This is a genomic window from Amycolatopsis sp. WAC 01416, assembly GCF_003947485.1.
In the GTDB taxonomy this organism is placed as follows: domain Bacteria; phylum Actinomycetota; class Actinomycetes; order Mycobacteriales; family Pseudonocardiaceae; genus Amycolatopsis.
The window spans coordinates 171,520-285,073 of sequence record NZ_QHHX01000006.1 but is presented as its reverse complement, the minus strand read 5'-3'; the positions used below and the strand labels follow the sequence as shown (position 1 = coordinate 285,073).

Sequence of the window (113,554 nt, the reverse complement as noted above, 5' to 3'; positions counted from 1 at the left end):
CCAGCAGCTGCTCACCACGACGGCCGGTGTTGGCGGTGACCCGGCGCTGGCGCACCAGCAACAGCGCGAAGGCCGCGGCGAGCAGCGAGACGCAGACCAGCGCTGCCGTCAGCAGGGGGTACTCCATGAAATCCTCACGATCGACAGGGCAAGGACGCCTGGGCCGAGCCGGGAGATCATGCGGCAGCTCCACGGCAGCGGGGATCGAAGGACGTCATCAGCAGCGAGTACCGTAGCGCAAACACGCCGTGAGCGGCAGCCGCTTCCCGCGAGAAAAGTGGTTCTGTGCAGGGTAAGCCGAGCGGGAAAGTTCCGTACCGTGCCCGCGAGGCCACCGGCGGCGCGGTGAGGTAGCCCCGTCGACGGGTGGGCTGCGCGTTCGGACAACGAGTCGTGTTCGTTCGTCCATCCTTTCCCGTGAAGCCTACGAAGCACTGTGCCCCAACGGCATCGTCGTCAAGTGAACGCGATCACCGGGTTCGACGTCGCCACGGACGATCTCACCGCGCACGTGAGTCATCTCGACGCGTTGACCGATCGGCTGGGCGCCTAAGCGGACGCCGCCCGCCAACGCCATCAGCGTCGACGTCACCAGCGGCGAGCACCGGCACGACCGCGAACAAGCCAGCCGCCACCCTTCGCGTGTCAGCGAACATTGCGAGGCCATCGAGCTCGTCAGGCCCAGCCAGGGGAACGGGTGCTCCGGCTCCCGGATCACCTCGTCAGGATCAGAGACCACGCCGACCGTGCTCACGCTGCCACCGTCACCCGCCACGCCGCGTTGCGGGCTCTCACCGACCAAGCCAACTCAGTGCCGCGTGAAGTCGTTTCCGCCGTGGTCGGGATCTGTCACTTCGCGCGGGCCTGGGGCGTCGCACCCGACGGCATGCTCCGTGGGAACGGCCTGATCGGCGACGAGGACGCGGCGCGCCTCGAGAAATGGATCTGGACCATCTCCTACGCACTGTCGATGATCTTGGACGGCGACGCGGCGGAGGCCTTCTCCGCGTACGACGACGAACGTCTCCGATAGAAACGGCTACGTGACAGGGGGCGAAGTCGTAGTGAAGGCGCGGGAAGACGACGGCCGCGCCGCTTCGTGTGTCGCCGCGCAGGCCCGGTTGGCCGAGGAGCAGGAGGTCGCGTGGGCGGTGAGCCTGTGGCCGGCGGCGCACGACGTCCGCTGGAAGGTACTACGCGGCGCTCCCCCGGGTTCGCATGACGTTGCCCGCGCGCAGGTGACTGAACGCCTGAGAGGAGGTCAGGAGGCCTTGACGACGACCGAGTGCGCCTTGCCGCTCGATCGCAGACTCGGTGAGGCCCGGCAGGGAGATCAGAGCAGTCCGCGCCAGTCACGTCCTAGCGGGGCTGCTTAACGAGGTAGAGCCTCGCTATCGATGCCGGGTGTCGCCGGGGCGAGGCGGCCCGTGCGACGGAGCCAGATCTCCAAGGGAAGGGTTACCAGTGGAGGGATCGCTGCCAGGACAGCCATGATCGTGACCCTCCGGCTCCAACGCAAGGTGACCGCGGCGGCGATGGTCACGATCACATAGGCGATGAAGGCGATGCCGTGCATCATCCCGAAGATCCGCACGCCTAGCTCGGTGGTTTCGGTGACGTACTTCAGGAACATCCCGGCCAGCAGGCCTGCCCATGTCGCTGCTTCGACGAAGGCGACCGCGGCGAAAGCCTTTCCGATGCGGGCGATTGGGCGAGTGTCGACATCGATGTCGAGGGTCACGTTCCACATCCGTTCGTTGGGCAGTGCGTCCAGCGATTATCCCGGACAGCCGTGCGGTTCTGTCGGCAGCCCGCGGCGGGCATGCCCGCCGGGGGGAGGCGGCGTGGGCGGACTTCCTCGAGCGCGGCCGTACCTACCTGGCCCGCCACGCCCCGGCCAGGTCACTCGGCTCCCCCGGCTCCGAAGCCGGACTGGCTCGCCTGTGCCGGCTGCTGACCGTGTGCGAGGACGTTTCCCCAGTGAAGCCATACACCGGAGCGATGTCCTCAAATACGCCCGCCCGTCGTCCGATACACAGCAGTGCCCAAGCGCGCGGCTGGACCGCGATCCGTGCTCTTGGCACGGCCATTCCTGTCACGATCACGACTGCCGGCCAAGACCGGGAGCCGCGAATGCTCTCCTACCATCTCTACCGGTCGACTTCGTCGAGGACTTCGCGGAGGATGGATGCGAGATCGGCGAGCCAAGCGGCCGCGTCGGCGTCGGATGTATCGTCAGTCAACACCCAGTTCGCGTACCAGGCGACCAGCACCGACAGCGTGCCTGGGGGATGGGATTCGGCCAGCAACGTCTCGATCGCAACTGCGTCCCGACGTACGGGCTCCCGATTTACCCTGGCCGTACGGGCCGCGTCCGCGCGTACTTCGTCGAGGCTCAGGGCATCAGCAACCGTCGTGAGCAGGAACAAGCGGACATGCTCGATCGCCGGAGGCCGAGGTTCCTCCATCCGAGCACGAAGCACGTCCGGGATTTCCACAGGGGCAGGGTATCGCAAGCTCATGACGCGCAGGTCTTGTAGCGACAGCTCGACTAGCATCGTCCGAACCAGGCGAAGTCCCACTCGCCCCCTTCTGCTCGCCCGGGACGGTCGCCCGGAATTTTTATGCTTCCAACAACCGTGTTCGGGTGTTGACGTGTCTCGGACGGAACAATTGTCCTATGTGGAACGGGCCATATGGGCGGACCGGACGATCGCCAGCGCTTCTTCGCCCAGGGTATGGCGAGGGAGAACGTCTCCTGCCACCCTCCGGGCAGTTCCTCGCGACTCAAGTACGGGGGGACGCGATCGGCGCCGGTGCCCATGATCTGGTCGAGCGCTGATTTCGATTCGCCGAGCGTCCACTCCGGTATCGAGGGCAACAGTGCCGACCACCAGCCATCCCTGGCGCCGGAACACGTCGAGCCGCCGCAACTCCAGGTTCATGATCCCGACCTTCCCGGCATCCCGCGAGGTGCACGATCACGTAGACCAGCGACGGAGCGTCCTCGTTCCAGCCGCCTGGTGTGCACACGGTGCAAGCTGTCCTGAGGGTGTTACGCCGCACGCGGGCCGGCGTTGGGCTGACCACATTGCGGCACTCGTGCATCGATTCCCACGGCTTCTTGACGCCTCCGGGGAACGGCTTGCGTGGGACGAACCCCTTGCGAAGAAACAACTCCATGGCTGCTGCGGGGTCGGCACGCTTGCCTTGCGCATCAGGCAACCATGCCCGTCCAGCGCGTCGGCAAGGGTGGGCCGATGCCTTGCCCACCGATCTTGACCTTGCGGAGGATCTTGTTCGCTCGACTCGCCGCGCTCGCTGAACGAGTCGTCGCGGTGAACCACCGGCCTGCCTTCGAAGCCACCCGGCCGATGGATTTCACCGCTCCGACGGCCGCGCCGATCCACTTGGACACGCCACCGGTGAGGGCCCGAACGCGTACTGGGCGGCCGCTCCCCAGTTGCCCCGGATCGCGTTGCCCACCGCGGCGACACCGCTCGCGATCGAGCCGATCGGTCCCGGCACCCACGAGACCACCTGGGCCACCCGCGTCACCGCGCCGACGAGCGAACTGAACCAGCCGTGACCGTCGAGGTCGAGACTGTCGACGCATCATCGCCTTCGCGCCGGACTCGCTACCTGGAGGCAATTGGGTGCTCCCCCGGTTCATCGACACCGAGGAGGCAGCAGCGTGCCGTTCAATCATGGGTAAATTGATCGCACACTTACGACGGGCAATTTCTGACTTTGGCAAATTATGGACTACTGCTACTACTCAAGGAGAGCGGCGAGGTCGCCAGGCCCGAATCCTGCGTCAAGGAGCACCTGGCTGTCGAACGTCGCGCCCCAGGGCGGCGAGCTCCTGCGGCACGGCAGACGGCTGGTACATGGCCAGCGAGTGGCGGCGGGTCGGCGGGTCATGGATGGCCATCGCATTCTCGATCCCCGTCCCCCGACCTGTCCGCATCATCTCCTCATATGGAACGACCTCCGCGCGAACTGGATTCGTGAAGAGACCGATCCACTCGCGGTTCAGATACCCATCGATCAGCGCTTGGTCTGCAGTACGTCGAGTTGACGCGCCCGCCCCAGTTTCGGCCGGTTGGCGGGCGACGGACCGGGCGTGGACGGATCGGGGAGCTTCCAGAGCAGCGTCTCCAGGGCTTCTAACCGGGGTTTTGTGTTGCAGTAAGTTCCCCCAAGGTCGCTGAGGCAGGGCGGTTTTTTCGTTTCGGCTCACTTTGAGAATTGGCAGCTGATTTCAGCTACCGTTCAGCAGCTGGAGCAGTTCAGGAGCGCACCTGCCAATTAGGGTCACAACCGCTGCCGAGCGGCCTCGCACATGTCGACGAGCTGCGAACTCCTGATCGAAAGTCCTCTCGGCCGTTAAGCTGTCCAAAGCAGGATCAGTCAGTCATTCAGGTCAGCACAGATCGCGGCATGGCCAGGTGCCGTGCCGCGTCGATCTTCTACGTCCTGCCACGGGGCCTATCGGACGCGACGTGATCCCCTGGCGCTCCATTCCTCAAATGCTAGAGTCGGCCGCCGAGGTGCTCCGCCAGCTCGCCATACCCGGGAATATTGCCGCTGATCGGACTACCGGCAAGCGTCAAGTGCCCGATCCGGACCTCTCCCCGGCCCTGCTTCACCGTCACGACAAGCGTGTCGAGATCCTCACTCCGACACCACATCGCCGTCGACTACCTCGGCCGAGGTCGGCAGAGAGGGGTGCGCTCCGTACCGCGTCACGACGATCGCGGCCACTTTCGTCGCGAAACCGCAAGCGGCCACTACATCCGCGGTCGTCGGCTCACCGGGGATTTCCGCGAGCCGGGCGGCGAACGCTCCGACGAACGAATCCCCCGCGGCGGTGGTGTCCACAGCCCGTACCGGGACGGCCGGGACGTGCGTGGACGACGACGCGTCGAGGACGGCACATCCCGCGGCGCCCAGCGTCACGATCACCCATCGGCATCCCGTGGCGGACAGTTCGGCTCCGCCGCGCCGCAAACCGTTGCCGTCGAACGGATCCTGGCCGGTGAGCTGCCGGAACTCGATTTCGTTCGACACCACCACATCGCTGAGCGGCAGCAGTTTCCCGGCCACTTCGCCGGCGGGCGCGGTGTTGAGCACGGTCAGCACGCCACGTGCGCGAGCGGCCGCGAAAGCGCGTTCCGTCGCTTCGGCCGCCGCCTCCAACTGGCCCGCGACGACGCGAAGCCCCGGCAGTTCGCTGATCGCCGCTTCGGCCGCGGCCGCCGGGATGTCGGCGTTCGCCCCGGACACGACGACGATCGAGTTGACGCCCTCCGCGTCGACGGTGATCGCCGCCCGGCCGGTGGGCAGCGCGGACCGGCGCACATGGGTCACGTCGGCTCCCTCGGCGAGCAGGGCTTCCAGGTACTCGTCGCCGTCCTCGTCCTGGCCGACGCAGCCGATCACGGCCACTTCCGCACCGAGCCGGGCGGCGGCGACCGCTTGGTTGCCGCCTTTCCCGCCCAGCTCCCGGCTCGTCGAAAACCCCATCAGAGTCTCCCCTGGCTCCGGGATGCGCGGCACGTGGACGATGTGATCGACGTTCAGTGACGCCACCACCGCGATCGCGCGGCTCATGCGGTCAACCACCGGGCCGGGACGTCTCGCATCAGCCGGGCCACGGCTTCGGCAGGCACGCCTTCGGCTTCGAGCAGATCGGCGAAGACCGTCGGCACGAACACGAGCCCGTTCCCACCGTTGTGCGTCCACATCTGCTTCAGGAACAGATCGTGCGAAAGCATGATCTGGTCACCGAAGCCCTCGTGCACCCACCGCGCCACGGCGCGAGCGGTCTGGGAAACCGTCGGGGCGACACCTTCGCCGGGGAACGAGATGTCGAGGCCGATCATGTCGAACTCCAGCAGCACGCCGCGTTCGAGAAGCCCGCGTTGGTATCCCGGGTCGTCACCGGACGGATCGCTGTGCGCCAGCGCGACTTTGCCCGGGAGCGCACCGCACTCCTCCAGCACGAGGTCGAGCACTTCGTGCCCGCGGCGCTGCCAGCCCGGCATGTGGATGTTCAGCCCCACGGACGGCCGCGCTGCCTGCGCGAGCGCCGCGGCCCGCAAGGAGGCCCGCTCCCCGTCGGTGAAGAACGGCGAGACACCGACCTCGCCGATGACTCCGGCCCGGATCCCCGTCTCGCCGACGCCCTCGTCCAGTTCGGCGAGGATGTGCTCGGTCTGCGCGTCGACGGTGACCGCGGTGATGCGTTCCCCCTCGAACTTCTCCAGGTACGCACCGGTGCCCATGACGATGGTGACCCCGGTGGCCTCGGCCACCGCCGCCAGGGCGAGCGGATCCCGGCCGATCGCCGCGCTGCCGGTCGCGTCGACCAGCGTGCCGCCGCCCGCCGCGGCGAACGCGGTCACCTCGCGCACGACGCTCGCCCGGTCTTTCGCCGCCACGTTGTCGGCGCAGCAGTAGGGATCCTGACGGAGCAGGAACTGCAGGCCCGGCCCGACTTCCGCCTCGGCGAGCCGCCGGGTGGAGGCATAGGCGGGTTCGGCGACCTCGGAGGACAGATCGTTGAAGAGGTGCTCGTGCGGCAGCACCAGCCCGAGGTCCGCCGCGTCGACCGCGCCGAGAACGCCGCGCACCTCAGCCACGACGCACCTCGGCGGGCTGGGCGAGGACCGCCGGTTCGGCCGTGTGCCGGGACGGGATCATCGCGATCGCCGCGGCCGCCAAGGCCACGCCCGCGCCGATGACGGTGACCAGATGCAGGCTGGAACCCGCGGCGGGAGCGACGAGTTCCAGCAGCAGCGACCCGATGAGCTGACCGGCCGTGGAGGCCAGCCCCAGCAGCAGGAGCCCCAGCCCACGCACCAGCAAGGCCATCAACGCGATCGACAGGAGGCCGAGCGGCCCGCCGAAGTACATCCACCAGGTGCCCGGCAACGCGAAGTGCGCGCCCGAGACCGCCATCCGCACCACGTACACGAGGCCGAGCGCCACGAAGCCGATGAGGAAGTTCCAGGTGATGGAAACGAACATCGAGCCGGACAGCAGGCCGACCTCGGAGTTGCCGGCGGGCTGCCAGCCGGCGAGCAGGCCACCGACGAACGGCATGATCGCCAGCGCGATCATGTGCGGAGCCGACCAGTTCGGGGACACCACCAGCACGGTGGCGCAGATGGCCAGGATCGCCCCGGCCACGCGCGGCGCGCTCATCGCCTGCTTGAACGGCACGCCGATGCCGAGGCGGTCGCACACCACGCCGGAGATGACCATGCCGGAGATCAGCGAGGTCTGGAAGATCGCCACCCCGAGGAAGCCCACCGTGACGCCCTCGGAGAGCACGATCACCGCGCCGCACAGACCGGCGAAGAAGTTCCACCGCGGGATCTCACCGCGCACCAGCTGACCGGGCAGCAGGAAGAACGCGTCGCGCGTCCGGGTGCGTGCCAGCACGATGATCAGCATCAGCACCAGGCCGGTGCCGAAGGACACCAGCGCGGCGGCGTGCCCGTCGGCGAGCGCGGTGCCGAGATGTCCATTGACGAGCGACTGCAACGGGCCGAGCATTCCGGCGAAGACGGTCGCGATCGTCAAGACGACGACCGACGCCGCGCGGCCGGTGGGTGACGTACTCATCGAATCCTCCTTGATCCCGAGTGCGCGCGGCTCAGACTTCGCGTCCGGCGAGCCAGGACATCGCCTGCGCGAAGAGCCTGCCGTAGCCGTCCCAGTCCATGAATTCCTCCGGAGCCCAGTGCGGGGAGATGTCCGAGGTGAACGCGAGGGTGCGGCCGCGGCCGACCCGGCGCGCGGCCAGCATGACGTCGCCCTCGACGGTGGCGAGCAGCTCCGCGTCCGGCTTCAGCGTGGTGTGCTGGTAGCCCAGCAGGATCGGCCACTCCTGGTCGAGGCCGGTGACCACCGGATGCCCGGGCTGTACGACGTGGGCGCGGACGCCCTCCGGCGTCTCGACGCGGTCGTCGTACGGGTCGATGTCGACCGGGAGGATCTCCTCGATCGGCGTCCGGTGGTAGTTGGCCTTGCCCTCGAAGCCCTGGAAGCTCAGGTAGCCGCCGGCCATCATCAGGCCGCCGCCGTTCGTGACCCACTCTCGCAGCAGCTTGAGCCGGTTGGGCGTCGGACGGCCGCGGGTGAACGTGTCCGGGTGCAGCAGCAGGGTGTTGGAGCCGATGTCGGAAAGCAGGACGACGTCGTAGGCGTCGAGTTCCTCCAGCGTCTGCGGGAATTTCTCGGCCACGTCGTGCGAACGCAGGTGAGTCACCTCGACCCCTTCCGCCGCCAGCGCCGCCAGCAGCCGCTCGCACCCGATCTCCACCTGCGTGTGCGCGAACGGGTCGTATCCCTTGTGGTCGATCGTCGCACTGACCCACGACTCCCCGGCTAGCAGGACCTTGACCATCGACGACTCCTTCGAGCGAAAAGCCTTAGCGTAATTTGCGCAACGTAGCGCAACACCGTCAATATAAGATGCGGTCGCAGTCGCCGTCAACGCTCAACGGGGAGGAGCCGGATGTCGCTGGCGAAGGTGGCCCGAGAGGCCGGAGTGGCCGTGTCGACGGTGTCGAGGTACGTCAAGGGGGAGCTCAACGTCGCCTCCGAGACGGCCCGGCGCATCGACGCCGCACTGTCGGCCGAAGGGCATCCGCCCGTGCGGAAACAAGTGACCGGCCTCAGCCTCGGCCTGGTGGTCCCGTCGCTGGACAACCCGTACTTCTCCACGCTGGCGGACGCGGTGGTCGACGCCGCCGCGACGGACGGCGTCGACGTGCTCACCACGCTCACCGGGTCTTCGCCGTCACGGGAGCGCGCCGCGGTCGAGCGCCTGATGCGGGTGCCGGACGTGGGCGGACTGATCTACCTGGGGATGAACACCACCAACGAAGCCTTCACGAGCCGCCTGGCGGGCGATTTCCCGGTGGTCTTCCTCGACGAGTACGTCGAAGCCGCCGGGCCGCGGATCGCGCGGGTCACCGCGAACAGCTTCGGCGGCGCCTTCCAGGCGACCACCCACCTGATCTTCCAGGGCCACCGGCGGATCGCCCATGTCGGCGGACCGGCCGGGCTGCGCACGGCCGACCAGCGCGAAGCCGGCTACCGGGCCGCTCTGAAGACGCACGGGATCGAGGCGGACGAAGCGCTGATCGTGCGAGGCGCGTTCAGCTCGGCGTTCGGTATGAACTTCTTCGCGCACATGGCGCGGACCGGCGCGGAGCCGACGGCCGTGTTCACCGCCAGCGACATCGCCGCGGTCGGCCTGCTCGAAGCGGCCCGCCGCGCCGGGGTCTCGGTGCCGGAAGACCTTTCGGTGATCGGCTGCGACGGGATCACCCTCGGCGAATGGACGTCGCCGCGGCTGACCACCGTGGCGCAGCCGACGGAGCAGATGGCCCGCAAGGCGGTCGACGAGATCACCCGCCTCGCGGCCGGCCGAGACGCGGGCGACCACGTGCTGTCCATGCAACTCGTCGTCCGCGAATCGACCCAGGAGTACCCCGCATGACCGACGAAGCCCTCGCGTTGCTGCGCGATCTGGTGCGCCACGACACCACCTCCGGCGACAGCGCCGCGCAGGCCGCCGCGCAGGAGCTGGCCGTTTCCTACGCCACCGCCACTCCAGGCGTACGCGTGCTGCGACGCTCCACCGCCGGGCGGCCGTGGGTGCTGGTCGGCACCGATTCCGGCGACGGTCCCTTGTTCGTGTGTCATATCGACACCGTTCCCGTCGGCTCCCCCGCATTGTGGGAACGGGCCCCGTTCTCCGCGGACGTCGACGACGAGTTCCTGCACGGCCGCGGCAGCGTCGACATGAAGGGCGGGCTCGTCGCCGCACTGGCGGCGTTGCGCAACGCCGCGGAAGCCGGTGCCCGCGCACAGGTCCTCATCACCAGCGACGAAGAGATCGGCTGCCTGGGCGCGGCCGAGGCTTCGGCCTCGCTGGAGTTGACACCGCGGATCGTCGTGGTGCCGGAGGCGACCCGCAACCGCGTCTCACTCGGACACCGCGGCGCCACCTGGCTGCGGCTCGCCGCACAAGGGAAAGCGGCCCACGGCTCCACGCCCCAGCTCGGCCGCAACGCGATCCGGCTGCTCGCCGACCGGGCCCTCGGCGCCCTCGAATCCCTCCCGCTGGCCGCCGACGACTACCTGGGCGAGGAAACCGTCAACGTCGGCACCTTCGAGGGCGGGACCGCGACGAACATCGTTCCCGCGTCGGCGGTTCTGACGCTGGATGTGCGCACTGTGGACGGTGGAGCGCCGGCGATCGCTTGGGCTTCCTCGCTCGGTCCGGCCATCACCGCGGAGGTGGCTCTCGATCTGCCCGCCGTCCGGACCGCGCTCCTGCCCGAACTGCTCTCCGGCCAGGCCACCGCACCCGCCGCCACCTATTTCACCGACGCCTCGGCTTTGGCCGCGTCCGTGGGCGGCGCGCCGATCGTGATCTGGGGCCCGGGCGATCCCCGGGAGATGCACGCGGCGAACGAAAAGCTGGAACTGGAATCCTGGCGGCAGGCTTCGCGCGACTACCTCGATCTGGTCCTGGCCGCCGCGCGCTGACCTGCATGGCGCGCGACTCAGAGGCTTCTCCCTCGATCACCTCGAGCTCATCCTCCCGACCGGAGCATCTTCTCATTGAATAATGCAGACTTCCGCCGGTTCCTTCGCCTGACCTTTCGTGATCACCCTTGAGTACATGGCAGATGACCATCGCGGAATACTCCAATCAAGTAGTCCGGAAACGCCAGGCCAGCGGCTCCGGTGGAACCCAAGGCCGGACGAGAGGACGGCTGATGCTCACCCGCGGACGACCTGCTGACCTTCGAGGTCGACCTGTCCGGTGTGCGGCCTGTCGCCATCTTCCTCGTGGGGGAGCTGTGCGAGTTCGACGCGGAGGCGAACGTCCTGCTGGACGACGACTATCCGGGGGTGGACCCCATCAGGTCCGTACTCAGCGACCGACGAACTGGCTTGTCACGAAAGATTGAACTTGGGTACAGAACCGATGGCACCCCAGACCGCCAGGAGCCATCTGCTGATAGCAGTTAAATTTGTGTTCTGAACACCGCCCATGCACGATGTGCCCCTTCTGGGACCGCCGACTATCCTCAGCAATTGACGGTCGGCTGAAGTGCCACGACGATGCCCTGTTACCTCACCTCGACGCTCTCAAGCCACGACGTGTCACGGTAATCACCCACGGCTATCCAGATCCCTCACGCCATTTTTCCTGGAGCAGCTCTGGAGCAAGGCGTCGGTCACAAGTGCACCCAACGACGTTGAATCCCATTGATCAGAGCACACCAGCTCCAGCCGACCAGCGGAGTCTCTATACATCTCCAGAACCTGACTGGCAGTGAGGGGGTCAGGATTGCTGTTCTCGCAGATCAGAAAGCTGTCATTTAAGTGACTCAGAGATTCGCGCAAGACGACAACGCACCGCCGAAGCCGACTACCCACAGTCGCAGGCGAAGGCGTCAGACGAGTCTCCGGCAATGACGTCAATCCAGAGCTGACCACTTCGTGAGCAGGTATCGACAAGCAACGCACGCGTCCACTACCGCAGGTCCCCACCGCAGCGGTTGTGACGAGGAAGCAGAAAGGCTGCTACGCCACCAACTGGCTCTGCAGAGCACTTCTCCACCTATGAGCACACCGGAGCAAACGGAGACGAAACGGAGCCCAATCGCGATTAACGCCAAGGCGAAATTGCCGCCGAAGGACCAACATCCCCACAGGTCGGCAGCGATGTTGATGTGGTGGGCCGGGTCGGGCTCGAACCGACGGCCAAGGGATTATGAGTCCCCTGCTCTAACCAACTGAGCTACCGGCCCCAAGGGTGCCCTGACACCTCCGCGAGAGCCGCCCCAGCCCGAACAGCGGGTTTGCGAACGCACAGAAGTCCCAGTTCGCTCCAAGTTATCACAGCGCTCACCTGCCACGATCGCCTAGGCCGCGTCCTGTGAGTCTGCTCGAAGGGCTTCGTGATTCAGGTGGTTCCTGGCGGTGCGGGCGGTTCTGCCTCGTACCGGGTTGTACTCGGTAAGTATCGCCTGGCGTGCTGACCTGTGGAAAGGGAGCGGGGGACCTTTGGTGTCGCGGGCGGGGTGTGTGGATATAGGGACGTTGAGTGTCCCTATATCCACACGGTCACCGGAGGAGGACCGCGAAGATGACTTGCAGGACAAGGCCTAGGCCGAACAGCTGGTTTCCGGCACAGGACGGGCTCCGCTCGTCTAGGTTGCAGGGACCAACGCCGTGCGGCTCGCCGCACGGGACACGCTGACCATCGGGATGGGCCTGGGGTATCACGCCCATCGAACAGGGAGGCGCTCGTGGCGCATCCGGTCGCCATCGGGCTCGGTGTCGTGGTCGTCATCGGCGTGGTGTTGTCACTGAGGGCGAGCATCCGCGCACTGCGGCGAGCCGGTCTCCGTATCGACGCGATCTTCTCCGACGAACTGGACGACCGGCCGCCGCCGCGGTAGTCGGTTCAAGGTCCTGTTTGGACGGTCAGCCGCCCACGCCCGAGCCGCCGCCCGGCGCGCCACTCGTCTCAGCAGACGTCGTGGTCGGCAAGGGTGTCGTAGTCGGCGTCGTGGTCGGCTTCGGCGTGGTTGTCTTCGGTGGCGTCGGAGTGGTCGGCGGTGTCGGCGTGGTCGTCACCGGTGCCCCGCCATAGGCCGCGAAGCTGAACCAGATCGCCCCGCCCGCCTTCGGCGTGGTCTGGTTGAACATCGCCCGCACCTGGAACGTCGTCGCCGTGTACGAACCCTGCACCGTGTTCAGCATGTACGCGTTGAACTGTCCCGGCGTGTTCGCCGAGACGACCACCGCCGCCGGCACCGTCCCCAGCGCGTGCTGCACGGTGCACATCCCGGCGCCATCGGTCACGCACGACGCCTCCGCGGCCTGCACGCTCGGCGCCGGCGACGGGCCGACGGCGACGGACGTACCGGCGAGCACGGTGCCCCCGGCGGCGGCGACAGCCAGCCCGGCGACGGCGAGCGCGGCTTTCTCCCTGGTCCTCATGTTCGTCCTCCCTCTGATCCCCCAACAGCAGGGGTCGGACGCCGCGTCGCGATCGTTACGCCACGCCGAGCCGACGCAGTGCCGGCCGCCACCGGTTCCCGCCGGTGGCCAGCCCCAGCGCCACCAGGCCCGCGCAGTACTTGCTCACGGACTGCTCGCGGATCCGCAGTTTCGCCAGCGCCTCGGTGACGCTGTTGCGTTCGGAGGCCGACTTCACCTCCAGCAGCACCAGGTCGCCGCCGGCGGCCAGGCTGCGCGACCCGGACCGCCAGACGAGTGACGTGTCGCAGGTGACGCGCGCGTCGGCGGTGACGAGGGTGGTGCGCCGGTAGTCGGTGATCAGCGCGGGAGTCAGCGGCCGGGGCGCGGGGCGGCCGTAGGCGGCGGTGAGGGCGTCGTCGAGGAACGTCAGCGCGGGCGCGGTCAGGCCGTGCGCCGCCTCGGCCGGATGCGGGCGGCGGACCTTGACCGTTTCGTCGCGCCGCCCACTCACCTTGAGCTCGCAGTAGGTGTCGGCCGAGTCGGTGTAGGTCCGGGTGCGGATCTTGAACCGGCGCCGCCGGTCCTGCCGGTGCGCCCGGAAGATCGCGAGATCCGGGGTGTCGAAGTACGTCGACGAGTAGCCGAACACGCGTTGCCCGTCGATCTCCAGACAGCGCAGCGACAGTGCCTCGGTGACGGCCAGGAAGTCGTTGAGCTTCAAGACGTACTTGCGGTCCGTCCGGCTCATCAGCCCGCTCGTGGCGACGACTTCCGCGAGCGACAGCGAAGGGAGTCCCTTGGCCACCGCGGCGACGGTGGCCGTTCCGCGCCCGCTCACCGCCGCCCCGCCGGGGCACCGTGGACGACCGCGGCGGCGTCCGGCCGGAAGCGGACGTCGACGACGGTGACCTCGCGGACATAGTCCACTTCGGACACACTGTGCCGCACGACCGTTCCGCCGAGACGGGCTCGCAGTTCCATCAGCATCGTCTGTTCGTCGGGATACACGGTGTCGAGCACGACCGTCCGCCGCTGCGGACCGCGGGTGCGCGACGGGTGGTCGGCGACGTACATGACGGCGAGCAGCAGGACGTTGAAGACGGCGACCATCCGCCAGTCCGCGGACGGCAGCCCGTTCACCAGACCCAGGACCAGCGCGACGAAGTAGTACGCGACCTCCTGCTGGCTGATCGAATCGGACCGCAGCCGGATGATCGACAGCACCCCGAACAGGCCGAGCCCGAGCGCGCTCGCGGTCGACACGGAAAGCAGCACGGCGACCGAAACGCAGACGCCGACGTTCAACGCGAGATACGCGCAGGCGAGGTCACCGCGGTGGTGACGACGGGCGTAGATGCCGTAGGCGAGGATCACGGCGGCGACGAGGTCGACGGCGAGATGAAGCAGTGTCGTGGTCATGGAAACCACTGTGCCGCCGGAAGGAGAGACCGTCGTGAGAGCATGATGAGAACCGTCTCATCAGGACTCACCGAGCCGGTAACCCATCCCCCGCACGGTTTCGATCCGCTCGGCGCCGATCTTCGCGCGCAGGTAACGGATGTAGACGTCCACCACGTTCGATCCGGGGTCGAAGTCGAAACCCCAGACCCCGCCGAGCAACTGTTCGCGGGAGAGCACCTGGCCGCGGTTGCGCAGCAAGGTTTCCAGCAGTGCGAACTCGCGGGCGGTGAGGTCCTTCTCCTCCCCCGCGACCGAAACCTTCCGCGTGCGCAGGTCGAGCGAGAGCTTCCCGGCGCGCAGCACCGCCGGTTCGGCTTCGGGATTTCCCCGTAGCCGCAACCGGATCCGCGCCAGCAGTTCCTCGAACGCGAAGGGTTTGGCCAGATAGTCGTCGGCGCCGCCGGACAGCCCGGCGACCCGGTCGACGACGCTGTCCCGCGCGGTCAGGATGATCACCGGCACCGTCCGGCCCGCCGCGCGCAGGGCCCGCAGCAGATCCGAACCGTCGAGGTCCGGCAGCCCGAGGTCGAGGACGACCAGATCGTGCGCGCCGGTCAACGCCTCGGTCAGTCCTTCGGAGCCGGTCTTGACCCAGCGGGTCGCGAAACCCTGCGCCCGCAGCCCTTTCTCGACGAACGCGCCGATCCGGGCGGAGTCCTCCACCACCAGCACACTGGTCACCGGTCCACACCTTCCGCGACGGGGATCTCGATGGTGAACCGCGCGCCTTCGCCGGGCGCGGTGTCGAGCAGGACGCGGCCGCCGTGTGCCTCGGCGATCGCGGCGACGATCGCCAGACCGAGCCCGGCTCCGTCGTCTCCGCTCGAGTTGCTGCCGCGTTTGAAGCGTTCGAAGATCCGGCTCCTCGAATCGGGCGGGACGCCCTCGCCGGTGTCGCGGACCCAGAGCCGCGCCGTCGTCGCGGTCACTTCCGAGCCGAGGGCGATCTCCTGGCCCGGCGAAGTGTGCCGGACGGCGTTGGAGACCAGTTGCAGCAAGGCCTGCGCGAGGCGCTGACCGTCCGCGCGGACGGTCATCTCGGCGACCGCGTCCAGCCGCCAGGCGCGGTCGGCCAGCGGGCGGGATTTGGCGAGGGTCTCGACGGTGAGGTCGGCGAGGTCGGTGTCGCCGGGCGCGAGGAAGTCGGGGCTGCCGGATTTCGCGAGGATCAGCAGATCGTCGACGATCCGTTGCATACGCCCGAGTTCGTCGAGGACCAGATGCCGGGTGGCCGCGTTCTCCCCGGGATCGTCACCCATCAGCTCGAGATGGCCACGGACGATCGTGATCGGCGTGCGCAGTTCGTGCCCGGCGTCGTCGATGAAGTCGCGCTGTCCGGCGAAGGCGCTTTCGAGCCTGTCCAGCATCGTGTTGAAGGTGCGGCCGAGCGCGGCGACGTCGTCCGAGCCCCGGACCTCGATACGGCGGGAAAGGTCGGTCTCGCCGATCTGTTCGGCGGCCAGCCGGACCTCCCGCACCGGCGCGAGGATGCGGCCGGCGACCAGCCAGCCGATCAGCCCGGCCAGCACCAGCGCGGCCCCCGACATCGCGGCCATCACGCCGGCGACGTCGTTGATCTCGCTCGCCGTGTGGTCGACGAACTCGACGATCACCAGCGCGCCGCGGCCCGGCGAGCCCTCGATGGTCACCGGGACGACGCCGTAGCGCGCCGACCCGACAGCGGTGGTGACCGTGCCGTAGGCCGGGCTCGTGGCCCTGGACAGTTCGGCGACGAACTTCGGGTCGGTGTCGAGCCGGACCGGGGGCTCGATGGCGCTCCGCCTCGACGCCACACCGTCGCTGATCGAGAAGAACGTCTCGTACTTCTCGGGCAGATTCCGTTCCAGATGACGGCCGAGGACCGCCTCGGCGGTGGCGGGCTGCCCGGCCGGGCGGGCGTCCGGCGACGCCAGGAAGGCGCGGAGCTTGCCGGTCTCGTGCGCGATCTCGTTGTCGAGCCGCTGGTCCAGCTGGTTGTGCAGGACGGTGCGGGTCGCCAGCAGCGACCCGGCGAGCGCCAGCAGCACGACCAGCAGGACCCACGCGAGGATCCGGGCGCGGGCGCTCATCGGCCCCGCTCAGTCGTCGAGGTCGAAGTCGAAATGGTCGTCACCGTCATGGTCATGGTCACTGTCATCATCGAGGTCGTCGTCGTGCCCGGCCAGCCGGGGCGGGACGACGGCGGGCGGGGCACCCGACTCCCCCGGCCCGGTGACGGCCCGCCCCGCGGGGGCGACGACCGCCGGGCCGAGGTCGGGCGGCGAGGCCGCGGTGGCCGCGATGACGGCGAACGTGCCGGTGGCCGCCACCACGACGGCGGCGACCCCGGCCAGGACGATGATTCGGACTCGCATGACACCAGGCTGCCCTGGGCCGGTGAGTCACCGATGAGGACTCGATGAGAACTTTCTCATCGAGCCCGCGCCTCACTCGTGCGCGTGCGGATACTCCGGCGAGCGGTGCTGGAAGGACAGGATGTCGGGATTGCGGATCGTGCCCTCGCTGATCTCGATCGCCCGGTCGAGGATCGGATCGGCGGCCCACGCGGACGGGCCGGCCAGCACCTGCTTCAGATGCGGCAGCAGGGCGCCGCTGATCTCCCAGGTCGCCGAATCCCAGAGGTAGGACGGGCTGTGGTCGACGGCGTAGTAGGTGAGGCCGCCGACCTCGAAGGTCGGCTCCATGAACGTCGTCGGCTTGGCCCAGCCGAAACCCATCGCCTCGTCGCAGGAAACGTCGATGACGAGGCTACCGCGCCGGAACTCGGCGAGGTCTTCCTCGACGAGGAACGTCAACGGCGCCTTCGGGTCCTGCAGCACACAGTTGACGACGATGTCGTGCCCGGCGAGGAACTCCGCCAGCGGCACGCGGCCGTCCTCGGTGATCGCGTGGCTGCGGCGGAGGTCGGCCGGACCCTTCAGGTCGTGGTCGAGATGCACGATGTTCGCCGAATGGATCGGCGATCCGACCGCGGTGACGCCACGGTGGGTGAGCACGTGCACGTCGTGGATTCCGTGTGCGTTCAACGCCGTCACCGAACCACGCGCCGTGGCGCCGAAGCCGATCACGACGGCGCGGAGACGGCGGCCGTAGTCGCCGGTCGAGCCGGTCAGCTGCAGCGCGTGCAGCACCGAGCAATAGCCGGCCAATTCGTTGTTCTTGTGGAAGACGTGCAGGCCGAAAGAACCGTCACTACGCCAGTGGTTCATCGCTTCGAAGGCGATGAGCGTCAGTTTCCGGTCGATGGCCAGCTGGGTGAGCTTGTCGTCCTGAACGCAGTGCGGCCAGCCCCAAAGGGTCTGTCCCGGCCGCAGTTCGGCCAGGTCTTCCGCGAGCGGTTTGGCGAGGAGAATGACGTCGCTGTCAGCGATCAGTTGTTCACGGGAACGCAGGCCCCCGACCAGGGGCGCGAGGTCCTCGTCCGGAATGCCGAAGCGTTCGCCGTAGCCGTTTTCGAGAAAAATTGACGTACGGAGACCGGGGTCGATCCGCTCGAGATGTCGAGGGTGGATCGGAAGCCGCCGCTCGTTTTCTTTTCGCGAGTGGGAAATGACGCCGAGAGTGAGTTGGTCCACTTGGGGCCCCTTAAATAGACCTCCAGTCTAAACGCAAGGCCCGGCGTGGACTCAGGGTGTCCGAGAGCATCTCGCCGCCGAACCGCCGTCCCTGCTCGCCGCGAGGGGAGAGGGACCGTTCCCCCTGCACCTCATGGCGTAAAGTTCCCTTGAATCCAAGGGGGAATCCGTGCGTCTTCGGTCCGTGTTGTGTGCTGCCTTGATCTTGTTCGTCGCCGGCTGCGGGAGTACGCAGAAAACCGGCCAGGTCGCCGTGCCGAGCACCGCGGCGTCGAGTCCGGCGACGACACCGGCCGCCACCGGGACCGAGCAGGCCATCCCGCGCACCCGGATCTCGCTGCCGGTTCCGGACGGCATGCGGGTGGAGCCGAGCCTGCCCGGTATCGGCCGGTCGAACTCCCGGACCTCCATCGTGGTCGTGGAGCAGCCCGCGAACGGCAAACCGGCCCGCGAAGCGATGGCCGAGATAGCGGCGGGCTTCACCAGCGAACAGGCCCGGCAGAAGGGGCTCGACCTGGAAAAGCCGGTCGAGACCACGATCGCCGGGTTCCCGGCCTTCCTGACCAGCGGCGTCCAGCGGGCATCGGTGGGCACCTTCGCCAAGGTCAACGCGATCCTCGCCGCCGAGGACGTGCTGGTGATCATCACCGGCACCCTCGAACCGGGCGACCCGCTGACCGTCGACGACGTCAAGAAGACCATCACCGGCGCCCGCTGGAGCACCGAGGCCGCGCCGGGCGACATCGGTTTCGATTTGACCCCGGCGGAGGGCTACCAGCGGAAGGAATCCACCTCGAGCCTCAGCTTCACCCGTGGCGCGCAAGGCGGCCCCAAACTCGTCGCCGCACCGTCGATGGGCGAGCCGCGGCTGCCCGAGGACAAGCGCGCCTACGCGGTCGACAGGTTCGGGAAGCTGCCGGCGAAGCCGTCCGCCGACACGGTGACCGAGGTGACGATCGCGGGGATGCCCGGTTTCGAGATCGTCGGCCACGACAGCAAGGGCAAGACCGCGTACGCCGTCATGACATTCACCGAAACCGGGTACATCCTCGTCGGCGGCGACTTCGACCCGGCCAAGGACGGCGACCAGCTTCCCGCTTTCAAGCAGATGGCGCGGTCGCTGGTGCTCAAGTAGTCACTTGAACGCCGCCGCGTTCCGCGCCGCCCAGTCGGCGAAGGTCCGCCCCGGTCGTCCGAGCACCTTCTCGACGTCGGGGCTGACCCGCTGCTCTTCCTCCGTCGGCCTGCCGAGGATCGCGAGCGTGGCCTCCACGACCACCGGCGGCATGAACACCGACATCGCCGCACGGGCCTCGTCTTCGCTCAATTCGGCGAAGCGCAGCGGCTCGCCCAGCGCGGCGCCGAGGTCCGCCGCCTGCCGCCGCGGCGAGATCGGCTCGGGTCCGGTCAGCACGTAGGACCGGCCGTGGTGGCCGGATTCCCGCAGCACGGCCGCCGCGACGTCGGCGATGTCGGCGGGGTCGATGACGGGCAGCGCGACGTCTCCGAACGGCGCCGCGACGACCCGATCGGACCGAATGGCCGGCGCCCATTGGAAAGCGTTCGACGCGAAGCCTCCCGGCCGCAGCACTGTCCACTCCGGACTCGACGCCTTGACCGCTTCCTCGTACGCGGCCGCGTGCCGCCCGGTCCCGACACCCTGGGAGGACAGGAGCACGATCCGGGCTCCGCCGGCCGCCGCGACGACCTCGGCGACGTCACCGCCCGCCGCCAGGAATTCTCCCGACGTCAAAAGGAAAACCCGGCCCGCGCCGTCGAAGACCTCCTTGAGCCCGTCGGCCCGGGCGAGGTCGGCCCGCACGGTCCGCACGCCGTCGGGCACGTCCGACGGCGAGATCCGGCGCGACACCGCCGTCACTTCTTCTCCTGCGGCGGCAAGGGTTTCCACCAGCAGCCGCCCTACATTCCCGGTCGCTCCGGTCACCACGATCATGGTCGCTCCTCGGTTCGCGTTTCGTTGACGCGGCCGAAGCTACCGTCCCGGGGATAGTAGGTACCTAGAGGAAAGTAATGGGAAACCCGGCCTTTCGTGAGCGTGATCACAGCTCGCGAAGAAGAACTGTGCCCGATTAGCCCGATTTGCACGGTTTTCCGAGGAGGCCTTCGCTGAACCCATGGTCGATGCGCCACACGGCCGCGAGCGAATCCCCGCCACCCGCGACACCTTTGCCTTACCCCTCAACAGAACCGCCTTTGCCACGCACGAAACCGCATATACAGGCATCAAGGGGACATTCAGCGGCCAAGGCGCGTCCTTTGTGGACACTGGGGCGTGGCCGACACCCGCCGGGACCTCCGGAGGACTTCCGATGGCGACCACTTAGTCTCGGACCCATGCCCGAAACCGCACTCGGCCCGCTGCGCGTCCTCGACTTCTCGCGGGTGCTCGCCGGCCCGTTCGCCACCATGCTGCTGGCCGATCTCGGCGCGACGGTGATCAAGGTGGAGCGGCCGGGCACCGGCGACGACACCCGCAGCTGGGGGCCGCCCTACGACGCGACCGGTCAGGCGACGTACTTCCAGTCGGTCAACCGGAACAAGACGAGTGTGGCGCTGGACCTCGGCGACCAGGAAGACCGCGCCCATGCCCGCGCGCTGGCGCTGGAGGCCGACGTCGTGGTCGAGAACTTCCGGCCCGGTGTGATGGACCGGCTCGGTCTCGGCCCGGAGGTCCTGCTGGCGGCGAATCCCGGCCTCGTCTTCTGCTCCGTCACCGGTTTCGGTTCCGGCGGCGGCGCCGCGCTGCCCGGCTACGACCTGCTCATCCAGGCGGTCGGCGGGCTGATGAGCATCACCGGCGACCCGGCGGGCGAGCCGCAGAAGGTCGGCGTCGCGCTCGTCGACGTCTTGGCCGGGCTGTTCGCGAGCGTCGGCATCCTCGCCGCCTTGCGCCACCGCGACCGCACCGGGCAGGGGCAGCGTGTCGAGATCGACCTGCTGTCCAGTCTGCTCGCCGCGCTGGTGAACCAGGGCAGCGCGTACACCTCCGGCGGGACGGTCCCGGCGCGGATGGGCAACCGACACCCCAGCATCGCCCCCTACGAGCTTCTCCCCTGCGCCGATCACGAACTCGCGCTCGCCGTCGGCAACGACCGGCAGTTCGCGGCGTTGTGCGAGGTCATCGACCTGCCGGAGGTCGCGGGCGACGTCCGGTTCGCCACCAATCCGGCGCGGGTCGAGCACCGGGCCGAACTCCGCGCGCTGCTCGAAGACCATCTGGGCAGGCGCCCGGCGGCAGAGTGGGCGGCCGAGTTGAGCGCGGCCGGGGTGCCCGCCGGGGAGGTCAACGACGTCGCGGGCGCGTTCGCCCTCGCGGAACGGCTCGGCCTGAACCCGACGGTCGATCTCCCCCGGCCCGACGGCACTTCCGTGCGGCTGACCCGCAACCCGATCGGCCTGTCGGCGACGCCGCCGCGGTACGAGACCGCGCCGCCGGACGATCCCGGACAGCTCACCCTTCCCTTGCCCGGCTGGAGCTGACGAAGGGCCGTCAGCGGACTGTCAGCGCTTCGTCAACGCCGGCCGCGAAGCTCCTGCCATGACCAACAGGACAGTCCTCATCTCCGGCGCGAGCATCGCCGGTCCCGCCCTCGCCTTCTGGCTCTCCCGCCAGGGCTACGCGGTCACCGTCGTCGAACGGACGGCGGAACTCCGCACCGGCGGCCAGGCGGTCGACTTCAAGGGCGCGACCCACCGCACCGTGCTGGACCGGATGGGGATCCTCGACGAGGTGTACCGGCGCCAGACCGGCGGGCACGACCAGACCATCATCGACGCCACGGAGCGGCCGCTGGCCGTCATGCCCGGCGAATTCACCGGCGGCGACGTCGAGATCCGGCGCGGCGATCTGGCCGCGATCCTCTACGAACGGACCGCTCAGGACTGCGAGTACGTCTTCGGCGATTCCATCGCCTCGCTGACCGAAACGGCCGACGGCGTCGACGTCACCTTCGAGCGCGGTGCGCCGAGGCGGTTCGACCTCGTCTTCGGCGCGGACGGCATCCACTCCACCGTGCGACGGCTGGCGTTCGGCCCGGAAACCGACTACGTCGAACATCTCGGCCACTACTACGCCCTGGTCGAGACCGGGGAGAGCGACGACTTCCGCGGGCCCGGCGGCACCTCGGTCATGTACAACGAGCCCGGCAGGCTCGCCGCCACCGGCGGACCCAAGGCGGCCGCGTTCTTCGTGTTCGCCTCCCCCGAAATCGCCTACGACCGCTACGACACCGGCCAGCAGAAGGAGATCCTGACCGCCGCGTTCGCCGACGGCGGCTGGCGGCTGCCCGAACTGATGGAGGCGGTGAACCGCTCGGACGACGTCTACCTTGACTCGATCAGCCGGGTCACGATGGACGGCTACTCCACCGGCCGCGTCGCTCTCCTCGGCGACGCCGCGTACGGCAACACCTTGGCCGGCTTCGGCACCGGGCTCGCCATCGTGGCCGCGTACGTCATCGCGGGCGAACTCGCCGCGGCGAACGGCGACCACGAGGTGGCCTTCCGGCGGTACGACGAGAAGTTCCGCGGCTACGCCAAGGTGGCCCGCGGCGCCAACGCCGGCCCGTTCCTCGCGCCGCCGACGAAGCTGCGGATCAAGCTGCGCGACCAGCTGTTCCGGCGGGCGTTCATGCTGCGCTGGATGCTGTGGGTGACCGACAAGTTCGCCACCGACATCACCCTCGAGGAGTACCCGGCGCTCGCCCGTGGTGTTGATTCACAGCGGTGATTCACAGAGCCGGCGCGGCACCCTGGCCGCGCTCGTCTCCGGCCCCGTGCTCGGCGACCTGGAGCAGGAGGCCCACGCCAGCCGGCGGTTGCCGTCCCGCACATGCGCGCGCAAGGCCTCGCGGCCCTCGCCGGTGATCGCGATCCGCTGAGCCCGCCGGTCGTGCTCGTCGAGGCGCTGACCCCGCAGGTCGCCCACCTGCCCGCCTCGCTCGGCGCGCTCGGGCCTGCCGTCGCGCTGGCCGTGTTCACCCCCGCGAGCCTCTTGGCGTTCCGACGGCGGGCGATCACCTGACTTTCGGCGTGCGCGATCCCCCGTGCCGTGGTCGGCTGGGTTTCCCGCGTGACGTTTCCGGGGAAGCCGTGTCTAAAGGGTTGTCACCGGACGTTGGTGATGTGAAGGGAGCTTCGGCATGACGGCGCTGCACAGGTGCGCTCGATGACGACGTCGGCGAGAAGTCACGCGCCCGCGGCCGGCGAAACGGTGCTGGACGACGCCACGCTGGTGGCACGCGCCCGCGACGGCGAGATCCGCGCGTACGAGCAGCTCGTCCTGCGGTTCCAGGGGCCGATGTACCGGCTGGCGCTACGGATGCTGGGGAACAAAGGGGACGCCGAGGACGTCGTCCAGGAGGTGTTCCTCGTCGCCTGGCGGCGGCTCGACCAGCTGCAGGAGGACGCGGCGTTCGTCGGCTGGCTCTACCGGACGACGACCAACCGGTGCCTGAACGTGATCCGCGCCAGGAAGCCGGTGGCCGACGTCGAGCTGGACCAGCAGGAATCCACCGGTTCGGCGGGGCGGCCGGAGCGTGCGGCCGAGACGAGCGCGCAGCTGGCGGCGCTGACCGGGGCACTGGACCGGCTGACCGCCGAGCAACGGGCCTGCTGGCTGCTGCGGGAGGTCCACGGCCGCTCCTACGAGGAGATCGCGAAGGCGATCGGGGCGACCACCACCGCGGTGCGCGGACGCATCGCACGAGCACGAGCGGAGTTGGCGGAGGTGATGGCTCCATGGCGATGAACCACGCGACTCAGGACTACTTGCTCCCGTGCGGCCGGGACGTCGAACTGGTTTGGGAACGGCTCGACGAGGTCGACGCCGGCCACGCGGACGCGCACGAACTCGAGTGCCCGCACTGCCGGGCGACCCACGAGAGCCTCCGGGTGCTGCGCGGGCTGACCAGGGAGCTGGCCGACGACGACACCGAGCCGTCGCCGGATCTCACCAGCCGCATCATGTCCGCGGTCCGCGCCGAGGTCCGGCGTCGCGATCTGGTGCCGCTGGACAGCGCGGAACCGGGCGAGGTGCAGGTGAGCGATCAGGCGGTCGCGGCGGTACTGCGGTTCGCCGCGGATTCCGTGGACGGCGTCCGCGCGCGACGCTGCCGGGTCCTGCCCGCGCCGGACATCACCGACATGACGGCCGTGAACGTGGAACTGAGCTTGGCGATCGCCCATGATTTCGACGGTGACTCGCTGGACGTGGTCCGTGAGCGGGTCACGGCGGCGGCGGGAGCCAGGGTCGGCCTTCGCCTGGCCCGGCTCGATCTGGTGGTGGAGGACATCTATGACGCCTGAACAGGCCCCTGCCAGACAGCTGACCGAAACGGTGATCTCCCCGCCGGTGATCGCGGCGGTCGCCGCGCACGCCGCGGCGAAGGTCCCCGGCGTGGTACGCCTGGAACCCGGTTTACGCGGGCTGGCCGGCTCGCTGACCCGGATCGCGCGGCAGCGGATCAAGGGCCTCGAACCGGCGCCGACCGAAGGAGTCCGCGCGGTCGTCGACCAGGACGACGTGCGGGTGGAGATCGACCTTTCGCTCTCCGGGCTGGACCAGGCCGCCGCGACCGCGCAAGCGGTGCAGCGTGCCGTCAGCCGGGCGGTCACCGAGGCGACCGGGCTCACCCCGTCGGCCGTCTCGGTGTCCATTTTGGACATCGAAATCCGTGGAGGACTGTTGTGACCGCACGTTCCGAACTGACCGCTTCGCTGCTGAGCACGCTCCGCGATGTACCGGGGCTGCGCGCGGCGACGCCGTCCACCACGGCCGCCGCCTCGGCGGTGCCGTGGGATCTCGACGTGATGGCCGTCGACATCACCGAGAACGTCGTCGAGATCCGCGTCGTCGCGCTGGAGGTGCCGATCCCGCCGCTCACGGAGGCCGCCGGGGCCGCGTTGCGCGCGGTGCTGACCGGAACCCCTTGGGAGAACGCGAGTCTGCGTCTCGTGGTGACCGACGTGGATGCCGCCGCGCTCGTTCCCTGACATACGAAGATCGCGGTGGCCGCGCCCGAGGGCGTGGCCACCGCGATCAAAGGGCGGGGACCTAGTTCTTGTTGGTGCCCGGGGTCAGGACCTTGTCGATGACGAAGACGGTCGCGTTCTTGGTGGGGATGTTGCCGCACAGCACCTTCGCGCCGTTGACGGTCATGTTCTCGCCGGAGCCCTCGATCTTGACCGGGCCACCCGCGGTGTTCAGGCTCTCCAACGACTTGGCGGACTCCAGGCCCTTGGCGTCGTAACGCTTCCCGACGACGTGGTACTGCAGGATCGGGGCGAGCTGGTCCGGCTTGCCCGCCAGTTCGGCGAACTTGGCGTCACCGAGTGCGGCGAAGGCCGGGTCCGCCGGGGCGAAGACGGTGATGGCCTGCTGGCTGTTGAGGGTGTCGACCAGGTTGGTGGCCTTGACCGCGGCGACCAGCTTGGTCAGCAGCGGGTTGGTCGACGCGGCGCTGGCGACGGGCTGCGGGCCCATCGAGTCCAGCGAACCCGGCGCGCTGCCCTGCGGCAACTGCGAACACGCCGGGCCGAACACGTCGGCGTTGGTGGTCACACCGTCACCCGAGGCGGCACTGGACATCGGGGCCGACATCGACGAGGACGGGGCGGGCGCGGGGGCACTGCTGGAGCTGCCGGACGAAGCGCTGTCATTGCTGCTGCAGGCGGACAGGGCCAGCGCGGCGACCGCGGTGAAACCGATTCCTGCGACGCGAAGCTTGTTCACGGAAAATCACTCCATTTGTTTTTCGGACTCTTACCGGGTATTCGGAACCACCACGGAATCGGATTGCCACTCTTTCGAGTGACCCCGATCACCGTGCGGTGAAACTGATGACATGCCAGCCCGTCGCACCGTCCGGAACGGTTCCGGCGCGGGCGTCGGTCTGGGTGTAGCCGGATTTGTCGACCGCGCGCACGGTGACCTGATGGCTGCCGGCCGGGACGTCGAATTCGGTCCACCACATCCGCCAGGTGTTGAGGCCGACCTCGCGGGAAAGCATTGCGGGCTGCCAGTTCCCGCCAGAGCCGAGCCGGACTTCGACCCGCTCGACACCGGTGCGCTGCGCCCACGCGACGCCCGAGATCCGGACCTTGCCCGCGGGTACCGTTTCGAATCCTTTCGGACTGTCGATCCTGGACTGCGTTTTGATCGGGGCCTGTTCGCCCCAGCCGCGGTCGAGCCAATACGCACGGCGCGCTTTCCAGGTGGTGATCTCCAGATCCTTGACCCATTTCGTCGCCGAAACGTAGCCATAGAGGCCGGGGATGACCATTCGAGCGGGAAAACCGTGTTCGACCGGAAGCGGTTCCCCGTTCATCCCGATCGCCAGCATCGCGCCCCGCTCCGGATCGAGCGCGGCGACGACCGGACTGCCCGCCGTCCAGCCGTCGACGCTGGTGGAGAAGATCTGCTCGGCACCGGGCAGGACTTCGGCCTCCCGCAACAGCTCCCCGAGGTCCACGCCGATGAAGTTCGCCGTGGACACGTAGGTGCCGCCGACCTCGTTGGACACGCAGGTCATGGTGATCGTGCGCTCGATCAGCGGCCGGTTGCGGATGTCGTCGTAGCTGTACCGCTTTTCGTTGCGCACCATGCCGTGCAGGCGGAGGCTCCAGTCCTCGGCCCGGACCTGCGGCACCGAGAGGGCGGTGTCGACGCGGTAGAAGTCGCGGTTCGAGGTGAGGAACGTCGGCGTGCCCAGTTTGGCGAAATCCGCGTCGGCCGGGATCGGCGGCGCCGGCTCGGCGGGAACGAGCCGCCCGATCGCCGCGCGGGAGGACTCCGCGTCTCGCGTGCCGGCGAGAAGCTGCCCTCCGGCCCCCGCCGCCCCCGCGGCCACGACGGCACCCGCCCCGGCCAGCAGAACCGACCGGCGCGACGGAGCGGCGCCGGAGACCTCCTCGACGGTTCGAGACCTCGCGATGGCGAGGCGATGCAGCCAGAAGAAGACGCCGACTCCGGCGATCAGGCTGGCCAGCGGCGCGAGCAGGGCGACCGAATCGAGGTCGGGACGCTGCGACACGGCGAACCCGCCCAGCAGACCGAAGGCGGCGATCAGCACGACCCCCGGAACGGGCGACCGCCGCGAGGCGACCCCCGCCACGGCCGCGGCGAGCACCATCACCACGGCCATCCCGCCGAGCAGCACGAGCTTGTCGTAGACACCGAACGTGCGGACCGCGAAATCCTTCAGCTCGATCGGGGTCAGATCGATCGCCCCGTTGCCGACCGCCAGGTACGGCGAAGCGTTGGCGCTGATGAACCCGGCCACCAGATGACCGGCCGCCAGCGCCGCGGCGAGGGCCACGACACCGATCAGCGCCGCTCCGAAGAAGGGGAGGCGTGGTTCCCGATCGGCCCGCGAAGTCTTCATGCCAGGTATTCGCAGCCGTCGGGGCTACGGACTGGTTTCCTTTTGCGACAAGGGAAATCGACGCTTTTCGCAGAGGGTGTCACCAAGTATTCGTGGCGGAGGGCTTCGCGGACGGGTCACGAAACGGACACGTCCGTGAGCGTCGCGTCGGCCGGGGTGGTCGTGAGTGGCGATTCGGGTTCTAACCCGAATCGCCACTCACGACCCCAACACAAGGCCGGCCGTGCCGTGACCAGCTGGACGACACGCGTGAGCCAACGGACGACACGCGTGACTGGATGGACGACACGCGCACGGCCGGCCCACGCGGCGAGTCGTCCCCCCGGCCCGCCACCCGCCCGAGTCGCCCTGCTCACCCCGGCTTGCATGGTCATACACACCTATGCATATACTTCCATCATGTCCAAGGTACTCACCTCTCTGCCTGTCGGCGAACGCGTCGGGATCGCCTTCTCCGGCGGCCTCGACACCTCGGTAGCGGTCGCGTGGATGCGCGAGAAGGGTGCTGTGCCGTGCACCTATACCGCTGACATCGGCCAGTACGACGAACCCGACATCGCGTCGGTCCCCGGCCGGGCGAAGGCCTACGGCGCCGAGATCGCACGCGCTGTCGACTGCAAGGCCGCGCTGGTCGAGGAAGGGCTCGCGGCGCTGGCCTGCGGCGCCTTCCACATCCGCAACGGCGGTCGCACCTACTTCAACACGACCCCGCTCGGCCGCGCGGTCACCGGCACGCTGCTGGTGCGCGCGATGCTCGAGGACGACGTCCAGATCTGGGGCGACGGCTCCACCTTCAAGGGCAACGACATCGAGCGGTTCTACCGTTACGGCCTGCTCGCGAACCCGTCCCTGCGGATCTACAAGCCGTGGCTGGACGCCGCGTTCGTCAGCGAGCTCGGCGGCCGCAAGGAGATGTCCGAGTGGCTGCAGGCCCACGGCCTGCCCTACCGGGACAGCACCGAGAAGGCCTACTCCACGGACGCGAACATCTGGGGCGCGACGCACGAGGCCAAGTCGCTCGAACACCTCGACACCGGCATCGAGATCGTCAACCCGATCATGGGCGTCCGGTTCTGGGACGCCGAGGTCGAGATCGCGCCCGAGGACGTCACGATCGGCTTCGAGCAGGGCCGTCCGGTGACGATCAACGGCAAGGAGTTCGCCACCGCGGTCGACCTGGTCCTGGAGGCCAACGCGATCGGCGGGCGGCACGGGCTCGGCATGTCCGACCAGATCGAGAACCGGATCATCGAGGCCAAGAGCCGCGGCATCTACGAGGCGCCGGGGATGGCGCTGCTGCACGCCGCGTACGAGCGGCTCGTCAACGCGATCCACAACGAGGACACCCTCGCCAGCTACCACAACGAAGGCCGCCGCCTCGGCAGGCTGATGTACGAAGGCCGCTGGCTGGACCCGCAGGCGATGATGCTGCGCGAGTCGCTGCAGCGGTGGGTCGGCGCGGCCGTCACCGGCGAGGTCACCCTGCGACTGCGGCGCGGCGAGGACTACTCGATCCTCGACACCACCGGCCCGTTCTTCAGCTACCACCCGGACAAACTGTCGATGGAGCGCACCGAGGACTCGGCGTTCGGCCCGGTGGACCGGATCGGCCAGCTCACCATGCGGAACCTCGACATCGCGGACTCGCGTGCCAAGCTCGAGCAGTACGCCGGGCTCGGCATGGTCGGCGGCGGGCATCCGACGCTGATCGGCGCCGCGCAGGCCGCGTCGACCGGGCTGATCGGGGCGATGGACGCGGGCGGCGCGCAGGCGATCGCCTCACGCGGCAAGGCCTCGGCCGAGGACGAACTGCTCGACCACGCCGCGATCGAATCCGGCACGGACTGACCCGAATATCCGGGACGCGAAAGCGCCGGGCGCGCGGCATCGAAGCCGTTCGCCCGGCGCTGTTCTCGTTCGGCCGGTGGCCGGTTCACTTGCCGCTGAGCGCGGACCGCCGGTGCCCCAGTTCGCCGATCAACCGCTTGATCTCGACCTGGCCGATCGCTTCGGCCAGGACGGAAACCGCCGCGATGCTCTCGATCCGGTACTGGACCGGCACCCCGCCCGAGGCCCGAGACTGCGCTTCGGCCTCCGCCTTCTTCTCCGCTTCGACGGCGCTGAAGACACTGCCGGCCCCGCCGTTGACACAGCTGATCGAGCCCGAGCCGTTCAGCGGCAGGGTCGCCGTTTCCCGGCAGCTGCCCGCCGAGCGGCCGCCGATGGTCACGTTCGCGGTCATCGTGGCGTTGACCTGACCGGTGACCTTCCCGCCGCTGTTCGCCGAGGCGGAGTTGGACACGTTGGCGGTCACCGTGCAGCCCGAACCGCTACACGCCACCGTGGCCGCGCCGTCCATGTCGAACCGCACACCGGTGTCGACGGCGTCGGACAGCTTCTGGGTGTTCACCATCAGCTTTTCGTAGACTTCGACGGTTTCCGACGGCGACAAAGCGTCCACATCGGAGTCACCGAGGCCCGCCCCGGGCGGCATCTGCGGCAGCGACCCCGCGTCGGGCATCGTCGGGACCTTGGGCATCGACGGCATCTTCACGGAATAGCGGAGGAGCCGGTGCGGCGCCTCCTTCGAGACGTACAGGTCCCCGGCGGGCGTGCTCGCCTTGAGCGCCGGGACGTCCCGGACGGTCTCGTTCTGGTCGCCGGGGATGTCCTCCGCCCGCTCCAGCGCCTCGCGCAGGCGGGCGGCGAGCTTCTCCGGGGACTCGAACTGTTGCAGGACCGGGCCGAACAACGCTTCCTCGCCGGTGATCCACCGGTCCTTGAGGTCTTCGGTGCCCGCCGAGTCCGCGCCCAAGCCGGGCAGCAGGCCGTCGGGCGCCTTGAAGAAGACCTTGCCGCCGACGACCAGGAGCTCGATCTTCTTGCCCTGGAAGGACATCGTGCCGGACGTCTCGCCGTACGCGGTGGTCTTCACGTCCGTCTCGATCATCCCGCCGACCGCGGACGTGCTGTTGCGGACGGCCGGCGCCGAGGAAAGGCCTGCCAACGCCTGCTCGAAGGGTTCACGGCCGGCTTTCGACGGCCACAGCAGCCAGGTCGTCAGACCGGCGAGGAGCACCAGCACCAGCCCGGCGATACCGCCGAACAGCAGCCACCGGGGTTTCCGGGCAGGCGGCGCCGGTGCCGGTTGCGGGACCCAGCCCTGCGGCGGCGGCCACTGCGCGCCTCCGGGTGGGAATGTTTGCTCCACGTCGCCCTCCATCACTGAATTCACCGGACGGCATGACGCTATGGAGCGATGATGAAAACTTGATGAAACGCGTGGGGACGGATCCCGGCCGCGCCGGGCGGACGCGGCCGGGAAGCGGGTGTCAGCCCTTGCGGGCGAACGAGATCCGGTGCAGCCCGCCGGGCGTTTCGTCGGCAAGGTACAGCTCGCCGTTCAGGTCGGTGCCGAACGTGGTGGCGTCGAGCGGGAACTCGCCGATCCGGGCGCTTTCGTAGGTGCCGTCGGCCTTCTTGCGGACGGCCCAGGCCGTTCCCTGGCAGAAGTCGGTGGCGAGGTAGGTCCCGCCCGCCAGCGAGGCGTACTTCCTGCCGCGGTAGACGTGCCCGCCGATCACCGCGCAGCCCTCAGTGCCGGAGACGTAGTGGAAGACCGGGTCGGTGTAGGTCACGCCGTCCTCGCAGCGCGTCTCGTCGAAGACGACCGGACCTTCCTTGCAGGACCAGCCGAAGTTCGCGCCGCCCTTGCCCTTCGCGAGATGGTCGACCTCCTCGAACCGGCCCTGGCCGACGTCGCCGATCCACAGCGAGCCATCGGCCCGATCGAAGGAGAACCGCCAAGGATTGCGGAGCCCGTACGCCCAGATCTCCGGCCGCGCGCCCGCGACACCCACGAACGGGTTGCCCGGCGGGACGCAGTAGCGCAGCGGACGGCAAGCGCGGTCGACGTCGACGCGCAGGATCTTGCCGAGCAGCGTGTCCAGCCGCTGCCCGCTGGCCAGCGGATCGCCGCCTCCGCCGCCGTCACCGATCCCCCAGTACAGGTACCCGTCCGGGCCGAAGGCCAGCTGGCCACCGTTGTGGTTGGGGAATTCGGCGTGCGGCTGGGTCAGCAGTTCGGTGAGCTCCCCGGTGTCCAGCCGGACCCGCGCCAGCGTCACCGCACTGTCGGACTTGCGGGTGTAGGCGACGTACGCGCGCCTGTCCTTGGCGATCGCGAGCCCGAGCAACCCGCGTTCGACGTCCGCGCCGTTCACCTTGTCGCTGATGTCCAGAACCGGCTTGGCGGCGAGCCCGGTCCTGGGATGGTAGGCCCGGACGACGCCTCTCTTCTCCACGATGAGGATCCGGCCGCTCCCGTCGTCGAGCGCCGTGATCGCGGTCGGGTTCACCAGCCCGGACGCGACCTTGGTCGCCGTGGCGGTCAGCTCGCCGAGCGGAACACCCCGCGCTTCCACGGTTTCCGCGCTGCTCGCGGCCGGGAGCAGCGCTCCGGCCATGGCGAGCCCGGCCACCAGGGACAACCCCCGGCGGAGGTGCCGTCGCGTCATGTGGACTCCAATCGCCGTTGAATGGTCTGGTCCAATTCAAGCGCGGCCGGAGCAGCGACGGTACCTCCATCCGCGAGCTTTTCGTCGGTTTCTTTCCGTCCGGACCCCGTTGCCTACTCGCCCAAGATCGTTTTCTCGCCGTTCACTCTTCTTTCGGGGCAATTCGGACATGAGCCATACCCCTGAGTAGCCACATGTATGACCTCTGTATGCTCCGCTCTCGCTCGATGGGATTAGTCATCCCCCATCCGGGCGAGCCGTTGCGGTCGGGGCCTGTGGTCGCATTCGGCACTGGCATTCGTGGTCCGTATTCGGATGGGAGACACATGCACGGCAGGTCAGTTCTGGTTCGCGGCGGGATCGCGGTGGCCACCGCGGCCGTCGCGCTGACGATGGCGGCTCCGGCCGCCCTCGCGGACGACGGCGCGGCTCGCGGCCGGGTCGTCGAAGGCAGCGGCACCGACGGTTTCAGCGTCAACTTCGAGGGCGGGCAGAATTACGTCACGAAGCTGTTCGGGCTGAAGCTCTCCGACGGCAGCAAGCTCAAGATGTACTGCGTGCAGGTCGAGGTCGGCATGCGCACCGATCAGGACATGATCGAACGCCCCTGGAACAAGTACCCGGACGCCGCTTCGCCGTTCAACAAGAACAACGCGAAGATCAACTGGGTGCTGCACCACGGCTACCCGGCGGTCGCCGTGAAGAAGATCGAGGGCGCGCTCGGCAAGGACGTCAAGCTGAACGGCGGCCTGTCCGTCGAGGAGGCCGTCACCGCGACGCAGGCCGCCGTCTGGCACTTCAGTGACGGCAAGAACCTCGACCGCAAGAAGCCGCTGCCCCACGAGGGCGCCGAAGAGTCCGCCGACGTGCTGGCCGTCTACGACTACCTCGTCGGCAAGGACAACGTCGGCATCGGCCAGCAGCCGAAGCCGACCCTCGACATCGGCCCGGCCAAGGCCTCCGGCGCGACCGGCTCCAGGATCGGCCCGTTCAGCGTGGCCACCACCGGTGACATCACCGAGCTGACCAGCAAGCTGCCCGAAGGCGTCAAGGTCACCGACGCCGACGGCAAGGAGATCAAGGCGGCCGCCATCAAGGACGGCACCAAGGTCTACGTCGACGTCCCCAAGGACGCCAAGGACGGCAACGGCTCCTTCACGCTGAAGGTCAGCGGCCACCTCGACACCGGTCGCCTGTTCGTGGGCGAGAACTACGCCAAGGTGCCCGCCCAGTCCCTGATCGTGGCGGAGTCCGAGAAGACCTCGGTCGTCGCGAACGCGACCGCGAGCTGGAAGCAGGGTGGCGCGCCCGTCACCGAAACCCCGGCTCCCACCACCCCCGGTGGCGCCGAGTCGGGTGGCGGCGACGACCTGGCCAACACCGGTGCTTCCGCGACCATGCCGCTGGTGATCGGCGGCGCGCTCCTCGGCGCGGGTGTGCTGATGGTGCTGCTGGTGCGCCGTCGCCGTAGCGAAGCGTAAGAACCGAACGAAGAGCGGGGCCGGTCCACTGTGGACCGGCCCCGCTTTTCGTTGGGCTGGCCGGAACGTGGCAGGTTGCGAAAGCCACTTTCGCAACGTTGAAGGTTGCGAAAGTGGCTTTCGCAACGTCGGGAGCCCCACGGCCGCGAGCGAATCCGCGCCACCCGCGACACCTTCGCGCTACCCCTCGATAGGACCCGGATCGCCACTCACGACCCGCCGGACCGGCGCGCCGCGTAGTGCGTGCCAGGCGTGTGCCCGAAGGCGCGGCGGAAGACGTCGATGAACGCACTGGTCGACGACCACCCGCAGGCGTGCGCCACCGCGGTCACCGGGGCGTTCTCGGCCAAGAGGACCAAAGCGCGGTAGAGCCGCAGCTGTGTGCGCCATTGCGGGAACGTCATGCCGAGGTCGGCTTTGAAGAGCCGGGCCAGGGTGCGGTCGCTCGCCCCGACGCGGGTGCCGAGGGCGGCCAGCGTCCGGTTGTCGGCCGGATCGGCGCTGAGGATCTCGCACAGGGCACGCAGCCGGGGATCGTCCGGCGTCGGCAAGTGCAGGGGTTGCTGCGGCGAAACGCGAAGCCGATCGAGCAGGACCGCGCACAGCCGGCGGCGTTCCGGGGTGTCGTCGTGCGGCGGGTCGGTGTACGCGCGGATCAGTTCGCGCAGCAGCGGGCCGACGGCGAGCACGCTCGGTTCGGCCAGCCCCAACGGGTTCACCGTGGCGGGCAGGCCGACCAGCCGGAGCTCGAGGTCGCCGTGCGCCTGATGGGCGTGCACGGTCCCGGCGGGCACCCAGATGGCCATGGTGGCGGGCGCGACCCAGGACCCCCTGTCGGTGGTGATGGCCAGTACGCCACGGGCGGCGTAGACGACTTGGTGATCGTCGTGCCGGTGCGCGTCGATCGTCGTGCCGGAGGCCAGTGACCGGACCTGGGTCGGCGCCGCGGGCAGGTGGCGGATTTCCGTCATCATCTGTCATTTTATCGGAAGCGCGACAGCCGTGGCCGCGACGACCATGGCGGGGTGCCGAAGAACAAAGCGATCGTCCTGCTCTCGGCCGGGCACGCGTGCGTGGACGTGTATCAGGGTTCGGTCGCCGCGCTGGTGCCGTTCTTCGCCGCCGAGCGCGCCTACGGATACGCGGCGGTGTCGGGCATCGTGCTCGCCGCGTCGCTGCTGTCGTCGGTGGCGCAGCCGGTGTTCGGCGCGCTGACCGACCGATGGGCGATGCCGTGGCTATTGCCGTCGGCCACCCTCCTCGGCGGGCTCGGCATCGGACTCGGCGGGTTGTTCGGCTCGTACGCGCTGACGCTCGCTTTCGTCGCGGTGTCGGGAATCGGCGTGGCCGCCTACCACCCCGAGGCGGCGCGGGTCGCGAGAATCGCCGGCGGCGGCGGGCATACGGCCATGGGCTGGTTCTCCCTCGGCGGGAACATCGGGTTCGCCGCCGCGCCCGTACTCGTCGCCGCGGTCATGTCACTCGGCGGACTCCGGATGTCGCCGCTGCTGGTCGTGCCCGCGCTGGCGGGCGCCGTGCTCTGCCTGCCCGTCCTGCGCGCGCTCGCCGGAACCGCCCGCTTCGGCGGCTCGTCGGCGGACACCGTAGGCGTCGACGACTGGAGGTCGTTCACGAGGTTGTCGGTGGCGGTGGTCTTCCGTTCGATCGTGTTCGTCGGATTGAGCACGTTCGTCTCGCTCTACGCCCAGCAACGGGTCGGCGGGGGCACGACGACCGGCAGTGCCGCGCTGTTCCTGCTCTACCTCGGCGGCGCCGCGGGCACGCTCTTGGGCAGCAGGCTGGCCGGACGCCGGGACCGCGTCACCGTGGTGCGCCGGTCATATCTGGCCACCATCGGCGCGGTCGCGGGCGTCGTGCTCGTGCCGGGCCCGGCGTTCTTCCCGTTCGTCCTGCTGGCCGCGGTGTGCCTGTACATCCCGTTCTCCCTGCAGATCACGCTCGCCCAGGACTACCTCCCCGGTCGCGTCGGCACCGCCAGCGGCGTCACTCTCGGCCTGACGGTCAGCATCGGCGGTCTCGCGAGCCCCGTCATCGGCACCGTCGCGGACCACACCTCCCTCCGAACGGCACTGCTGCCCCTGATCGCGCTACCGCTTTTGTGCTGGATCACAACGCGCACCCTGTCGGAGCCGTGCTCCGTCCAAACCGGAACGGCCGCGGAAGAAGAAATGCCAAGAACGCGTCGATAAATGATGTACGAGCCTGTACACCATCAGTTACCGGCTGGTAGGTTCCGAGCATCCTGAACGAGATCCACTTCATGATTCAAAGGGGAGTCATGACCCGAAAGCCCGCTCGTCTGCTGGCCGTCGCGATCGCCCTCATCGTCACTTTCGCCGCCGCGCCCGCCGCCTCCGCCGCCACCGCGACCGATCCGTTCTACAGCTACGACGGCAGCGAACCGCTGTCCTCGTACAGTCCCGGAACAGTCCTGAAGACGCGGACGCTCAATTACCACGTCCTCGGTATTTCCACGCCGCTCAAGGTGACCCAACTGCTCTACCGGACCACCGACGCGCAGGGAAAGCCGTCCGCCAACGTCACTTCGGTGCTGCGCAGCCTCACCGGCGACAGCACGAAAGCCGTTTCGTACCAATCGTTCTACGATTCACTCAATCCCGAGCACGGCCCGTCGAGGGCGATCGCGGGTGATGTCTCGTTCGGCGGCCTGATCGCCAACGCGGAGTCGCTCTTCATCGCACCGGCGTTGCTGCTCGGCTACAACGTCGTCATTCCCGACACCGAAGGCCAGAAGGCGAACTTCGCCGCCGGGCCGGAATACGGGACGAACACCCTGGATTCGGTCCGTGCGGCGACGCGGGCACCGGAAACGGGAATGAACGACAAGACCCGGTTCGGCCTCATCGGTTATTCGGGTGGCGCCATCGCGACCGGCTGGGCCGCCGCTCTCGCGCCGGATTACGCCCCCGACGTCAACAAGAATCTCGTCGGTTTCACCGAAGGCGGCGTGCTCGTCAAACCGTCGCACAACCTCAAGTACGTCAACGGAAGCATCGCGTGGACCGGCGTCATTCCGATGGCACTCATCGGCGTCTCGCGATCCTTCGATATCGATCTCAAGCCGTACGCGAATTCCTACGGCCTTCAGGTGCTCAAGGACATGGAAAAGGCGTCGATCGCCGACGCGCTCGGCCGCTATCCCGGGCTGACCTGGGAGAAGTTCGTCAAACCCGAGTACGTCAACCCGAACAAGGTGCTGCCGTACATCGAGGCCGTGAACAAGATCAACCTCGGCTCCGCGCCGACGCCCACCGTGCCCGGCTACATCGCGCAGGGCAACAACGGCGTCGTGGAAGGCACTTTCGGCAACCCGCCGGGGATCGGGACCGGCGACGGGGTGATGGTCGCCGGTGACGTGCGGTCGCTCGCACGCCAGTACTGCGACACCGGCAACAAGTCGATCAAGTACGACCAGTACAACACCTTGAGCCACGTCGGGGCGGCCGTCGCCTGGGCGCCGCAGGCCATCGGCTGGCTCAACGACCGGTTCGCGGGCAAGCCCGCGCCGTCCACCTGCGGGAAGATCGCACCCGGCAACTCCCTCGCTCCGGAGGTGCCGGTCGGCTGACCGCGGAAGTCCGTGAAGGCCTCCTTGAGGGACTCTGGTTCCCTCAAGGAGGCCTTCACGGACCACTGGTCCACACCACCGGGACCGGTACCGTGCGGCACGTGACCGAGCACCGCAAGCTGCCGAAGGGGCCGCACAATCTCAGCCGTGACGAGGTCGCCGGAACCCAGCGGGCCCGGCTGATCGACGCGGTGCTCGAGAACACCGGTGAACGCGGCTACGTCGCCACCACCGTCGGCCACATCACCGCCACCGCGCGCGTGTCACGGACCTCGTTCTACGAACAGTTCGACGGCAAACAGGACGCGTTCCTCGCCGCTTATCGCGCGCTCACCGGCGAGTTCATCGCCCAAGGTGTCGCCGCGGGCGCACAGTCCGCGACTCCCCTGGACGCCGTCACCGCCTGCTGCGACTTCCTCGTCGACTACGTGCACCGGCGGCCCACCGCCGTCCGCGCCGTCCTGCTGGAGATCTACGCGCTCGGCGACGCGGGACTCGAAGTACGGGAGAACACCTTGCGCGCCGGGGAAGCTGTCTTCGACCGGACGGCGAAATGGCTGCGCGCCACCGATCCCACGCTGCCGGCGCCGCCGCCGTTCACCGCGCGGACGGTGGTCGCCGCCACCATCGAACTGATCACGCAGGCCATCTGGATCGGCACCGAAGAAGCTTACGGCCAGGCACGCGAAGCCGTCCGCTACACCTGGCTGCTCGGCTTGCTGGGGCACCGGAGCGTCGACGCTTAGCGGACGAGTCGCCGTTCGAATTCGACGATCAGCTTCGGGTACCGGCGCGGGAGCAGCCGGACGAGCCGGTCGACCAGTTTCGCGTCGTTTCCGACGAGTACGCGCGGTTTCCCGGCCTCGACCCCGTCGACGATGATGCGGGCGGCCTTGCCGGCCGGCATCTTCAGCAGCTTTTCGTTGTACAGGCGGACACGTTCCCGCTGTTCGGCGGTGGGTTCGATGCCGCGGGCCTGGGCTTCCTTCAGTGCCGCCGAGGCGATGCCGGTCTTGACCCCGCCCGGATGGACGACCGTCACCCGCACCGGATGCCCGCCCGCGATCATCTCGGTGCGCAGTGCCTCGGTGAACCCGCGGACGCCGAACTTACTGGCGCAATAGGCACTCAACGTCGGCTGGGCCATGAAACCGTTGAGGCTGGAGACGTTGACGACCTGGCCGTCACCGGAGTCGATCAGATGCGGCAGGAACGCCTTGGTGCCGTTGATGACGCCGAAGAGGTTGACCGCGAGCGTGCGGTCGTACAGTTCCCATTCGGCGTCGAGGACCGTCTGCCCGCCGCCCGCGATCCCCGCGTTGTTGTAGATCTGGTGCACCACACCGAACTGCCCGGCGACGGTGGCCGCGTACTCCTGGACGGCCGCCCGGTCGCTGACGTCAAGCACGGCGCCCTGCACCTCCGCGCCAAGGGCCTTGACCTCGGCGACGGTCTCGGCCAGCCCGGTTTCGTCCACATCGGACAGTGCGAGCCGGGCACCGCGCCGCGCGAGTTCGATGGCCAGCTGACGGCCGATGCCGGAACCGGCACCGGTGACGACGGCGACCTTGCCGCGAACGCTGCTCATCGGGTTTCTCCTGCCGGGTCGAGGGCCAGTTCGGCGGTGAGCTCGACGAGCCTCTCGACGAGGTCCGGGGCGATGTGGTGGCCCATGCCGGGGATTTCGACGTAGCGGGCACCGGCGATGGCCTTGGCCGTCGCCCGTCCGCCGCTGCGGTGGACCATGCGGTCGGTGTCCCCGTGGACCACGACCGTCGGGCAGGTGATGCGGGCGAGTTCGGCGGTGCGGTCACCACTGGCCTGGATCGCGCCGATCTGGCGGGCGATGCCGCTGCGGGCGCGCCGCCCGCCCGCCCGTTCCCAGAGAGCGGTGGCCCAAGCCGTTTCCACGTCCTTGTCCAGCGGGAACGTGGCCGAACCGAGGTGGCCCATCATTGCCAGATGCCCGGTCACCGACTCCTCGGCCGTCCGCGCGGGCCGCCTCGCCATGCGCAGCAACGTCGACCGCGCCGGCTGCCCGACGCGGCGGTGCCCGGTGGTGGAGAAGATCGACGTCAGCGACAGGACCCGGCCGGGGTTCCGGGCGGCGACGGTCTGGGCGATCATGCCGCCCATCGACATGCCGACCAGATGCGCCTGCTCGACGCCCAGGTGGTCCAGCAGGCCGATGGTGTCCGCCGCCATGTCCCCCAGGTCGTACGCGCCCGGCAGCGGCCGGGCCAGCAGCTGCCGGAGCTTGCCGGGATTCGGCGCCTTGATGCGATCCGAGCAGCCCGCGTCGCGGTTGTCGAACCGGATGACGCGGAAACCGCGGCCGGTGAACCCCTCGATCATCGGCCGCGGCCACGACGTGAGATCGAGACCGAGACCGGCGATCAGCACCAGCGGCACACCGTCGGCCGGGCCGTCTTCGCGGTAACAGATCTTCGGGCCGCCGGGAAGGCCGGCGAAGCTGTCGGTCACGAGCTCACCGCTTCCCGGACGTTGGCGTGGGAGAAGTGCAGCTCGGGATCGGTGATGTCGTCCGCGCGCAGCAGCTTGATGTCCGAGTGGTAGCTCATCGAGGTCAGCCACGGCATGCGGTCGCCTTGGCGCGGAAGCTGGTCGAGCGCGCGCTGGACGTATCCGGCGGCGAAGTCCAGGAACGGCTTCGTCGGCATGTCCGGGTCGGCGACGACAGGACGACACACGTTATAGCCGTGGGCGTCCATATGCGCCAGCAGACGGCAGAAGTGCTCGCACAGCAGGCCGATCTTGAGCGTCCACGACGAGTTCGTGTAGCCGATCGCGAACGCGGCGTTCGGCACGTCCGAGAGCATCATTCCCTTGTACGCGACGGTTTCCGGCAGGATCACCGGTTCGCCGTCGACGCTGAGCTTCGCCCCGCCGAACACCTGGAGGTTCAGGCCGGTGGCGGTGACGATGATGTCCGCTTCCAGCTCACGCCCGGATTCGAGCAGGATGCCCTTTTCGGTGAAGGTCGCGATCTTGTCGGTGACGACGTCGGCCTGGCCCTTGCGGATGGCGGCGAACAGGTCACCGCCGGGGACGGCGCACAGCCGCTGGTCCCACGGGTCGTACGGCGGGTTGAAGTGTTCGTCGACCGGATAGTCCTTGGGAAGCTGCTTCTTGTTGACGTACCGGATGAGGCCGCGGGCGGTCTTCGGGAACTTCTGGCAGAACTGCCAGACCGCGAGGCCCTTGCGGATGTTCTTGCGGCGGGTGAGCGCGTACGCCCGCTCGTCGCCGAGGATCTTGCGCAGGCCGTTGGCGATCTTGTCCTCGCGCGGCACCGGCATGACGTACGTCGGGGTGCGCTGCAGCATCGTCACGTGCGCCGCGGTCCCCGCCATCGCCGGGATCAGGGTGACCGCGGTGGCGCCGCTGCCGATCACGACGACGCGTTTGCCCGCGTAGTCGAGGTCCTCCGGCCAGTGCTGCGGGTGCACGATCGTGCCGGTGAACCGGTCCCTGCCCTCGAAACGCGGGGTGAAGCCCTCGTCGTAGCGGTAGTAGCCGCCCGCGTTGAACATCCAGCCCGCGCTGAGCCGGGTGCGCTCGCCGGTGTCGGTGCGCTCGATCTCGAGCAGCCAGCGCGCTTCGTCGCTCGACCAGGCCGCCGAGAGCAGCTTGTGGTGGTAGCGGATGCTCGGCTCGAGGCCGTTCTCGGAGACCGTCTCACGCAGGTAAGACAGGATCCGGGGCGCGTCGGCGATGGACTGCTTGTCCCGCCACGGCTTGAACTCGTAGCCGAAGGTGTGCAGGTCGGAGTCCGACCGGATGCCGGGGTAGCGGAACAGATCCCAGGTGCCGCCGGACGTGCCGCGGGCCTCCAGGATGGCGAACGTCTTGCCCGGGTTCTCGGTCTTCAGGTAGCGCGCGGCCCCGATCCCGGAAATCCCGGCACCGATGATGACCACGTCGAGGTGCTCGACGGGTGTGCTCGTCGTCATGCGGTACTCCAGCCTCGTCTCGGTTGCCTCCACGATGCGGGTCCACCGGGGAATTGCGCTAGCACTATCTGCACCATCATGATGTATGGATGGTGCAAAGTGCCGCAACGCCGTGGCCGACCCTGTCCCCCGAGGCACGCGATCTCTTCCGGCGTGGCGCGGAGATCGTGCTGCATCCGCGCGCCGAGTGGATCGAGGAACTGCACGAGGCCTCGCTCGGCGGGGGCAGTATGCGCGCGGTCGCTGAGGACCCCGTCCTCACCGAGGGCACCAAACGCGCGAATCTGGCGAATCTGCTGCACTGGGCGGCCGCGAACGTGCAGCGCCCCGGGATGCGGGTGTCCGCCAACCTGAACCAGGAAGTGCTCGACGGCGCCCGCGACATGGTGCGCCGCGGCTTCGACTCCGGCGGCCTCGACGCCTACCGGCGGGCGCAGGGGGTGGCCTGGCGCCGGTGGATCGAGATCTGCTTCGACCTCACATCCGACCCGGTGCTGCTCCGCGAACTGCTGGACGTCTCGTCGCTGTCGATCACCACGTTCATCGAGGACACCGTCGCCGCGGTGTCCGACCGGATGGCCGCCGAACGCTCGGAACTGACCCGCGGCGCCCACGCCGAACGGCGGGCCACGGTCACCCTGCTGCTCGAAGGCGCGCCCATCAGCCGCACGCGGGCCGAAGCCCAGCTCGGCTATCCGCTCGCCGGCCCGCATACGGCCGCGATCGTCTGGAGCGGCTCGGCGACGCCGTCGTCCCAGCAGCTCGAAAGCGCCGCCGAAACCCTCATGCGGGCCAGCGGCGCTTCACACCGGCTGACCGTCGTCGCCAGCGCCGCCGCCCTGTGGGTCTGGCTGCCCGGCCGGACCCCGCCGCGCGCGGACCGGCTCGCCGAAGACCTCGCGCCGCATCCCGACGTCCGGGTGGCGCTGGGGCGGCCCGGCAGCGGGATCGACGGCTTCCGCCGCAGCCATCTGGACGCCGCCGCCACCCAGCGGATGCTCGCCAGGCTCACCTCACCGCAGCAGATAGCGCGGTACCAGGACATCCAGCTGCTCGCCCTGCTCACCGGCGACCCGGCGCAGGCAAGCGAATTCATCGCCGACACCCTCGGCGAACTCCGGCACGCCGACGCCGAAACCCGGGAGACCGTCCGGACCTACGTGCACGAACTGGGCAACACGACGCGGACCGCGGAACGGCTCTACACCCATCGCAACACCGTCGTCCGACGGCTGGCGCGGGCCGACGAACTGCTCCCCCGCCCGTTGGCGGAGAACGCGGTGAATGTGGCGGTGGCGCTGGAGACGTTGCGGTGGCTGGGAAGCAGCGCTTGAGGTCGTGAGCGAATCGGGTCGTTCTCTTGAGGGGTAAGGCGCGAGGTTTCAGCCTGCAGGGGCGAACGTGGCAACGTGATCGCGAGCGAAGTCGGCGACGTCCCGAGCCGGACGTCCGGTGAGATCGGTGACAGCCGAGGACACTTCCGCGGCTTCGCCCCGGGCGTAGTGGGCGTAGTCCTCGACCAACCCTTCGAGCTGCCATGGCGGGAGGAAACCGCTCAGTGCGGCACTGAACTGGTCGGCCGACGCGTTCCGAAAGACGATTTCCCGTCCTGTGGCGGCGGCGATCGCTTCGGCGATCTCGGCGTGGGTGACGGCACGAGGACCGGTCAGGGTGTAGGTGTGACCGGTGTGTCCCGCGGTCGTCAGCACGACCGCGGCGGCGTCCGCGATGTCCCTGATGTCGATGGCGCTCACGGCGGCTTCGCCGATGGGCGCGGCGAACCAGCCCTGCGCGATAGTGCGGGCAAACCCGAGCAGCGCCTGCAGATAGAGGTTGGGACGCAACACAGTGTGGTCGAGCCCGATCTCCCGTAGGTGCGCTTCGACTTCGGCATGCCAGCGCAGGAACCGCACCGGCGAGTCGGCTCGCGCCGCGTACTGCGAAAGGACCACGAGCCGGTACACGCCGGCTTCGCGAGCAAGGTGCGCGAACTGGATCTGCAGCGAGGCGGCGTCCGGTGCCGAGGGACTGTTGAGAAAAGCGGCGTCGACTCCTTTCAACGCGGCGGCGACCGATTCCGGATCCTGCAGGTCGGCGACGACGGTCTCGGCGCCGGAAACGGAGTGGCCGGGGTCGCGGGTCATCGCGCGGACGGTGACGCCACGGGCTCGCAGGGCGGGGATCAGAGCGGAGCCGACGGTTCCGGTCGCGCCGGTCACGAGAACGGTGGGGTTCGTCATGGTGGTGAGCCTTCCTGGATTCGGTGGATTCGGCCGGGCGTGTCAGCGCGCGGCCAAAGGAGCCGCGGAGGGCTTGCCCGTGGCTCTGGAGACGAGCGACACCGCGAGGGCGATCAGGACGAGCGCGGCCTCGCCGAGAAACGCCGTGGTGAACGCGATGTCCCCGTGCTTGCCCGCGGCGCCGATGGCGATCCCGGCGAGAGCCGCGAGACCGACCGCGCCACCCAGCTGCTGTGCGGCGTTGACCAGCCCGCTGAGGAGGCCGGACTCTCCCGCCGCGCTGTCACGTACTCCCATCGCGGTGGCGTTGACGAGGCCGAGCCCGAGGCCGGTGCCGATCAGCAGGAACGCGCCGAGCAGGCTGAGCGAGAAACCACTGGTGGTCGGGTCCAGTACGAGCCACAGGAAGCCGGCGAGCAGCGTGCCGAGCCCGATCGGCAGCGCGCTGGTCAAGCCGGCGCGCCTGGCCAGCACCGGCGCGAGAACGCTGCCCACGATGATCATGCCGGCGATGGGGAGCTGCGTCATCCCGGTGCTCAGCGGGCTCATCCCGAGCACCTGCTGCTGATACTGAGGCAGGAAGAAGAACAGGCTCGTCAACGTGCCACCGAGCAGCAGCACCACCAGGTTGGCGGTGACGACCGGCTTCCGGCGGAAGACCCGGAGCGGGACGAGTGGGTGAGCGGACCGCCGTTCGACGACCACGAACGCGGCCAGCGAAAGGACACCGAGCGCGAGGCCGATGACCGTACCGGGCGAGCTCCAGCCGGCGTCGGAAGCGGTGACCATGCCGAGTGCGAGGCCGGAGACACCCACGGAGATGGTGATCGCGCCGAGTGCGTCGAACCGCCCGGGCCTGCCAGGGACGGACGGCACCGTGCGCCATACGACCAATGCCCCGAGGGCGCCGAACGGCACCGGAGTCAGGAACACCGACTGCCAGCCGAAGACCTGGGTCAAGGTGCCGCCGAGGAAGACGCCGATGAGACTGCCGAATCCCGCGACCGCACCCCAGGTACCCAGCGCACGGGTGCGTTCCGCGGGAGTCGGGTGGATGGCGAGGACGAGCGAGAGCGCGGCAGGCATCACCAGCGCGGCCCCCGCACCCTGCCCGATCCGCGCGGCGATCAGCATCGTGCCGCTGGTCGCGAGCGCGCAGACGACCGAGGTGGCGAGGTACACGCCCATCCCGGTCAGGAACACCCTTCGTGCTCCCATCACGTCGGCGAGCCGGCCACCGAGAAGCAGCAGGCCGGCGAACGCCACCAGATAACTTCCGACGACGGCCGTGAGTTCGGCGGCCGAAAGCCCGAGACCCGTGCGAATCGTCGGACCGGCGAGGTTCACCATCGCGCTGTCGAGAATGACCAGGAACATGGCGCTGGCAAGGCCCGCCATCGCCACACTGCGCGTTTTCCGGGGGCGAGTGGGTACTTTCGCGGAAGCGGCTTCGTCGCTCATCGTTTCGTCCTCGCTCTGGGCTTCGGCGGATATTCGGGTCATGTCATGACCTTGGCGCGCATCCGGTCTCGCTCGAGTCCCTACTTCCCCTGGCAGAGCGCGGAATCCAGTGTTTCGTCGAGGTGCTTCAATCCCTCGATGGTGGATGGCAGCGCGGTGACCGCGACGCTGGCGGCACGTCCGTCGGTCGTGGCACCGTTGACGATCGTGTAGCCGGGGGTGTTGCCGCCGTGCGACCAGGCCTGTCCGCCGCAGCTGAGCTTGAATGTCGCGATGCCGAGCCCGTAGCGGGATCCTCCGACGGTGTCGAAGCCGGGCGCGTCGACGGTGGACTGCATTTCGGCGAGCTCCTGGGGGCGCAGCAGTTTGCCGCCGACCAGCGCGCTGAAGAACCGGGTCACGTCACTCGGAGTGCTGACCAGGGCACCGGCCGCCCAGGCCATGGAGATGTCCTGCCGGGTGACGTCGACCAGGTTCCCGTCCTTGGTGGCGAAGTAGCCTTTGGGGTGTTTGCCACGGAGGTCCTGTTCGCCGAGCTGCGGCCAGTAGGTGTCACGCAGCCCGATCCGGTCGATGATCCGGGTGGTGATCTCTTCCCCGATCGGACGGCCGGTGACCCGTTGGACCAGCAGTCCGGCGATGATGTAGTTGGTGTTGCTGTAGCTCCACCCGCTCGAGGGCGGCTGCTGCAGCGCGGTGTCTGTCAGCTGCCTGGGCTCGAAGTAGGTGTGCCGGAGCGACAGGTAGTTCCCGACGAAATCGCCGCCCATGACCGGATCGACATAGTCGGGCAGGCCGCTGGTGTGTTGCAGCAGCTGGCGGACCGTGATCTTCCGGCCGTCCCCGCCCTTGCCACGGACCACGCCGGGCAGATAAGTCTCGACGGGCTCATCGAGTTCGATCTTGCCTTCTCCGACCAGCTGAAGCACCACGGTCGCGGTGAACGTCTTGGTGTTGCTGCCGATCCGGATCCTCCCGTCGACCGGCACCTTCTTCCCGGTTTCCCGGTCACTGGCTCCGGCGGTGTAGTCGCGGGTCCGGCCGTCCCGGCTGGAAACCGCCGCCAGCGCCCCGGTGAACTTGTCCTGGCCGACCAGCACGTCCAGCCCGCGCTGGACGCCGTCACCCCGCCGCCCTTCCGTGTCCGCACCGGCAGCCGACGGTGCGGACACCGCGCCCACCAGCACAGCGGCCGTCACCGCGAGCAGATACCGGCGCCGCGGCGCCTTCCCGATACGCCCAGTCATGGGAACCTCCGTTGTCCGAACCGGCTTTCGATCACGTCGATCATGTCCGGCGGGAAACCGGGATTCGATCCCGTAGGCGGCCGAGGTACGGGTAGCGCCAGCTATACCGGCACGGGTGGATTCTCCTTTGTGGACTCACGCCTGCGACGCGCCAACGGTGTCAGCGTGCGCTGGATGATGAAGTACTCGGCCACCAGGACGTTGACCAGAATGGACGCCCAGCCGCTCGCGGTGTAGATCTCGTCGAACTCCAGCCCGGGAAACGACGGTTTCAGCTGCAGACCGATGAGGAGATAGATCCGCAAGGTCACGGCGGCGAAGGTCAGGGCGTAGTTGCGGATCATCCAGATCCGGTGCAACGCCACCTCACCACGACGGATCGTCCGGTACGCCTTGGCCGCGGTGAACAACCAGGCCACGGCGAGTACGTAGAAGCCGACCTGGATCGCGAACCCGCTCAGCGTGAAAGTGGCGGCGTACAACGACGCGCCCGAAGCGATGATGACGGAAATCAGGTACACGCGGCCCGCGACCCGGTGCCATTTCGGGTAACGCGCCCGGAACCGGGGTACGAACTGCAGTGGCCCGATGATCATGGCGAGCCCGCCGGGCACCGCGTGTACCGCCAGGGACAGGTAGTGCAGCGCCACATCCGGGTCGATCGGCACGTTGCTGTCCGCGGAATTCCCGGTCAGGTAGGGCGGCACCGCGTAGCCCGCGATGGCGACCGCTGAGACGGCGAGCAGCCCCCACAAAGCCCACCACCAGCGGCGCCTGGCGGTTCTGGACAGGGTTTTGGTGACCATTCGAAACTCCGTTTCCTGGGAAAGTTGTTCTGGTGATTCAAGGACTTCAGACGTGGTTCGGTACTCGCGGCGGCGTGAAGGCCCCGGCGAAATCTTGGGCGAACCCGGCCAGGTCACGGGCGGGGCGGCCAATGAGATCGGCGACGTCCGGGTGGACCCGGGCCGCCTCACCCCGGGCGTAGTGCGCGTAGTCCTCGGCCAGGCCCGCGGCCTGCCAGTCCGGCATGACCCCGCGCAGCGACGCGGCGAAGGCCGTGACGGAAAGATCTGTGAAGGTGACCGGCCTCCCGGTCGCCACGGACAACGCTCCGGCGATCTCGCCATGGGTCACCGCTTGTGGACCGGTCAGGGAGTACGTGCGGCCACTGTGCCCGGGCTCGGCGAACACGAGCGCCGCCACATCGGCGATGTCGCGGGTGTCGACCAGGCTGACCGGTGCAGCACCGATCGAGGCCGCGAAAGCACCGTTCGCCCGGATCGCACTGGAGAAACGCAACAGTCCCTGCATGAACAGATTGGGGCGCAGCACGGTGTGTTCGAGACCGAGGGTCCGCACGTGCGCCTCCACAGCGGCGTGCCAGCGCAGGAACCGCGCCCGAGAGTTGGTCCTGGCCTCGTACTGGGACAACAGGACCAGCTGCGAAACCCCCGCGCGCATCGCGAGGTCCGCGAACCGGATCTGGAGGTCGACGGCGTCCGGCGTGGAAGGACTGTTCAGGAAGACCCCATCCACGCCGTGCAGAGCGGCGGCGACGCTCTTCGGGTCGCGCAGGTCGGCGAAGGCGAATTCGACCCCCTCCGGCAACGTCTTCTCCCTGCCCGGTGTGCGCACCATCGCCCGCACCCGGAGCCCGCGAGCCCGCAACGCCGGAACCACCAGCGCACCGATCCCCCTGGTGGCACCGGTCACGAGCACTTTTGATGTCTTCACGAGTCTTCTCCTCAGACTGTTCGGTGCGACGGTGACTCGATGGTTAGAGACTGTAACATGCGAGAGTCGATACACCAACGGTTGCCATGGAACTTTTTGTGCGCCCCTCTCACATCCAGGAGCGGGTGTTAAGGTTTGTTCGAGAGAGAAGGAGGTCTGATGCGACCAGTAGCCGCCCGCAACACGATGCGGGAGCGGTTCCGCGAGCAGGTTCGCGAAGACATCAAGGCAGCAGCGCTGGAGCAGCTGACCACAGGTGGGGCACAGTCGATCTCGATCAAGGCCATCGCCAAGCAGCTCGGCGTTTCCGGCACCGCGCTCTACCGCTACTTCGCCAATCGCGATGACCTGCTGACCGCCCTGGTCGTCGACGCGTACGGCGACCTGAGCCGTGCGCTGAAAAGGGAGTTCGAAGACAGAAAGGCCCCTCTCGCCCCCGAAGCACGGGTGCGCGGATTGGCGCGCGCGTACCGGGCCTGGGCGCTCAGCGAACCTCACCGCTACGAACTGCTGTTCAAGCCGCCACTGCCGGGATACGACGCGCACAGCGAACCGCTCGCCGCCGCCGCGCGCTCGCTCATGGAGGTCTTGCTCGCCACTCTTCACGGCATCGACGACGCAGAGGCGCCGATCAAGAAACCCGTACCGGCGACCGGCGACGAAGTCCTCGCCGCACGAAGCGCCGGCACCGAAGAGTTCCATCTGGCCGTGTCGGTGTGGGCACGCCTGCACGGAATCGTGAGCCTCGAGCTGGGCGGTGGCTTCGCCGCGATGCACCTGGACGCCGACGCTCTCTTCGAACGGGAACTGCGAGTACTCACCGAGCGACTCCACTGACAAAGTCGTGAGATGTATCGACGACATCGAGCCGACTGTCCATAAAGGACAAGCCGAAGGGGTCGTGAGCGACAACGAGCGTTATCGGGCGGCAAGCGTCGGCGTGGCCGTGAAGGCCCCCTTGAAGGACTCTGGATCCCTCAAGGAGGCCTTCACGGCACAGACTCGGCCACAAATCTCACGAGCGCTTGATTTCTCAGCTGGCCTTGCGACGGGTTCTCACGATCACACCCAGTGCGGTGACAACGGCGAGAGCGGCCACGCCGGTCAGAACCCAGACCAGCCAAGTGTCGCCGCCCGCTTCCGCGGCGGCCGGCATCGAAGTGGCAGCGACCTCAGGCCCCGAAGCCGCCTGAGCCTGCTTCTCCGCGGCGACCGCGGCCGCGTCCAGAACGAGCACGGCGGAAGGGAACTCCGGTTCCTTGGAACCGACTTCCGGTTCGTTCCACTTCACCACCGTCCCGTCCGAATAGGTCTGGACCACGTCGAAGCCCAGGCTGGGCTTCGCGGGCAGAGGCCCCACACCCAGCTCGAAGTACCGGCTTTCGTCGGGCTTGATCTCCTTGCCCGCTTCCGCCGTCCAAACGACGTGAGCGAGGTTGTCCTGCCCACCCTGAGTCTGCGCGTGAGCCCATCCCTCGACAGGCGGGAACGACGTGGCGGCGACCTCCTTCGGCAAGGCGACGTCGACGCGGATCGTCGTGACCGACGCCAGCTCCGAAGGAACACGGAACTTGAGGGTCGCCGGCTGCCCGGCCACCGCACCGTCGGCGAAGACCTTGACATGCGCGGAAGCCGTTCCCGCGAGCATCACCATCGCGGCGGCGCACGCGCCCACCACGGTCATCGCCGCACGGCCCCACCGGCGTGGCGAACGCGCGCCGCCCCCGGCCCGACGTGACAGTTCCCTGTGCTTCATGGCGACCTCAGCAGCAGTCGCAGTAGAGGAGGTCGGCCGTCTCGACACGGCCGTCAGGCGCGTCGGAACCACTGGAGCCGCCGGAGCCGCCGGAGCCATGGTGCGAAGACTTGCTCACGGCCTGCGCGAGGGTCTGCTGGGTCGCCTTGCCCTGGGATTCGATCGCGATACGGCGGCCCTGGAAGTCGGCGAACGCCAGCACCTGGGGCGCGGAGCCCGAGGCGTCGGTGGTGAACGAGACCAGCGGCGTCCGGCGGCCCCAGCGATCGACGGAGAAGGCTTGATAGGTGGTGGTCGGCTCCAGTTCACGGGCCTGGAGCTGGATCATGTCGAGCCCACTGACCTGCCTGACGGTGGCCTCGAGCACGCGGCCTTTGTTCCCGGGACGCATGGGGTCGCCCGGCCTTCCGTTGGGCAGAACGGTGTCCACGTTCTCCGGAGTGCCACCGAGTCCTTGCTTGCCGAGGCCCGGCGCCGATCCCGCGGGGGCGGCGTCCGGCACGTAGACCAGGGCCTGCGGTTCCTGGCCGACTCCGATGGTGTTCGTCACCTTGTTGGTGGCGGTGTCGATGACGTCGACCTTGTCGGACTTCTCCAGCCCGACGTACACCCGGGTGCTGTCACCACTGGCCCAGATGCCGTGTGGCGCGTGCCCGTTGTTGGGGATCTCGGTGACCACCTCGGGGACACCGCTCGCGGTGCGGCGGTACACGACCGTCTTGTCGAGCCCACCGACGGTCAAATACGCGAACGAGCCCTTGCCGGTGTCGGCGAACGCGGGGTGGTTGGTGTCCGGCCCCGTCTCGAGCACCGTGGTGACCTTGCGGTTGACCAGGTCGACCACACTGATCTTGCCGAACGACTTGTGCGACGCCCACAGTTCCTTGCCGTCCGGCGAGATGGCCTGATCCGAGGAGAAGGTGCTGCCGAGACCGGTGATGTGATCGACGACCTTGCGTGCCGCGACGTCGATGACGGTGATCTCGGCCAGCTTGATGTGGTTGACGTAGGCGAGCTTGCCGTCCGGGCTCAGCAGCACCTTCGACGGACCCGCCCCCACCGGCAGGTTGGCGAGCACCCCGCCGTGCTCGGCGTCGGAGATCGTGACCGTGTCACGACCGCGGTTGGCCACCCAGAATTCCTTGCCGTCGGCGGTGAAGGTGCCTTCGTGCGCGGCACGGCCGACGTCGGTCTGGTTGAGGACCTTGTTGGTGGCGGTGTCGATCACGGTCACCGTGTTGCTGGTGACACTGACCACGCCGAGCCGCTTGTGATCGCGGGTGTAGGCCAGCCCGTGCACCCCGGTGTTCTCAAGGTACTGCGGGCTGAAGGAGGCACCCAGCCGCTGCGCGCCGAGGGCGATCGTGCCAAGGGTGCGATTGGTGGACGGATCGATCACCGACACGGTGTTGGAGGTCTGATCGGCGGTGTAGACGCGATCCCGACCCGAAATGGGGATGGGCACCTGTTTGCCGGTCTCCGCCGCGGCGGCGGTCACCGGTGCGACGGCGGCCTGCGTCGGATCGACCTTGGCGGAGGCCACCGCACCGAAGGCCGTGGCCCCCAGACATACGAAGCCGGCGGTCGCACCTGCTAGATGTCGGACAGAAAGCACGAAAAACCTCCATCACGGGAGAATTGGGCACACTCCGGTCACGAAAGCGACATTGTCGGATTCCCGGCAGGCGAAAGGACCGGCTCTTCAGCTCCGGCCGGTTGTTCACCGTGCGCCTTTACGTGAGGGGTACGCATCCCGGTGGTGGCAGTGTCCAAAGGGGACGGCATGACTTGCGTCATGCTCGCCGTTACTCGAGCGCGAGGAGACCGGACACCAACTTCTCGCAGCGGTCCTTCATCGCGTTGTTGAAGGCCGCGAAACCCTCGTCGGCCCCTTTTGGCCCTTCTTTGGACAACCGGGACACCAGACCACCGAAGTGTTCGCGATGTGTCAACCTGGTCGTGCCATCGGGAAGTGGGCTCAGAACGAACTCGTGCGTTCCGGTGAAAACGAACGCAGGCAACCAGGCCGCTCCGGGAATCACCGCCGACCACGCCAACCTGGCACCCGGCGTGGCTTCCACGACTGGGACACGGACTACGTACGGCTTGGCGCCAGGCGGCCCCTGCACAAGACGCAGGGAGGCACCCACCTCCGGGCGGCCGTCGATCTCCTGGAGGTAGGGAGCCCACTCCGGATAGCTCGGGAAATCGGTCAGCACCGCCCACACCACTCGCGGACCTACCGAAATATCCGTGACCGCCTCGATCGCGCGCATGTCAGCTTTGTCCTTTCACCCAGGGCACGTGACCGGCCGGTGCCGGATCGTCGTGGATCACGATGTCGGCCAACCCGAAGACGTCAGGTAGCGTTTCCGCACCGGCCAACCGGCGGCCGTACAGTGCGGCAGTGGTGGTACGAGCGTTGTCCCACCGGACATGGTGTACCGCGCAGCGACCCCGCCATCCGAGGAGATACCTAGGGGGCATCTCCAAGATGAGGCGGCGCACGGTGTGCCGGATCTGCTGCTCGGGAATCGCGCGGTCGTTCAGCGCCAGCGGCGGGAACTGCTCGGCGATGATGCAACACACCAGCAGAGCGGGCAGGCGTGTCCGGTCGATACCGTCAACACGGGCGGGCAACGGCGGCCACTCGACCTAGGCGTCGGGGGACATCGTGTTCGGCTCCCTCTCCATAGTGCCGACCGGTCGGGCAGGCAGGCGGCGCGTGTGCCTGTCGCTCAGGACGACCAGCCGGATCGTCACGGCGCACTCCGTTCGTCAGCCCCGAGGGGCCACCGGCAACTGCGCGACCTGACGGCCGTCGTCATCGCGCACCAGCAGCGCGGTGATGGAATCACGGGACATCGCCGTGACCATGCGTGCCCGGAACGGACCAGGGCCTTCGGCACGCACGCTGCCCGCGGGCACGCTCCGCCCCTCGAGCCCGACCGTCACCAGTTGATAGGTCTCGCCATGCCGCAGGCCATTGAGCATGATCGGCACCTCCGTACCCCAGGGCTGCGACACCATGAGACCGTCACGCTCCAAGGCGATCTGCTGAACCGGCGAGGACCCGGACACCATCACGAGACTTCCCACCGCCACAGCCATCACCAGTACGAAGGCGGCTGCGGCGAGCACGAGCCGCCGAACCCGCCGGGCCCCCGTCGCGGCCCGCAACTCGGCTTCGATCCGGGGTCCGAGTTCCGGGGAAACGGCAGGCGGCCGATTGCCCTCGGCGTAGGCGAAGGTAGCTACGACCTCCCGAACCTCGGCGATGTCCCGCGCGCACGCCGAACAGGATGCGACGTGCAAGGACAGCTCGGCGGTCAACGGGCGGCCGAGCATCAACAGTTCGGTCGCCTCACCGCGGGTTTGCAAGCAGTGCTCGTTCATCGTACGAGTCCCCCGTTCTCCTCCAGGATCAAGCGGAGTGCACGGATCCCGTAATACAGCCTGCTCCTCGCGGTTGATGCCGAAATGGAGTTTTCGGCAGCGTAGTCGGCACACGTGTGGCCTTCCACGTGCACGGCCAGGACGATTTCGCGATGGGGGTCGCTGAGCTTGTGCATCGCCTCGTCGAGCTGGATCCCCACCAGCAGACGATCGAAAGGGTCGTCGGTCCGCTGTGTCGGCTCCGCCTCGGTGGGCACGGGACGGCTCGCGCGCCGCCGCGTCGCGTCGATCACGAGGTTTCGCGTTATCCCGAACAACCACGTGCGCAAACTGCCGCGGTCGGGATCGAAACGCCCGCTGGCGCGCCACGCCCGCACGAACGTCTCCTGCACCACGTCCTCGGCCAGCTGACGGTCATCGAGCGCGTTGAAGGCGAAGCCGAACAGCTGCCCGCCGTACCGCGCATACGCCTGCCGGACGTCGCTTTCGCTGCGTATGGACTCGGCGAGGACGTCGTCGTCCTTAGACCGTCGTACCCTCACCCGCACACCTCATCTCCTGGTTCGCCGGGGTTTACGCACGCCGACGGCGAAGTGTTGAGAATGGAGACCGACTACTACTGTGTTCCCCATCACGCCGCATCACGATCACGCGAGGACTGTAACTCTGTGGATATCGGCTGGCTGGAGAGCTTCCTGGCCCTCACCGAGCACGAGAGTTTCACCAGGGCGGCGGAGGCACAGCACCTCAGCCAGCCGGCGTTCAGCCGACGGATCCGTGCCCTTGAGCTGTGGTTCGGCGAGGAACTGGTGGATCGCTCCACCTTCCCGGTGGCGTTGACCGCGGCCGGCGCGAAGGTGCGGGCCGGCGCACTGGAGACGGTCGCCGGCCTGCACACGGTCCGTGACGAGATCCGCGGTCGGCGGCGCTCGCCACGAGACGCCGTCCGCGTCGCCGCCACGCACACACTCGCGGGTCCCTTCTTCAGCCATTGGTGGTCGCGCAGTGGCGGCGGACCGTGCGTCCTGCTGGCGTCGAACACCCACGACGCCTATGACACCTTGCTTCACGGAGGTTGCGACTTGCTGCTGGTGTACGCGGATCCGGCGATGCCACCGGCCATGCCCGGCGGCGACGTCGAGTCGATGACCGTCGCCACCGATCGGCTCGCTCCGTTCGCCGCGGCAGGCACAACGCATACCCTGCCCGGCACCGACGCCTTCCCCGTCCCAGTGGTCACCCATGGCCAGGGCACCTTCTTCGGCCGGGTCACCGACCGGATCCTCACCGAGCACCGGGTCTCCGTGCGGCCGGTGATGCAGAGCGACTTCACCGCGGCACTCGCCGCGATGGTCCTCGCGGGCGACGGAGTCGGCTGGCTACCGGAACTGCTGATGCGGCAGGCACTCGAGGACGAGCGGATTCGCTTGCTCGACGATGCGTCGTTGACCGCGCGACTGGAGATCCGGCTCTACCGGACGCGCGGTGATCACACGCCGCGTCAAACCGACACCGTCTGGCGGAACGCCGGTCTCACCAGCAGCACTGGATGAGCGCATCGGCCAGGAGATCAGTCGGGTCGAGCAGCTCGCCCTCGCTCGTGGTGAACCTGGCCGCGAGCGGAAGTTCGGTACACGCCAATATCGTCAAGGGCGCGTCGAGCGCCGCCAGCGCGCGGTCGAGATGGGCCCCACCCTGCCGCGCGTCACCCCGTTTCACCGCGGCGATGGCTTGATCGACTTCGGTTTGCGTTGGCTCTGACGGCAAGATCAGCTCGGTACCCGCCAGCATGTTCCGGTAAAGGCCGCTTGCCAGCGTGCCGCGCGTGCCGAGCAAGCCGACCGGACCTGTGCGCGCGGACAGCGCGGCCGCCGTCTCGGCCACCATGTCCAGGAAGCGCATCCCGGTGTCCGCGGCCAGTTTCGGAATGAAGTACTGCGCCGTATGACACGGGATCGCGATCACCGTCGCGTCCAGATCGCGCAACTTGAGCGCGCCCTCCAGCAGCGCGGGATAGGGATCGGTGCTCCCGTCGAGCAACGCGGCCACCCGGTCCGGCACCGTCGGATCCGCCCAGATGACCAATCGAACGTGGTCCTGATCGCGAACCGCCGGCGTGCGTGCGATGACCTTGGCGTAGAACTCGGCGGTCGCCGCAGGCCCCATGCCACCGAGGATGCCCGCCAGCGGCCGCCGGTACGCCGAGGCCCTCACTGGAAGGTCGATCGGTAGCCGAACAATCCCGCGACTCCGCCGGTGTGCACGAACACCACGTTGTCGGTTTCGTCGAACCGCTCGTCGGCGATGGCTCCGAGCAGGCCGGCGAACCCCTTTCCCGAGTAGACCGGGTCCAGCAGGATGCCCTCGGTCGTCGCGAGCAGCGACATCGCGTCGGTCATCGCCTCGGTGGGCACGCCGTACCCGTCACCGACCCAGCGGTCGTCCACCAGCACGTCGTCGCGGAGGACCTCGGCGCCCAGCAACTCCCCGGTCCGCGCGGCGAGCGTGTACACCGCGTCGACCTGCTTCTGTTCCGGCTGACGCACACTTACGCCGAGCACCAGCGCCGGACTGTGCATCGCGCGCAACCCCGCGACGAGCCCCGCCTGGGTCCCGGTACTGCCGGTGGCGTGCACGACCCAGTCCACCGGCACCGGGGCGGCGTCCAGCTCTGCCGCGCACTCGACGTAGCCGAGCGCGCCGACCGGGTTCGAGCCGCCGCCGGGGATCACGTAGGGCTTCCGTCCCTCGGCACGCAGGTCGTCGGCGAGGGAATCCATCGCCGCCGCCATGTCGGTGCCGGCCGGCAGCCGGTCCACGATCTGCGCTCCGAGCAGTTCGTCGAGCAGCACGTTGCCGGAACGCTCGTATTCCTCGTCACGAATCTGGCGCTGTTCGAGCAGCAGCCGGCATTCCAGACCTGCCCGGGCCGCGGCCGCCGCGGTCTGCCGAGCGTGGTTGGACTGCGTGGCGCCCTGGGTGATCAAGGTGTCGGCGCCCTGTTCCAGCGCTTCCCCGACGAGGAACTCGAGCTTGCGTGTCTTGTTGCCACCGGTGGCCAGCCCGGTGCAATCGTCGCGTTTGATCCAGAGGTTCGGCACTCGCCGATACTTCCGGCTCAACACCGAAGCCAACCGTTCCATCGGCTCGAGCGGGGTCGGGAAATGTCCGAGCGGGAAGCGTGCGAAACGCGTCGTCTGTACCACGAAACCCATCGTGCGGGGCCCGGCTCGGCACTGTCCAATGTCGAATCGGCACCGCCCATGCAAACCCCGCATGAGGCCGGGTGTCAGAAGGATGACACGGCACGCTCAGGCGCCCTCGATGCCGCGTTGGACGGCGTCGAACGCCTCCTTCAGGCGTTGAAGGTGGGATGAAGCGACGTCGGCGAGGTCATCCCCGGCGAGTTGCCGTCGTACCGTCTCGGCGGCGACCGTCCGGTAAGCGGCGACGAGCAAGGCCGCGGCCAGTGCGCTGTCGCCGGAGTACCCCGGGTCCGAGTGGAGCTCGGTTGCCAGCTCTGTTTCGATCTCGTACGCGAAGGTGCGGAGCCGCGCGATCAAGGCGGGCGATTCCATGACCGTCCGCATCATCGGCTCGAGGTCTCCGTCCAGGCCCGAGAGCACATGCCGTTTCTCCGCGAGTGCGACAGTGGCCTGACGGAGCGCCTCGACAGCGCCGACGGCGTCGTCCCGCTCGCGGATCGCTGTTCGCACGATGTCGGCGACGTCGGGGAGACGGTCGAACAGCAGGTCCTCCTTGCGCTCGAAGTGCGAAAACACGGTCACCTTGGACACGCCGGCGGCCGCGGCGACCTCGGCGATCGTGACCTCGTCGAAGCCGCGCTCCAGGAACAGTCGAGTCGCGATCTCGGCGATGCGAGCTCGCGTCTTCAAACCGCCACGGTCTCCTCGGTTCGGCATTGGAAGAGCTCCCTCACAGCGATGATCTTTACCCAATAAGTTTATCGGATCAGCAAATCCCGTCCAACCTGGCACGACCACAGTCAACCCGATAAACTTACCAAGTAAGTTTATCAAGTAAATCTGTTTGTCGATGGGAGCAGTCATGACGCCGACGCCGCGTCCGATCACCATGTCGCGCGATCGCTACAGCCCGGGATCCGACCTCGCCGAACGCGCACACACGGGCAGGCCGACCAGAACGGACACCACCGATTTCGGGGTATCCGCCTGGGTGGTCACCCGCCATGAGGATGTTCGCGCCGTACTCGGTGACGCCGGCTTGTTCAGCAGCGCGGGGCTCGCCCGCCACTCGGCCCCGTCCTCATCACCCGATTCCGCCCCTCCCGGCGAGCAGCGATTCACCGACGCGGCGTCCTTCATGGTCGGCCAGGACCCGCCTGAACACACCCGCCTGCGCCGCCTGCTCACCCCGGAGTTCACGATGCGCCGCATGCGCGCGCTGGAGCCTCGAGTACGGGCAGTCGTCGACGAAGTTCTGGACGACATGCGGGAGACCGGCTCGCCGGCCGACCTCGTCCAGGGCTTCGCGTTGCCCATCCCCTCCTTGGTCATCTGCGAACTCCTCGGAGTTCCCTACTCCGACAGGGAACTGTTCCAGCACCTGTCGTCCGTTCAACTTCGGCAGACCACCTCGAAGGAGGAACAGACCGACGCGTTCATCGCGCTTCGCTCCTACATGAGCGATCTCGTCGACCGGCACCGCGTAGCCCCCGGCGACGACTTGATCGGCATGCTGATCCGCGAACACGATCAGGACATCAGTCACGACGAGCTGGTCGGTATCGCCCTTGTGCTGCTCATCGCGGGACACGAGACCACCGCCAACACCCTGGGCGCGGGCACCGCGCTGTTACTCGAGCATCCCGGACAGCTGGCCGCGATCCGCGACGAACCTCAGCGTGTCGACGACGCCGTCGAAGAACTGCTCCGTTTCCTCACTCCGGTGCACTCCGGTCTGCCCCGGACCGTCATGGCGGACACCGCCGTCGGCGGGCAGGAAATGCGCACGGGCGATCTGGTGATGCTGTCTCTGCCGATGGCCAACCGGGACACCGACCTCGTCACCGCCCCGGACGACTTCGACATCGCACGGAAACCGGCTCCTCATGTGGCTTTCGGCCACGGCATCCACCACTGTATCGGCGCGCCGCTGGCCAGGATGGAGCTGCGGATCGCGCTACCGGCCTTGCTGCGGCACTTCCCCGGACTCCGCCTTGATGTCGATCCGGCGGATATCGACTTCCGGAGCATGACAGCCGTACACGGCGTCGAAAGGCTTCCCGTCGCCTGGTGAACCAGGGTCCGTGAAGGCCTCCTTGCCTACCCTGAAGGCAGGGAAGGAGGTCTTTACGGACTACAGGAGCGCGATGGCGTGGCCCACCTCGCCGATCGTCACTTCGCGCCCTTCACCCGATAGATGATCACGGCAGCGGTAAGGGCGAGGATGGCGCCGAACAGATAGTAGACCGTGAATCCACCGAGTGGGGTCGAAGCGCCGAGCGCGATGATCGCGGGCGCGATCGCGGGAGCGACCGACTGCGGCAGGGAAGCGGCCGTGTTGAGTACGCCGAGGTCCTTCGCGGACTCACCGGTGTCAGGCAGTACTTCGGTCGCGAGCGCGAGGGACACCGAGAAGAACAATCCCGCGCCGATCCCGATGATCGCCTGGGCGAGGAGGACGGTCGCGAAATCCGGGGCGAAGGCGAGTGACACAAGGCCGACGACGATGAAACCCCCGGCGGCGGCGACGAACGGACGACGTTTGCCCAGTTTGTCGGACAGGAACCCGCCGGCCAGACTCGAGATCATCATCGTGGCCGTCGAGACCGCGTTGACGGTGAGGACCTTCGCGATCGCGTCTTGCTCCTCGAAGCCGAATTTTTCGGTCAGGTAGTACGGAAGGTAGCTTGCGATTCCTCCGTATCCGAACATGATGAGGAACTGCGCCAACCACGTCCATCCGAAGTCGGGGTGCTTCGCCGGGTTGAAGACGAACGAGCCGAAGAACTGGCCGACAGTGAACCGTCGAGCGGGCTTCTCGGTGAGCACGCGGTCTTCGAGCCCCACGACGAACCAAACTGTCAAGGCGGTCGCGATGAGCGCCGGCACGACGAAGCGCGGCACATCGTCGGCGAGGAAGTTCACGATGGTGAAACCGGCGAGGACACCCAGCGGAGTCGCGACTCCGACGAGTCCGGACACCGAGCCGAATCGCGACGGAGGAACCTGGTCGGGGATGGTCGCACTCGCGGCGGCGACGGTCGCGTTCGTTCCGGCCTGCACGGCACACCAAGCCGCGAGGACGACCCAGAACGACGTCGCGATGCCGACGATGAAGAGTCCAGCGAGCCCGACGAGCATGCCACCGAGAATCCAGGGGCGTCGCATACCCCACTTCGAGGTCGTACGATCGGACAGCCGACCCGCGACCGGGTTGGCAACGAGGCCGAACAGTGCCCCGACGGCAAGGATCACCGCGAGATTCGCGGTCGCTTCCCCGGGGGAAGCGGAGATGTGCTCGATCTTGAACGCCAGCGTGACGGCCATCGGAGTCGTCGCCGCCAGGAAGACGCCGAAGTTGACGGCGAACAAGCCGCGGGCGTAGCCACGCGGCGCCCTCTGGCGGGACGGACCGGCTGGTTCGACGGACAGGGAAGTCTTGCTCAAGACACTCCTCTTCCAGGGTGGGGTTCGAGGGTGCTGCCGGCCATGCGGTGCGCCGCGGGCGGCGGCACGCAGCTCAGGAATGGGCCGCGCCCGCCTGTACCGACACGGCCGCCTGCGGGTATCGGCGTTCGGCGATCGCGAGTGAGACGGCCGCGACGAGCGCGATCGCCGCGGCGGCCGCGAGGATCGCGTGGGCGGCCTGGAATCCGGCGAGTTGCCCGGGAATCCGGGCGATGACGATGACGATGATCGCGCTACCGAGGCTGCCGCCGACGCGTTGGACGATGTTCGACGTGACAGTGGCGTCCGCCAGCTGATCGGCTGCGGCGCGCATCGCCGCGGTCATCGCCGGTATGCCCGCCAGACCGACGCCGATACCACGGAACGCCTGGAGGAACTCGACCGTCACGAGGCTCGTGTTCTGGGGCAGGAAGATGAACGGAACCGTGGCGGCCACGGTGATCGCCAGGCCGATGACGCAGGTGACGCCGGCGCCATGGCGGTCGGTGATCCGGCCTCCGACCGGGAGCGCGGCCATCGCGCCCAGACCGTATGCCAGCAGGAGCAGCCCGGTGTGGATGACCGTCAGGCCGTGCAGCTTCTCGTAGTACAGAGGTAGCAGGATCAAGCCGCCGAAGAGGCTGAGCCCGGTGAAGAACAACGTGATCTGAGCGGTGGCGTACGGCATTCTTCGGAACAAGCTCAGATCCAGCAGCCGGTCCCGCTTCGACGACCGGTCACGGCGGGAGGCGTCCGCGACGAACGCTACGAGCAAAAGGGCTCCCAGCGCCGTGGAAACCAGCCCGAACGTCCCTTGTGGACCGGCCGAGCCGAGGTTCGTCAGCCCTGACAACAGGGCCGGCAGCCCGGTCGACAGCAGAGCCATTCCGATCAGGTCGAGCTTCGCCGCGCGATCCGGGGTGTCTTTCGGCAGTACGCGGAGAGCGAGCAGGGCGGCGACGATACCGATCGGCAGGTTGACCGCGAAGAGCCATCGCCAGGACGACGCGTCGATGAGCAGGCCGCCCAGCGCCGGGCCGATGGCAGGCGCCGCGAGGATGACCAGGCCGGCGGTGGCCATGGTGCGGCCCATCCGGTCAGGGCTGACGGCGCGTGCCACGATGTTCTGTCCTGTCGGCACGAGGAGCCCACCGCAGATGCCTTGCACCGCGCGGGCGATGATCAGCCACGGGAGGTCGGGCGCCACCGCGCACAACAGTGACGCGACCACGAACCCGAGAAGAGATATCAGCCATAACCGCGACGCGCCGAGCCGGCGTTGGAGCCACGAGCACGCGGGCAGCGCCGCGGCCAGTGCGAGCAGATATCCGCTGGTGACCCACTGCACGCCGGTCAGCGTGGCGTGCAGGTCTTCGGTGATCGTCGCCAGCCCCACGTTGACCAGTGACGTATCGACCCCGGCCATGAAGCCACCGAGCACGATCACCGTCGTCAGCGGACCGATTCTCGCCGGTGACGGGCCGCCGTCCCTGCTCATCGCGAGCCTGTCCAACGCGAAATCGCGGCGTCGAGTCGCTTGCGGGCGTCGCCGCCGTCCGACTCTTCCTCCTGTGTCGTGGCCCAGACGATGACGCCGTCCGGCCGCACGAGCAGGCTCGGCAGCGACATGTCCGCGGTGGGGTCCGCGACGTAAGCGACCCGCTCCGGATCCCTTACCTCGTCGGCGAGCCTGCCGTCGTGCGAGCGGTCGACGAGGACGAACCGGCCGTCGTGGGCGTGGTCGGCGAGCCTGCCCTCGGAGGCCAGGTCGACATCCCCGGCGAGCGCGCCGACGGGAGCGACGGCACCGTCGGCGACGTCGTAACGCTGCTCGATGCCCGAGGACAGGGCGACCATCCGGTTCATCGCTCCGGGCGCGGTCATCAGCTCGTCGCCGATGATCTTCCGCAGCTGCTCGGTGCGCTCGTCGCCACGCATGAGGGCGACCTGCGCCCTTGTCCAGTCGAGCACCCACGCGGCGCCGGGGTGCCGTTCGGTTTCGTAGGTATCGAGCAAACCCTCCGGCGCCCAGTCCTTGATCGTCGCGGCGAGCTTCCAGCCGAGGTTCACCGCGTCACCCAGGCCGAGGTTCAGGCCCTGGCCACCCAGCGGCGAATGCACATGCGCGGCATCGCCCGCCAGCAGCACCCGGCCGTGCCGGTACGTCCGTGCCTGCCGGGTGTTGTCCGTGAACCGCGTCGCCCGCCCGCGCATACCCGTCACGGTCACCGGGACCCCGGTGACATCCCGCACGGCGTCCTGTAGTTCTTCCAGCGACACAGGAAGGTTCCGGTCTTCCGGGACGACCCCGTGCCGGACGAGGAAGACGCGTCCCGGAGTCGGCCCGTAGGCATAGAGACCGCGCGGCGTCCACGTCCAGCCGCGCCGTAATCCGCTGGTGTCGTCGAAATCGGCGATCGCCTGATACCCCACCAGCTCGGGCTCGGTACCGACGAAGTCGATACCGAGCTGTTTGCGGATCAGACTCCGTCCCCCATCGGCCGCGACGACCCATCCGGCCGTGAAGTCGCCGGCATCGGTCTCGACGACCACGTCGGCGTCGTCCAGAAGGCTCCCGGTCGTGCTCCGTACCTTGTGCACCTCGACACCGCGACGGGTTCGGACACCGAGCCGGGCGCAATGCTCCGCGAGCAGCAGCTCGAGATCGTACTGGGGCACGCCGATTCCGTTCGACACCGCAGTGTGCGCCGCCAGGACCGGATCGTCCTGGTCGACCAGGTCGTTGCGGAACATGAATCCCGAGAAATGCCCCGCGGCCAGGAATCGGCGGGATTTCCGCCGGGCCGCCTCCAGCTGTTCACCGACCGTACGGTTCGAGGTGTCTCCTGCGAACGCACGAGCAGCCGCGATGAGGCTGGCCTGCGCCTCCTCGGCAGCAGGCAGCAAGCCTCGACGGTCGAGGATCTCGGCGCTGGCGACGCTGATCGAACCGGCCTTGATCGTCTGATCCGGCTCATCGAGGCGCTCCAGGACGGTCACCCGCACACCCTGTAGCGCCAGCTCGCCGGCAAGAAGAAGGCCCGTGGGCCCGGCGCCGACTACGACTACGTCCGTCCTCTGCATGACACACCTCTCAGGCTTGACTCATACTCGATAACTTTACCAAGTAAGCTTACTCGATAAACAGTAGCATGAGCCGGCCTTGCGAGTTCCTTCTCGCAACCGAGCACAGGACGCCTTGATGTCCATCCGGGCACAGAGTCGCGCCCATTCGGACAGCGGCAACCCGCCAGTCTGGACGGACCGAAGGGAGCGTTGTCCACTGCACCGTCAGTGGGATCCCGGCCTGTTCTCCTCACTTGAAGGTCAATCGGCTCCCACGTCGCTGCGGCACGTCAATCGAGCGTGTGAGTGACGGGATCGGCGTGGCGGCGGCCCGTCGACTCACGGCGCCAAGACCGAAGCCATCGCCACCGAACTCGAGCCGAGTTCCACGTCGCGGACTTCGCCCTTCTCGATGAGGTCCGCGCGCTCGCCGCGAGCCTCGCCGGCGAGGCTTCGGTCATCCAGACCTCGAGCAATGCCGCGAGGTTCTCCCCGCGAGTGCGCCGTGATCGGTGCCGCTTCGATGCCCTGATGCGCCCAATGTGGCATGGGGGACGCTCACGGTCCCCCATGCCACATTGGGCGCACTCAACTAGCCGATTCTGAGGCGTAAGGCGAACAGGGCGCCGCCGGCAAGGACGCGAAGGGGCCCATCGCCGCATCAGGCGCAGCGAAAGCCCCTTCAGCCCAGCTGACGAGCACACCACCTTTGTCTTACCCCTCAATAGAACGACCATTTCGGCTTCGCGCCACGAAAACCCCGTCACTCTCGACCCCGGCGCCGACGCTTCGCCAGTCACACCCGCCCCGATAGTCACGCCGGCTTCACAGAATCAACCATCCAGGACACGCTCCCGCAGCGTCGCTCGGTCCAGCTCGGGATCCGATCGGGGTACGCGACGTGTCGAACGCACAATCCTGGTAGCGCTCGATTGTCGACAGCCGCGGCCAGTGATCCAGGCCATACCGAGGCTGTTCAACACTCTCGCCCTGCCGTGCGTACACCTGCCGTAAACACTCGGCAGATTGGGCGACTAAGTGGGAAAAGAAGAACATCGCGAGGGTTCGGGTCTCTCCAGGCGAAGCGCGCTACTCGGGATGCTCGCCGTCGCAGGGATAGGAACAGCGGACGTCGGGGTCTTCCTCGGCACCAGTGGCGCATTCGCGGCGGATGACGCATTGACACCGGAAAAGTTCGCGGATCGCTTCGAGCAGGTTTACGGGAAACACGACGGGTTCCGCCGCAATCACGCCAAAGGCGTCAGTTTGACCGGGACGTTCCGATCGAACGGCGCGGGAGCGGAGGTTTGCGAGGCGTCGGTCTTCGCTTCCGGAGAATTCCCGGTGACCGGCCGTTTCTCGCTCTCCGGCGGAATGCCGCACGCGGCGGACACCGGCAGTACGGTGCGCGGTCTCGCGCTCCGCTTCGAACTTCCCCGCGGCGAACAGTGGCGGACGGCGATGGTCAACATCCCGGTTTTCCTCGATCGCACACCGGAAGGGTTCGCCGACCGTATCGTCGCGTCCGCTCCGGTCGCCGCCACCGGCAAGCCCGACCCCGCTCGCATGGCCGAGTTCCTCCGATCGCACCCCGAAACCGTGAAAGCGATGGCGTACGTGAAGGCGAGGCCTCCAACGGCCGGTTTCGCCGACAGCACCTTCCACGGGCTCAACGCGTTCCGCGCCACGAACGCGACCGGTCGTACTGTCCCGGTGCGCTGGACTTTCGAGCCTGGACCGCACACGCCCGTTCCGGCTCCCGCCGAAGGCGACGGCAAACTGTTCGACGGCGTCGTCGCGGCGGTCGAGCAGGCCCCGCTGTCCTGGCGGCTGGTACTGACCGTCGGCGATCCGGGCGATCCCACCGACGATGCCACAGTCCCCTGGCCGGACTACCGGCGCAGGATCACCGCGGGCACCTTGACCATCACCAGTGCCCAAGCGGAAGCCGAGGGCAATGCCAGGGACCTCAACTTCGATCCCACCGTGCTCCCCGCGGGACTGGCCGTGTCCGACGATCCGCTGCTCAGCGCCCGTTCCGCCGTATACGCGCAGTCATTCCGCCGACGAGCCGGTGAACCGAAGCAACCCAGCGCCGTGCAGTTCAAGGAGGTGCGCGCGTGACCGCGCCGGAACGATTCACCTTGTTCAGCCGCGTCCTGCATTGGGCGATGGCCGTACTCGTGGTGGCCATGCTGCTCATCGGGTTCGCCATGGTGGCCTCGATCGCCGACTACCGGTTCCTCCAGGCGATCCACCGCCCGGTCGGTGTTCTCGTCCTGGTGCTCGCCGTCGTCCGGATCGTGAACCGGCTACGGCGCCGGCCGCCCGCCGCGAATCTCGGCAGGCTGGAACGCCTCGCCTCGACCGGTTCGGAACTTCTCCTGTACGCACTCCTCGTCGCGCAACCGCTGGTCGGCTGGGCGATGGTCTCCGCTTCGGGTACGCCGGTGATCCTGTTCGGCTCCCTCCACCTGCCGCGGATCACACCAGCGGACCTCGATCTCTACTCCTGGTTCCGCGAAGTGCACACTTTGCTGGCCTACGCGTTGTTCCTCCTGTTCACCGCGCATATGCTCGCCGTCCTTTTCCACACTCTGGTACTCCGCGACGGCCTCCTCTCCCGGATGACTTTCGGCCGCCGCCGGAAGGCCGTCGCACCCGGCACGCCCGCCGACGGCGCATAGCCGGCAGTACCACTGATTCGGCAGCAGCTGGGATCGAATGTCAATGCGTGCACAGGCATGCTCAGGTGAGTGCGAGACATCGCCAACGGCTACCACCGGAACGATTCGCCGAAGACGAAACCAACACTGACAAACGGTGAACTGATATGACCACATCACTTCATCAAGTCGGGATCATCGCCAACGACCCGATCATTTTCGAAGGCAGCCCTGTCGCACAGGCTGCCCCGTCGACCGCACAGCGGGACTTCGTGGCGCACATTGTCCACAAAGGACACCAAGGTGTCCGATTTGAATGCTTTGCACGGGAGTCGTGAGCGGCAATGGTCGTTCTAACGCAATGACGACAAATGGTCCGCCAGCAGTCAGTTTGTCCATTGTGGATAGTTGTCGGTGTGGCAGCGGGCGTTGACGTAGGGGTCGTCGCGAGTGGTAAGTGTCGTTAGAACGACACTTACCACTCACGACTCCCCAGCCGCGCCACCCTGCGAACGGGCGGTTTCGCGTGACCTCGGGGACGGCACGTGTGCTCAGATGGACGACACGCGTGTCCAGGCGGACGACTCGCGGCGCCAGGCCGAACACTGAGAACTCCCACTCAGGCAAGTGGCGGCCAGGCACGGCCGACATCCGCTCGACGAGGTGTACCTTCCCGGGCGACTGCCGAGCTGGGCGAGAACTCGGCAGGGCCCGGGAAGGTACTTACTCGGTCACAGCCCACGGGTGCGATGAGGGGGTCACCGCAGTCCGCGACCGAGCGGCTTCACTTCAGGTGGTCGACACCAGCGCTTCACGACTCCTTGGGCCTGGGATATCCCGGGTCCACCTTGCCGTTCGCAACGTCGATCTTCGCGAGGGTCAGGTCGCCATTCAGCACCAAAGCGGACGACTCGTCCAGGAAGACGATCGCCTGACGGGGCCCATTCAGGTGCATCGGGTCGGTCAAGGGAGCGCTCACCGTTCCCGTGGTCAGGTTGATGATCGAGACCGAGTTGCTGTCCTTGTTCCCCGTCAGAACGGTATCGCCGTTGGGTGAAACCACGGCACCGTAAGGGTCATCTCCGACCGTGAACTTATTCAGCCCCGTGCCGAAATCGCCGTCCGCGACGCTGATGACACGCACGGAGTCATCGCCACTGGTGGCGACGTACAGCTTGTTGTCCCTGGCGGTCAGACCACGCAGCCCGGGGAGACCCGTACCGGGTACACCCGAGCTGTCCTTCTCGAAACCCGTGATCTCGCGTCGACTCGTGCCGGTGTCCGCGTCCGTCACGATGATCTTGCTTTTCACTCCATTACCGTAGTTGGTGACATACAGGGTTTTGTCGTCCGACGAGAGCTTGATGCCCTGACGAGGCTGATCGAACTTCGCGAAGGTCGCGTTCATCTTCATCGAACCGTCGGCGGAGTACAGGTCGACCTTGGTGACGGTGTTCTCCAGGTAATTGTTGACGTAGAGCCATTTGCCATCACTGCTTTGCGCGGAACCGAAAGTACCAGGGAGCAGCGGCAGCCGCTCCATAGTCCAGGACGCGCGAGTCAGCTCGATCCGGTCCACGACGCCCAGAATGCTGTCCGTCACCGTGAAGGTCAGGCCTTGCGTTGCGAAGATGACACTCCGCGGCGCCTTGTACCCCGGGATTTCAAAGAGCTTATTGCCGTCCGGCACGGAGTAGACGTTGAGACCCGTTGATTCCGAGTTGGCGCCCACGGCGAGCACATGGTTGGAATCGACGGCCAGGGTGTTGTTCTGTGGAGCGGCGACAATGGGGTCGGCACTGGCCGGGTCGTTCCCCGCTTCAACCGCGAAGGACCCGGATCCCTGATTCTGTGCGGTGGACGAATAGGTGTCCGCGAATGCGGCAGTACCTGGTAGGGCTGTCAAGGCAATCACGGCCGCGCCGAGAATCATCCGGCGCGTTGCCTGAGAATTTCTCACTTGCGCTTTCTCTCTTCCGTCGAGGCGTCCCACCTTTATGGGGCACCGCATGGGGAATACGCCGACGGCGGGCGGAGTGTTGAACCATGTCGAGATCTTTTTCCGACTATCGTTTATGTCCGGTTTGCTCCGACCGTGCCGCTACCCGGACGTCAGCGAGACGGCACGGCAACTCCAGGTCGTTCAGGTGGTTTCCTTCGCCGGCGTCGAATTCCCCGACGTCGTCGTTCGAGCAGGGCCTTCAGCAACTCCTGGACAGCACTCGGGCCCTGCTCGGACCGGTCACGATCCCCGATGCTCGATCAGCCCTGCTGCCGTCATAGTCAGGTGCCGGGTGAGCACCGCGGCAGCCGTGTCCGCGTCCCTCGCCAGGGTCGCCTCCTCCAGGCGGCGATGCTCGGTGACACCATCACGACCCGGCGTCCGGTGCGCCGACCACCGGCGAGCCAGTTCGCTCGCGGTCCACATCCGGTCGAATACCTCCAGTAGGACCGGGTTCCCGCATCCCTCCAGCAGAGTGCGATGGAAGACGCGGTGCGCCTCCGACCAGGCATCGCTGAGGTATTCGCCCTCTTCCGGCACGAACACCGGAGTACGAGCCAGCTTGTGGTGAGCGGCCCGCACCCGTGATTCCCAGTCGACATCGCCGTTCTCGATGGACAACCGCAGCATGACCGGTTCGATGGTCCGGCGTGCTTCGGCGATCTCCTGCCAACGACGGTCCGAGAAGGCCGGGACGGCGAACCCTCGATTGGGCAACCTGTCTGCCAGCCCGTCGCCGACCACCCGCACCAAGGCTTCGCGCACCACGGCCAGGCTCACGCCCTGGGCCTTGGCCAGGTCCTGAGGTTTGAGAGCGGCGCCGGGCTCGAAATCCCCACGCATGATGGCGTCCCGCAGGTGTACGTAGACCTGCTCGGACAGCATCTGTTTCTCCGGCGACGACGAGACGTTCATCCGGCGATCATAGACCATCTCGAAGATAATCGATTATTAATGCTACAGTCGATGTCACGCCTACCCAACGATCCCTCGCGCCCACATGGACCCGTTTCGGGCTGAATGTACGGAACCCGCGTTCGGTTTCCAGCTTGACAGCGAGTTTCTTCATAGCCGGTTCGTGGGCCTTTTCGTCTGCCTTCTCGGTCATCTTGTCCCGCTTCAGCCGGTCGGAGATCCGGGCTGTCTTGGCGATCGAAGAGAATCGGCTCACCCGTCCCCGCCTGGATACGGGACAGCCGTGCGCAGGAGTCCGACACCGGCAGTCGCCCACCCTGACCTGCACCATTGAGAGGTAAGGCAAACATGGCGTGGTGGGTCTGGTGGCCACCCACGCCCCCGTCTCCGCCGACGATGTTGCGAACGCCACGTTCGCAACCTTCAACGTTGCGAAAGTGGCTTTCGCAACCTTCCTCTCAAGAAAACGACGGGTGCCCGGCACTCTTGGACGGCACACCTCCGTCCGTGAGCGCCGGGCACGTCACGCAGACCCGGGAGAGCTTTCAGCGCGGTGGGTCGAAGGGTTTCTCCCCGAGGTCCTCGGTCAGGTCAGCCCTTGGCCAGCTGGGCGTCGATCCAGGCACGCAGCCGCGCCTCACCGGGGTAGCCGACGTTCCGCGAGTTGGGCAGTTCGGCGGCGTTGCGGATGCCGATCAGCGTCGGCAGGTAGCGGATGTTGTACCGGCTGGACAGGTCCCGGCTCCGGTCGACGTCGATCTCGCCGAGCAGGAACCGGCCGTTGTACTCGGCGGCGAGCCGTTCGATCACCGGCTTCATCCGCTGGCACGGCGGGCACCAGGTGGCGCCGAAGTCCAGGATGACCAGCTTCTGCCGCGAAATCTCCATGACCTCGGCGTAGTTGGCCGAAGTCACCGTGACCACGTTCGCGGCCGTCGGTGCCGGCGCGGCCGAGGCCGGTGCGCCGAAACTCACGACCAGCGCCAGCGCGCCGGCCATCAGGCCGATGAATCGTTTGAACCTCAACAAGGTGCACTCCTTCGTTGCGGGGGGTCCACTCAGGACGAAGACTCGGTCGGCAATCCGCCCGCGACCCAGTCTTCGATGCCTTCGCGGTATTTGCGGACGTCCGTATAGCCGAGTTCCACCAGCCGCCGTCCGACGAATTCACTGTTCCGGCACGGCGTGTTCGCGCAATAGACGACAATCGCGGCACTCTTGTCCGGAAGTACGGACGGAGCCAGCCGATCGGTGAACTCGGCGGCCTCCTCGTAGGGAAAGCCCGGAATATTACGCGCTTCCGGTATATGCTCCTTTTCGTAATAGGCGACCGGCATGGTGTCGACCACGACCACCGATCTGGCCTCCACTTCGGAGAGCAATTCCGTTCGAGTGATCAAAGGCAGCATGGCAACCCTTCCCGACGACCGTGATTGACGAATTCCATCGTCGGCCAGTCGCCGTGGTCGCTCTAGTGCCGCCTCGGCATGCCAGCGGGTTATCCAGCCACCATTTCGCCGTGCCGCTCCAGCCAGGTCCGATAGGGTGCGGATCTTTCGGCCATTCGCCGGTACTCGGCGGAGGTTCCGGCGGCCAGTTCCTGGATCCCTGGCACGCAAGGGCCGGCTTCGTGCCAGGCGAGCACATGACGGAGCTTCATCGGTGAGCCGGTCAGCGGCCGGATGACCAGGCCGTCCACCTCGGGCCGGGTCGGCTGGACGAGGCTGACGCCGTACCCGCCCGCGACGAGGTGCTCCCGGGTGACGTCCACGTCCACGTCATGGGTGATCCTCGGGTCGAACCCGTGCGCGAGGCACATCTCACGGAACACCGCACGGCATCCGTCGCCACCGCTCGACACGATCCAGTCTTCGCCGGCGAGCTCGGCGAGGTCGATCTCCTTCTCGGTCGCGAGCCGGTGCCCGGCCGGGACCGCTACGAACGACGGCTCCCGCACAAGGGTCATGGTCCGTACCCCCGGTGGCACCGGGAGGACGCGCTTGCCGCAGATCATGATCAGCGCGAGGTCGATGGCCCGGTGCGAGACCTGCGCGAGCAGCCGGGTGCGGGACGAGTCCGCACGGGTGCGGACCGGCCGGTCGGTGAACAGGTCTCGCAGGCCGCCGAGCAAGGGCGAGGCGAGGGCGCTGTCGTTCCAGCCGATGCGGATCGAGGTGTCCGTTTCGCTTCCCCGGCGGTGGAAGTCGTGCTCGAGTTCGTCGAAGGTGAGTACGATCACCTTGGCCCGGCGGAGGATCAGGGCGCCGAGTTCGGTGGGCCGCACCCCGCGCTGGTCGCGGTGGAACAGCGCGCCGCCGACCATCCGCTCGATCCGGCGCAACTGATGGCTGAGCGCGGGCTGCCCGAGCCCCAGTCCGGCCGCGGCGCGGTTCAGGCTGCCGTGGGAAGCGATCTCACAGATCACGCGAAGATGCCGAACCTGAATCTCCATGACTTCGTATACCGCACCGCGCCCCGGACTGGGCACCCTCGAAAGTTGCACCGACCTCCCCGTAATCCGATATCCACAGATCATTCGCGATTTCCCATAACCCGGTGACAACCGGTGACGGCAATACCGGCTCCCACGGCCGGTGGCTACGTTCGGTCGACGCGCCTATTCCCTCGCACATCACGCGAATCAGGAGTCCTCGTGCTTCGACCATCGCCACTCACCGAGCACTGTGCGGACCCGCTCATGCGAGCCGACCACGTCTGCCTCGGCGTCAGCCCGTTCAACAGCCATTTCACCGTCGATCGTATCGCCGATCTCGCTCGCTGGGCGATGTCGAACTTCCAGGGTTTCCATTTCTTCGTCCCGGACGGGCCGTCCGCGTTCACCCTCGAAGCACTCGGCTACAACCCGGTCCGCGCCGCGCAGAAGGCGCTGAGGCAAGGCAACTACACCCGGAACAAGATCATTCGCGCCCTTGAGCAAGTCTACCCAGGGGATTCGCGGGAACTGATCCTCGACTCCACGGTCCTCGACACCAATCGCGCCTACCTGGGGCTGCTTTCCGAGGCGCACCACCGGTTCGCCACCGACCCGGAGTTCGCCGAGCAGTGCCTCGGCGCCACGGGCTGGGTGCTGGACAAGCGGCTGCCCGAAGGCGAACACCCCACTCGTGACCAGTTGCGCAGCGCGGTCCGGTACTTCCTGGCCGAGTTGCCGATGTTCGTCGGCACCGTCGCCGTGGCCGGGGTCGGCAGTTCCGTGTTCGCCTATCACCAGCGCGTCTCGTTCCTCGAACGGCTCTACCGCCGCGAACTGTCCTGGCGGCCGAGCCCGGGCCAGGGCTTCGTCGTCCTCGAAAACACTGTCTCCGGACAAGCCATTCCGGAGCAGGCCGTCCCGGAACGGGTGGAGTGACGGTGGAACACGACGACTTCTCCCTGCGCCGGGTGCCCGCCGAACGCCGCTACTCCTGGATTTCCGTCGCACTGCAACGGTTCGGGCAGGTGTCCTCGTTCCACCAGTTCCTGCTCGGCGCGGTACTCGGCTTCGGCATGACGTTCTGGGACGCGGTGCTGGCCATCACGATCGGTTCGGTACTGCTGGAGATCATCACCATCCTGATGGGCGTCGCAGGCACCCGGGAGGGACTTTCGACGTCGGTGCTCGCGCGCTGGGCGGGCTTCGGCACCGGCGGGTCTTCGCTGGTCGGGCTGCTGATGACGGTGAGCCTCGCGGGCTGGTTCGGGGTGCAGAACGACGTGTTCGCCCACGGCCTCCACGCGTTGATGGGCGGCCCGCCGGTGTGGGTGTGGGCGCTCGCCGGCGGCGCGCTGGTGACCGCGATCGTCGTGTTCGGCTTCCGCGCGATGGCCTGGACGGCGTATCTGACGGTACCCGCTTTCCTGGCGCTGGCGGGCTTTTCGATCATCACCGCCCTCGACGACCACTCGCTGCCCGCGCTGATGTCCGAGCCGCCGCCGGGGCCGTCGATGTCGCTGGCGCAGGGCACCACACTGGTGGCGGGCGCGTTCATCATGGGCGCGATCATGACCCCGGACATGACCCGCTTCAACCGGACCGCGTCGGATGTGGTGAAGCAGACGCTGGTCAGTGTCACCCTCGGCCAGTACCTGATCGGCCTGATCGGGGTGCTGCTCGCGCACGCGGCGAAAAGCGCCGACGTGGTCGGGATCATCACCTCGTCGTCGGGGGTGCTCGGCACGCTGATCCTGGTCACCGCGATCCTGAAGATCAACGACTGGAACCTCTACTCGTCCTCGCTCGGGCTGGTGAACGCCGTCCAGGTGCTGCTGTCGCGGCGGCTGGACCGCACCGCCGCGACGTTGCTGCTCGGCGGGCTCGGCACGGTGCTCTCCGCGATCGGCATCCTCGACCATTTCACCGCCTTCCTGACCTGGGTCGGCGTGCTCACGCCGCCGGTGGCGGGGGTGGTGATCGCCGAGTACTACGTGGTCCGGCGCTGGAAACCGGAACTGGACGCCACCCGCGCCTCGGGGGAACTGCCTTCGACCTGTCCGTCGTGGGTTCCCGCCGCGCTGATGTGCTGGGTGGCAGGCGCCGCGGTGGGCATTTGGTTCCCGTGGGGAATTCCCACGGTGAACTCCATTTTCGCGGCTTTCCTACTGTATATTCTGATCGGCAGACGAACCACGGGCGCCTCGGCGCCCGTGGTGGTGACTTCTTCCGGCGGGTCGAAAGCTCGTTCGTGACAAAGGAGTTTGGCGTCGTACAGCTGGATGTGCAGCACCTGCGGGTGATCCGGGCGATCGCGGATACGGGCAGCCTGTCCCGTGCCGCGATCGCTCTCGGCGTCACCCAACCGGCGGTTTCCACGCAGCTCAAACGGCTGGAGAACATGCTGGGCTACCAGTTGTTCGACCGGTGCGAAGGCGGCGTGACACCGACGCCGATGGGCGAACTGCTGTTGCGCCGCACCGCCGCTTTGCTGCCACAGCTGGACAAACTGCTCGAAGACATCGAGCAGCGCAGCTGCCCCAGCGGCCCGCCCGGCGTCGTCCGGGTGGCGGCGGTGGCGAGCGCGCTGGTGGCGCAGCTGCCTTCGCTGGTGGCCAGGTTGTGGCCCGAGGTGTCGGAAGTGACCATGGTCCACGACGACCACCCGGAGAGACTGGTCTCGCTGCTGGCACAACAGCGCGTGGAACTGGTGCTGGCCAAGGACTATCCCGGGTACGAGCTGGAAGTACCAGAGGGAGTGGACACTGCGGTGGTGGCGACCGAGCCGACCTTCGTCCTGCTGCCGGAACGCCATCCGCTGGCCCGCGAGAAGACCGTCGACCTGCGCGACCTGCGGACCGACCCCTGGGTGATGGTGTCCGGGTCATCGGCGAACACGTTCACGAAGTACTTCGTCGACACGTGCGCACGGAACGGTTTCACGCCGTCCATCACGCATCAGGTGACTTCGCAGCAGGTGGCGCTGCTGGTCGTCAAGGCGGGCGCGATCGGGCTGTCACAACCGATCTGCGACCCGAAAGGCGACGGTATCGTGACCAGGCCGCTGGCCGGAGAAGTCTTGCCGCGCAGGCAGGTCATCGCTTGGCACCGGGACACCTTCGTGGCCGGGCGAAAGGCGGAACTGGCCGCGGCAATGGTCGAGACTTACTGGGCGGAAGCGAGAAAAGCGCCGATCTACGCCAGGTACCTGGAGTCCCGCACGGGCGCCGGGTGATACGTCACCGTCGCCCGCGCGGGAAGGATCACTGCCGTGGCGTAAGCGGGCCCGGATAGAGAACCGCGTCCGGCGGTCGAACCGTGCCCTCGAGCCAGGCGTGGTTGAACTCGGTGAGATCGAGCTGGGTGACCGCCGAGACGTAGAGCGTGAAGTCGTGCCAATTCTGATTGCCCTGCAGGTTGATCAACGGAAAACCCTCCGCGATCTGGAAGAACAGCTCGTCGCCGATCAGGCGGCGCAAGGCATGCACCATGAGCACCGCTTTGGTGGTGGGCACGAACTCGGTCCCCTTGCCGGGATCGGTGAGTTTGGGCGCCCAGAACGCCGCGTCCCCGGCCGCCACCAGCTCGCGGTAACGCTGGTCCATGTCGACACCGTTCGCGGTCTCATCCCACAACCACACCGCGTAGCGCGCGAAGGATTCCGGCAACAGCGCGTCGCGCCACATCTTGTTGGTCACCCCGGCCCCCCACCATTGGTAAGCCGTGGCGTAGACAAGATCGGAGACGGTCGCCGAACGGCCGTACACCGGCCGTGTCTGCGCTCCGTGCACGTAGCCGAGGTCGCGGTCGACGAACAGCCCACCCGCCGCCGCCTGCGGGTACTCACCGAACTTGCCGGCGAGGAACTCCAGCACCTCGGGGAGCCGGTCGCCGATCGCCCGTTTACCGGTGGCACAGGGATCGTAGACGTTGGTCGCGGTCCGCCCGCCGGGAAGCGCGATCTTGTCGATCTGCCAGCGCCCGATGCCGAGCATCGCCGTATTCGGCGCGAGCGCGGTTTCCTCCGCCCAGGTGACGGTGTGCCGTCCGGGCCCCGCTGGCACGTCCGACACCTGAAGACCATTGCCCACCACGGAATACTCGTTCAGAACGGTGACGGAGACCCGCAGGGTCGCCTTGTCGACTTCGGTGCCGTTGACCGGGAACCAGGTCATCGCCGAGTGCGGCTGGCCGGTGGCGACGGCCGAGCCGTCGGCCATGGTCAGCCACCCCGTCCTGCCGCGCGCCGTCGTGATCGGTGCCGGGCGTCCGTCGTAGCGGACCGCGACGGTGAACTTCGCGCCCTCGGCCAACGGGGTCCGCGGGGTGATCACCAACTCGTGTTCACCCGCGCGCTGGAATGTCGCGGCCACGCCGTCGACGGTGACCGACCGTACCGTGAGCCCGCGCAGGTCGAGGTTGAACCGGCTCAGATCCTGCAGCGCCGTCGCGGTGATCGTCGCCTTGCCGCCCACCATCAGGAAGTACGGCGAGTAGTCGAGCGCGATCGAGTAGTCGGTGACGTCGTAGCCGCCGTTCCCGTCCTTGGGGTAGTAGGGGTCGGTACCGAGGACGGTTCCATCGGGTGAAACGTGCACGTAGCCGTCGCTGCCGATCGCCGGGTCTTCCGCGGCCGACGCCTGGCCGACGCCGATCATCGTGGTGGCCAGCAACGCGGTGCACAGTGGCTCCTGCCACCGAAGCCGCACGGTCATGAACGAGCCTTCTCTCTGCGAACTAAGTGGTTGCCATCGGAAGTCCTTCAGGGGTATTCGGCGGATCCAGGTTTCCGCCGGGCGTGCGGCCGCAAGGTCCTCGTACCGGGTTGTACTCGGGCCTTGCGGCCGTATGTCCAGCGGGAAGCCGGGCCGTCGAGACACCCGAAGGACTTCCGATGGTGACCGCTAAGGGACGATGCCCGACCATCGTGCGATTGTTCCGCCGTGTCCGGCACTGCCGGACGGCCATGTCGTGGGGTTATCCACGCCGATAACCCCACGGCATGGTCGTCCGGAAGTACCCGCGCGCCCGCTGGGAAGCGATCGTCGAGGCATGCTGCCCTTCCGTGCGCTGCTCGCGCTGACGACGACGGTCTTCCTCGGTTGCCTCGCCGAGGTCCTCCCCGCTGGGCTGTTGCTGAACATGTCCGAGGACCTCGGCGTGTCCCAGGCGGCGACCGGCCAGCTGGTGACCGTCTACGCGATCACCACCGCGCTGACGGCGATCCCGCTCACCACCGCGACGCTGCGCGTGCCGCGCAAGGTGTTGCTGCTGGCGTTGATCATCGGCTTCCTGGGCACCAACCTGCTGATCGCCGTGTCCTCGTCGTACCCGCTGATCCTGGCGACACGGGTGGTTTCCGGTGCGCTGACCGGGGTGATGTGGTCGCTCGTCGCGGGCTACGCGATGCGCCTCGCGCCGCCTGGGCTCACCGGGCGCGCGCTGGCCGTGGCCATGTCGGGCACCCCGATCGGTTTCGCCCTCGGTGTGCCCGCCGGTACCGCGCTCGGCGAACTGGCCGACTGGCGCTGGGCGTTCGCCGCGATGGCGCTGATCACCGTGCCACTGCTGGCGTGGGTGCTCGCCGCGGTTCCCGCCGTCCTCGCGGATCCGACTCGCCCCACCCGGCCGCTGACCGCGTCACGGCTGCCCGGAATGCGGGCGCTGCTGGCGACGGTGGCGCTGTTCTCGTTGGGGCACAACGTGGCCTACACCTACATCGGCCCGATCCTCGCCGGCCTTGACGCTGCGGGAATGCTGGGTGCGGCCCTGCTGGTGTTCGGGTGCGCGACGGTGGGCGGGTTATTGGCGGTCGGTACCGCGCTCGACGGCCATCCGCGCGCCGTGCTGACGTGTTGTACCGGCCTGACGGCCGCGGCTGTCGTTCTCATGGGGCTCAGTGACGGGATCCACGGCGTGGTCCTGGCCGCCGCCTGCCTGTGGGGACTGGCGTTCGGCGGCGCGCCGACCGCCTTCCAGGCCGTCACCGCCCTCATCGCGGGCCCCACGGCCGACGCCGCCCAATCACTCACGATCGCGGCCTGGAACGGCGCCGTCGCCGGCGGAGCACTCATCGGCGGTCTCCTGCTGCCACTGGGAACGGGCCTGCTCCCTTGGTGCGCCGCCGTCATGATCCTCCTACCGCTGCTGATCAGCCGGCAAGTCGTACCTTCAGCACCCGCGAGCCAGGTCTCACGATGACTTCCGCGTCCCGTTCGACCGGGCTCGTTCGCCGGGTCGAACGGGCAGCCAAGGGCTGACGATCATGACTGCTTCGCGGTTCGTCGGCACACTGTCCGGCATGATCTTCCTCCGCGCGGCCGTCGCCGCACTGGCCTTGCCCGGGTAAGAGACCGCGCGCCGCCGGGCGTAGTCGTCGAGGGTGCGTGCGGCGACCCTGGCCGGTTCGTCGGCCACCCGGGGGTCGATCGTGGCCGAGGTGCCGTCGAAGAACCCGGTCGAGATCGCGCCGGGGTGCGCGACCATGACGTGCACCCCGGTCCCCCGCGGTTCCTCGGCCAGCGCTTCGGAGAAGGAGAGCACGAAGGCCTTGGTCGCGGCATAGCTGGCCTGGTACGGCATGGGTTGGAAGGCCGCGGTGGACGAGACATTGATGATTCCACCGGAACCGCGGGAAGCCAGCTCGGTGCCGATCGCGTGAGTCAGCGTGAGCAGGCCGCTCACATTGAGTCCGACGGAGTTCAGCTGGGGCTCGAGAGGGCGGCCGCGCCCGCGACGAGCTGGTCCGCACAACGCAGGAGAAGTCGCCGCTGGCGGCATTGGCCGGACCTGAATTACGACGGCTCATGGCATTACCGGACCGCGCTGTCGAGCGCCCCTGACCGCGACAGAACCGGCGAGGACTTCGTGCCCTCCGCATGACACCGAACGCCACTCACACGTCGGCAGGACCGCTTGTTTCCGGCAGGGTCAGCCGGAAACAAGCGCCCTCACCGAGAGCGGTCACCAGCTCGACGTCGCCACCATGGGCCCTGGCCAGAGAACGGGCGATGGCGAGCCCGAGCCCCGCGTTGGCGCCACCGGAGCGGCTCCGGGAGCGGTCGGCCCGGTAGAAGCGATCGAAGGCGCGGTCCGCCTGCTCGGCCGTCATCCCCGGTCCCTCGTCCGCCACTTCGAGCACAGAATGGCCTTCCACCGTGCCGACACCGATCCGGACAGGTGTGCCAGGCGGGGTGTGGGCGGCGGCGTTGCCCACGAGGTTGATCACGACCTGCCGCAGCCGAGCCTCGTCGGCATGGACCGGCGCGGGGCCGGGCGAGCCGGCGCCGCCCGGCCCGGTCAACTCGATCGGCCGGGACGGGTCCAGGGCGCGCAAATCGTGCCGGGCGTCGCCCGCGAAGGTCCGCAAGTCCATCGGCGCCCGATCAAGCTGTGCCTCCGGTGCGTCGTCGAGCTGAGCGAGCAGCAGGAGATCCTCGGTGAGGGCGGTGAGCCGGATGGACTCGCGGTCGATTCGCCGCATCGCCTTGTCGATGTCGGCCCGCGCCGGCAGCGCACCCATCCGCCAGAGCTCGGTCCAGCCTTTGATGCCGACGAGAGGCGTGCGCAGCTCGTGACTGACGTCCGCGACGAAGACGCGCATCCGGTTCTCGGACGCGGCACGGTCGGCGAAGGCCTGTTCGAGCTGGCCGAACATGGTGTTCAGCGAGGTCGCCAGGTGCCCGATCTCCGTCCCGGGTGATGCGAGAACCGGTACACGGCGGGAAAGGTCTCCCCCGGCGATCGCGGCGGCAGTGTGCTCGATCCGGCGCAGCGGCCGCAGGCCATGACCGAGCGCGAACCAGCCGGCCGTCGTCAGCAGGACGAGCAGCACGGCACCGCTGACGATGCTGGCCGCCCGGAGCTGCGCGATGGTGGCTTCGGCCTCGGTCAAGGGCGCGGCCGCGATCACCGTCCCCTGCCATCCCGTGGTCGGCAGGCCGACGGCTCGCCAGCGTCCGGACCCGTCCGCGGCGCGCAGGTCGACGGCAGTCCCGGTGGCGGGGATCGTGCGCAGCTCTTCGCGGGGCGGCAAAGCCGAACCGTCCAGCCGGGAAGCGTGGAGGTCGCCCGTCACCGCACCCGCCGCGTCCAGGTAGACCAGATAGGGAACGCCGATGGCGTCGGGAGCGGAGTCGCGGAGCTCGGGGCGCGCGAGGGAGTTCCCGATATCGGGCGGTCCCGTGGCCGGCACCCGCGAGATCACCGTGGTGACCGAGCGCAGCTGGTTGTCGATCCGGTCGAGCTGATAGCGCTCCACACGATCGGAGACGACCGCGCTGATGAGGCTCAGCCCGGCCAGCAACAGCCCCGAAGTGAGCAGCAGCAGCCTGACCCGCAACGAAAACCGGCTCACTGCCGCGGTTCCCGCATCACGTAACCCACGCTGTGCACCGTGTGGATGAGTTTGGGTTCTTCGGTGTCGACCTTGCGCCGCAAGTAGGAGATGTAGGTGTCGACGATGCTGGCGTCCCCCTCGAAGTCGTAGTCCCAGACGCGGTCGAGGATCTGCGTTTTGGACACCACCAGGCCCGCGTTCTCCATCAGGTAGCGCAACAGCCGGAATTCGGTGGCGGTGACGTGGATCGGCCGCCCTGCCCTGCTCACCTGATGCCCGTCGACGTCGAGCTCGATCGTGCCCACCGTCAGCAGGTCGGTCTGGTGACCGGACGTGCGGCGGAGGATCGCCCGGATCCGGGCGATCAGCTCTTCCAGGTCGAAGGGCTTCGTGACGTAGTCGTCGGCACCGAGCGAGAGACCGGTGACCTTGTCGGCCTGACGATCCCTGGCCGTGAGGAACAGGACAGGGACCGGCCCGCCGCGGCCTGCCGATCGCTGCCGTCGCAGCCGCCGGACCACCTCGAAGCCGTCCATGTCCGGCAGCATGACGTCGAGCAGCACCAGATCGGGCGGCTCACCGTCGGCCGAGGCAACCGCCTCGGCGCCGGTCGACACGGAGGTCACGTGGAATCCCGCGAACCGCAGGGTGGCGGAGAGCAGCTCCCGGACGGTGGCCTCGTCGTCCACCACCAGGAGCCGCTCAGCGCGTCCATGAGGCGTCATCGCCCGACTTGATCGTTCCACTCCGCCAGGATACGAAGGCCGTCACACGTCACGGCGCCGCAGGACGACGAACCCGGCCGCCACTACGACCAAGACCCCGACGCACATCCCACCCAGGTTCAGCCAAGGGTCCGGGTAGGCGGGATCCGGGACCGTCGCGAGGATCGCGGCCGCACCCCGCGTCGGCCAAAAGGCGAAAAGGCCTTCGAGCGCGGGGAAGAGGCCGGCGATGGCAGGCACCAGGAAGACGATTCCCACCAGGGTGGCCAGTGCTCCGGCGGTGGCTCGCATGAGCACACCGAGCCCGACCGCGAGCAGCGCGATGGCCGAGAGGTAAAGCCCCCCGCCCGCCACGGCGGAGAACACGCCGGGATCACCCAGCGCCGCGTTCGGCACGTCCTGAGCGGCCAAGAGCGCCTGTCCGAGGAAGAACGACACGAACATCAGTACTTGGCCCGCCACCAGCCCGATGACGGTGGCCAGCACCGCCTTCGCCGCCAGCAGCCGATGCCTACGGGGCGTGGCCGCCAGCGACGACTGGATCGAGCCGGTCGCGTACTCGGAGGTGATGATCAGGAGACCCACCACGCCGATGATCAGCTGGGCGAGGATGAAGGACTTCAAGCTGAGACCGGTCGGATCCCAAACCGCCTGTTCCGCGGGCGTCGACGTCTCGTACGTCGTCCCGGCGGAGCTCATGGAGATGGCCGTGATGCCGAGTCCGACCACGAAGAGCCCGGCCAGGGTGTACCAGGTGGAACGCAGGCTGCGGAGTTTGATCCACTCCGCGTGGAGAGTGTGCGCGAAGGCCACTTCAGACTTTGCCGCGAGCCAGTTCATGCGGCGGCCCCCTGGTACTCGACACTGTCCTTCGTCAGTTCCATGAACGCTTCCTCCAACGAGGGTTGTTGCGGAGTGAGTTCGCCGAGCGCGATGCCGTGGTACGCGGCGAGCTTGCCGATCTCGGCACTCGTCATGCCGGAAACCACGAGCGAAGACTCGAGCCCTTCCCGCACAACGGCCCCGGCCGCGGTCAACGAGAGCGCGAAGGAGTCCCGCTCCGCCGTACGGACGAGCACAGTGCCCTCGCCGTTGGACCGCAGGAACTCGCTCATCCCGGTATCGGCGATGAGCCTTCCCCGGCCGACCACGACCAGGTGATCGGCGGTCTGCGCCATCTCGCTCATGAGGTGACTGGAAACCAGCACCGCCCGGCCTTCGCGGGCCATGGAACGCATGAAGTCCCGGATCCACCGGATACCCTCGGGATCCAGGCCGTTCACCGGCTCGTCGAAGATCAGCACCCGCGGATCACCCAGCAGGGCCGCCGCGATGCCGAGCCGCTGCCGCATACCGAGCGAGAACCCTCCCGCTCGTTTGCCCGCCACGTCCTCGAGCCCGGTCCGGGCGAGCACTTCGCCGACCCTCTGCCGGGGCAGCCCGTTGCTCACCGCGAGCACCAAAAGGTGGTCGTACGCCTTCCGGCCGCCGTGGACCGCGCCGGCGTCTTGCAGCGCGCCCACCTCGGTCAGCGGTACGGGCAAGTCGGCATACCGGCGGCCGCCGATCTTGACCGACCCCCGGGTGGGCGCCGCCAAACCCATGATCATCTTCATGGTGGTGGACTTGCCCGCCCCGTTCGGCCCGAGGAATCCGGTCACCTGCCCGGGTTCGACGGTGAACGACAGGTCGTCCACCACGGTGTCGGGGCCGTACCGTTTGGACAGCCCCTTTACTTCGATCGTTGTCATGGCATCGACCTTGCCGAGCCGGGCTGACCGATCTCTGAGAGCTTCTGTGAAAACCCTGGGAATTGCCTGCCGGCGTCGCGGACGGGACATACTCGACCATTCCCCTGAGGGGGGAATGGTCACCAACGATTTCTTCGTGTCCGGGTGATCGCCGCGACATACCACCGACAGCCTTGTACACCCGTCCCTTCACCGCCGGAAAATTCGGCGAAAGTCTCCCAGCGGAGGAACTGCAGTGAGGATCATACGGCCCCGCGGTCGTTCGGCTGGGAGTCGTGAGTGGTAAGTGTCGTTCTAACGACACTTACCACTCACGACTCCCGCTTCGCACAGCCGGGACCGAGTTCGGGGGACCACGACCTTTCCCGGACCGCCGATCGGCTTCCAGCCTGATCAATGCTACGCGAGCCATGCGGCACGAAAGGGCACTCTTATGTGCCCGAAATCCGGAAAGGCCGTCGGCGAGACTTGGCTCCTGCGCCTGAGAGATCGCTTCTCGCCGCCGGTTCCCAAAACTCAGCTTGTCCACAGTGGACATATCTGATCGCCGACGATGGCGGCGTGGTCCACATCACCCTCACTCGGAGGAACCGCCCCCCTCCGCCAGCCGACGCTGCTGGCCCAGTGGGCACGAAGCGACGAACGCAAAGCACGGCGAACCGACCGCAGAGGCGACGACGAACTCGATGCCTACAACGCGATGCTCGCCGAGCTCGCGGCACGAAAAACCTGAGAGATCCGAACCTGGCGAGGCCGAAACGAAACCCACTGGCCACGAAGGGGTTGTCCGCCAATCTCTGGACGACGATCGCGATTCTCGTGAGTGTTTCTGGTCGCCAGAACGACACTTATCGAGGGGTAAGGCAAGGAGGGCCGCGTGGCGGCGGGCAGACCCGACCCCTGTTCCCTTTCAACCCACACCCGGGAACAATCGGGCAATCTTCGCATTGCTCGGCGTAGCGCTGGCCAAGGTCGGCAGATGCCACTGCGGGCCCCAGACTACGAACAGCTCTTTCGTCCCGGATCGCGTCACACCCTGGCCAACGGTGATGACGCCACAGTCCGCTTGCGGCGGGATACCTCTCTCTGGCTGCCGTCCGGGCGGGTCATCGCCGGTGAACCGTTCGGGTTCGGAACGACTTGGACGACGCGAGACCGCCGGGTTCGTCACTCTGCTCGACCCCCGCGGCCTCGACGCCGGCCATGCTCCCGAACGGACCGACGGCCTTTCCGATGCCCCAGGCTCCACCGCCGACCAGGGCGAGCGCCGCACCGTAGGCGGCGAGCTTCGTTGCTGTGTTCAAAGTGAAGTCCTTGTGGCCGGACGAATCGTTGCGCTCAGCTCTTTTGATGGTTACGGACGAGCGAGGCGGAACGTCTCAGGCGCCTTCAAGAAATCTGGGCGGCCGATGACCACATACAGCCTGGATGGTCGATTCCGTGAAGGTGGCGTGAGTGGTTGTGACTGGTGAGGTGTCGGTGGCCGGTCGAGGCTCAGGTCGGTCGAGACGACACGCCGCGGGACTGATGTCCCCAATGCCACATTGGGAGCGCTGAGCGACTCCAATGTGGCATTGGGGGCAGTGGCTGTGCAGGACTCTTCACTACAAACCGTATATATGGGCATGAATCAGTCGTCTTGCCGCCGAGAGGTGTCCTTTGTGAACACTCGGAGCACGGTCAGGCTCCCTGACGGCCAACGCTCCAGCGGACATTCCTTCGCGGACGGCCGGAAAGGCAGCCACCCGGAGCGGCGCCCGCGCGGTGCTGTGCCCGGCATGCGGCGATGGTGATCACGCTCGGGTCACTCCTGGAGCCGGATGGTTCGCCGGTCGAGAGACAACGCCGAAGTTCAGTCTGGAGCGACCAAGCGGTAGCCGGCGGCCGAGAACTCCGCGGTCAGGGCATAGCGGTCGCCACGAACCAAAGTGTGCCGCCATTCGACCGCGCGATCACGGGAGTGGCTGAGCCGGTTGATCGCGAACGCCGCGACGTCGTGCGCGCAGGCGAGCTGCCTGCGTTCGGCGGCTGTCGGGATGACCGCGTGGACCTCTTCGCGACCGCGATCGAGCTTGACTCCGGCGCGCGCGGCCAGCTCGGTGTAGAGGCTGGTGTGGCTGAAGTCGGCGGCCATCAGGGGTCTCGCCAGGTCCGCCGGTAGCCAGACCCGATCCAGCGCCAACGGCTCGTCGCCCGCCAAGCGCAGACGTTCGAGGTAGACCAGCGGGGTGGACGCTTCGAGGTCGAGGCGTTCGGCGACGAGCGCGTCGGCTCGGACGTCGAAGAAGCGAACGACGCTGTGCTGCGGCAGACCGGCGGCTTCCACCGACGCGAAAAGACTGTAGAGCGCCCCCAACGGCTGAGCGATCTCGGCTGGGGGCGCGACCCGGGGCTGTCGTCCTCGTTCGGCGACGATCACCCCGTCCGCGCGCAGCTGCCGCAGGGCCTGCCGCACGGTATGTCTGCTCACGCCGTATTCCTCGACCAGTGCGAGTTCGCCGGGGAACTGATCGGTGAAGTCTCCGGCGTCGAGCCTGGCCAGCAACTCTCGCTGTAGCTGCCGCCAGAGCGGCTCGGCACCCGACCGGGCGAGCGTCCGCTGGGTCATCACGTCCTCCAAGCGATCGCCGCAGAGCGTACCTCTGGCCAAATGTACGGACATCCTCTAGCGTAGATGTCCGTACATTTGGAGGCCGTCGATGTCACAGCGGACACTGCTCAGATCCGGGCCGGTCGCATGATCGCGACGCGGGACGCGCCGGCGGACAAGAAGACACCGCTCCGCCACGGCAAAGAGATCGCGCCCGGACTACTGGCCGCTGTCACCGTCGCCGCCGTTGCGACCGGGCTCGGGCTCGCCGCTCCCGTCGTCGGCGGGCCGGTCTTCGGCATCCTGCTCGGCGTCATCGCCGCATCCGCGGTCCCCGCGCTCCGGACCACGAGGTGGACACCCGGCTACGCCGTGGCCTCGAAGCCGGTGCTGCAACTGTCCATCGTGATACTCGGTACCGGCCTGTCCTTGCAGGAGGTCCTCCGGGTCGGCGGAGAATCGCTTCCGGTCATGCTGGGCACCCTCGCCATCGCCCTCGGCGGCGCGTGGCTGCTCGGCCGATGGCTCGGGGTCCTCGGCGACACACGGACGCTGATCGCCGTCGGCACCGGGATCTGCGGGGCATCGGCGATCGCGGCCACCGCGGCGGTCATCAAACCGAAGCAGGCCGACATCGCTTACGCCATCGGGACGATCTTCACCTTCAACATCGCCGCTGTCCTGCTGTTCCCTCCGCTCGGGCACCTCCTCGGAATGAGCCCGCAAGCCTTCGGGCTCTGGGCGGGTACTGCGATCAACGACACCTCGTCGGTCGTCGCGGCCTCCTTCGCCTACGACGGCGACGCCGGTCCCCACGGCGTCGTCGTCAAGCTGACCAGGACCCTGACGCTGATCCCGATCGTGCTCACGCTGGCGATCTCGACCGCCCACCGCACCACCTCGGGCCCGGCGGAACCGCGCACCGGGTTCACCCTCCGCGGCCTGCCCTGGCGCCGGGTCGTCCCACTGTTCCTGCTCGGATTCATCGCGGCGGCCACCCTGGAGAGCCTCGGCGCGATCCCCGCTTCCTGGCACCCCGCGCTGTCCTTCCTCGGCACGTTCCTGATCACCACGGCGCTGGCCGGGATCGGGCTGACGCTGCGCCTCGCCGACCTGCGCAAGGCGGGCCACCGTCCCTTGCTGCTCGGCGGCCTGCTCTGGGTCCTCGTCGCGGCGTCGAGCCTGGGCCTGCAGGCCCTCACCGGCACCCTCTGATATCCGGTGGACCTTCACCGGATTCGACATCCCCGAAGGAGATCGGAAACCAACAAGAAGGAGTGTGCACATGACAGTCGCGTCCAATCCTCCGGAAACCTTGGTCAGGCCCGGCCTCGAGGAACTGATCGAACGACTTCGACAATGCACCGGGCGCACATCGGAACCCCGCGTCACCGCGCAAGCCGTGGCGAACGTTCTCACCGAACTCCACCCGGCTCCCGAACTCCTCACCCCGGCCGAACGAGAAGGGTCCAGAGGGGGATACACCCGCAACACCCTGCACGCCGAAGCCGACTTCTCGATCACCGCCCTGGTGTGGCGACCCGGCCAGCGCACCGAGATCCACGACCATCTCGTCTGGTGCACTTTCCTTGTCCTCCAGGGAACCGAGACGGAGACCATCTTCGACATCGACGGCGACCACCTGGTCCGGAAGTCCCAGCGGGAACGCCTCACCGGTTCGGTCAGCGGTGTCGCGCCGCCCGACGACATCCACCAGGTGCACAACACCACCGACACCGTCGCCATCACCTTGCACGTCTACGGCGCCGATCTCAGCAAGGGAACCAGCGTCCGCCGCGTCTACCAGGAACGCGCCACTCCGAAGTACATGGAGTAAGCGATAGCTCCATTTCGGCCAATGCCGCGTCTCGGCGCCGGTACCGGCGTTCCCCATTACGGGAAGTCGGTACCGGCTATTACTCACGAATGCCATCGGAATGCGGAGTCGCCCATCGGGGACTTCGGCGATCTGGTCGACGACAATGAGGCGAGCACCGTCGTGGGTGACCTGAAGAACGGTTCGTTCATCAGGGAGCGGGCGGTTCACCCGGACAACGGCGCGAGCCGGCTCGACAAGCAGATGTCGCCCCGCGGTACGGTTCCCCAAGCCGTCCTCCAGGTCAGTCGACCCGACGAACCATCAGCTTGCAGCTCGCCGCTTTTGGCGCGCGAATATCGTTACGCCCCTTGACAACGTGCTGTCACGGAGTCCCCGAAGAACTCGCGACAGTCGATTAGGCGCTCTCACCGGTCCTGACCGACATGAATTCGGTCAGCTGATCGTCTTCGTGCCGGCGAAGTCGGCGTGAGCCTGCTCGATCGCTTCCGGGTACGCCTCCCGCCTGACGTGCTCGGCCAGTGCCCGGTAGCTGCTGGCGAGACTCGGGTTGTCGCCCCTTGCGTTTGCCGACGGGGATGATCAGGTCCGGCTGGACGTCCTCCACCGACTCGCCGCCCGCGCGGCGGCGCGGCACGGTGTGTGACCGGCACGGCGAGCCCGGCTCCACCCGAGCATCGCGGGCACCGGTGTCGATGTCCGGAGTCGCCCGCACGGAAGTCCGAAACCCCTGTGCACGTGAATTTGCGAGAGCACGTCACCGACCCGGTGCGCTCGGCGTGCCGCTGGTTCTGAGATTCCGCGCCAAAGGACCGGTTTGGCCTCCAAATCCCGCGGAGGTGAAACCACCGGGCTACCTTTGCTCCAGCCCGGCGGGGTCTGGAGTGACCCCGGTGGCGGCACTCGTGATCTGCCAGAGCTCGTTCGCGAGCCCCAGGTCCTTGGCGGCCGCCGAACGGCGTGCCGGCCCGGCCGGGCCGCGGATCTCGAACGGTCCGGTCGGGCCAAGGTAGTCGCCACCCTCGGCCGGTCCGGTGGCGGCGATGAGCTGGGGCGCGACCCCGGTGGTGACCGGCTGCGAGAGGTATCGGTCCGGCAGCACGAGGAGGCGGGACCTCCACGTACTCCCGCGGGCAAGGGCGTTGGTCAGCAGCTGTGACGTCGTCAGTCCCGGATGAGCGGCGATCGACAGCACCGGGTCGCCGGCGGTGCGCAGCCGCCGATCGAGTTCCGCGGCGAACAGGAGGTTCGCGAGTTTGGAGGCTCCGTAGGCACGGGTCGGCGAGTACCGCCGGCGCTCCCAATGCAGGTCGGCGAGGTCAAGTCCGCCGGTACGGTGGCCGAGGCTGGACGTCGTCACGACCCGCGCAGGTCGCCCGCGGTCTCCTGCCGCCCGCAGCGCGGGCATCAACAGCCAGGTCAGCGCGGCCGGACCAAGGTGATTGGTCCCGATCTGCAGCTCGAAACCGTCCCGGGTCCGGCTGTGCGGCCCCAGCGATACCGCGGCGTTGTTGATCAGCACGTCGATCCGGTCCCCGGTGCGTTCCCGGATCTCCGCGGCGGCGGCCCGCACCGAGGAGAGGTCGGCCAGGTCGAGCAGAACGGGTTCGGCCGACCCGGTGCCGTCGATCCCGGCTCGCACCAGGTCGACGGCCGCCGCTCCACGCTCGGCGTCGCGAACAGTCATCAGGACCCTGGCACCGGCCGCCGCCAACGCGCCGGAGAGGGCGAGGCCGAGGCCGGAGGTCGTCCCGGTGACGACGATGGTGCGGCCCGTCAGGTCGGGCAGGAATTCATGTGACACTGTCATATGGGATAGCCTGCCCAGTTCGGATGACACTGTCAACTAGAATGGCCGGCGTGACGCGCACCGAGACCGCCGAGGCCACGCGGCAAGCTCTTGTCCGCGCTGCTTCCGAGCTGCTCGACCAGGGCGGTCCTGACGCGGTGACCCTGCGTGCGGTCGGAGCTCGGGCAGGAGTCTCACGAGGTGCGCCCTATGGGCACTTCGAGAACAAAGAACATCTGCTGGCCCAGCTCGCCATCAACGCGTGGAGTTCCCTGGCGGACGACGTCGAGCACCTTCGCGCGAACCTCGAGTCCACTTCGGACATACGGTTGGAGCGAGCCATTCTGGCGTTGATCGACGTCGCTCGACGGCGGCCGCACCGGTACGCGCTGATGTTCAGTGCTCCGGCTGATACACCAGCCGCACTGGAGGCCGCAGGCCGTCTCGAGGGCGTGTTCCTGGCCCTGGTCGCGGACATGGTCGGCGAATCCGACGCGCCTCGGTTCGGCGCGCTGCTGATGTCGAGTGCACACGGCATCGCGGGAATGGAACTCAGCGGTCATCTGGCGAAAGAAACGTGGCAGGTCAGCGTGGAGCAACTCGTGCACATGCTGATCGACGCGATCCGACATGGATACCCGCAGTAAGAGACAACCCGCGAGTTGCGGGGTACCTCGCCGGGAACACGAGGGGCCGATCCGCCCAGGTCCGCCGCGCGGACCGGTCCCGCCTCCACCAGTGCGTGCGATTCCGCGGTCGTGGCACTGGTGAAGGTCATGGGGCCGTACGAGAAGTGCACGGACACGTGTGCCCGTCCCACCACCTGGCGTGATCCTTTTGCGGCTCTCAGCGGCGGCGCAGACCGTCGAGGATGACGGCGACCAGTTTCCGGGCTCGGGTGTCCCAGTCCTTCTCGGGGACCCGCGACAACGCGCCGAGCAGCAGGATGACGTCGGTGGCGTCGATGTCGTCGCGCATCTCGCCCGCGGCGGCGCCCCGGTCGAGCAGTGTCGTGAGGGCCTCGCCGAGTCGGCCGTGGTGGTCTGCGTAGAGGTCCTGCCAGGTCGATGCCTCGATCGCGGCCATGACCCCGCGTTTGACCCGTGCGTATCCGACCAGCCGGTCCAGCCACCGGGTCAGGGCGTCCAGTGGCGGGTGTTCGGCGAGCAGTGCCGGAACTGCGTCGACCAGCTCGCCCATCTCGTGCCGGTACACCTCGGCCAAGAGGTGCTCGCGGGTCGGAAAGTGTCGGTAGAGCGTGCCCTGCCCGACGCCCGCGGCCTTGGCGATCAGGTGCAGTTTGAGTTCCAAGGCCACTTCGGGGGAGTCGCTCAGCGCCGCCCGCGCCGCGACGACGATGCGCTCGCGGTTGGCGACCGCGTCCGAGCGACGTGTACGAGCGGGCACACCCTCACCTCTTTTTCCTGACGCGACGAGCAAGTGGACAACTGTCCGGCTAGCCTTGGAGCATAACCGGACAGTTGTCAGCTTAGAGCGGGAGAACGTCAATGAATGGAGTCAGCGGCAAAGTCGTCGCCATCACCGGATCGAGCAGCGGCATAGGCGAGGCGACCGCGCTGGAACTCGCCGCACGGGGCGCGGCGGTGGTGCTCGGAGCCCGGCGCACCGACCGGCTCACCGCGCTGGCCGAACGGATCCGCGCCTCGGGCGGCCGCGCGGAGGTGGTGCCCACGGATGTCACCCGGCGCGCGGACCTCGAGCGGTTGGTCGCCGCGGCGGTCGATCGGTTCGACCACCTCGACGTCCTCGTGGGCAACGCCGGGATCGCCAGGATCGCTCCGGTGGCCGAGCTCGACGTCGACGACTGGGACGCGATGATCGACGTCAACGTGCGTGGCGTGCTGCATGGGATCGCGGCCGCGCTGCCGGTGTTCCGCGAGCAGGGGCGCGGACATTTCGTGACCATCGTGTCGACCTCGGGCCTGAAAATCGTCCCGGCCCAGGCGGTCTACGCCGCCTCGAAGAACGCGGTCCGCACGCTGCTGGAGGCGCTGCGTCAGGAGTCCACCGACGGCGTTCTACGCACGACCTCGATCTCGCCCGGCTTCGTGAGCACTGAGCTCGTCGATTACCTCGACGACCCCGAGGTCCGGCAACAGATGCAGAGCCGAATGCGGACGCTCGCCATCGAGCCCGGCGCTGTGGCGCGTGCCGTGGCCTTCGCCATCGAGCAACCCGACGACGTCGAGATCGGCGACATCACTGTCCGACCCACTCGTCAAAACTGACCCCGGCCGGACTCGGCGCCGAGTCCGAGCCGATATTCCGGCTCCGGACCCGGTCGTGGATCGGCACCGTAGGACAACACCTCCCACCCCGAACGTCGGCCCCGAAAAGAGCACTACGAGGACCCCGTCACGGTAGCGACGCGGACGCGAAGATCCCGTCGACCGCCGCGCGCGCCGAGTCCGCATCGGCCTGGACGAGGCCGATGCGGGTGCGCCGGTCGAGCACGTCGGACAGGTCGAGCGCGCCTTCATGGGTGATCGCGTATTCGATCTCGGCGCGGGTGACGTCGATACCGTCGGCGATCGGTTCGAGCGGCGCGCGCACGGTGGCGGCGTCGACCACCGCACGGGCCGATCCACCGTGCCGCGCGACGAGCGATGCGGGCAACCCGTCGGCAGGCAGGCTGTCCGGGCGGGCGGGAGCGCCGACGAGCGGGATCCCGCGGGTGCCGCACGGCCGCGCCGTCAGGCCCGCGACCAGGACGGCCTTGTCGACGACGTCCTCGGCCATCCGCCGATAGGTCGTCAATTTGCCGCCGATGACGCTGATGACGCCGTCCGGCCCGACCATGACGGCGTGCCGCCGGGAGACGTCCGACGTCGCTCCGCCACCGGTGTCGATGAGCGGACGCAATCCGGAGTACGTCCCCAATACGTCGCCCCTCGTCAGCGATCGCCCGAGCGCCTGGTTGACGGTGTCGAGCAGGAACGTGATCTCGGCCTCCGCCGCCACCGGCACGTCCGGGATCGGGCCTGGCGCGTCCTCGTCGGTGAGCCCGACGTATACCCGGCCGAGCTGCTCCGGCATCGCGAAGACGAAACGGCTGAACGAACCGGGCACCGGCACCGTGAGCGAGGCGATCGGATCGCCGAGGGAGGCCGAGCCGAGAACGAGGTGCGTGCCGCGCGACGGCCGCAGCCGGACCGATGGGTCGACGTCGCCGGCCCAGACACCGGCGGCCGAGATGACGGCACGCGCCGAAATGGTCATCGACTCCCCGGAGAGGGTGTCGACCAGTCGCGCGGAGGTTCCGGTGACTGCCTCCGCACGCATCCTGGTGAGCACGGTGGCTCCTTGTTCCGCCGCGGTCCGCGCGAGCGCGACGACCAGACGTGCGTCGTCGATCAGTTGCCCGTCGTAGGCGACGAACCCGCCACGCAGGCCGTCGGCCGAGACGCCGGGCACGAGCCGTCGCACTTCGGCCGCGCCCACGCGCCCGGACAGCGGCAGTACCGAACCCGGCGTGCGTGCCGCGACGCGCAGCGCGTCACCCGCGACGAAGCCGGCGCGGATCACGGCCGCCTGGCGCCTGCCGGTCGAAGGCAGCAAGGGGACGACGGTGGGCAATGGCCGGACGAGGTGCGGGGCGGTCGTCGTCATCAGCACACCACGCTCGACGGCGCTCTCGTTCGCCACACCGACCCGTCCGGACGCCAGATACCGCAGTCCGCCGTGGACGAGTTTGGAGCTCCAGCGACTGGTGCCGAATGCCCAGTCACGGGACTCGACCAGCACTACCCGCAGGCCACGAGCGGCGGCGTCGAGAGCCGCCCCCGTGCCCGTGACGCCTCCCCCGATCACGAGCAGATCGACCGCCGGGTCCGCCGCCAGTGCGTCGAGGTCACGGGTGCGCCGCGTGCGGTTGAGAGCGGTCATGGGCGCAGGTATCCGTTCAGCGCGTGGGCGAGTTCGCGATACCAGGCGTCGTCGGAGAGATGCTCGGCGATCATGCGGCGCGACTGGATCGCGGACTGCGTGATGAGCAGGACCATCGCGGCGAGCTCACGGGGGTCGCCGTCGCGGATGGTGCCACCGGACTGCGCGGACTCGATCGCACCGACGAGCGCTTCGAGCAGAACACGCTGTCCCGCGCCGAGCCGCTCGAGAATGTATCGCGCGACGAGTGTCGGCTCGGAGGTGAAAGTCGGCGCCAGGGTGGGATGCGTACTGATCTTGTCGGCCAGCTCGACGACCTGTCGCACCAAGGACTCGCGGCCGGCGCTCCGCTGAGGCGTTGCCTCGAGCAGACGGCGGATCTCCCGTTCCCACAGCGCGCGGAACACGGCGTCGCCATCGGCGAAGCGCCGGTAGACCGTCGGCCTGCTGATCCCTGCCTGACGGGCCAGCTCGGCGATGCCGGGGCGCCGCGTCGAGACCGACAGACAGCGCGCGGCGGCGTCGAGAATGCGGTCCTCGACGTCCAGCTCATCCGTCTTTGCATCGTTACGACTTGACATAATATGTAAAACTGTAGCACATGACGACCTCGCGACCGCAGCTGCCGACCCCACCGATGCGCTGGGACGGCTGGGGAGACCCTGGGCAAGTCACCGAACTGTCCGGAACACAGCTGGCGATGGTCCGGGACTTGCTCAAGGTGAGCGCCGACGACGTGCGCGCCGTCTCACGGGAGGCGGTACGGCTTCGGCCGTCCGCTCTCGACGCGGCCGGCCTCGCCGCGCTCGAAGCGGTTGTGGGCAGCGACAAGGTCAGCACCGCCGATGCCGACCGGCTGCCGCGCGCAGGCGGCAAGTCCACACTGGATCTGCTGCGGCGCAAGGACAACGCCGAGCAGGACGCGCCGGATGCCGTCGTCCTTCCCGGCTCCGACGCCGAGGTGGCGGAGCTGCTGGCAGTATGCGCCGAACGCGGGATCGCGGTCGTCCCGTTCGGCGGCGGAACCAGCGTGGTGGGCGGCCTCGATCCTCTCCGCGGCACGTTCACCGCGGTGGTCTCACTCGACCTGCGACGCTTCGACGCACTTCACGAACTCGACGAGGTCGATCAGACCGCCGTCCTCGGCGCCGGCCTCACCGGCCCTGCCGCCGAAGGACTGCTTGCGGCGCAAGGGTTCGAGCTCGGCCACTACCCGCAGAGCTTCCGGTACGCGACGATCGGCGGCTTCGCCGCGACGCGATCGTCCGGGCAGGACTCGGCAGGCTTCGGCCGCTTCGACGAAATGGTGCGCGGTCTGCGAGTGGTGACAACGCGCGGAGTACTCGAACTCGGGCGGCCGGGACCGAAGAACGCGGCGGGCCCGGATCTGCGCCAGCTGTTCCTCGGCTCGGAAGGCGTCTTCGGCGTGATCACGGCGGTCCGCGTCCGGGTGCACCCCGTGCCGAAGGCGAAGGCTTACGAGGCTTGGACATTCCCGGATTTCGCGACCGGCGCCGCGGCACTGCGGGTGGTCGAACAGCTCGATACCGGGCCGACCGTGCTCCGGTTGAGCGACGAGGTCGAGACGGCGCTCAACCTCGCGACCGTCGCCGCCCCCGGCAAGGACGACGCGGGCGAGCCGCAACAGGGTGGCTGCCTCGGCGTGACCGTCTTCGAAGGCGAGCCTGAGCTTGTCGCCGCGAGGCACGACGCGACCAGGCGGGTCCTCGAACGGCATGGTGGCACTTCGCTCGGCGCGGACAAGGCACAGCGGTGGGAGGCTCACCGCTTCGACGGCCCCTATCTCCGAGACCCGCTCCTCGCGAACGGCGCTCTCGTCGAAACCCTCGAAACAGCGACGTCGTGGTCGAATCTGGCCGCGCTCAAGCAGGCCGTCACCGAAACCATCCAGGCGAAGTTCGGCGAGTACGACTCGCTCTGCCTGGTGCTGTGCCACATCTCGCATGTCTACGACACCGGCGCCTCCCTGTACTTCACCGTCATCGGCGCCCAGCGCGGCGACGCGATCGCGCAATGGCGTGACATCAAGGCCGCCGTCAACGACGTACTGATGACTTACGGCGGGACGATCACGCACCACCACGCCGTCGGCGCCGATCACAGCGACTGGATGACCGACGAGATCGGCGACGTCGGCGTCGAGATCCTGCGCGCTGTCAAGGCCACGCTCGACCCGGTGGGAATCCTCAACCCCGGCAAGCTGATCCCGTGAGCCCGATCCGCACCGTCGCGTTGCTCACCAACCCGGTGGCCGGGCACGGCAAAGCTCTGGCGGCAGCCGAGCTGGCGAAGGCACGCCTCACCGCACGCGGCATCGACGTACTGGCCCTGGCAGGCACTAGCGCCGAGAACGCGCGCGAGTTGGCGCGCCACGCGATCACCACCGGTGTCGACGCCCTCGTCGTCGTCGGCGGCGACGGCATGATCCACCTCGCGCTGCAGTCGGTCGTGGGCACCTCTACGCCGTTGGGCGTCATCCCCGCGGGCACAGGCAACGACCAAGCCCGCGAGTACGGCTGGCCGCGGGGGCGCGCCGAGGCCGCTGCCGACGTCGTCGCCGACGGCCACCTGACCGAAATCGACGTCGGCGTCGCAGAGACAGCCGACGGCAAGCGCACCCTCTTCGGCTCCGTACTGGCGTCCGGTTTCGACTCGCTGGTGACCGACCGCACCAACCGGATGAGCTGGCCGCATGGCCGAGCGCGCTACAACGTCGCGATGCTGGTCGAATTCGCTCAGCTACGAGCCCGGCCGGTCAAGATCACGCTCGCGGACGGCACGCTCATCGAACAGGACGCGCTCCTCGTAGCCGTGGGCAACACGAAGTCCTACGGCGGCGGCATGCGGATCTGCCCGGCCGCCGACCCGTCCGACGGCCTGCTGGACGTGACGATCGGCGGCGCCTCGACCCGGCGAAAGGTACTCGCGCAGTTCCCGAGCATCTATCGCGGCACACACGTGACCCGGCCCGAGGTCCGTACCGTCCGGACCGAACGGCTGCGGATCGAGATGGACGGCATCAACGCCTACGCCGACGGCGACTACGTCGGCCCCTTGCCTGTCGACGTCAGCCTGCTCCCCCGTGCCGTCTCCGTCATCGTGCCCGGGGTCGTGCGTGGCAAAGAGGGCTATTGAGAGCCAAGGCAAACGTGTCAGGCCCCGACGCGGTGACAACTGTCCACAAGGGACTGAAGATCGGTCTTCGGCACCCGATTTGAGCACTTTGCGCATTCCCGCGCCGGGGTCGCGAGTGAAAAAGAGCGTTAGAACGACCATTACCACTCACGACGTCCTAGTCACTCCAGCGCAGGACCACGACCTGCCCGGCAGTGGATATGCTTCCGACGACGGACTGCGATCAGAACGGAGGATTGCTCAACTATCGAACACGTTGAGTGATCAAGATGCTACAATCAGACGATACACCGGGAGCCGGGAGCCGGGAGCCGGGAGCCGGGAGCCGGGAGCCGGGAGCCGTGGGGCACGTTCTCCTGTGACCGCACAGTCCTCGTCGTCGCCCGGACACTGACCTCGGCGTACCGGCTGCTCGAGGCATGGGCACTGTTCCGCGACGACTTCCGCGTAAGGTTGCTGTTCACGGTCAACGACACGTCGGCGTTCAGCGACGGCGTCGAAGATGTCCTTCGCCGAGCAGGTGCCCGGCTGGTTCCGTGGGAGGCTGTCCGCGAGAAGGAGGTCACCTACGACCTGGTGCTGTCCGCGAGCGAGAACATCGATTTCCACGATGTCTCGAAACACACCGTCGTACTTCCCCATGGGTTGGGCTTCAACAAATTCGTACCCGACAGCAATGGTGACGGAATGCGGCTCGCCGGGCTTCCGCCGGAGTCGGTCCTGCAGGCAGGCGATGCCACGGTAGTGCTCTCTCACCCGGAGCAGCGTCATCAGCTGAAGGCGGTCTCCCCCGCGAGCGAACACCACACTGAGGTGGTCGGCGATCCGACTCTGGCACGATTACTGTCAAGCCAGGGGCTGCGAGACCGCTACCGGGAGGCGTTCGGAGCCACCGGGCGGACGCTGGTGGTGCTGGCTTCGACCTGGCGGCCGGATTCCTTGCTGGGCAGGTGGCACGCCCTGCCGTCACAGCTGTTGGCGGAGCTCCCCGTCGATCGCTACCAGGTCTGTGTCGTCGTTCATCCGAACGTCTGGTCCTTCTACGGGCGAGCGCAGATCGAATGGTGGTTTTCTTCCGCGCTGGAAGCGGGTCTCGTGCTGCTCCCGCCGGATTCGGGATGGCAAGCCGCGCTCGTGGCCGCGGATCAGGTGATCATCGACCATGGATCGCTGGGTTTGTTCGCCGCCGCCCTCGACAAACCGCTCCTGCATGCCGGGGCTTCGGCGGAGATCGTCGCGGGCACTCCTCCTGATCGGCTACTGCGCGAGACGGTGGAACTCGACCGGAACGCATCGCTACGGGACCAGCTCGACCGGTGCCGGGACGCCCACCGTTCCGGCCGGTTCCGGTCCATCACCGATCGCGTGTTCGCTCACACTTCCGAAGCGGACACCAATCTGCGGAACCTGATCTACCGGAAACTCGACCTCGAGACGCCATCGGACTCGCTGACTGCACAAAGGTTTCCCTTACCGGAACCCGAACTTCGCCGCATCACCTCCTATGTGGTGCACACGGTCCCGATCACGAACGCCGAGCTGAGGCTGACCAGGTTTCCCGCCGCGGTTCTGCCGGAGTGTCCTGGCGAGGAGACCCACGTGGTCGCCGACGAGACCGAACGCGACCTGAAGATCCTCGAAAGAGCCGCAGTCGTCTTCAGGGACGGGCCGCTCTCCATGCCGGAAGCCCGGCACTGGGCGGCTTCGACGCTGATGGCCTATCCCGGCGCCAGGGTCGCGATCGCCGCCACAGAGAATGGGGGACTCGCCGCGGTTCGCGGCGGCGGGTTCGTCGAAGCCGTGATGGCCAGTGGCCACCAGCTGTCCTTGGCGGCCTCGGCCATCTACTGCTGCTTGCTGTCAGGTGCTCTCGACGATCGCCGGATTCTCGTGCGGGCGGGCAGGGTTTCCGCGCGGATCACGCTGACGGTGCGGAATCCCGAAGCCGGCGTAGCCGATCTCTGAATTCGCCTGCCCGTCCACTGCCCAAGCGCTCATGAATCTCCATCAAGGCCTGTAAACCGGTCTCGTCCTCGACGAGGGTGAGGAGATCCTCCCGCGCCTCGGCTTCGTAATACGGCTGGTCGTCGTCGCGCAGAATTTCCACGGCCTCGTCCAGCGTCTGCCGTGCTTGCCCAGTCGCCCCGCGAGCCCGCAGAACGTTCCCGAGCTCGGTGAGACACCGTCCGTGCATCCGCGCGTCGCCGACTTCGCGGATCTGCGCCAAAGCGTTGCGCAGGATGTCCTCGGCCTCTTGGAGCCGCCCGGAGCGATAGTGAGAGCTTCCGAGGAAGAGTGACGTGAAAGCGATCCCGCGCGTGTCGTTCTCCTGCGCGAACAGGGCGATCGCGCGCTGATAGGCCTCTGCCGCGTCACCGGGGTCGACGTGGTCGCGATACCTGCCCAGCATCTCCCAGACCGAGGCCAGCAACCGCGTGTCATCCGCCTGCTCGGCCAGTGGAAGCGCGCGATCGACCAGCTCTTCGCCGGCGCGATCCAGGTTGCCCAGATCCGACCACGCGCGCGACACGAAGCTGCGCAGCCGGGCCTCGGCCCTCCGGTTTCCGATCAGCCGTGCCGAATTCGCTCCGAGTGCACTCGACTCCGTCCAATCCACCAGGTAGCGGCGAGTCACGTACAGGGCGGTCAGTGCTTCGGCCAGGCGCCATGACTCGTCGTGCATATCGAGGTCCGCGGCGGCGCGCTGCACCGCGAGCAGATTCCCCCGCTCACGATCGAGCCATGCCAGCGCTTCCCGTTTCGCGCTGGCACCCGCGAACGGGGACTTCCATCCATGGGTCAAGGTGTCCGGGTCGACCCGATATCGCCCGGTTCCCAGCACGGCAAGATCCGCGAAAGCCGCGGTGGTCACCAGATGGGTGACCACTCGTCGCACCGCGGCCTCGCATTCGTCCGCCCCGTCCTGGCTGAAGGCCAGTTGCCGGGCGTGCCGCCGAACCATCGCGTGCAACGAAAGCCGACCGTCCGAATCCTCGTTCAGCAGCCCGGACTCGATCAAGGTCTCCACTGCGGAACTCGACGCGTCCTGTCCGACGTCGGCGAGTCTCGCCAGGGTGTCCTGTGTCAGATCACGGCCCGTGTACAAGCCGAGCAACCGGTAGATCCGCGCGGGCTCCGACGCCAAGGCCTCGTACGCCACCGCGAAAACCGCCGAGACCTTGTCTTCGCCTCCGACCGCGAATCCTGAGCGGCCGCTTTCGATCTGCGAAGCAAGTTCGCCCACGCTCATGCCGCGGCGGGCCAACAGGCGCGAGGCAGCCACCTTCAACGCCACTGGCAGGCCCGAGCAGAGGCGAACCAGCCGGCCGACCGCCTCCGGCTCGGCCTCCGCCCTCGCACCGACCAAGGTGGTCACCAGGTGCGCTCCGCTGGCATCGTCGAGTGGCTCGAGCCGGATCGCCTCGGCACCGTCGGCCAGCAAGTCGCTCAACTGAGCGCTGCTCGTGACCAGAACGGCACTGCCGGACCCGTTGGGCACGAAGGGCAGCACCTGGGCCGCGTCCGAGACGTCCTCAAGCACGATCAGCACCGCCTTCTCCGCGGTGATGGTCCGGAGACGATTGGCTCGCTCTGCCAGGGTCGACGGCATCACATCTTTCGCGACACCCAAGGCGAGCAAGCATGAACCCAGGGCATCCGCGACCGAGGGCGCGATCCCGTCGACCGAGGCGAACTCGACATGAAGATCGCCGCCCGAGAACACCGCGGTGTCACGAAACCGCTGGACACAGCGGCGGATGAACGCGGTCTTCCCCACTCCCGGCAAACCCGTGCAAACCCCGAGCCGGGTCGCTCCGGCCGAGCGGGAAGCCCAAAGCCGGTCCACGCGGCCGAGGTCGGCCTCCCGGTTCACGAAGTCACGCGGCCCCAGAGGAACCTCCTGCGGCACGACCATGCAGCCCTCCCCGCCCACCGGCAACCCATGCCCTGTACCCGGGCGGCACGACCCTATCGCGATCAACGATCGGATGCCGCACGCCGGTTTCCGGGGGATGCGAGCGAGGCGCGGAAGGCTCTCGGGGCGTATTCCGTCGAGCACGGGGAACGCGTACCGCGTGTGGCCACCGGCCCGCGTACCCATTTCTCTTTGACCCGCCGGTAAGCGGACACGGGCATCAGGGCGTCCTGACCGATGAATCCGTGAGCACGCCGGTCGGCGTCCAAGTCGACGTGTGCCGAATAGCCGACATAGGCCGCGGGCCGCGTCAGTCCGTCGGCCACGGCGAGTTTGGTCATGCGGCGATGGGTGCCCGCCCCGCAGAAGGTGAATCCGCCGCCGTGCAGGTACGGCACGGTCGCCCGACGGGTCGGAAGGCGCCGCACGACCGAGTTCCGCCTTCAATCACGTGAGTTCGGTGCCTGATCACGCGAGTCACGCCTTCGACCTGGCCACGAACACGGCGACCGGACGGAGGCACCGATCGCTGCGACACATCGACCTATCTCGCACTATTATGACGACCCAGATCACTCACGACCCGCGGCAGGTCCAGGTTCCGGAGCATGGCGCGCTGTTCGGCGGTCGGCTCGCCGTCGACCGTGATGGTGAACGGGGGCGTTTCCGTGCGGGAGCGGAGAAAGTTACCCCAAGCGATCCCCAGGTTCGCCAGCCCGGTCAGGGAGCCGGTCGACACGCGGATGACCTCGAAAGCGCCCGTGTCGCCGGATTCCGCGGTGCTGATCGTCGCGGACCGCGCCACGTCGGCATCGTCACGGAGCCAGTTGTAGAACTCTTTCAGCGCTTGTTCGTCGCCGGCGGCGTTGATCGTCAGCTCCACGGGACCTCCCTCGAAACGCGATATCCCTACCAGTCGCGGCTTTGGTCCGAGGCGTAACAGGAATCCTGTCCTGAGATCTGACCGGTGGTTCCCGTTGACCGGCCGGTGACGAAGCCCGGATCATGGAATTCGTCCCAAGATCCGGTGCATGGCCGATCCCGAGGGCGGACAACGATGTCATCGCTGCTCCATCTCGTGCTTTGCCTGATTCTGACGGCGATTCCCGTACCGGCGGAGAAACCGGTGACCGCCGCGGCGGTGGTCTGTGTGCTGTCGTGCGACACGCTCGACCCTTCACGGGCGCGGCAGGACACGTTCCCGGTTCCCGACCGGCTGCTCAACGGCCGCCTGCTCCGGCTGCACGTGTCCGATGCGGACGGGATGGCCTGGGGCAGCATCGATCGCGGCGTGGCCGGGGATTCGGTCTGGCTCGATCGGTCCTGGGACGGCGGCGCGACGTGGGAAGGTCTGCTGGGCAAGGCGAGCATCCCCGGCGCCTGGACCGGCACCAGAACCTTGATGTACAACGTGACCGATCCCGGCAGGCACCGGCGCGGCCTGATCCGCGCGTGCGGGGACGCCGCCGGAGTCACCTGTACGGAGTGGATTTACCCGAAGGTCTGCGACGTCGTCTGTGACGGCTCGACGCGGGCCGACGGCGACATGCAGCCGGTCGCGCCGACGACGTTGTCCGGGCGCACGATCCGCCTGCACGTCGACCGGAACGCGATGGCTTGGGGCACCATCGAATCCGGCGCGCGGGGTGACGAGATCTGGCTGGACCGCTCGTGGGACGCGGGTGCGGGCTGGGCGGACGGTTCGTCGCTCGGCCGGACGCCGGTCGCCGCGGACGCGACCGCCGGCCGGACCGCGTTGTTCGCGACGCGCGATCCCCGTGGCCGCCACTACGGTGGTGCCGTCCGTGCTTGCGGGCGTGAAGCCGGGCACCAGGAAGGATCCTGTACGGCGTGGGCCCGTCCGGCGCCCGCCCGCGCGCAGGCCGCGGCCGACGCGCTCCTGTACTCCTACGATCCGTATCCGGGCTGGTGGCCGAGCAGTTGGTGGAACTCGGCCGCGACACTGACGGCGGTGATCGACCACGCCAGGACCACCGGGGATCGCCGCTACGACTGGGTCATCGCGCGGACCTTCGAGCAGAACCGCGGCACTTTCGCCGCCGGGGAGCGCAGTTCCGACGCCATCGAAGGGGATTTCGCCAGCCGGGCCATCGACGACAGCGCCTGGTGGGGTCTGGCGTGGGTAGCCGCTTACGACCACACCGGCGAGCCACGCTATCTCGCGATGGCGACCACGATCGCAGGGTACGTGCACCGGTACTGGGATCCGGGGACCTGCGGTGGCGGTGTCTGGTGGGATCGGGAACGCACCTACAAGAACGCCGTCACCAGTGGTCTGTACCTGCGGCTCGCGGCTTCCGTCCACCGCCGCACGCCGGGTGATTCCGTTTGGCTGCAACGATCCCGGACGGCCGCGGACTGGTATCTCGCGAGCGGGATGATCAACGCGGCCGGACTGGTCAACGACGGGCTGACCCGCGACTGCCACAACAACGGCCAGACCGTCTGGACATACAACCAGGGGTTGGGCATCGGTGGCCTGGTCGAGGTCTGGCGCGCAACCGGCGAAACCCGCTGGCTCGACGCTGCCCGGCGGCTGGCCGACGCGGCGGTGACCGGCCCGGTGCTGACGAGGAACGGCGTCCTCACCGAATCCTGCGACGTCGGCCAGAACTCCTGTGACGACAACCAAAAGCAGTTCAAGGGCATTTTCATGCGGTTCCTCGCCGACCTGGCCGCCGCGACGAGTTCCCCGGTATACCGCGACTACGCCCGGCGGCAGGCCGACTCGCTCTGGACGTCCACTCGCGACCCGCTGAACCGGATCGGCCAGCGCTGGGCGGGCGGGACACCGGACCAGACCGACTGGCGGACCCAGGCGAGCGGGCTCGGCGCGCTCACCGCGGCGTCGTGAGTGCTCCCCTCCTTGCGTCGGCCTCTAGATTGAACGCATGGTTTCCCCCGCCGAGAAGGCCACCCGGTTGCAGGAATTGCACGCCGCCCCCGAACTGCTGCTCGTCGTCAACGTCTGGGACGCGATCACCGCGAAGGTCGTCGCCGAAACGCCCGGCACACAGGCGCTCGCCACCCCCAGCCACGGCATCGCCGCCGCCCGCGGCTACCCCGACGGCGAGGTGATCCCCCGCGACGAGATGATCGCCGAGGTCGCCCTGATCGTCCGGTCGGCGGGCGATCTGCCGGTCACCGCCGACCTGGAAGCAGGCTACGGCGACCCGGGCGGCACGGTCGCCCGTGCGATCGAGGCCGGCGCCGTCGGCTGCAACCTCGAAGACCAGATGAAACCGCTGGACGAGTCCGTCAAGGCCGTCGAGGCCGCGGTCGCCGCCGCGCAGTCCGCCGGTATCGACTTCGTGCTCAACGCCCGCACCGACGCCTTCCTCCGGGCGGGCGACCGTGACCCGGAAGAGGTGCTGGCCGAGGCGATCACCCGGGGCCGCGCGTACCTCGACGCCGGCGCGTCGAACGTCTTCGTGCCCGGCAAACTCGACGAGGCCCAGGTCGCCAAGCTGGTCGAGGCGCTGGGCGAGCGCAAGGTGAACCTGATCGGCGTCCCGGGCTCGATCCCGCTGGCCACCGCGCAGAAACTCGGCGTCTCCCGGGTGTCCTACGGGCCGTTCAGCCAGAACGTCGCGCTCACCGCGCTGGCGAAGCTCACCGAGGACGTCTACGCGGGCGGCGGCCTGCCCGCCGACATGCGCAAACTCAACTGAACCCCGTAACGGGGTAGGGCCGGGGTTCGCCTACCTGGTTCTGCCCCGGGGCGCTCTCGCGTGTCTGGATGGACGACACGCGTGACTGGCGGGCGAACACGCGTGATTGGGTGGACGACACGCGTGTGTCCGCCTGATCACGCGTGTCGTCCACTCAATCACGAACCGATCGGCAACTAGCGGGTGATCGCGCGGGTTAGAGTGGCCCGCGTGACTGGGGGAACCGCATGACGCCGCGCGTCGGTGAAGACTTCGGGGGATTCCGGATCGACGGGGTCCTCGGCCGCGGTGGGATGGGCGTGGTCTATCGCGCGTGGCAGCACCGCATGCGGCGGCCGGTGGCGCTGAAGGTCCTGCCGCCCCACTACGCCGAAGACCCGGTGTACCGCGAGCGTTTCGGCCGCGAGGCGGCGGCGCTGGCCAGGCTCGATTCGCCGCATGTCGTCGCGGTTCACGACCACGGCGAGGTGGACGGCTGCCTGTACCTGGCGATGCAGCTGGTCGACGGGCCCGATCTGGCCAAGGTGCTCGAAGCCGGGCCGATGGACCCGGACCGGGCGCTGGCGGTGGTGGACCAGGTGGTCTCCGCACTCGGCGACGCGCACGCCATCGGCGTCGTGCACCGGGACGTCAAGGCCGCCAACGTCCTGCTGCGGCCCCGTGCCGCGCACCACGACGAGGATTTCGCCTACCTGTGCGACTTCGGCATCGCGCGGTCGGCGGAGATCGACCGCGGCGCGGAGACCAGCGGCGTGATCGGCACCGTCGGCTACATGGCGCCCGAACGTCTTCGCGGTGAACCCGCCACCGCCGCTTCGGACGTCTACGCGGTGGGTTGTCTGCTGTGGGTGACCCTGACCGGCGAGCTGCCTTACAACGGCAGCCAGCCCGAGGTGATCGTGGCGCACGACAGGGCCCCGATCCCCCAGCTCGTGGTCGGCGATCCGCGCACCGCGGCGGTCAACGGTCTGCTGAAGTCGTTGCTGGCCAAGGATTCCCGTGACCGGCCGACGGTGCGTGAAGTACGTGACCGCATCCGCGCGATCCGTGCCGACGCGCCACCCGCCGGTGTCGTCGTCGAGCGGCCTCGCCGCCGCCGGACCGGTTTGGTGGCGGGCCTGGTGGCCGGTGCCGCACTCGTGATCGCGATCGTGCTCGCGGCGGTCTTCCTGGTGTCGCCGGGGGTGCCCGCCGCCGACCGGATCGGCCGCAGCACGCCGGCCGGGCTCACCTGCTCGCCGGTGACGGCGGCCGACGAGGGCGTCCGCGCGCAGGTCGTCTGCCAGACCGGCGGTGAGACCGGCGAACTCCGGATCGCCGCCCTCGACGACGCCGACGCGGCCACCGCTTACCTGCGCACCGGTGCCGGAACGGACCTCGCCGGTCTCACCGCCGGCAAATGCCCCGGTGACCTGCCCGCCAAACAGTCCTGGTCGCGCGACGGGCACAAGGGGACGCTGGTGTGCACGGTGCTCGGCACGACCACGCGCTACGCCTGGACCGACGACGAGCACGCCACCGTGTCGGTGCTCGACGGCCGGGTCGGCACGCCCTATCCCGCCGACCTGCGCGCGGTCGAGGACTTCTTCGCGGCGATCCGGTTCGGCTGAGTTTCTGTTGGTGAACCCGCGTCCGCGATCGCGTCGCAGCTCCGCCAACAGGCTCCGAGTCACCGCGAGCCACGCTGCCAGCGTTCCATCAGCGCCTCCGGCGACGAACCCGGTGCGCCGAAGAACCAGCCGTAGATCAGTTTCGCGTCGTCGTCGAAATAGATGGCCGGGCTGCGGTCGTCCGCCGTGACGAACCGGATGAACTGGCCGACGACCGGGCCGCCGAGGCGGTTCCAGGTCCGCACCTCGACACTTCCCGGCACCACACCGCCGTTCGCCGAGTTCTCCGAGCGCAGCTTGATCAGCGCGTCGTGGTCGGACGCCGAACTGAACACCAGCATCGCGCCGTCGGCCAGGGGGCATTTGACCGTCTCGGCCGTGCCGGTCGTGGCGGGGACCGCTTGGCACTTCGCGGACTGCTCGTTGAGCACGTGTGCCTGCGCGAAATCCCACAGCGCGCCGGAGGAGAACGCGGCCCCCGGCACCTCGGGACGCTTGATCACCCCGAATTGACGCGCGTCGTAGAACTCCACCAGTGCGGGGAGCCCGGTCTTCCGCGCCGTCAGCGTCGCGCTGACCGGACGGGGACTGTCGACGTCCCAGTAGACCGTCGATTCCCCGGACGGGAGTTCCCGCATCGCGAACGCCGCGCCCTGACCGAGGTTGCCCGCCGAACGCACCGCTCCGGCGGCGCTCGCGAGCGCCCTGGACTCGGTGAGCCTGCCCGGCACGTCGTAGGTGACCAGCGTGAGGGCGTACAGCCCGGCGTCGCAGCCGACCCGTTCCATCTCACCGGGTTTCGCGGGCTGCTGAGCGCAGCGGACCGCGCCGTCGAGCAAGCGGGCGCCGAGTGCCCGGTAGCGGCCGGCGACCTGGTCGAGTGCGTAGCGGTCCGGTGGTGGTGCGGCAGGTTTTTCCTTTCCCTGCACGAAGACCACCACCCCGGTTGCGATCGCGGCCACCAGCAGCACCGCCCCGCCGAGGAACCACTTCTTGCGTGCGCGGGAGGGAAGCAGCCGTGTCGTGCGGCCCGGGCGGCCGTCCCAGGTGAGCCGGTTCTCCACGCGAGTGGGGTTCAGCGGGGGGCCGGTCGGTTCGGGATCGCGCGGCAGGGCGGCTTCCAGCGTTCCCGAATCGCGCAGCGCGGCCACGAGCGAGTCGATTTCGGCCGCGCTGAACGCGTTTCCGGACTGCTCCAGCGCGGACCGGAGCGCCACCGGATCGGTCAGCGCGTGGCGGCCGAAGCGGCGTACGACTTCGGCGAGGCGGGGATCCTGGTCGTCCATCACGCGTCCGGGTCCGCCCAGAACTTGCGGAGCACCTGCTGATCGTCGGTGCTCGCCTGCATGTAGACGGCGACCCCGGTGGCGTCCTCGTCGAAGTAGAGCCGGGCGTAGCCGTTTTCCGGCTCCAGGAAACGGATCCGGGTGCCGTCGCCGGTGCGCGGGGTGCCGACCGGGATGCCCGCGCGGATACCCGGCCGCCCCGGCACGTACTCCCAGCGCAGCGTCCGGATCGAACCGGGCCGCGCGCCGTCGTTGTCGGTCTGCAGCACCGTGCGCAGCGCGGTGAGCTGCTTGGGGAAGAACAGCACGCGGAAGCTGGCGATGATGCCGGAACCCAGCTCGCAGTTGACGGTCTCCCGGACACTCACGATGGATTTCGCCGCCTCGCAGCGGACGTCGGGGTGATCGAGGTACGGCTTCGCCGCGGCGAGCAGATCCGGATCCTTGAAGACCGCGGCCGCTTCCTCCGGGACCGGCGCCGAGGAGGAGCCGCCCTGGGGCGCCGAACCCAACGGCGCCGAAGTGGGCACGGAGGACGACGGCGCGACCGGCGGCGCGGCCTCCGGCTGTTCGACGCGGCCGAGCGCGAGGGTCACACCGGTCGCGGCGACGGCCGCCACCAGGACCACCGCCCCGGCGATCACGGCGATCCGGTTGCCGCGCTTCGGCTCTTCGCCGGTCAGCACCGTGGTCAACGCGGTGGTCGGTTCGTCTGCCGCAGTATCCCTCGGGAGAAAGCCGAGTGCCGCGCCGAGGTGCCCGCACGCCCAGTCCGCACCCGCGTCACCGCCGCAAGCTTCTGTCGCCGCCCGATGGGCTTCGGCGGGCGTGCCCCCGTCTTCGAGTACGGCGCGCATCCGCTGGGCCGCGCCCGCCCCCGCCGCCGCGGCGAGCGCGTTGATCTCGGCTTCGGGAGGCGGGTCGGGAAGACTACGCAGCGCGCCGGTGAGGACGATCGGGTCGGACAGCGCGTCGCGTCCGTGCCGGTCCACCACGTCTTCGAGTGCGGTCAATGTGGTCATGGCGGTCAGTTAAGCCCATCTCGCTTCAAGGTCGCTTCAAGCTGCCGGAGGAACCTGAGATGATCGGCCCCGTGACGGTGGAGGTGCGGTTGCTGGGGCCGGTGGAGCTGGTCGTCGACGGCGTATCCGCCACACCTGGTGGTCTGCGGCCGCGGGCGGTGCTCGCCGTGCTTGCCGCTTCCGGGGAGGCGCCGGTGAACGCGGCCAGGCTGGCGGAGGCGATCTACTCCGACACCGGCAAGCCCGCGTCCCGCGCCACCGTACAGGTCCACGTGCACAATCTGCGGCAGAACCTGGGGGCGCACGGGGGATCCCTGCTCCACGGACCGGCGGGTTACCGGCTTCTCGGCGTCCGCGCCGACATCCGCGAGGCGGAGGACGCGATCGGCCGGGCGAGGGCCGCCGAACGGGCACGCGACACCGGCGGCGCCGCGGCGGGATACCGGCGGGCACTCGAGGTGTGGCGGGGCCCGTTCTGCGCCGATCTGCCGGATCACGCCGCCTTCGACCCCGCCCGCGCCCTTTACGCGGAGATGCGCTGGGAGGCGTTGGAGGCGCGGATCGCCGCGGATCTGCGCGCGGGTGACGTCCCCGGTCTGGTGCGGGAGCTCGAGGACCTGGTCTCCGAACATCCGCTGCGGGAACGGTTCTGGGGTCAGCTGATGGTCGCGCTCTACCAGGATGGACGTCAGGCCGAGGCCCTCGACCGGTTCCGGCAGGCGCGGCGGATCCTGGCCGAGGAGGCGGGCGTCGACCCGGGGCCGGCGTTGCGGGAACTGGAACGCGCGGTACTCGCCCACGCCGGGACGGCGACCCTGCTGCGGGTGGCCGCCCCCGGTGCCGCCGGGACCGGGCGACCGGCGTTGACCTGGGTCGACGGTTCGGGGCGGGCCCGCCTGCGGGAACTGCCCGTGCTGGGGCGGCTGGCCATCGGCCGGGACGCGAGTGCCGACGTCGCCCTCCGCCATGACGGCGCCGTTTCCCGCGACCACGCCGAGATCACCGTCGGCGAGAGTGGCGCCGTCCTGGTGGATCTCGGTTCGCGCAATGGGACGTTCCACAACGGCGAGCGCGTCGCGGGGCCGGTCCCGCTCGCTCCCGGCGACGTCGTACGCTGCGGCGACACGGTACTGGCGGTGACGAGCGGCGGCGCGGCGGTCAGCCCGGTGGACGGAACCACCCGGTAGAACGATTCTTCACAAATCGACTGGTACTGTTCAACGAATCGCCTGTAATCCAGGTAACCAAGCAACGATCTCCTGTGCTGCGGGTTCGGCACGGCGGATACGGTCCTCGGCATGACTTTGCGAGCCGCGGCGGTGCGGCGGAAACCGGTCGCCGATCTGATCGCCGACAGTGAGCACGGCACGCTGAAGCGCTCCCTCGGCCTCGGGCAGCTGACCATGCTCAGCATCGGCGCGACGCTGGGCAGCGGGATCTTCGTCGTGCTCGGCGAGGCGGTCCCCGTGGCAGGCCCGGCGGTCGTGCTGTCGTTCGTGCTCGCCGGGATCACCGCGCTGTTCTCCGCGCTCTCCTACGCCGAACTCGCCGGAATGATCCCGGTGTCCGGTTCGTCCTACTCCTACGCTTACGCCACGCTCGGCGAACTGGTCGCCTGGGTCTGCGGCTGGTGCCTGGTGCTCGAGTACGGCGTCTCGGTGGCGTCGGTGGCCGTCGGCTGGGGTCAGTACCTCAACGAGCTGCTGCGGCTGACGTTCGGTTTCGCCATCCCCGACGCGTTCAGCCAGCCACCGGGCTCGGGCGGGATCGTCAACGTCCCGGCCATCGTCGTCGTACTGCTCGCCATGTTCCTGTTGCTGTCCGGCGCGAAGGAGAGCGCGCGGGCCAACGCGATCATGGTCGTGGTCAAGGTCGGCACGCTGGTGCTGTTCTGCGCGATCGCGTTCTCCGCGGTCCGGGCCGCGAACTTCGCCCCGTTCCTGCCGCTCGGCCTGGCCGGGCTGAGCGCCGGCGCCGCGAAACTGTTCTTCTCCTACATCGGTTTCGACGCGGCCTCCACGGCGGGCGAAGAGGCGAAGAACCCGCAACGGGATCTGCCGAGGGCGATCCTGCTCTCGCTCGCGATCGTCACCGTGCTGTACTGCCTGGTCGCCGTGGCGGCCGTGGGCGCGCTGCCGTGGCAGGAGTTCGACGGCAAGGAGGCCGCCCTTTCGCACGTGCTCGGCGCCGTTTCCGACAACCCGCTATGGGCCGGACTGCTGGCCGTCGGCGCCATCGTGGCGATCTCCAGCGTCGTGCTGACCGTCCTCTACGGACAGACCCGCATCCTGTACTCGATGTCGCGCGACGGCCTCGTCCCCGCTTCGCTGTCCAAAGTGGACCCCAAAACCGGCACTCCCCGGATCAACACCCTGGTGGTCTCGGGCTTCGTCGCGACGCTGGCCGCGTTCATCCCGCTCGGGAAGCTGGCCGACGCCACCAGCATCGGCACGCTGTTCGCCTTCGGGCTGGTGAACGTCGCCGTCCTGCTGCTGCGAAAGCGGCAACCGGAGGCCCCGCGCTCGTTCCGCGTGCCGTTCTCGCCCGTCACGCCCGTCCTCGGCGTGCTGTGCTGCGGTTACATGATGCTCAGCCTCGATGGCGCGACCTGGATCGTCTTCGCCGGCTGGATGGCGCTCGGCCTGCTGATCTACTTCGGATACAGCATACGCCGATCCCGGCTCGCCGTGGATTCGCCCGTTCGCCGCCATAATTCCTAGCCTGTACAGCCGTAGTACGAGCCGGATCATTGAATCAACGGTGATCGGTAGGGGACACTTCCGTCCGCCCCACGGAAAACCCTACCGTGAACCGAGGTCCTTATGCGCCGATATGGCATTACCGTGCTGACCGCGTGCCTCGCCCTGTCCCTCACCCCATTCCCTGTCTCCGCTCAAGAGACGGCGACCGCCCGCACCCCCTTCTGCTATGAGGAACCCGTACAACCGAAAGCCGATGTAAGTGACATAAAGGCCGGTTTCCAGTCCACGAAGTGGCTTCAGACGATCCAAGCCGTGTACAAGCGGCGCTGGCCCAGCGGCGAAGGCCTCGCGATCGCTCAGGCCAAGGACAAGTACTTCAGCCAATTCGTGAACAAGACCAGCTTCAACGCCCTCGCCGAATCCCTGATGGTGGCGATCCACGAAGAGACCCACATGTGGGACCTGGATCCTTCGAGAACCTCCTGGGACGTGTACGTCTCCGCGTGGATCGACGCTTCCCGCAAGGCGATGAAGGTGCCGATCCACGGCGGCTTCCCGCGCCGCGAAATACTGCCGCTCATCACGGACGGTCTCACGCGTTCGATGGACGACATCTACCTGCGGGACCAGCAGCAGGGGTCGTACCGGATGCAAGGGGTGATCGCGGAACTCAACGCCGGGCTCATGGGATTGCCCGCCGCGACCGTCGTCGCCGAGTACATCCAGGGAGTGGGCGCGAGCAATTCGCGGGACATCGCGGCCACGAACATGCGCTACCTTCAGCTCTACCTGCGCGTCGCCAAGGCGAACCATCCCGATTACTGGGCCAAGATCAAGGCTCAGCCCGAATTGCGCGAATTCGTGCTCATCGAATTCCTCCGGACGGCCTACTGGCTGGATCAATCCGCGCCCCACGCCGCCAAACTCGGCAGTGCGGACGTGGCCAAGATCGTCGCCAAGAACTACGCCCCGGAGAACGTCGCGATCATCGAGGAGTTCACCGGAGCCAAGGTGAACACGGGTACGTCCAGGAACTGCACGATCTGACGCCGGGGCCGGCGGGTGAGGCGGTACCAATCAACGGAGGATCGGGGACACTCGATGTCCCCGATCCTCCGTCGATCAAGTCCCCAGCCAGAAGTCGACGTCCCGAAACCTTCCCTACGGCACGAACACCGGCTGGTCCAGCGCCCAGAGCCAGGATCCGTCCGGCTGACGGCGGGCGACCTCGATGGTCGTCTCACCGGTGGTCAGCGTGGACGCGGTGAGCGCCAGGTCGCCGCCCACCAGCGCCGGATGCTGCCTGCCCGGCAGGAGTTCCGGCGCGGCCGCGACGAACTCCTCGTACACCTTGCGGATCTCCGCGTGCCCGGTCGCGATGTTGCCCGGCGGGAACGCCAGCACGGCGTCCGGTTCGTACAACGCCACCAGTCCGTCGACATCGCCCGCGTTGCCTCGCTCGATGAAGAATTTGCCCAGATCGTTCGGCTCGGTGGCCACAGTCCTGCTTGTCATGCGGATGAGCCTCGCAGCGAATCACGACATCCTGTGTCGTGTATTCCGCTAGAGTTTTCCCATGCGCGCCGACCGGCTGGTCTCGCTGGTGTTGCTCCTGCGGCACCGCGGCAGGCTGTCCGCGACCACGCTCGCCCGCGAGCTGGAGGTCTCCACCCGCACCGTGCTGCGCGACATCGAGGCGTTGTCCGCGGCGGGTGTCCCGGTCTACGCCGAACGCGGCAGGCACGGCGGGTTCGCGTTGCTGCCCGGTTTCCAGACCGAACTCACCGGGCTGAACCACGACGAGGCGCTCGCGCTGCTGATCGCCGGATCACGACGCGGCGCGCAGGCGTTCGGCCTCGGCTCGGCGCTCGCCTCGGCCATGCTCAAGGTGATCGACGCGCTGCCGGAAAGCCAGCGGGACACCGCGGCGGGCGCGGCCCGGCGGCTGCTCGTCGACCCGGAGATCGACCTCCTCTCCCGCCGGGAGGCCGCCGAGGAGGTGTCCGACGCGATCGTGACCGAGGTCCGGCGGGCGGTGTTCGCCGGGCACAAGCTGCGCATCCATTACGCGCCGACGGGGCGGGCGGCGCAGTGGCGCACGGTGGACCCGATCGGGCTGGTCACCGTCCGGGACCGGGGTTACCTGCTGGCCACGAGATCCGGTGAGGACCGCACCTACCGGCTGTCCCGGCTGCGGGCAGCCGAGGAACTTCCCGAACCGGCGCAACGACCGGACCGGGTCGATCTGGACCGGGCCTGGCAGGAACGCAGCACGCGGTTCCGGACCGGCGGGGACCAGGTCGCCGTGCTGGTGCGCGTCGCCCCGGGGCGGCGGGAAGAGCTCGTGGGCACCGCGCTGGCCATCCTCGCGGAGGAAACCGACGAGGACGGCAGGCTGCGACTGGAGGTGACCTTCCAGGACGCGCGCCACGCCGAATGGGCGTTGTGGCAGCTCTCCACGGACGCGGAAGCCCTCGCCCCGCCGTGGTTGCGCGCCTCCCTGCGCGACCGCGCCGCCGCGATCACCAGCCGCTACGACGCGCCGTCCTGACTCCGGTGGCTTGTCGGCCGCCCGGCCTGTGCCCCGCATCGAAACCCCGACGGGTCCCTACCCACGAGAGTGCGGGCCGGGTGCGGCGCTGCCGCTGTACTCGTTGAGGCCTGCCACCAACTCGGCGACGTCGGGCACGTTCTCGAACCGGCGCCGATGAACGTCGGCGATCTTCGCGCCGATCTCCGGGTCCGGGTCGTCCGTGACGTCGTACGACACGAATCTGTCGATCAGCGGCAATCCGGTCCGGTCCATTTCGAGGTGCGCGGGATGATTCATGTACTGCTCGTAATCCTCGATGTCTTCGAGCACCGTGACAGCGCCATACTCGAATTCCCCACCGAAGTCAGGGCCGACGACGCGTGCCTTGATGGCGGGAATGACACTGCTGTGCTCGGCCATCCGCGCGAGGCCCGCCGCCTTTTCGTCCTCGGTGACAGCGGGCTTGAGAGTGAACCGGATGCAGTGGTAGATCATCGGATTTCCTTTCACACGGAAGCGAAAGCGGCGGCGTGGTCGCGGGCGAAGTCGACGATGTCCCGCGCGGGTCTTCCGGTGAGATCGGCGACGGACGTGTCCACTTCGGCGGCTTCGCCCCTGGCGTAGTGGGCGTAGTCCTCGACGAGGCCCTCGATCTGCCAGGGCGGGAGCAGACCGGTCAGCGCGGCGGCGAACCGATCGGCGGTCGTGTCGTGGAAGCTGACGCTCCGCCCGGTGGCCGTGGAGAGCGCGTCGGCGATCTGGCCGTGGGTCACCGCGCGGGGTCCGGTCAGCGTGTAGGTGCGGCCGTCATGTCCCGGACCGGTCAGCACGGCCCCGGCGGCGTCCGCGATATCCCGGGTGTCGATGGCGCTGACGGCGGCGTCGCCGATGGGCGCGGCGAAGAAGCCCTGCGAGATGGTGCCGGCGAAGGCGAGCAGCGCTTGCAGGTAGAGGTTGGGGCGCAGCACGGTGTGCGCCAACCCCAGTGATCCGACATGCGCCTCGACTTCGGCGTGCCACCGCAGGAATCGCACCGGCGAGTCCGCCTGTGCCGCGTACTGCGAGAGCAGCACGAGCCGGTTCACGCCGGCGTCCCGGGCGAGGTCGGCGAACCCGATCTGGAGCGAGGCGGCGTCGGGCGCGGAGGGGCTGTTGAGGAAGGCCGCGTCGACGCCTCGCAGCGCCGCGGTGACCGATCCGGGATCACGCAGGTCGGCGACCACGGTTTCGGCGCCGGGAACGAGGTGACCGGGGTCGCGGGTCATGGCGCGGACGGTGACTCCGCGAGCTTGAAGGGCGGGGATCAAGGCGGATCCGACGGTTCCGGTCGCGCCGGTCACCAGCACGGTGTCCATTGTGGAGTGTCCTTTCGTTGCGGAGATCAGTGTCGTGTCCTTGCCGCGGAAACGAGCGACACCGCGAGGGCGATGACGACGAGCGCGGCCTCGCCGAGGAAAGCGGTCGTGAACGAGATGTCGCCGTGTGTGCCCGCGGCGCCGATGGCGATTCCGGCGAGCGCGGCGAGCCCGACCGCGCCGCCCAGTTGCTGCGCGGCGTTGACCAGGCCGCTGAGCAGGCCCGCTTCCCCGTCCGCGCTGTCGCGGACCGCCATCGCGGTGGCGTTGACGGCGCCCAGCCCGAGTCCGGCGCCGATCAGCAGGAACGCGCCCAGCAGGCCGGCCGAGAAGCCGCTGGTCGTCGGATCCAGTGCCAGCCAAAGAAAACCGGCGAGCAGGACGGCGAGGGCGAGCGAGAGCGCACGGCTCGGTCCGACGCGTTTCGCGAGTATCGGCGCGAGGACGCTGCCCACGATGATCATGACGGCGAGCGGGAGCTGGGTCATGCCGGTCGCCAGCGGGCTCATCCCGAGGATGTCCTGCTGGTACTGGGGAAGGAAGAAGAACAGGCTCGTCAGGGTGCCGCCGATCAACACCATCACCAGGTTCGCCGTGACCACCGGTTTCCGGCGGAACACGCCGAGCGGGACCAGCGGCCGGGCGGAGCGCCGCTCGACGAACACGAACGCCACCAGGGAAACGAGTCCGGCCACGAGGCCGACGACCGTGCCGGGCGCGGTCCA

Annotated in this window: 108 protein-coding genes and 1 tRNA gene (2 of these 109 running past the window's edge); 43 read left to right on the top strand and 66 right to left on the bottom strand. The window is 68.2% G+C overall.

What is annotated here, in order from left to right; translation table 11 throughout:
- Positions 1–127, bottom strand: the beginning of a protein-coding gene (locus DL990_RS22100) for an ATP-binding protein (RefSeq protein WP_125799785.1). It extends 1,223 nt beyond the left edge of the window; only the first 127 of its 1,350 coding nucleotides appear in the window; its start codon is at positions 125–127; its stop codon lies off the left edge, out of view.
- A 684-nt stretch (positions 128–811) separates the two neighbouring features.
- Between DL990_RS22100 and DL990_RS22090 the strand changes: the two genes are divergently transcribed.
- Entirely contained in the window at positions 812–1,033 is a 222-nt protein-coding gene (locus DL990_RS22090; protein WP_125799784.1) for a hypothetical protein, read from the top strand.
- 339 nt (positions 1,034–1,372) lie between these two features.
- On the opposite strand, the gene DL990_RS22085 is transcribed toward DL990_RS22090, so the two are convergent.
- Both DL990_RS22085 and DL990_RS22080 read right to left on the bottom strand, forming a co-directional pair.
- Positions 1,373–1,741 carry a DUF3817 domain-containing protein gene (locus DL990_RS22085; protein ID WP_233599263.1) on the bottom strand — a complete coding sequence of 123 codons (369 nt, stop codon included), beginning with the start codon at positions 1,739–1,741 and terminating at the stop codon, positions 1,373–1,375.
- A gap of 409 nt (positions 1,742–2,150) precedes the next feature.
- Positions 2,151–2,498, bottom strand: coding sequence for a hypothetical protein (locus tag DL990_RS22080; RefSeq protein ID WP_199746532.1), 348 nt, complete (start codon positions 2,496–2,498; stop codon positions 2,151–2,153).
- Positions 2,499–3,463: 965 nt separating this feature from the next.
- Between DL990_RS22080 and DL990_RS42190 the strand changes: the two genes are divergently transcribed.
- Positions 3,464–3,589 (top strand): hypothetical protein, encoded by a 126-nt coding sequence (locus DL990_RS42190; RefSeq protein ID WP_255431384.1) that lies wholly within the window; start codon positions 3,464–3,466, stop codon positions 3,587–3,589.
- 1,088 nt (positions 3,590–4,677) lie between these two features.
- Here the strand turns inward: DL990_RS42190 and DL990_RS22075 are convergent.
- Genes DL990_RS22075 through DL990_RS22060 form a run of 4 tightly spaced genes read right to left on the bottom strand, consistent with a single transcriptional unit; the run spans position 4,678 to position 8,419 of the window.
- Positions 4,678–5,616 carry a ribokinase gene (locus DL990_RS22075; protein ID WP_233620540.1) on the bottom strand — a complete coding sequence of 313 codons (939 nt, stop codon included), beginning with the start codon at positions 5,614–5,616 and terminating at the stop codon, positions 4,678–4,680.
- The gene (locus DL990_RS22070) at positions 5,613–6,647 is read right to left on the bottom strand and encodes a phosphotriesterase (RefSeq protein WP_125789475.1); all 1,035 of its coding nucleotides are present in this window, start codon (positions 6,645–6,647) and stop codon (positions 5,613–5,615) included. Before DL990_RS22070 ends, DL990_RS22075 begins: the two co-directional genes overlap by 4 nt.
- On the bottom strand, positions 6,640–7,635 hold the full coding sequence (locus DL990_RS22065) for a DMT family transporter (protein WP_125789476.1): 996 nt from the start codon (positions 7,633–7,635) through the stop codon (positions 6,640–6,642). The genes DL990_RS22070 and DL990_RS22065 overlap by 8 nt, the downstream gene beginning before the upstream one ends.
- A 31-nt stretch (positions 7,636–7,666) precedes the next feature.
- Positions 7,667–8,419 carry a glutamine amidotransferase gene (locus DL990_RS22060; RefSeq protein ID WP_125789477.1) on the bottom strand — a complete coding sequence of 251 codons (753 nt, stop codon included), beginning with the start codon at positions 8,417–8,419 and terminating at the stop codon, positions 7,667–7,669.
- A gap of 111 nt (positions 8,420–8,530) precedes the next feature.
- Between DL990_RS22060 and DL990_RS22055 the strand changes: the two genes are divergently transcribed.
- Both DL990_RS22055 and DL990_RS22050 read left to right on the top strand, forming a co-directional pair.
- Positions 8,531–9,520: a LacI family DNA-binding transcriptional regulator gene (locus DL990_RS22055; protein ID WP_125799783.1), complete on the top strand. Its 990-nt coding sequence runs from the start codon at positions 8,531–8,533 to the stop codon at positions 9,518–9,520.
- Positions 9,517–10,575, top strand: a complete 1,059-nt coding sequence (locus tag DL990_RS22050; protein ID WP_125799782.1) for a M20 family metallopeptidase — start codon at positions 9,517–9,519, stop codon at positions 10,573–10,575. Before DL990_RS22055 ends, DL990_RS22050 begins: the two co-directional genes overlap by 4 nt.
- A gap of 1,197 nt (positions 10,576–11,772) precedes the next feature.
- Here the strand turns inward: DL990_RS22050 and DL990_RS22045 are convergent.
- Positions 11,773–11,849, bottom strand: a tRNA-Ile gene (locus DL990_RS22045).
- Between the two features lie 501 nt (positions 11,850–12,350).
- Between DL990_RS22045 and DL990_RS41500 the strand changes: the two genes are divergently transcribed.
- Positions 12,351–12,503, top strand: coding sequence for a hypothetical protein (locus DL990_RS41500; RefSeq protein ID WP_199746531.1), 153 nt, complete (start codon positions 12,351–12,353; stop codon positions 12,501–12,503).
- 25 nt (positions 12,504–12,528) lie between these two features.
- Here DL990_RS41500 and DL990_RS22040 read toward each other — a convergent pair whose 3' ends face one another.
- The 7 genes from DL990_RS22040 to DL990_RS22010 all read right to left on the bottom strand — a co-directional run bounded on the left by DL990_RS22040 (position 12,529) and on the right by DL990_RS22010 (position 18,065).
- The gene (locus tag DL990_RS22040; RefSeq protein WP_125799781.1) at positions 12,529–13,047 is read right to left on the bottom strand and encodes a hypothetical protein; all 519 of its coding nucleotides are present in this window, start codon (positions 13,045–13,047) and stop codon (positions 12,529–12,531) included.
- Positions 13,048–13,102: 55 nt separating this feature from the next.
- Complete coding sequence (locus DL990_RS22035) at positions 13,103–13,867, bottom strand: polyphosphate polymerase domain-containing protein (protein WP_125789481.1); 765 nt, start codon at positions 13,865–13,867, stop codon at positions 13,103–13,105.
- Entirely contained in the window at positions 13,864–14,448 is a 585-nt protein-coding gene (locus DL990_RS22030; protein ID WP_125799780.1) for a DUF4956 domain-containing protein, read from the bottom strand. Before DL990_RS22030 ends, DL990_RS22035 begins: the two co-directional genes overlap by 4 nt.
- Positions 14,449–14,508: 60 nt before the next feature.
- Positions 14,509–15,171 carry a response regulator transcription factor gene (locus tag DL990_RS22025; protein WP_125789482.1) on the bottom strand — a complete coding sequence of 221 codons (663 nt, stop codon included), beginning with the start codon at positions 15,169–15,171 and terminating at the stop codon, positions 14,509–14,511.
- On the bottom strand, positions 15,168–16,559 hold the full coding sequence (locus tag DL990_RS22020; RefSeq protein ID WP_125799779.1) for a cell wall metabolism sensor histidine kinase WalK: 1,392 nt from the start codon (positions 16,557–16,559) through the stop codon (positions 15,168–15,170). The genes DL990_RS22025 and DL990_RS22020 overlap by 4 nt, the downstream gene beginning before the upstream one ends.
- A gap of 9 nt (positions 16,560–16,568) precedes the next feature.
- Positions 16,569–16,844 (bottom strand): hypothetical protein, encoded by a 276-nt coding sequence (locus DL990_RS22015; RefSeq protein ID WP_125789484.1) that lies wholly within the window; start codon positions 16,842–16,844, stop codon positions 16,569–16,571.
- A gap of 72 nt (positions 16,845–16,916) precedes the next feature.
- On the bottom strand, positions 16,917–18,065 hold the full coding sequence (locus DL990_RS22010; RefSeq protein WP_125789485.1) for a N(5)-(carboxyethyl)ornithine synthase: 1,149 nt from the start codon (positions 18,063–18,065) through the stop codon (positions 16,917–16,919).
- A 199-nt stretch (positions 18,066–18,264) separates the two neighbouring features.
- Between DL990_RS22010 and DL990_RS22005 the strand changes: the two genes are divergently transcribed.
- Entirely contained in the window at positions 18,265–19,200 is a 936-nt protein-coding gene (locus DL990_RS22005) for a hypothetical protein (protein ID WP_125789486.1), read from the top strand.
- Here the strand turns inward: DL990_RS22005 and DL990_RS22000 are convergent, their stop codons facing one another.
- A complete protein-coding gene (locus DL990_RS22000) occupies positions 19,201–20,019 on the bottom strand; it encodes an NAD(P)H-binding protein (protein ID WP_125799778.1) in 819 nt (272 codons plus the stop codon).
- A gap of 401 nt (positions 20,020–20,420) precedes the next feature.
- Between DL990_RS22000 and DL990_RS21995 the strand changes: the two genes are divergently transcribed.
- The 7 genes from DL990_RS21995 to DL990_RS21960 all read left to right on the top strand — a co-directional run bounded on the left by DL990_RS21995 (position 20,421) and on the right by DL990_RS21960 (position 25,079).
- Positions 20,421–21,566, top strand: a complete 1,146-nt coding sequence (locus DL990_RS21995; RefSeq protein WP_125799777.1) for a CaiB/BaiF CoA-transferase family protein — start codon at positions 20,421–20,423, stop codon at positions 21,564–21,566.
- Between the two features lie 58 nt (positions 21,567–21,624).
- Complete coding sequence (locus tag DL990_RS21990) at positions 21,625–22,815, top strand: FAD-dependent monooxygenase (protein WP_125799776.1); 1,191 nt, start codon at positions 21,625–21,627, stop codon at positions 22,813–22,815.
- A gap of 102 nt (positions 22,816–22,917) precedes the next feature.
- Positions 22,918–23,109 (top strand): hypothetical protein, encoded by a 192-nt coding sequence (locus DL990_RS41495; RefSeq protein ID WP_199746530.1) that lies wholly within the window; start codon positions 22,918–22,920, stop codon positions 23,107–23,109.
- A gap of 144 nt (positions 23,110–23,253) precedes the next feature.
- The gene (locus DL990_RS21975) at positions 23,254–23,835 is read left to right on the top strand and encodes an RNA polymerase sigma factor (protein WP_125789490.1); all 582 of its coding nucleotides are present in this window, start codon (positions 23,254–23,256) and stop codon (positions 23,833–23,835) included.
- A complete protein-coding gene (locus DL990_RS21970) occupies positions 23,826–24,392 on the top strand; it encodes an anti-sigma factor (protein ID WP_125789491.1) in 567 nt (188 codons plus the stop codon). Before DL990_RS21975 ends, DL990_RS21970 begins: the two co-directional genes overlap by 10 nt.
- On the top strand, positions 24,382–24,777 hold the full coding sequence (locus DL990_RS21965; protein WP_125789492.1) for an Asp23/Gls24 family envelope stress response protein: 396 nt from the start codon (positions 24,382–24,384) through the stop codon (positions 24,775–24,777). The genes DL990_RS21970 and DL990_RS21965 overlap by 11 nt, the downstream gene beginning before the upstream one ends.
- Positions 24,774–25,079, top strand: coding sequence for a hypothetical protein (locus tag DL990_RS21960; RefSeq protein WP_125789493.1), 306 nt, complete (start codon positions 24,774–24,776; stop codon positions 25,077–25,079). Before DL990_RS21965 ends, DL990_RS21960 begins: the two co-directional genes overlap by 4 nt.
- Before the next feature lie 61 nt (positions 25,080–25,140).
- Here the strand turns inward: DL990_RS21960 and DL990_RS21955 are convergent, their stop codons facing one another.
- On the bottom strand, positions 25,141–25,818 hold the full coding sequence (locus DL990_RS21955) for a fasciclin domain-containing protein (RefSeq protein ID WP_125789494.1): 678 nt from the start codon (positions 25,816–25,818) through the stop codon (positions 25,141–25,143).
- Between the two features lie 88 nt (positions 25,819–25,906).
- Entirely contained in the window at positions 25,907–27,469 is a 1,563-nt protein-coding gene (locus DL990_RS21950; protein ID WP_199746529.1) for a molybdopterin-dependent oxidoreductase, read from the bottom strand.
- A gap of 399 nt (positions 27,470–27,868) precedes the next feature.
- Here DL990_RS21950 and argG point away from each other — a divergent pair, with 399 nt between their 5' ends.
- Positions 27,869–29,317 carry an argininosuccinate synthase gene (argG, locus tag DL990_RS21945; RefSeq protein ID WP_125789495.1) on the top strand — a complete coding sequence of 483 codons (1,449 nt, stop codon included), beginning with the start codon at positions 27,869–27,871 and terminating at the stop codon, positions 29,315–29,317.
- An 85-nt stretch (positions 29,318–29,402) separates the two neighbouring features.
- On the opposite strand, the gene DL990_RS21940 is transcribed toward argG, so the two are convergent.
- Together DL990_RS21940 and DL990_RS21935 are read right to left on the bottom strand one after the other, a co-directional pair.
- On the bottom strand, positions 29,403–30,680 hold the full coding sequence (locus DL990_RS21940) for an SON protein (RefSeq protein WP_233599267.1): 1,278 nt from the start codon (positions 30,678–30,680) through the stop codon (positions 29,403–29,405).
- A 121-nt stretch (positions 30,681–30,801) separates the two neighbouring features.
- The gene (locus DL990_RS21935) at positions 30,802–31,986 is read right to left on the bottom strand and encodes a sorbosone dehydrogenase family protein (protein ID WP_125799775.1); all 1,185 of its coding nucleotides are present in this window, start codon (positions 31,984–31,986) and stop codon (positions 30,802–30,804) included.
- A 326-nt stretch (positions 31,987–32,312) separates the two neighbouring features.
- On the opposite strand from DL990_RS21935, the gene DL990_RS21930 reads away from it, so the two are divergent.
- On the top strand, positions 32,313–33,467 hold the full coding sequence (locus DL990_RS21930; RefSeq protein ID WP_125789498.1) for a thioester domain-containing protein: 1,155 nt from the start codon (positions 32,313–32,315) through the stop codon (positions 33,465–33,467).
- A 209-nt stretch (positions 33,468–33,676) separates the two neighbouring features.
- On the opposite strand, the gene DL990_RS21925 is transcribed toward DL990_RS21930, so the two are convergent.
- Complete coding sequence (locus DL990_RS21925; RefSeq protein WP_125799774.1) at positions 33,677–34,438, bottom strand: helix-turn-helix transcriptional regulator; 762 nt, start codon at positions 34,436–34,438, stop codon at positions 33,677–33,679.
- A gap of 54 nt (positions 34,439–34,492) precedes the next feature.
- On the opposite strand from DL990_RS21925, the gene DL990_RS21920 reads away from it, so the two are divergent.
- From DL990_RS21920 to DL990_RS21910, 3 genes are all read left to right on the top strand, one after another.
- Positions 34,493–35,677 (top strand): MFS transporter, encoded by a 1,185-nt coding sequence (locus tag DL990_RS21920; protein ID WP_125799773.1) that lies wholly within the window; start codon positions 34,493–34,495, stop codon positions 35,675–35,677.
- A gap of 89 nt (positions 35,678–35,766) precedes the next feature.
- On the top strand, positions 35,767–37,077 hold the full coding sequence (locus tag DL990_RS21915; protein ID WP_125799772.1) for a lipase family protein: 1,311 nt from the start codon (positions 35,767–35,769) through the stop codon (positions 37,075–37,077).
- 101 nt (positions 37,078–37,178) lie between these two features.
- Complete coding sequence (locus DL990_RS21910) at positions 37,179–37,823, top strand: TetR/AcrR family transcriptional regulator (RefSeq protein ID WP_233620539.1); 645 nt, start codon at positions 37,179–37,181, stop codon at positions 37,821–37,823.
- On the opposite strand, the gene DL990_RS21905 is transcribed toward DL990_RS21910, so the two are convergent.
- From DL990_RS21905 to DL990_RS21895, 3 genes are read right to left on the bottom strand one after another with little or no spacing between them, the layout of a single operon-like run.
- Entirely contained in the window at positions 37,820–38,665 is an 846-nt protein-coding gene (locus DL990_RS21905) for an SDR family oxidoreductase (RefSeq protein ID WP_125799770.1), read from the bottom strand. The two genes, DL990_RS21910 and DL990_RS21905, sit on opposite strands and share 4 nt — an antisense overlap.
- The gene (locus DL990_RS21900; protein WP_125799769.1) at positions 38,662–39,561 is read right to left on the bottom strand and encodes an alpha/beta fold hydrolase; all 900 of its coding nucleotides are present in this window, start codon (positions 39,559–39,561) and stop codon (positions 38,662–38,664) included. Before DL990_RS21900 ends, DL990_RS21905 begins: the two co-directional genes overlap by 4 nt.
- On the bottom strand, positions 39,558–41,051 hold the full coding sequence (locus tag DL990_RS21895; RefSeq protein ID WP_125799768.1) for an NAD(P)/FAD-dependent oxidoreductase: 1,494 nt from the start codon (positions 41,049–41,051) through the stop codon (positions 39,558–39,560). Before DL990_RS21895 ends, DL990_RS21900 begins: the two co-directional genes overlap by 4 nt.
- Positions 41,052–41,140: 89 nt before the next feature.
- Between DL990_RS21895 and DL990_RS21890 the strand changes: the two genes are divergently transcribed.
- Positions 41,141–42,385 carry a CdaR family transcriptional regulator gene (locus tag DL990_RS21890; protein ID WP_125799767.1) on the top strand — a complete coding sequence of 415 codons (1,245 nt, stop codon included), beginning with the start codon at positions 41,141–41,143 and terminating at the stop codon, positions 42,383–42,385.
- A 48-nt stretch (positions 42,386–42,433) separates the two neighbouring features.
- Here DL990_RS21890 and DL990_RS21885 read toward each other — a convergent pair whose 3' ends face one another.
- The 5 genes from DL990_RS21885 to DL990_RS21865 form a co-directional block, all read right to left on the bottom strand.
- Positions 42,434–43,291: an NAD(P)H-binding protein gene (locus DL990_RS21885; RefSeq protein WP_125799766.1), complete on the bottom strand. Its 858-nt coding sequence runs from the start codon at positions 43,289–43,291 to the stop codon at positions 42,434–42,436.
- Between the two features lie 42 nt (positions 43,292–43,333).
- The gene (locus DL990_RS21880; protein WP_233620538.1) at positions 43,334–44,794 is read right to left on the bottom strand and encodes an MFS transporter; all 1,461 of its coding nucleotides are present in this window, start codon (positions 44,792–44,794) and stop codon (positions 43,334–43,336) included.
- A gap of 38 nt (positions 44,795–44,832) precedes the next feature.
- On the bottom strand, positions 44,833–45,999 hold the full coding sequence (locus tag DL990_RS21875) for a serine hydrolase (protein WP_125789508.1): 1,167 nt from the start codon (positions 45,997–45,999) through the stop codon (positions 44,833–44,835).
- A 101-nt stretch (positions 46,000–46,100) separates the two neighbouring features.
- Positions 46,101–46,805 (bottom strand): DUF2306 domain-containing protein, encoded by a 705-nt coding sequence (locus tag DL990_RS21870; protein WP_125799765.1) that lies wholly within the window; start codon positions 46,803–46,805, stop codon positions 46,101–46,103.
- A 46-nt stretch (positions 46,806–46,851) separates the two neighbouring features.
- Positions 46,852–47,736: an SDR family oxidoreductase gene (locus DL990_RS21865; RefSeq protein ID WP_125799764.1), complete on the bottom strand. Its 885-nt coding sequence runs from the start codon at positions 47,734–47,736 to the stop codon at positions 46,852–46,854.
- 159 nt (positions 47,737–47,895) lie between these two features.
- Here DL990_RS21865 and DL990_RS21860 point away from each other — a divergent pair, with 159 nt between their 5' ends.
- A complete protein-coding gene (locus tag DL990_RS21860) occupies positions 47,896–48,573 on the top strand; it encodes a TetR/AcrR family transcriptional regulator (RefSeq protein ID WP_125799763.1) in 678 nt (225 codons plus the stop codon).
- A 196-nt stretch (positions 48,574–48,769) separates the two neighbouring features.
- Here the strand turns inward: DL990_RS21860 and DL990_RS21855 are convergent, their stop codons facing one another.
- The 6 genes from DL990_RS21855 to DL990_RS21830 all read right to left on the bottom strand — a co-directional run bounded on the left by DL990_RS21855 (position 48,770) and on the right by DL990_RS21830 (position 53,430).
- Entirely contained in the window at positions 48,770–49,420 is a 651-nt protein-coding gene (locus DL990_RS21855) for a DUF1775 domain-containing protein (RefSeq protein WP_158632649.1), read from the bottom strand.
- A 79-nt stretch (positions 49,421–49,499) separates the two neighbouring features.
- A complete protein-coding gene (locus DL990_RS21850) occupies positions 49,500–51,035 on the bottom strand; it encodes a beta-propeller fold lactonase family protein (RefSeq protein WP_158632648.1) in 1,536 nt (511 codons plus the stop codon).
- 262 nt (positions 51,036–51,297) lie between these two features.
- Entirely contained in the window at positions 51,298–51,768 is a 471-nt protein-coding gene (locus DL990_RS21845; RefSeq protein ID WP_125789514.1) for an SRPBCC domain-containing protein, read from the bottom strand.
- A gap of 1 nt (position 51,769) precedes the next feature.
- On the bottom strand, positions 51,770–52,132 hold the full coding sequence (locus DL990_RS21840; protein WP_125799760.1) for a hypothetical protein: 363 nt from the start codon (positions 52,130–52,132) through the stop codon (positions 51,770–51,772).
- Between the two features lie 138 nt (positions 52,133–52,270).
- Positions 52,271–52,888, bottom strand: a complete 618-nt coding sequence (locus DL990_RS21835; RefSeq protein WP_125799759.1) for a hypothetical protein — start codon at positions 52,886–52,888, stop codon at positions 52,271–52,273.
- Positions 52,885–53,430 carry a sigma-70 family RNA polymerase sigma factor gene (locus tag DL990_RS21830; RefSeq protein ID WP_158632647.1) on the bottom strand — a complete coding sequence of 182 codons (546 nt, stop codon included), beginning with the start codon at positions 53,428–53,430 and terminating at the stop codon, positions 52,885–52,887. The genes DL990_RS21835 and DL990_RS21830 overlap by 4 nt, the downstream gene beginning before the upstream one ends.
- A gap of 126 nt (positions 53,431–53,556) precedes the next feature.
- On the opposite strand from DL990_RS21830, the gene DL990_RS21825 reads away from it, so the two are divergent.
- Positions 53,557–54,441, top strand: a complete 885-nt coding sequence (locus DL990_RS21825; protein ID WP_158632646.1) for a LysR family transcriptional regulator — start codon at positions 53,557–53,559, stop codon at positions 54,439–54,441.
- Here the strand turns inward: DL990_RS21825 and DL990_RS21820 are convergent.
- The 3 genes from DL990_RS21820 to DL990_RS21810 all read right to left on the bottom strand — a co-directional run bounded on the left by DL990_RS21820 (position 54,422) and on the right by DL990_RS21810 (position 56,784).
- Positions 54,422–55,054: an aspartate/glutamate racemase family protein gene (locus DL990_RS21820; RefSeq protein WP_125799758.1), complete on the bottom strand. Its 633-nt coding sequence runs from the start codon at positions 55,052–55,054 to the stop codon at positions 54,422–54,424. The genes DL990_RS21825 and DL990_RS21820 overlap by 20 nt on opposite strands.
- Before the next feature lie 44 nt (positions 55,055–55,098).
- A complete protein-coding gene (locus DL990_RS21815) occupies positions 55,099–56,103 on the bottom strand; it encodes a D-cysteine desulfhydrase (RefSeq protein ID WP_125799757.1) in 1,005 nt (334 codons plus the stop codon).
- A 96-nt stretch (positions 56,104–56,199) separates the two neighbouring features.
- Positions 56,200–56,784 (bottom strand): TetR/AcrR family transcriptional regulator, encoded by a 585-nt coding sequence (locus DL990_RS21810; protein WP_233599271.1) that lies wholly within the window; start codon positions 56,782–56,784, stop codon positions 56,200–56,202.
- A 172-nt stretch (positions 56,785–56,956) separates the two neighbouring features.
- Here DL990_RS21810 and DL990_RS21805 point away from each other — a divergent pair, with 172 nt between their 5' ends.
- Positions 56,957–58,168 carry a cytochrome P450 gene (locus tag DL990_RS21805; RefSeq protein ID WP_125799756.1) on the top strand — a complete coding sequence of 404 codons (1,212 nt, stop codon included), beginning with the start codon at positions 56,957–56,959 and terminating at the stop codon, positions 58,166–58,168.
- A gap of 98 nt (positions 58,169–58,266) precedes the next feature.
- Here the strand turns inward: DL990_RS21805 and DL990_RS21800 are convergent, their stop codons facing one another.
- The 3 genes from DL990_RS21800 to DL990_RS21790 all read right to left on the bottom strand — a co-directional run bounded on the left by DL990_RS21800 (position 58,267) and on the right by DL990_RS21790 (position 62,625).
- On the bottom strand, positions 58,267–59,541 hold the full coding sequence (locus DL990_RS21800; protein WP_125799755.1) for an MFS transporter: 1,275 nt from the start codon (positions 59,539–59,541) through the stop codon (positions 58,267–58,269).
- A 73-nt stretch (positions 59,542–59,614) separates the two neighbouring features.
- Positions 59,615–61,039, bottom strand: a complete 1,425-nt coding sequence (locus tag DL990_RS21795) for a DHA2 family efflux MFS transporter permease subunit (RefSeq protein ID WP_125799754.1) — start codon at positions 61,037–61,039, stop codon at positions 59,615–59,617.
- Positions 61,036–62,625, bottom strand: a complete 1,590-nt coding sequence (locus DL990_RS21790) for an FAD-dependent oxidoreductase (RefSeq protein ID WP_125799753.1) — start codon at positions 62,623–62,625, stop codon at positions 61,036–61,038. The genes DL990_RS21795 and DL990_RS21790 overlap by 4 nt, the downstream gene beginning before the upstream one ends.
- A gap of 1,080 nt (positions 62,626–63,705) precedes the next feature.
- Between DL990_RS21790 and DL990_RS21785 the strand changes: the two genes are divergently transcribed.
- Together DL990_RS21785 and DL990_RS21780 are read left to right on the top strand one after the other, a co-directional pair.
- Positions 63,706–64,731 carry a catalase family peroxidase gene (locus tag DL990_RS21785; RefSeq protein ID WP_125789526.1) on the top strand — a complete coding sequence of 342 codons (1,026 nt, stop codon included), beginning with the start codon at positions 63,706–63,708 and terminating at the stop codon, positions 64,729–64,731.
- Positions 64,728–65,294 (top strand): cytochrome b, encoded by a 567-nt coding sequence (locus tag DL990_RS21780; protein ID WP_125789527.1) that lies wholly within the window; start codon positions 64,728–64,730, stop codon positions 65,292–65,294. The genes DL990_RS21785 and DL990_RS21780 overlap by 4 nt, the downstream gene beginning before the upstream one ends.
- A 790-nt stretch (positions 65,295–66,084) precedes the next feature.
- Here DL990_RS21780 and DL990_RS21775 read toward each other — a convergent pair.
- From DL990_RS21775 to DL990_RS21755, 5 genes are all read right to left on the bottom strand, one after another.
- Positions 66,085–67,266: a YncE family protein gene (locus DL990_RS21775; RefSeq protein WP_125789528.1), complete on the bottom strand. Its 1,182-nt coding sequence runs from the start codon at positions 67,264–67,266 to the stop codon at positions 66,085–66,087.
- A 249-nt stretch (positions 67,267–67,515) separates the two neighbouring features.
- The gene (locus DL990_RS21770) at positions 67,516–68,160 is read right to left on the bottom strand and encodes a GntR family transcriptional regulator (protein ID WP_199746559.1); all 645 of its coding nucleotides are present in this window, start codon (positions 68,158–68,160) and stop codon (positions 67,516–67,518) included.
- Between the two features lie 621 nt (positions 68,161–68,781).
- The gene (locus DL990_RS21765) at positions 68,782–69,216 is read right to left on the bottom strand and encodes a co-chaperone YbbN (RefSeq protein WP_233620537.1); all 435 of its coding nucleotides are present in this window, start codon (positions 69,214–69,216) and stop codon (positions 68,782–68,784) included.
- A gap of 32 nt (positions 69,217–69,248) precedes the next feature.
- The gene (locus DL990_RS21760; RefSeq protein WP_125789531.1) at positions 69,249–69,599 is read right to left on the bottom strand and encodes a rhodanese-like domain-containing protein; all 351 of its coding nucleotides are present in this window, start codon (positions 69,597–69,599) and stop codon (positions 69,249–69,251) included.
- An 89-nt stretch (positions 69,600–69,688) separates the two neighbouring features.
- On the bottom strand, positions 69,689–70,642 hold the full coding sequence (locus DL990_RS21755) for a LysR family transcriptional regulator (RefSeq protein ID WP_125799751.1): 954 nt from the start codon (positions 70,640–70,642) through the stop codon (positions 69,689–69,691).
- A 201-nt stretch (positions 70,643–70,843) separates the two neighbouring features.
- Between DL990_RS21755 and DL990_RS21750 the strand changes: the two genes are divergently transcribed.
- The 3 genes from DL990_RS21750 to DL990_RS21740 are packed head-to-tail and all read left to right on the top strand — an operon-like array spanning position 70,844 to position 73,856.
- Positions 70,844–71,560: a tRNA-dependent cyclodipeptide synthase gene (locus tag DL990_RS21750; RefSeq protein ID WP_125789533.1), complete on the top strand. Its 717-nt coding sequence runs from the start codon at positions 70,844–70,846 to the stop codon at positions 71,558–71,560.
- A gap of 2 nt (positions 71,561–71,562) precedes the next feature.
- Complete coding sequence (locus DL990_RS21745; RefSeq protein WP_125799750.1) at positions 71,563–72,876, top strand: cytosine permease; 1,314 nt, start codon at positions 71,563–71,565, stop codon at positions 72,874–72,876.
- Complete coding sequence (locus DL990_RS21740; protein WP_125789535.1) at positions 72,873–73,856, top strand: LysR family transcriptional regulator; 984 nt, start codon at positions 72,873–72,875, stop codon at positions 73,854–73,856. Before DL990_RS21745 ends, DL990_RS21740 begins: the two co-directional genes overlap by 4 nt.
- Positions 73,857–73,884: 28 nt before the next feature.
- Here the strand turns inward: DL990_RS21740 and DL990_RS21735 are convergent, their stop codons facing one another.
- The gene (locus tag DL990_RS21735) at positions 73,885–75,336 is read right to left on the bottom strand and encodes a M1 family metallopeptidase (RefSeq protein WP_125799749.1); all 1,452 of its coding nucleotides are present in this window, start codon (positions 75,334–75,336) and stop codon (positions 73,885–73,887) included.
- 337 nt (positions 75,337–75,673) lie between these two features.
- Here DL990_RS21735 and DL990_RS21730 point away from each other — a divergent pair, with 337 nt between their 5' ends.
- Positions 75,674–76,822 (top strand): MFS transporter, encoded by a 1,149-nt coding sequence (locus tag DL990_RS21730; protein ID WP_125799748.1) that lies wholly within the window; start codon positions 75,674–75,676, stop codon positions 76,820–76,822.
- Here the strand turns inward: DL990_RS21730 and DL990_RS21725 are convergent.
- The 7 genes from DL990_RS21725 to DL990_RS21690 all read right to left on the bottom strand — a co-directional run bounded on the left by DL990_RS21725 (position 76,814) and on the right by DL990_RS21690 (position 84,043).
- Complete coding sequence (locus DL990_RS21725) at positions 76,814–77,305, bottom strand: SDR family oxidoreductase (protein ID WP_199746528.1); 492 nt, start codon at positions 77,303–77,305, stop codon at positions 76,814–76,816. The genes DL990_RS21730 and DL990_RS21725 overlap by 9 nt on opposite strands.
- Positions 77,306–77,516: 211 nt before the next feature.
- Positions 77,517–78,977: a cell wall metabolism sensor histidine kinase WalK gene (locus DL990_RS21720; RefSeq protein ID WP_125799746.1), complete on the bottom strand. Its 1,461-nt coding sequence runs from the start codon at positions 78,975–78,977 to the stop codon at positions 77,517–77,519.
- On the bottom strand, positions 78,974–79,684 hold the full coding sequence (locus DL990_RS21715) for a response regulator transcription factor (RefSeq protein ID WP_125799936.1): 711 nt from the start codon (positions 79,682–79,684) through the stop codon (positions 78,974–78,976). Before DL990_RS21715 ends, DL990_RS21720 begins: the two co-directional genes overlap by 4 nt.
- 42 nt (positions 79,685–79,726) lie before the next feature.
- Positions 79,727–80,524, bottom strand: a complete 798-nt coding sequence (locus tag DL990_RS21710) for an ABC transporter permease (protein ID WP_125789540.1) — start codon at positions 80,522–80,524, stop codon at positions 79,727–79,729.
- Positions 80,521–81,435, bottom strand: coding sequence for an ABC transporter ATP-binding protein (locus DL990_RS21705; RefSeq protein WP_125799745.1), 915 nt, complete (start codon positions 81,433–81,435; stop codon positions 80,521–80,523). Before DL990_RS21705 ends, DL990_RS21710 begins: the two co-directional genes overlap by 4 nt.
- A gap of 1,106 nt (positions 81,436–82,541) precedes the next feature.
- Entirely contained in the window at positions 82,542–82,739 is a 198-nt protein-coding gene (locus tag DL990_RS21695) for a hypothetical protein (RefSeq protein WP_125799743.1), read from the bottom strand.
- A 548-nt stretch (positions 82,740–83,287) separates the two neighbouring features.
- Entirely contained in the window at positions 83,288–84,043 is a 756-nt protein-coding gene (locus DL990_RS21690; RefSeq protein WP_125789543.1) for a GntR family transcriptional regulator, read from the bottom strand.
- 66 nt (positions 84,044–84,109) lie between these two features.
- Here DL990_RS21690 and DL990_RS21685 point away from each other — a divergent pair, with 66 nt between their 5' ends.
- The 3 genes from DL990_RS21685 (at position 84,110) to DL990_RS21675 (ending at position 86,216) form a co-directional block, all read left to right on the top strand.
- Positions 84,110–85,240, top strand: a complete 1,131-nt coding sequence (locus tag DL990_RS21685) for a YeiH family protein (protein WP_233599280.1) — start codon at positions 84,110–84,112, stop codon at positions 85,238–85,240.
- Positions 85,241–85,427: 187 nt separating this feature from the next.
- Entirely contained in the window at positions 85,428–85,862 is a 435-nt protein-coding gene (locus DL990_RS21680) for a cysteine dioxygenase family protein (protein ID WP_233599282.1), read from the top strand.
- A gap of 21 nt (positions 85,863–85,883) precedes the next feature.
- A complete protein-coding gene (locus tag DL990_RS21675) occupies positions 85,884–86,216 on the top strand; it encodes a hypothetical protein (protein WP_125799742.1) in 333 nt (110 codons plus the stop codon).
- A 499-nt stretch (positions 86,217–86,715) separates the two neighbouring features.
- Here DL990_RS21675 and DL990_RS21665 read toward each other — a convergent pair whose 3' ends face one another.
- On the bottom strand, positions 86,716–87,672 hold the full coding sequence (locus DL990_RS21665; RefSeq protein ID WP_125799741.1) for an SDR family NAD(P)-dependent oxidoreductase: 957 nt from the start codon (positions 87,670–87,672) through the stop codon (positions 86,716–86,718).
- 50 nt (positions 87,673–87,722) lie between these two features.
- Between DL990_RS21665 and DL990_RS21660 the strand changes: the two genes are divergently transcribed.
- Entirely contained in the window at positions 87,723–88,298 is a 576-nt protein-coding gene (locus tag DL990_RS21660; protein WP_125799740.1) for a TetR/AcrR family transcriptional regulator, read from the top strand.
- 199 nt (positions 88,299–88,497) lie between these two features.
- Here the strand turns inward: DL990_RS21660 and DL990_RS21655 are convergent, their stop codons facing one another.
- Positions 88,498–89,058 carry a TetR/AcrR family transcriptional regulator gene (locus DL990_RS21655; protein WP_125789547.1) on the bottom strand — a complete coding sequence of 187 codons (561 nt, stop codon included), beginning with the start codon at positions 89,056–89,058 and terminating at the stop codon, positions 88,498–88,500.
- A gap of 101 nt (positions 89,059–89,159) precedes the next feature.
- Here DL990_RS21655 and DL990_RS21650 point away from each other — a divergent pair, with 101 nt between their 5' ends.
- The gene (locus DL990_RS21650; RefSeq protein WP_125789548.1) at positions 89,160–89,900 is read left to right on the top strand and encodes an SDR family oxidoreductase; all 741 of its coding nucleotides are present in this window, start codon (positions 89,160–89,162) and stop codon (positions 89,898–89,900) included.
- Positions 89,901–90,027: 127 nt separating this feature from the next.
- On the opposite strand, the gene DL990_RS21645 is transcribed toward DL990_RS21650, so the two are convergent.
- Together DL990_RS21645 and DL990_RS21640 are read right to left on the bottom strand one after the other, a co-directional pair.
- Positions 90,028–91,557, bottom strand: coding sequence for a glycerol-3-phosphate dehydrogenase/oxidase (locus DL990_RS21645; protein ID WP_125789549.1), 1,530 nt, complete (start codon positions 91,555–91,557; stop codon positions 90,028–90,030).
- Positions 91,554–92,138 (bottom strand): TetR/AcrR family transcriptional regulator, encoded by a 585-nt coding sequence (locus DL990_RS21640; RefSeq protein ID WP_125799739.1) that lies wholly within the window; start codon positions 92,136–92,138, stop codon positions 91,554–91,556. The genes DL990_RS21645 and DL990_RS21640 overlap by 4 nt, the downstream gene beginning before the upstream one ends.
- A 20-nt stretch (positions 92,139–92,158) precedes the next feature.
- Between DL990_RS21640 and DL990_RS21635 the strand changes: the two genes are divergently transcribed.
- The 3 genes from DL990_RS21635 to DL990_RS21625 all read left to right on the top strand — a co-directional run bounded on the left by DL990_RS21635 (position 92,159) and on the right by DL990_RS21625 (position 96,678).
- Positions 92,159–93,790, top strand: a complete 1,632-nt coding sequence (locus DL990_RS21635; RefSeq protein WP_233620535.1) for an FAD-binding oxidoreductase — start codon at positions 92,159–92,161, stop codon at positions 93,788–93,790.
- Entirely contained in the window at positions 93,787–94,713 is a 927-nt protein-coding gene (locus DL990_RS21630) for a diacylglycerol kinase (RefSeq protein WP_125789551.1), read from the top strand. Before DL990_RS21635 ends, DL990_RS21630 begins: the two co-directional genes overlap by 4 nt.
- Positions 94,714–95,166: 453 nt before the next feature.
- Positions 95,167–96,678, top strand: coding sequence for a hypothetical protein (locus tag DL990_RS21625; protein ID WP_125799738.1), 1,512 nt, complete (start codon positions 95,167–95,169; stop codon positions 96,676–96,678).
- On the opposite strand, the gene DL990_RS21620 is transcribed toward DL990_RS21625, so the two are convergent.
- Both DL990_RS21620 and DL990_RS21615 read right to left on the bottom strand, forming a co-directional pair.
- Entirely contained in the window at positions 96,632–98,629 is a 1,998-nt protein-coding gene (locus tag DL990_RS21620; RefSeq protein ID WP_158632645.1) for a tetratricopeptide repeat protein, read from the bottom strand. The two genes, DL990_RS21625 and DL990_RS21620, sit on opposite strands and share 47 nt — an antisense overlap.
- A 544-nt stretch (positions 98,630–99,173) precedes the next feature.
- Positions 99,174–99,512 carry a hypothetical protein gene (locus DL990_RS21615; RefSeq protein WP_125799736.1) on the bottom strand — a complete coding sequence of 113 codons (339 nt, stop codon included), beginning with the start codon at positions 99,510–99,512 and terminating at the stop codon, positions 99,174–99,176.
- A 174-nt stretch (positions 99,513–99,686) separates the two neighbouring features.
- Between DL990_RS21615 and DL990_RS21610 the strand changes: the two genes are divergently transcribed.
- The 3 genes from DL990_RS21610 (at position 99,687) to DL990_RS21600 (ending at position 103,931) form a co-directional block, all read left to right on the top strand.
- On the top strand, positions 99,687–101,504 hold the full coding sequence (locus DL990_RS21610; RefSeq protein ID WP_125799735.1) for a glycoside hydrolase family 76 protein: 1,818 nt from the start codon (positions 99,687–99,689) through the stop codon (positions 101,502–101,504).
- 37 nt (positions 101,505–101,541) lie between these two features.
- Positions 101,542–102,321 carry an isocitrate lyase/phosphoenolpyruvate mutase family protein gene (locus tag DL990_RS21605; RefSeq protein WP_125799734.1) on the top strand — a complete coding sequence of 260 codons (780 nt, stop codon included), beginning with the start codon at positions 101,542–101,544 and terminating at the stop codon, positions 102,319–102,321.
- Between the two features lie 227 nt (positions 102,322–102,548).
- Complete coding sequence (locus DL990_RS21600; RefSeq protein ID WP_125799733.1) at positions 102,549–103,931, top strand: serine/threonine-protein kinase; 1,383 nt, start codon at positions 102,549–102,551, stop codon at positions 103,929–103,931.
- A gap of 59 nt (positions 103,932–103,990) precedes the next feature.
- Here the strand turns inward: DL990_RS21600 and DL990_RS21595 are convergent, their stop codons facing one another.
- Positions 103,991–105,217 carry a hypothetical protein gene (locus DL990_RS21595; RefSeq protein WP_125789558.1) on the bottom strand — a complete coding sequence of 409 codons (1,227 nt, stop codon included), beginning with the start codon at positions 105,215–105,217 and terminating at the stop codon, positions 103,991–103,993.
- Positions 105,217–106,239, bottom strand: coding sequence for a hypothetical protein (locus tag DL990_RS21590; RefSeq protein WP_125799732.1), 1,023 nt, complete (start codon positions 106,237–106,239; stop codon positions 105,217–105,219). Before DL990_RS21590 ends, DL990_RS21595 begins: the two co-directional genes overlap by 1 nt.
- Before the next feature lie 59 nt (positions 106,240–106,298).
- On the opposite strand from DL990_RS21590, the gene DL990_RS21585 reads away from it, so the two are divergent.
- From DL990_RS21585 to DL990_RS21575, 3 genes are all read left to right on the top strand, one after another.
- Positions 106,299–107,426, top strand: a complete 1,128-nt coding sequence (locus tag DL990_RS21585; RefSeq protein WP_158632644.1) for a BTAD domain-containing putative transcriptional regulator — start codon at positions 106,299–106,301, stop codon at positions 107,424–107,426.
- Positions 107,427–107,537: 111 nt separating this feature from the next.
- A complete protein-coding gene (locus tag DL990_RS21580) occupies positions 107,538–108,959 on the top strand; it encodes an amino acid permease (RefSeq protein ID WP_125799730.1) in 1,422 nt (473 codons plus the stop codon).
- A 294-nt stretch (positions 108,960–109,253) separates the two neighbouring features.
- Entirely contained in the window at positions 109,254–109,988 is a 735-nt protein-coding gene (locus tag DL990_RS21575; protein WP_125799729.1) for a hypothetical protein, read from the top strand.
- A 114-nt stretch (positions 109,989–110,102) separates the two neighbouring features.
- Here the strand turns inward: DL990_RS21575 and DL990_RS21570 are convergent, their stop codons facing one another.
- On the bottom strand, positions 110,103–110,441 hold the full coding sequence (locus tag DL990_RS21570) for a nuclear transport factor 2 family protein (protein ID WP_125789601.1): 339 nt from the start codon (positions 110,439–110,441) through the stop codon (positions 110,103–110,105).
- Positions 110,442–110,517: 76 nt separating this feature from the next.
- On the opposite strand from DL990_RS21570, the gene DL990_RS21565 reads away from it, so the two are divergent.
- Positions 110,518–111,492: a YafY family protein gene (locus DL990_RS21565; RefSeq protein WP_125799728.1), complete on the top strand. Its 975-nt coding sequence runs from the start codon at positions 110,518–110,520 to the stop codon at positions 111,490–111,492.
- Between the two features lie 57 nt (positions 111,493–111,549).
- On the opposite strand, the gene DL990_RS21560 is transcribed toward DL990_RS21565, so the two are convergent.
- The 3 genes in view from DL990_RS21560 to DL990_RS21550 are tightly spaced (at most 26 nt apart) and all read right to left on the bottom strand, a layout consistent with a single transcriptional unit that may run on beyond the window.
- Positions 111,550–111,969 carry a Dabb family protein gene (locus DL990_RS21560; protein ID WP_125789564.1) on the bottom strand — a complete coding sequence of 140 codons (420 nt, stop codon included), beginning with the start codon at positions 111,967–111,969 and terminating at the stop codon, positions 111,550–111,552.
- An 11-nt stretch (positions 111,970–111,980) separates the two neighbouring features.
- Positions 111,981–112,829, bottom strand: coding sequence for an SDR family oxidoreductase (locus DL990_RS21555; RefSeq protein ID WP_125799727.1), 849 nt, complete (start codon positions 112,827–112,829; stop codon positions 111,981–111,983).
- Between the two features lie 26 nt (positions 112,830–112,855).
- A protein-coding gene (locus DL990_RS21550) for an MFS transporter (protein ID WP_233599286.1) crosses the window boundary here: on the bottom strand, positions 112,856–113,554 show its 3' portion. Its footprint extends 675 nt past the window's final position; the window shows 699 of its 1,374 coding nt (coding positions 676–1,374); the start codon falls outside the window, past its right edge; it ends in the stop codon at positions 112,856–112,858.

Excerpts from the sequence above, each read along its gene's own strand:
- DL990_RS21845 (WP_125789514.1), bottom strand. The coding sequence starts at position 51,768 with ATGCGCGCGATCGAGGCGGTCACGGATATTTCGGTAGGTCCGCGAGTG.
- DL990_RS21935 (WP_125799775.1), bottom strand. The coding sequence starts at position 31,986 with ATGACGCGACGGCACCTCCGCCGGGGGTTGTCCCTGGTGGCCGGGCTC.
- DL990_RS22015 (WP_125789484.1), bottom strand. The coding sequence starts at position 16,844 with ATGCGAGTCCGAATCATCGTCCTGGCCGGGGTCGCCGCCGTCGTGGTG.
- DL990_RS21595 (WP_125789558.1), bottom strand. The coding sequence starts at position 105,217 with ATGGACGACCAGGATCCCCGCCTCGCCGAAGTCGTACGCCGCTTCGGC.
- DL990_RS21585 (WP_158632644.1), top strand. The coding sequence starts at position 106,299 with ATGATCGGCCCCGTGACGGTGGAGGTGCGGTTGCTGGGGCCGGTGGAG.
- DL990_RS22065 (WP_125789476.1), bottom strand. The coding sequence starts at position 7,635 with ATGAGTACGTCACCCACCGGCCGCGCGGCGTCGGTCGTCGTCTTGACG.
- DL990_RS21905 (WP_125799770.1), bottom strand. The coding sequence starts at position 38,665 with ATGAGCAGCGTTCGCGGCAAGGTCGCCGTCGTCACCGGTGCCGGTTCC.
- DL990_RS21715 (WP_125799936.1), bottom strand. The coding sequence starts at position 79,684 with ATGACGCCTCATGGACGCGCTGAGCGGCTCCTGGTGGTGGACGACGAG.
- DL990_RS22060 (WP_125789477.1), bottom strand. The coding sequence starts at position 8,419 with ATGGTCAAGGTCCTGCTAGCCGGGGAGTCGTGGGTCAGTGCGACGATC.
- DL990_RS21870 (WP_125799765.1), bottom strand. The coding sequence starts at position 46,805 with ATGGTCACCAAAACCCTGTCCAGAACCGCCAGGCGCCGCTGGTGGTGG.
- DL990_RS21565 (WP_125799728.1), top strand. The coding sequence starts at position 110,518 with ATGCGCGCCGACCGGCTGGTCTCGCTGGTGTTGCTCCTGCGGCACCGC.
- DL990_RS21790 (WP_125799753.1), bottom strand. The coding sequence starts at position 62,625 with ATGCAGAGGACGGACGTAGTCGTAGTCGGCGCCGGGCCCACGGGCCTT.
- DL990_RS21915 (WP_125799772.1), top strand. The coding sequence starts at position 35,767 with ATGACCCGAAAGCCCGCTCGTCTGCTGGCCGTCGCGATCGCCCTCATC.
- DL990_RS21975 (WP_125789490.1), top strand. The coding sequence starts at position 23,254 with ATGACGACGTCGGCGAGAAGTCACGCGCCCGCGGCCGGCGAAACGGTG.
- DL990_RS22055 (WP_125799783.1), top strand. The coding sequence starts at position 8,531 with ATGTCGCTGGCGAAGGTGGCCCGAGAGGCCGGAGTGGCCGTGTCGACG.
- DL990_RS21860 (WP_125799763.1), top strand. The coding sequence starts at position 47,896 with ATGCGACCAGTAGCCGCCCGCAACACGATGCGGGAGCGGTTCCGCGAG.
- DL990_RS21705 (WP_125799745.1), bottom strand. The coding sequence starts at position 81,435 with ATGACAACGATCGAAGTAAAGGGGCTGTCCAAACGGTACGGCCCCGAC.
- DL990_RS21890 (WP_125799767.1), top strand. The coding sequence starts at position 41,141 with ATGGTGCAAAGTGCCGCAACGCCGTGGCCGACCCTGTCCCCCGAGGCA.
- DL990_RS21930 (WP_125789498.1), top strand. The coding sequence starts at position 32,313 with ATGCACGGCAGGTCAGTTCTGGTTCGCGGCGGGATCGCGGTGGCCACC.
- DL990_RS21640 (WP_125799739.1), bottom strand. The coding sequence starts at position 92,138 with ATGTCAAGTCGTAACGATGCAAAGACGGATGAGCTGGACGTCGAGGAC.
- DL990_RS21875 (WP_125789508.1), bottom strand. The coding sequence starts at position 45,999 with ATGACTGGGCGTATCGGGAAGGCGCCGCGGCGCCGGTATCTGCTCGCG.
- DL990_RS21770 (WP_199746559.1), bottom strand. The coding sequence starts at position 68,160 with ATGCTGTCCGAGCAGGTCTACGTACACCTGCGGGACGCCATCATGCGT.
- DL990_RS21555 (WP_125799727.1), bottom strand. The coding sequence starts at position 112,829 with ATGGACACCGTGCTGGTGACCGGCGCGACCGGAACCGTCGGATCCGCC.
- DL990_RS21820 (WP_125799758.1), bottom strand. The coding sequence starts at position 55,054 with ATGGGGCCTGCGGCGACCGCCGAGTTCTACGCCAAGGTCATCGCACGC.
- DL990_RS21950 (WP_199746529.1), bottom strand. The coding sequence starts at position 27,469 with ATGAAGACTTCGCGGGCCGATCGGGAACCACGCCTCCCCTTCTTCGGA.
- DL990_RS22040 (WP_125799781.1), bottom strand. The coding sequence starts at position 13,047 with ATGAGGACCAGGGAGAAAGCCGCGCTCGCCGTCGCCGGGCTGGCTGTC.
- DL990_RS21735 (WP_125799749.1), bottom strand. The coding sequence starts at position 75,336 with ATGACCGTGCGGCTTCGGTGGCAGGAGCCACTGTGCACCGCGTTGCTG.
- DL990_RS21690 (WP_125789543.1), bottom strand. The coding sequence starts at position 84,043 with ATGACCCAGCGGACGCTCGCCCGGTCGGGTGCCGAGCCGCTCTGGCGG.
- DL990_RS21895 (WP_125799768.1), bottom strand. The coding sequence starts at position 41,051 with ATGACGACGAGCACACCCGTCGAGCACCTCGACGTGGTCATCATCGGT.
- DL990_RS21635 (WP_233620535.1), top strand. The coding sequence starts at position 92,159 with ATGACGACCTCGCGACCGCAGCTGCCGACCCCACCGATGCGCTGGGAC.
- DL990_RS22000 (WP_125799778.1), bottom strand. The coding sequence starts at position 20,019 with ATGATCGTGGTGACCGGAGCGACCGGGAATGTAGGGCGGCTGCTGGTG.
- DL990_RS21965 (WP_125789492.1), top strand. The coding sequence starts at position 24,382 with ATGACGCCTGAACAGGCCCCTGCCAGACAGCTGACCGAAACGGTGATC.
- DL990_RS21835 (WP_125799759.1), bottom strand. The coding sequence starts at position 52,888 with ATGAACGAGCACTGCTTGCAAACCCGCGGTGAGGCGACCGAACTGTTG.
- DL990_RS21795 (WP_125799754.1), bottom strand. The coding sequence starts at position 61,039 with ATGAGCAGGGACGGCGGCCCGTCACCGGCGAGAATCGGTCCGCTGACG.
- DL990_RS21855 (WP_158632649.1), bottom strand. The coding sequence starts at position 49,420 with ATGACCGTGGTGGGCGCGTGCGCCGCCGCGATGGTGATGCTCGCGGGA.
- DL990_RS41495 (WP_199746530.1), top strand. The coding sequence starts at position 22,918 with ATGCGCGCGCAAGGCCTCGCGGCCCTCGCCGGTGATCGCGATCCGCTG.
- DL990_RS21600 (WP_125799733.1), top strand. The coding sequence starts at position 102,549 with ATGACGCCGCGCGTCGGTGAAGACTTCGGGGGATTCCGGATCGACGGG.
- DL990_RS21685 (WP_233599280.1), top strand. The coding sequence starts at position 84,110 with ATGTCCGTACATTTGGAGGCCGTCGATGTCACAGCGGACACTGCTCAG.
- DL990_RS21785 (WP_125789526.1), top strand. The coding sequence starts at position 63,706 with ATGCTCGCCGTCGCAGGGATAGGAACAGCGGACGTCGGGGTCTTCCTC.
- DL990_RS21815 (WP_125799757.1), bottom strand. The coding sequence starts at position 56,103 with ATGGGTTTCGTGGTACAGACGACGCGTTTCGCACGCTTCCCGCTCGGA.
- DL990_RS21620 (WP_158632645.1), bottom strand. The coding sequence starts at position 98,629 with ATGGTCGTGCCGCAGGAGGTTCCTCTGGGGCCGCGTGACTTCGTGAAC.
- DL990_RS21675 (WP_125799742.1), top strand. The coding sequence starts at position 85,884 with ATGCCGCGTCTCGGCGCCGGTACCGGCGTTCCCCATTACGGGAAGTCG.
- DL990_RS21645 (WP_125789549.1), bottom strand. The coding sequence starts at position 91,557 with ATGACCGCTCTCAACCGCACGCGGCGCACCCGTGACCTCGACGCACTG.
- DL990_RS21760 (WP_125789531.1), bottom strand. The coding sequence starts at position 69,599 with ATGCTGCCTTTGATCACTCGAACGGAATTGCTCTCCGAAGTGGAGGCC.
- DL990_RS22020 (WP_125799779.1), bottom strand. The coding sequence starts at position 16,559 with ATGAGCGCCCGCGCCCGGATCCTCGCGTGGGTCCTGCTGGTCGTGCTG.
- DL990_RS21710 (WP_125789540.1), bottom strand. The coding sequence starts at position 80,524 with ATGAACTGGCTCGCGGCAAAGTCTGAAGTGGCCTTCGCGCACACTCTC.
- DL990_RS22050 (WP_125799782.1), top strand. The coding sequence starts at position 9,517 with ATGACCGACGAAGCCCTCGCGTTGCTGCGCGATCTGGTGCGCCACGAC.
- DL990_RS21665 (WP_125799741.1), bottom strand. The coding sequence starts at position 87,672 with ATGACAGTGTCACATGAATTCCTGCCCGACCTGACGGGCCGCACCATC.
- DL990_RS21755 (WP_125799751.1), bottom strand. The coding sequence starts at position 70,642 with ATGGAGATTCAGGTTCGGCATCTTCGCGTGATCTGTGAGATCGCTTCC.
- DL990_RS22075 (WP_233620540.1), bottom strand. The coding sequence starts at position 5,616 with ATGAGCCGCGCGATCGCGGTGGTGGCGTCACTGAACGTCGATCACATC.
- DL990_RS21580 (WP_125799730.1), top strand. The coding sequence starts at position 107,538 with ATGACTTTGCGAGCCGCGGCGGTGCGGCGGAAACCGGTCGCCGATCTG.
- DL990_RS21885 (WP_125799766.1), bottom strand. The coding sequence starts at position 43,291 with ATGACGAACCCCACCGTTCTCGTGACCGGCGCGACCGGAACCGTCGGC.
- DL990_RS21730 (WP_125799748.1), top strand. The coding sequence starts at position 75,674 with ATGCTGCCCTTCCGTGCGCTGCTCGCGCTGACGACGACGGTCTTCCTC.
- DL990_RS21995 (WP_125799777.1), top strand. The coding sequence starts at position 20,421 with ATGCCCGAAACCGCACTCGGCCCGCTGCGCGTCCTCGACTTCTCGCGG.
- DL990_RS21560 (WP_125789564.1), bottom strand. The coding sequence starts at position 111,969 with ATGATCTACCACTGCATCCGGTTCACTCTCAAGCCCGCTGTCACCGAG.
- DL990_RS21880 (WP_233620538.1), bottom strand. The coding sequence starts at position 44,794 with ATGACCCGAATATCCGCCGAAGCCCAGAGCGAGGACGAAACGATGAGC.
- DL990_RS21650 (WP_125789548.1), top strand. The coding sequence starts at position 89,160 with ATGAATGGAGTCAGCGGCAAAGTCGTCGCCATCACCGGATCGAGCAGC.
- DL990_RS21610 (WP_125799735.1), top strand. The coding sequence starts at position 99,687 with ATGTCATCGCTGCTCCATCTCGTGCTTTGCCTGATTCTGACGGCGATT.
- DL990_RS21805 (WP_125799756.1), top strand. The coding sequence starts at position 56,957 with ATGACGCCGACGCCGCGTCCGATCACCATGTCGCGCGATCGCTACAGC.
- DL990_RS21590 (WP_125799732.1), bottom strand. The coding sequence starts at position 106,239 with ATGACCACATTGACCGCACTCGAAGACGTGGTGGACCGGCACGGACGC.
- argG (WP_125789495.1), top strand. The coding sequence starts at position 27,869 with ATGTCCAAGGTACTCACCTCTCTGCCTGTCGGCGAACGCGTCGGGATC.
- DL990_RS21925 (WP_125799774.1), bottom strand. The coding sequence starts at position 34,438 with ATGACGGAAATCCGCCACCTGCCCGCGGCGCCGACCCAGGTCCGGTCA.
- DL990_RS21970 (WP_125789491.1), top strand. The coding sequence starts at position 23,826 with ATGGCGATGAACCACGCGACTCAGGACTACTTGCTCCCGTGCGGCCGG.
- DL990_RS21990 (WP_125799776.1), top strand. The coding sequence starts at position 21,625 with ATGACCAACAGGACAGTCCTCATCTCCGGCGCGAGCATCGCCGGTCCC.
- DL990_RS21605 (WP_125799734.1), top strand. The coding sequence starts at position 101,542 with ATGGTTTCCCCCGCCGAGAAGGCCACCCGGTTGCAGGAATTGCACGCC.
- DL990_RS22030 (WP_125799780.1), bottom strand. The coding sequence starts at position 14,448 with ATGACCACGACACTGCTTCATCTCGCCGTCGACCTCGTCGCCGCCGTG.